A 109608-nucleotide genomic window follows, 5' to 3' on the forward strand; every position below is an offset into this window, starting at 1 on the left:
GCCTTGACCACGCCGGCCCAGCGCGCGAGTTCCTTGCGCACGTAGGCGCCATACTCGGCGGGGGTCGAGCCCAGCGGCTCGGCGCCCTGCAGCGCGAGCCGCTCGCGCACGTCGCTCGCCTTCAGCGCCTTGACGATCTCGGCATTGAGCCGCTCGACCACCGGCGCGGGCGTGCCGGCGGGCACCATCACGCCCTGCCAGGCGCCGACCTCGAAGCCCGGCATGCCCGACTCGGCCAGCGTGGGCACATCGGGGAACAGCGACATGCGCTTGGCCGTGGTCACGGCGAGCATCTTCATGCGCTTGTCGCGCACGAAGGCCATCACCGAGTTGACGGTGTCGGTCATGAACTGGATCTGGCCGCCGACCAGGTCGACGTCGGCCGGCGCGCTGCCCTTGTAGGGCACGTGCGCGGCATCGATGCCGTTGGCCTGCACGAACTGGAAGGCACCCAGGTGCGTGACGTTGCCGTTGCCCGCCGAGCCGTACGAGAGCTTGCCCGGATGGGCCTTGGCATAGGCCACGAACTCCTTGACGTTGCTGGCCGGCACCGAGGGATGGGTGACCAGCGCGAGCGGCACCACGGCCACCAGCGCGACCGGTGCGAAGTCCTTCTGCACGTCGTACGACACGCTCTTGTAGAGCGCCGGGCTCAGCGCGATCGAGGAGGTGTTGTAGAGCAGCGTGTAGCCGTCGGCCGGTGCCTTCGCCACCAGCTGCGCGCCGATGTTGCCGTTGGCGCCGCCGCGGTTGTCGACCAGCACGTTCTGTCCCAGCTGCTCCGAGAGCTTCTGCGCCAGCACGCGCGCCACCAGGTCGGTGGGACCGCCCGGCGGGAAGGGCACGACCATGGTGATCGGCTTGCTCGGGTAGCTGCCGCCCTGCGCGAAGGCGGGAGCCGCCGACGCGGCGAGGATGGCGGCCGCGGTGGCGAGCAGCAGCGATCGCCGCTGGGGCGGGCGCGCGGCGCCAGGGGTTCTGGAATGCATGGGCTTGTCTCCGATGTGTCGTTGGAACTGGGAACGGGTGGTGCCACGGGATCGCGCTCTGCGGGCGCTCGCCCCGCGCGGGCTCAGGACGGGTCGCGCCCCGCGAGCAGCCGGCGCGCGTCGTAGTGCATGACGCACTGGCCGTGCTGGTTGAAGACGGTGATGCGCGAATCAACGATGGCGCGGCCGCCCTTCGAGGTCGGCCGGATGCCGGTGACCTCGACCACCGCCTCGATGCGGTCGCCCACGCGCACCGGCGCATGGATCTTCTGCACCAGCTCGAGCATCGCGAGGCCGGTGCCCTGGATCATGGTCTGCAGGATGAAGCCCTCGATCAGCGTGTAGGTCAGCGCGGCCGGCACCGGGCGGCCGGCGATCGCGCCGGCCTCGTAGTCGGCGTCGATGAAGATCGCCTCGACCATGCCGGTCACGCCGATGAAGGCGACGAGGTCGGCCTCGGTGATGGTGCGGCGGAAGGTGCGCAGGCGCTGGCCCGGCGCCAGGTCCTGCCAGACGAAGCCCTGGCCGAGGCGCGGCAGCGCGGCGTCTTCGGCGGTGAGGCGGGGCAAGGTGTGGGTCTTGTCGTTCATGCGGGTCTCGCTGCGTTGCGTTGTTCAGGCGGAAGGGACGATGGCGGCGCCGTCGGCGATCAGCGCATCGACATGCGCGCCCGGCACGCCGGCCGCCACGAGGCTTTCGCGCGTGTGCTCGCCCAGGCGCGGCGGCATGCGCACGGGCGCGCGCTCGCCGTCGAAGCGCACCGGCACGCCCGGAAAACGCAGCCGGCCCATGCGCGGGTCGTCGAGTTCGGCGAAGAAGCCGGTGGCCGCCAGGTGCGGGTCGCGCGGCAGGTCCTCGAGGCGGCTGACCGGCGCGGCCGGGATCTCGAGCCGCTCGCAGGTGGCGAGCCAGTGCGCGGTGCTGCCGCGCGCGACGAAGCCGCCGGCCAGCGCGAGCAGTTCGCCGATGTGCTGCGTGCGCGCGGCGATGTCGACGAAGCGCGGATCGTCGGCCAGCGCGGGCTCGCCCACCTCGGCGAAGAAGCGGCGCCAGTGCAGCGAGGTGTACGGCATCATGCAGATGTGGCCGTCGGCGGTGCGCCACGGGCGGCGCCAGGGCGTGAGCACGCGCGGATAGCCGGCCTCGGCCAGCGGCGGCTCGAAGTGGTTGCCGTAGAGGTGCTCCACGAGGTTGAAGGACACCATGGTCTCGAACATCGGGATCTCGACGAAACCGCCCTGCCCCGTGCGCTCGCGCCGGAACAGCGCGGCCAGGATGGCCTGGGCCGCGACCAGCGCGCAGGTCTTGTCGGCCGCGATGGTCGGCAGGTAGCGCGCCTCGCCCGACTGCATCTGCATCAGCGAGGCCAGCCCCGACATGCCCTGGATCACGTCGTCGTAGGCCGGCCGGCCCGCGTAGGGACCGTGCTGCGAGAAACCGTGCAGGCCCGCGTAGACCAGGCGCGGAAAGCGCTCGATGAGCGTCTGCGGATCGATGCCGAGGCCGCCGAGCTTCTGCGGCCGCATGCTGTGCATGAACACGTCGGCCTGCGCCACCAGCGCCATCAGCGCCTCGCGCGCGGCGCTCTGCTTGAGGTCGAGCGCCACGCTCTTCTTGCTGCGGTTGCTGCCGAGGAACACGGCCGCCATGCCGGGCTCGGCCGCGGGACCGGTGTGGCGCGTGGAATCGCCCTCGGGCGGCTCGACCTTGATCACCTCGGCGCCGTAGTCGGCCAGCGTCTGGCTGGCCAGGGGTCCGAACACCACGCTCGAGAGGTCGAGCACCTTCACGCCCTGCAGGGGAAGCATCGTCTGTTTGTCTCCTGCGCCGATTCTGCGAAGGGGACTGGATGCCGTCCAATATCAAATACCTGCTCTGTGATACCGTTTGCAGATCATGGACATCCGCCAGCTGCGCCACTTCGTGGCCCTTGCCGAAACCCTCAACTTCCACCGCGCGGCCGAGCGGCTGCACATGGCGCAGCCGCCGCTGTCGGCCTCGATACGCCGGCTCGAGGAGCAGGTGGGCGTGCCGCTGTTCGTGCGCAACCGGCGCGGCACCGAGCTCACGCCCGCGGGCGCGGCGGCACTCGAGGAGGCGCGGCGCGCGGTCTTCCATGCCGAGCAGTTCGCGCGCGCGGCGCAGGCCGCGTCGCGCGGCGAGGCCGGCATCCTGCGCGTGGGCTTCGTGGGCTCGGCCACCTATGCGCTGATGCCGCGCGTGCTGCCGCGCTTTCGCGCGCGCTATCCCGGCGTGCAGCTGCAGCTCGGCGAATCGACCACCGCGCGCATCGTCGAAATGGTGGAGGCCGGCGACGTCGACGTGGGCCTGGTGCGCTTCCCGATCGGGCGCGCCTGCCATGCGCGTATCTTCCCGGCCGAGCGCGACGTGTTCGTGGCCGCGGTCGCGGCCGACCATCCGCTCGCAAGGCGGCGTCGCCTGGCGCTGGCCGACCTGGCCGACGAGCCCTTCGTGATGTACGGCGCGATGGAGGTGCCGGGCCTGCATGCGGCGGCGCTGCTGGCCTGCCAGCAGGCGGGCTTCATCCCGAACGTGCAGCAGGAAGCGGTGCAGGTGCAGACGCTGATCAGCCTGGTCGAGAGCGGCCTGGGCGTGGCGCTGGTGCCCTCGGTCGCCACGCGCCACGTGGCGCGCAACGTCGTGTTCAAGCCGCTCTCGGGCGCGGGCGCGCAGGTCGCGATCGGCATCGCGCTCGCGCTGCCGCCGGGCGCGCAGACCTCGGCGGCGCAGCGCTTCCTCGAGAGCGTGCTCGAGCAGCCCGGCGCCTAGAAGCGCCGTGCCGCTGCGCTCAGGACTTCTGCCTGAAGTCCAGCGCGCTCGTCAGGTCGCCCATCGGCTGCAGGCCGTTCTTCGCGAGCGCCTTGTCGCGCTCGACCAGCCCCGGCAGCACCGGCAGCGACCAGCGGTGCGTGATGAAGCGCAGGGTCGAGGCGGTGTCGTACTGCGTCTTGTCGACGAAGCCCTTCTTCGCGAAGTCCGACACGATGAGCGCGGGGATGCGAGTGCCCGGGCCCCAGCGGTCGGCCTTGGGCACGCGCGCATGGTCGTAGAAGCCGCCGTTCTCGTCGTAGGTCACGACCACCAGCATGTGCTTCCACTGCGGGCTGGCCTTGAGCTTGGCGATCACGTCGGCGATGTGGGCATCGCCGTCGGCCACGCTCGCATAGCCGGCGTGCTGGTTCAGGTTGCCCTGCGGCTTGTAGAAGCTCACGGCCGGCAGCGTGCCGTTGGCGACGTCCTTCAGGAAGTCGGCGTCGAAGTCCTTGAGGTGGGCGGCGCGTGCCTCGGGGTGCCGCACCGGATCGAAGGCGGCGTAGTAGTTGAAGGGCTGGTGGTGGAACTGGAAGTTCGGCGTCTGCGCGGCCGGCGGCACGGCGGCCGGGAACTTGCGGTCGCCCTCGGCGATGGCGGTGGTGCTGTTCCATGCGCCGCCGTACCAGGCCCAGCTCAGGCCCTTGGCCGTGAGCAGGTCGCCGATGGTGGCCTGGGTCTGCGGCGGCAGCGTGGTCGCGGACTTGGGATCGGCGTAGTGCCGGTGGGGCGCGTCCTTGGCCGGCTCGTTGTTGCTCGGCTGGTAGGGCGGCTGCATCGTGTTGACCGCATAGAAGTTGCCGGCGGCATCCTTCGGCGTGAGGGTGCTGTCCTTCTTGTAGACGGGCGCGCCCGCGAGCACCGAGGCCGGCGAGTTGGCCGCGGGCGTGAGCCGCACGAAGTTCCCGTCGGCATCGGTGTCGATGGCCGAGATCGAGCCGTGGCCCGGCGACGCGGGATCGCCGGCGTTCGGGTACAGCGGCGCGCAGGCGCAGACCAGGTACTGGTGGTTCAGGAACGAACCGCCGAAGGCGCCCATGAAGAAGTTGTCGGCCAGCGTGTACTGCCGGGCCACCTCCCAGAGCTTCATCTTGCTGCCGTCGTAGTAGCCCATGCTGAGGCCGCCGGCATCGGAATAGGCGGCGAACTTGTCGTTCTTGCCGCCGTTGATCTGCATCTGGTTGTTGTAGAAGCGATGGACCAGGTCGCGCGTGATGACGCCTTGCGATGCCTGCAGGTGCGTGTCGTGGAAGCCGCCCGGCGCATCGATCTGGAACATGCGGTTCGGCATCCCGATCGTCCGGTTCTCGGCGATCGTGACCTCCTGGCCGCCCGCGGTCACGCCGCCCCACACGGGCGGCAGGTTCGGCAGCGTGGCACCGTCGAAATCCTTCTGCGGCTCGCTCGCGCGGGCCGACGAACTCGGGTTCACGCCCGGGATGCCGTTGGCGCCCGGGAACAGGCCGAAGAGGTTGTCGAAGCCGCGGTTCTCGGCGTAGATCACGACCACCTGGGTGATCTCGTCGAGCGCGAAGCGGTTGCGCAGGGCCGCCACCCGGTCGCCGCTGCCGCCGGCCTCGGCCACGGCCTCGGCGATGCGCTCGAGCGACTGGTCGATCTCGGTCTGCAGCACGGCCTTGGCCCTGGCATCGCCGATCCTGCCGGGGTCGGCCAGCAATTGGCTTTCGCTCACGCCCAGGCGGGTGGCCAGGGCACTGCGCGCGGCGGCGAAGTTGCCGCCGTTGGCATCCATCAGCGCGGCGAGCTCGGTGCTGATCGCACTGACCACGCCGCCGGCGCCGGCCGGTGCGCGAAACACCAGTGGCCGGGCCACGCCGCTCTCGATGCCGCTGCCGATCTCGGCCACCACCGCACCCTGGCCCGCGAGCGTGAAGGCGCCGTTGGCATCGGTGGTGGTGCTGGCTTCGCCGCGGTCGCAACGGCCGTTGCCGTTGCCGTCGATGCAGACCTTGGCGTTGCGGAAGGCGCCGCCCGCGACCACGCCCGACATGCCGCCGACCGCGCCCTGGTCCGAGTCGCTGGCGCAGGCCACGACGAGCGTCGCCGCGGCGAGGGCCACGGGCCAGGGTTTGAAGCGGGCGACGAAGGTGCGCGCCGAGGCGAGCGCACCGCTGCTGCGAGTGGAGGCGGTCATCGTTGTGTTGTCATGAAAGAGGGACGAACCAGGCCGGCGGCCCGGCCGCGCGATGCTCCGAGGAACGGATGACAGCCGCGTTGCACGCAGCGCTTTCGCTCCCTTGCTCATTCAGGCCTAAGAAATCCCCGCGCCGCGTCATGGTTCTGACATGCGGCCCTCCTAGGCTCGTCCGCGGCCCGGCCCCGTTTCTTCTCCCGCTGCACCTGTACCCGATGCCTCGCCCTTTCCGCCGCCTGGCCCTGCTTGCCGCGGCCGCCCTGCTGCTCGCGGCCTGCGAGCAGGCGCCCACGGCAGGCACGCAGCCCCCGGTCGCATCGCCTGCAGCGGCGAACGCGCCGGCCGCCGTGGCGGCCACCGAGCCCGCGCGCCCGGCCTATCTCGATGCACCCTATGCCGTGCTGCCGGGCCGCCGCCAGCCCACGCCGGAACAACTGGGCGAACTGGGGCGACGCATCTTCTTCGACCCGGGCCTCTCGGCCTCGGGGCGGACGTCGTGCGCGAGCTGCCACGATCCCCAGCACGCCTGGGGACCACCGAATGCCCTGTCGGTGCAGCTGGCCGGCCCCGACGGCCGCACCGAGGGCCCGCGCGCCGTGCCCTCGCTGCGCTACCTGCAGACCTTGACCGCCTTCACCGAGCACCACCACGACAACGACGGCGACGACAGCGTCGATGCCGGCCCCACGGGCGGGCGCATGTGGGACGGCCGCGCGGGCTCGGCCCACGAGCAGGCGACGCTGCCGCTGCTGTCGCCGGCCGAGATGGCCAATGCCTCGGTCGAGGAGGTGGTGCGCAAGCTCGAGCACGCGGCCTATGCGGGCGACATGCGCGCGGCCTTCGGCGACGAGGTGTTCGGAGATCCGAAGATGGCGTTTCGCGCGGCCGGGCTCTCGCTCGAGGCCTTCCAGCAATCGCCGTCGGACTTCTACCCGTTCAGCAGCAAGTACGACGCCGTGCTGCGCGGCAAGGCGGCGCTCGGCCCCGCCGAGACACGCGGCCTCGCCCTCTTCAACGCCGAGGACAAGGGCAACTGCGCCTCCTGCCACATCAGCGAGCGCACGCCCGACGGCGCCTTCCCGCTGTTCAGCGACTTCGGCCAGATCGCGCTCGGCGTGCCGCGCAACCGCAAGCTCGCAGCCAACGCCGACCCCGGCTACCACGACATGGGCGTGTGCGGCCCGATCCGCACCGACATGAAGGACCGCCCCGAGTACTGCGGCCTGTTCCGCACGCCCTCGCTGCGCAACGTGGCGGTGCGCCAGAGCTTCTTCCACAACGGGGTGTTCCATTCGCTCGAGGAAGTGATCCGCTTCTATGCGCAGCGCGACACGGCGCCGCAGCGCTGGTACGGGCGCGGCAAGGACGGCCGCGTGCGTCGCTTCGACGACCTGCCCGCGCAGTACCACGCCAACGTCAACACCGATCCGCCCTTCGGCCGGAAGCCCGGCGGCAAGCCGGCGCTCAGCGAGGCCGAGATCCGCGACGTGGCGGCCTTCCTGCGCACGCTGACCGATGCCGACCAGCACGACGCGCCCGATCCCGGCACGCTGCGCACGGCCGCGCGCAGGCCCTGAACGTCGGCATCCGCCTACACGCGCTGCCGCTTCGCCCGACAGCGGCCCGGCGTGCGGCGGTGCATCATTTCCGCGTCGGATCGCCCGCCGCACGCGCGCCGACATCGCGAGCGCGCCAGGCCGGCCGCCCGGATCCTCCCGACGGCGCCTTTGCGTGACGACATGCCCGACCTCCTTCCGAACGGCGATGCGCAGCCGGCATCGTCCATGGCTCCACCCGCCGCCCCCGCGACATCCACCGGCAGCCCGCGCCCGTCCGCCGTGAACTGGGCGCTGTCCCACTGGAGCGCGCCCGCCCTGGGGCCCGGCGCACGCACGGCAGCCCCCTCGATGGACCGGCTCATGGACGCCGCCATGCACGGCGTGCGCAACTCGCTGTCCGCGATCCGCCTCGGCGTGGACCTGCTGGCGCGGCGCGGCGACCTGAACGAGGCCGACGCGGTACTCGAGCACATCGACAGCGCGGCCGTGCGCGCCCACGAGCAGGCCGAGGAGCTCGCGGACTTCTGCCGGCTCGCGGCCGGGCGGCCCATCGCCATGGTCGCGAAGCGCTTCCCGCTGCATCAGGTGGTCGGCGAGGCGATCGAGGCGCGGCGTGCCTCGCACGAGGCGATCGCGATCGAGCACGACCGGCTCGGCCATGGCGAGGGCCTCGGCGATCCGGCACGCATCGCGCAGTTCGTGCGGCTCGCGCTCGAGGAGCTCGCGCCGCAGGCGAAGTCCCGTTGCATCGTGGTCAGCGAGATCGACGGCACGCGCTTCCGCATCGCCGTGCATGCGGGTGATGCGCCAGCGCAGGACGCCATCGAAACGCCAGGCCAGCATCTGGCCCGCGCGCACCGCCAGGCGCTGTTGCGTGCCATCGCGAACGCGCACCGCGGCGAGCTGCGCCTCGTGGCCGGCGCGTCGATCGAGGGACGCTTCGGCGGGGACCGCTGACTATCATCGGTCTCCTTTCCGCCAAGGAGCACGCCACGTGCCCCCTGCCAGCATCTGGATCGTCACGCCGCCCGGCTATGCCCACAGCGGCGCCTTCGAGGAGTTCGCGCTCGCGCTGAGCGAAGGCCTGCGCGAACTCGGCGTGGCCGCGCCGATCGTGCATCGCCGCCCCGAGGGCGAGACGATCGTGCTCGGCGCCAACCTGCTGCCCGCGATCGCCGACCGGCCGCCGCGCCGCGCGATCCTGTTCAACCTCGAGCAGCTGTCGCCCGGCTCGCCCTGGTGGTCCGAGCGCTACCTCGACCTGCTGCGCCGGCGCCCGGTGTGGGACTACAGCGCGCGCAACGTGGCGCTGCTGCGCTCCATGGGCATCGCGGCCACGCTGTGCGAAGTGGGCCATGCCGACGCGCTGCGGCGCATCGTGCCGCGCGAGGCACAAGACATCGACGTGCTGTTCTACGGCTCGGTCAACGACCGGCGGCGCGACGCACTGCGGGCCCTCGAGGACGCGGGGCTGCGCGTGGTCGCGCTGTTCGGCGTCTACGGCGCCGCGCGCGACGACTACATCGCGCGCAGCCGCGTCGTGCTGAACCTGCACCACTACGAGGGCCGGCTGTTCGAGGTGGTGCGCGTGTCCTACCTGCTGGCCAACAGCTGCTGCGTGGTGTCGGAGACCGGCGACGATCGCGAGGCGGAACGTGCGTACGCGGGCGCCGTGGCCTTCACTTCGTACGACGGCATCGTGCCCACCTGCCTCGCGCTGCTGCGCGACGATGCGCGGCGGCGCGCACTCGGCGCCAACGGGTTGGCGCTGATGCAGTCGCGGCGCCAGGCCGATGCCCTGCGCGCCGCGATCGGCCAGATGCCGGGCGGCTTCGCTGGCCTGGGCGCGGGCTAGAAGTCGAAGCGCGCCGACACCTCGAAACTGCGTCCCGGCGCCAGCAACACCTGGCTCGCCGCGCGCCCGCCCCAGGTGGCGTAGAGCCGGTCCGTGAGGTTGCGCACGCGGAAGGTCAGCAGGGCAGGCTTCAGGCGGTAGCTGACGGCCGCGTCGACGGTGGTGTAGCCCTCGATGCGGATCTGGTTCGCGGTGTCGGTGAAGACGTGGCCGGCGCGGTTGAGCGAGAGGAACCACTCGAAGTTCGAGTTGTCGGGCCGCCAGGTGGCGAACAGGTTGGCCACGTGGCGCGGCACGTTGGGCGGGGTGTTGCCCACGCGCGAGACGCCGCCGGCCTCCACCAGCGTGTCGAAGCGCGCATCGAGCGCCGCGAGGTTGCCCGCCAGCGTGAGCTGGCGCGTGGGCCGCCACACGGCCGAGAGCTCGACGCCGCGCGAGGACTGGCGGCCGTTGTTGACGGTGTCGCCGGGCTTGTTGGGATCGCGCGAGAGCACGTTGTCGAGCTCGATCTTGTAGAGCGCGGCGGTCCACTCGAGCCGGGCCTCGGGCAGGCTCTGCTTGAAGCCGACCTCGGCCTGCTTGCCGCGCGACATCGGGAAGTTGGCATTCGACTGCGACAGCAGGAAGAACGAGCCCACGGGCACGGTGGCGTTGGTGTACTGCGCGTAGACGCTGGATTGCGGCGACAAGTCGTAGACCGCGCCGAGCCGGCCCGAGTCGGTGCGGTAGCTGGTGTCGAAGCGGCTGTAGCCGCCAGTGTTGAGGTCGGCGATGCCGCGCTGCACCTTGGTGCGGTCGTGGCGCCAGCCGCCCACCAGCGTGAGGCCGGGCAGCGGCTTGAGCGCATCCTCGACGAACACCGAACTCACGTCGACGCGCGAGGTGGTGTCGGTGCGGTTGCCGGCGCCGGTGGCGCTCAGGCGCGGATCGTCGCTGTAGAAGCCCGTGAACGGCGCGAGCGCCGGCACGCGCAATGCGGCGGCGGTCGAGGCCTGGCCGTCGGAGAAGCGGCGCTGGCTGTCGAAGCGGGTGCCGCTGAGCTCGCCGCCGACCACGAAGCGGTTGTCCATGCCGCCGAAGGTGCCGTGGTGAATGGCGTCGAAGCGCTCGAGCCAGAAGTCCTGGTCGTGCGTGATCTGGGTCTGGTCGCGCGCGATGCTCGCGGGCGCGACGAACACGGCGCTCTCGGAATTGCGGAACAGGCGCTGCGACTTGTTGGCCGCCACCGTGTTGCGCCACGACCAGTTGTCGCCGAGGCGGCCGCTCAGGCGCGCGCTGAGCCAGTAGGTCTCGGACGTGTTCTCGTTGTCGAGCACGTTGTAGTTGATGCGCGCGATGCGCCGGTCGATGACGCGGCCGTCGGGCGTGCGCACCACGCCCGTGGGCTCGGTCGCGAACCAGGCCGGCACCAGCGGCGTGCCCCAGTAGGCCTTGTTGTCGTCCTTCAGGTAGTCGAAGCTCAGGTCGAGCTTGACCGAGCCGCCGAGGTCGAAGGCCAGGCCGCTGGTGAAGTGGTCCATGCGCTCGCCGCTGCCCGGCACGTTGCCGGCGCGGCTGTCGTTGTGGCTGTAGTCGAGGCGGTAGGCACCCGACTCGCCGACCGGCCCGCCGAAGCCCACGCCCAGCCGCGTGGCGCCGAAGCTGCCGTAGCCGACCGACAGCTCGCGGTTCGGGTTGTTGCGGTCGGGCCGCTTGGTCACGAAGTTGACGACGCCGCCGATCGCGCCCTCGCCGTCGAGCACCGAGGCCGGGCCCTTGAGCACCTCGATGCGGTCGTAGTTCCAGGTGTCCTGCACGCGGTTGGTGACGCCCGCGCCCGAGGTGCGCACGCCGTCGTAGAGATAGAGCAGGCTGGTGAAGCCGCGCGTCGACAGCGTGGTGGGCGACGACGGCGGCCCGCCGCCCGCGAGGCCGGTGACGCCGCGCAGCGCCTCGCTGAAGGTGCGCGCGCCGCGCTGCTGGATCAGGTCCTGCGACAGCACCTCGACCGAGGCCGGCGTCTCGCGCACCGTGAGGCCCAGGCGCGAGGCGCTGCCGCTGCTGCCCTCGAGGTGCAGGCCCTCGGCGTCGCGGTTGCCCTCGACCGTGATCGCGCCCAGTGCCTGTTGCGCTTGTTGCGCCGGTTGCTCCTGTGCCTGCGCGCCCGCCATGGACAGCGCGGCGATGGCCGCGGCCACGCCCGACATCGTGTGTTTCATCTGAAATTCCCTCCGGAGATTGATCGTTCTTTTTGCGTGCGCGCTCAGGCCACCGAGAAGCGGCGCAGCCGCCAGCCCGCGAGGCCGAACAGCAGCAGGCTCGGCAGCAGCAGTTGCAGCACGGCCGCCAGCGCACGATCGCGCAGCTCGCGCGGCGATTCCTCGCGCCATGCAAACGCGGGGATGCGGTCGAAATCGGCCGGCATCAGCGCGCTGCGTTCCTCGATGCGCGGAAAGAAGAAGTGCTTCCACGCGAGATGAAAGCCCACCGTCTGCGCGACGAACTGCGCATGGCGCCGCGCGCCGGTGCCGGCCAGCCCGGTCATGCCCTCGTAGGCCACGGCCGCGGGCGACAGCGCGCCGAAGCGCTCGAGCAGCCGCTGCTGGCCCGCGTGCTGGCGCTCGAAGCGCTCGAGCTCGGGCGCGATGGCCTCGTCGATCTCGCGCTCGATGCGGTAGTTGGCGAGGCCGCGCGCGCTGATCTCGATCTTGCCGTCGCGCGGCAGCAGCAGCGCGCCCTGGCCGACGTGCTTGTAGTCGGTGCTCAGCAGCTCGGCATGGCGCTTCATGGCCGCGGCCGTGAGCGTGCGCGTCTGGGTCGCGAGCTCGGTGCGCGAGGGCGCGGGGCTGGCCTGCGTGACCGCGAGGTTGAGCAGCACCGGCGCCACCAGCACCAGCAGCACCCACGCGATCATCAGCACCATGGCGTTGGTGGCCGAGGGCGCGCCGAAGGCATTGACCGCCACCACCAGCGCGAACCAGAACAGCGCATAGGCGCCCACCAGCAGCGCCCACCAGAAGGTGACGGTGCCCGCGCCCGGCGCGGAGGGCGCGAAGCCCGCCTGCCGCGCCAGCAGCAGCACGCCCACGGGCAGCAGCACCGCCGGCACCAACAGCGCGGCGGCGCGCACCGCGAGCTTGCCGGCCAGCAGCGTGCGCAGGCGCAGCGGTTGCGAGAGCAGCAGGCGCAGGGTGCCGTTCTCGCGCTCGGCCGACAGCAGGTTGTAGCCCAGCACGAAGATCAGCAGGGGCAGCAGGTAGACCAGCACGAAAGCCAGGTCGAACTGGCCGCTCAGCAGGTACCAGGGGTTCTCGATGTCGCTCGGGTTCATGAAGGCCACGCGGCTCTGGTGCGTGACGCGGAACTGGCTCGGGAACAGGTCGCTGCGCCCGAGCGCGACCGGCCCGAGCGGCGCGCTCGGCAGGATCGCGTGCTGCGCGCCGTAGCTGCTGGCCATGCGCGAGGGATCGGCCGGGTTCTCGAACGGCGTGGGCTGGGCCCGGCCCGCGAGGATGGCCTCGAGCTGCGCGCGCTGCGCCGCGCGGGTGTCGCGGTCGGCCTGGGCCACGGCCGCCTGCGCGCGGTCGCGCTGCGCGGTCTGCGCGAGGCCGTTGCCGAGCGCGTAGCCGACCAGCAGCAGGAACAGCAGGGCCACGGCCCAGACGCTGCGGTCGGCCAGCAGCAGGCGCAGCTCCTGGCGCATGACGGCGCGCAGCCTGAAGCCCTGGGGCGGGTTGACGATGGAGACGGACATGGCTTCCTCTTGCTTGGCTCTTTCTGAAAGGCGCGCTCAGGCCAGCGCGCGTTGGCGGCGCACGGCGACGGCCGCGAAGGCCGCGGCCAGCAGCAGGCCGGCGCACAGCACGGCCAGGCTGCGCAGCTGGTGGCGCAGCGCCCAGCCCACGCGCGGCGTCCGGTGCACGAACGGCGGCACCTTGGCCCACAGCTCGGGGCCCGACTGGTAGGCGAAGTGGCGGTCGCCGAGCGGATCGGCATGCGCGACCAGGTCCTCGCTCATCAGGTCCTGCAGCCGCCGGCGATGCAGCTCGGCCGCGGTGGTGAAGCTGCGGTGGTGCGCGAAGTCGGTGCCGGCCATGCCCATCGAGTAGCTGCGCATCGCGAGCAGGGGCAGCAGCAGGCCGCTCCATTCCTGCAGCCGCTGCTGGCGCTCCCAGGTGTCCCAGAGGCGGCCGTAGTGGCGGTCGTAGACCGGGTAGGAGGCCTGGTCGTCGAGCCGCAGCGCGATGCCCCACTGGCTGAGTGGCACGTCGCGGCCCCAGCGCTCGGTGGTGCCGAAGGCCTGCAGCCAGGTGCGGTCGGAGACCTGCTTGAGCTCGGCCTGCAGCGCCTGGTTGAACTCGAGCCGGGTCGGGCTCGGATAGGCCGCGCGCGCCGCCTCGGACAGCACGCGCGGCGCCATCACGGCCTGCGCCACCCACAGCGCGAGCAGCACGGTGATGGCCGCCCGCGAGGTGGCGCACAGCGCCGACACGCCGAGCACCACGAACACGAAGGCGCCGAGATAGACCGCATAGCCCAGGCTCCAGGCCGCCAGGCGCAGCAGCGCATCGGCGCGTTCGCCGGGCGCGGCGCCCAGCCCCACCGCGAGCGCCGCGACCAGGGCGGCCGGCACCAGCAGCACCGCGAGCGAAGCCGCGAGCGCGAGCGCCTTGCCCGCCAGCAGGCGCAGCGGCGAGACGCCCAGGCTCAGGGTCTGGCGCAGGATGCCCTGCTCGCGCTCGCCCGCGAAGGCGTTGAAGCCCAGCACGATCACCAGCAGCGGCCCGAGCACCTGCAGGATCCAGCCGACCGAGAGGTTGCCGAAGCGCTGCAGGCCGGTGGCGTCCTGCGCGGGATTGAACTTGACCTCGCTCTGGCGATGCGCCTGCAGCCACACGGTGCTGCCGATGTAGGGGTTGATGCCCGCGTCGACCATGGCCAGCGGCGCCTCGGGCTTGAAGGCATGCATGCCCTGGTGCGCGGCGTCGTGCGGATGGCGCCGGTCCTGCGCCAGCCAGTCGCGGTAGTCGAGCGCCTGCGCGGCCTGCTGTTCGGCGCGCGCCTCGCGCTGGTGCGCCCAGCCCACGCCGAGCGCGGTGAACAGCAGCACCAGCACCAGGCCGCCGGCCCACAGCAGGCGGCCGTCGCGCAGCCGTTCGGTGAATTCGCGGTTCGCGATCCAGCGCCACATGCTCAGGCCCTCATGTGCTGCAGGTACAGCGACTGCAGGTCGATGCGCGCGATCTGCTGCGCGCCCTCGAGGCTGTCGACGAGGCGGCCGCTCTTCATGATGCCGACGCGCGTGGCGGTCTGCTGCGCATGGAACAGGTCGTGCGTGGTGGTCAGCACGGCCACGCCCTGGTCGGCGGCGCGCCGCAGCAGCTCGGAGAACTCGCTGGCCGCATGCGGATCGAGGCCCGAGGTGGGCTCGTCGAGCAGCAGCGCCTTGGCCTCCTTGGCCAGCGCCACCGCGATCCAGACCTTCTGCCGCATGCCCTTGGAATAGGCCGACACGCGCTTGTCGGCCGCCGCGTGGTCGAGCCCCACCGCCGTCATGAGCTCGAGCAGCCGTTCGCGCGGCAGCGCGCGGCCCAGCGCGAGGCCGGCGAAGAAGCGCAGGTTCTCCAGGCCCGAGAGCGTGCCGTAGAGCGTGACGTGCTCGGGGATGTACGCCACGTCCTGCTTGGTCGCGAGCGGATGGCGCGTGACGTCGACGCCGTTGATCTCCACCGTGCCCGCGCTGGGCGCGATGAAGTGGAGGAACAGGTTGATGGTGGTGGTCTTGCCCGCGCCGTTGGCGCCGAGCAGGCAGTAGATGTCGCCCGCGCGGATGTCGAGGTCGAGGCGGTCGAGCGCGACATGGCTGCCGTACTGCTTGGTGAGGCCCTGTGCTCTGAGCATGGGAGGGTTCCGGTCGAAGAGAAGAAGCGGGAAACGGCGCGCGCACGCCCGCAGGCATCCGCGGTGGACGCGCGCAGGCTCACGCGCATGCGGGTGCATGCCGTGACGTTCGAAAAGGGGATTGGCTGGGCGCCGGGGGCCGGTGCCGTGGCGGATCGGGGAGGCGCCCGGATCGTCCGGGCCGCGGTCTCAGGGGGTCAGCGGGCGCGCTTGTTCTTCGCGCCGCCCTGCCGCGCCTTGAAGCGCGGGTTGGACTTGCAGATCACGTAGGTGCGTCCGCGCCGGGTGACCACCTGGCAATCACGGTGCCGCTTCTTGGCTTCTTTGAGGGAGGACAGGACTTGCATGGCGTCGCGCTGTTGGATGGAAACCAGCAGTCTAAGTTATTGCGAATTCATTCGCAATAACTTTGTAAAGAAGAATGAGCACCCGCGCGGGTGCCTTGTTCAGTGCGATCGGCCGGCCGGTGCCGCCTTCGCCACGCAGGCCGCGCAGCTGCCGTGCAGGGTCACTTCGTGGCTCGCGACCTGGAAGCCCGGCGGCGCCAGGTCGTCCATCGGGCCCGGGCAGGCATGCAGCAGGAACACCTGGCCGCACGACAGGCAATGGAAGTAGTGATGGTGGTGGTCGCCCGCGCGGCCCTGCCCCTTCTCGTGTTCGTGGGCGTGGTCGCCGTGCGCGTGCGCATGCGGCTCCTCCCGGCACGAGACCTCGTAGCGCGCGGGCTCGCCGGGCAGCTCGACCTTGGCGATCTCGCCGTCCGCGAGCAGCGCCGACACCTGGCGGTAGACGGTCGACAGGCTGATCTCCGGCACGAGTTCGCGCGCATGCGCATGGATTTCGGGGGCGGTGAGCACGCGGCTGGCATCGCTGAAGGCCGAGAACACGGCGGCACGCTGGCGGGTAAGACGTTCCATGGCCTCGATGGTAAGGCGGCGCGAACAACGCCTCGCGGTGCCCGGGGACTGCGGTGCGGGCTATCTAAATTGCCCCTGACGGCGCTCCGGTCTTGCCTCTCTCCTCTCTTGACGCGTCAATTTAGATATATCTAAAATAATTTAGACACAAACAGATATCGATTCAGAAAGAGAGGCTCCCATGCGTCATTTCCACTTCGACCATTGCCACCGCACCCCGCGCGGCGAGCACGAGGACGGCCTCTCGGGTGGCCGGGGCCGCGGCGGGCGCCACGGCTTCGGCGCCGGCCGGGTGTTCGGCCATGGCGGCCTGCGCTTCGTGCTGCTGCAGCTCATCGCCGACAAGCCCTCGCACGGCTACGAGCTCATCAAGCTGATCGAGGAACGCCTGGGCGGCAGCTACGCGCCGAGCCCCGGCGTGGTCTATCCCACGCTGACGCTGCTCGAGGAGCTGGGCCACCTCAGCGTCGAGAGCGGCGCCGAGGGCGGCGGCCGCAAGCGCTACACCCTCACCGACAGCGGGCGCGAGTACCTGGCGGCCAACCGCGAGACCGCCGAATCGATGATGGAACGCCTCAACGGCGGCGTCGACGGCGCCGGCGCGCGCGGCGGCCGGCCGCCGCAGGTCACGCGCGCCATCGAGAACCTCAAGCTCGCGATGCGCCTGCGCCTCTCGGGCACGCCCCTCACCGAACAACAAGCCCACGAATTCGCCGCGGTGCTCGACAGCGCCGCACAACAGATCGAACGTCTTTGAAAGTCAACCGCACATGACCGACTTCTCCACCGCCCCCCAACCCGACCGCCTGCCGCGCCGCGTGCGCCACGACCTGCGCTTTCGCCAGCTCACGGTGAAGAGCGTGCAGCGCGTCACGCCGCACCTGCTGCGCGTCGTGCTCACCGGCGACGAGCTCGAGGGCTTCCACAGCCCGGGCTTCGACGACCACGCCAAGCTGTTCTTCCCCGACCCGGCCACCGGCCGCCTGACCCTGCCGACCATGGGCCCCGAAGGCCCGGTCTGGCCCGAGGGCCGGCCCACCATGCGCGACTACACGCCGCGCCGCCACGACGCGGCCGCGAAGACGCTCGAGATCGACTTCGCGCTGCACGAGGCCGGCCCCGCCACGCAATGGGCCGAGAACGCCAAGCCCGGTGACCGCATCGGCGTGGGCGGCCCGCGCGGCTCGTTCATCGTGCCGACCGAGTTCGACTGGCACCTGCTGATCGGCGACGACACCGCGCTGCCCGCGATCTCGCGCCGCCTGGCCGAGCTGCCCGCGGGCGCGCGTGTGGTGGTGCTGGCCGAGGTCGACGGCCCCGAGGACGAGATTCCGTTCGAGACCCGTGCCGCGCTCACGCTGGTGTGGGTGCATCGCCGCGGCGTGTCGGCGGGCCTGAGCCCGATGCTGCTCGAGACGCTCAAGAAGCAGGCGCTGCCCGAGGGCGACTACCACGCCTGGGTCGGCTGCGAGACCGGCGTGGCGAAGGCCGTGCGCGCGCACCTGGTGAGCGAGCGCGGCGCCCATCCGAAGTGGATCCGGGCCTCGGGCTACTGGCGCCGCGGCACGGCCGCGACGCACGACGCGATCGAGGACTGAGCGGCCTTGCGCGCGGTGCCGCTCAGTGCGGCACTTCCGCCGGCCCCGAGGCCGCCGCGCGCTTCGGGCTGCGGATCAGCAGCAGCAGCGGGATCGCCACCAGCGTGATCACCATCATGATCGCGAAGTCGTCGAGGTAGCCGACCAGCGCGCCCTGCCGCGTGACCTCGGCGTTGAGCATTGCCAGGCCCGCGAGGTTGTCGGGCGACATCATCGAGGGCAGCGTGGCCAGCGCCGGATTGCCGGGCGCCACGGTGGTCGCGATCTGCGCATGGGCGGCGCTCGAGCCTTCGGTGAGCAGCGCCTGCACGATCGAGATACCCACGCTGCTGCCGATGTTGCGCAGCAGGCTGAAGATCGGCGTGCCCTGGTTGCGCAGCCGCGGCGCCAGCGTGGCGAAGGTGGCGGTCGACAGCGGCACGAAGGTGAAGCCGATGCCCAGGCCCTGGACGAAGCCCGAGACGATGATCAGCGTGCTGTCCATCTGCAGCGTGATGCGCGTCATCTGGTAGAGCGAGAAGGCCGTGAGCCCGAAGCCCAGCGCCATGATGGCGCGCACGTCCACGCGCTGCACCAGCCGCCCCACCACCAGCATCGCGATCATGGTGCCGATGCCGCGCGGCGCCGTGACCTGCCCCGTGTAGACCACCGGATAGCCCATCAGCCCCTGCAGGAAGTTCGGCAGCAGCGCCATGGTCGCGTAGAGGATCATGCCGACGATGAAGGCGAACAGCAGGCCGGTGACGAAGTTGCGGTCCTTGAGCAGGTCGCGGTCGAAGAAGGAGACGCCGCGCACGGTCCAGGTGTGGACCACGAAGAAGCAGAAGGCCACCAGCGAGGCGGCGGCCTCGAGCCGGATCTCCCACGAGTCGAACCAGTCGAGCTGCTCGCCGCGGTCGAGGAACAGCTGCAGCATGCCGATCGCGAGGCTGAGGGTGACGAAGCCGAAGATGTCGAGCTTCTCGCCCTGAGGCCGGCTCTCGGGCAGGTAGCGCGCGATGCCCCAGAAGGCGAAGACGCCCACCGGCAGGTTGATGAAGAAGACCCAGCGCCAGTCGAAGTTGTCGGTGAGCCAGCCGCCCAGCAGCGGCCCGAGGATCGGCCCGACCATGATGCCCGCGCCCCAGATCGCCATCGCCTGGCCGACCTTCTCGCGCGGGTTGATGTCCAGCAGCACCGCCTGCGACAGCGGCACCAGCGCCGCGCCGAAGATTCCCTGCAGCAGGCGCGCGCCGACGATGCCCACCAGCGAGGTCGCCAGGCCGCACAGCGCCGAGGCGATGGTGAAGCCGATCACCGAGATGATGAACACGCGCCGCCGGCCCCAGTGGCCGCAGAGCCAGCCGGTGAGCGGCAGCGCGATCGCCGAGGCCACGATGTAGGAGGTCAGCACCCAGGTGATCTGGTCCTGCGAGGCCTGCAGGCTGCCCTGCATGTGCGGCAGCGCGACGTTGGCGATCGTGGTGTCGAGCGCCTGCATGATGGTCGCGAGCATGATCGAGACGGTGATCATCCCGCGGTGCGGCACCGCGGTTCCGGGCGCGGCGGTCATTTGCCCTCGCCCTCGGGGCCGTTGCCGCCCGTGATCTCGAGCAGGCTGCCGCGCACCTTGCCGAGCAGCGCCAGCAACTGGGCGCGCTCGCCGGGCGCGAGCACCGCCATCACGCGCGCATTGAGCCCGTCGCTGAGATTGAGCGCGGCATCGAGCGCCTTCTCGGCGCTCGGTTGCAGGTGGATCAGCTTCACGCGGCGGTCGGTGGCGCTGGCCTCGCGGCGGATCCAGCCGGCCGCCTCCATGCGGTCGCACAGGCCGCCCACGGCCATCGGCGTGAGCTCCAGCCGCTGCGCGAGCTCGGCCTGCGACAGCGGCGCCTCCTCGCCCTCCATGGCCAGCACGCCGAGCAGCCGGCACTGGGCACTGCTCAGGCCGATGCGCTCGCGCGCGAGGCGGTCGAAGGCCTCGCCATAGCGCTTGGCCACGTCCTTCACGATGAAGCCGAAACGCTGGCTGAAGTCCCTTTTCATAAGGGACTTGATTATCTACATGTTTATTAGTTGGGCCTTAGCGCCGCCAGGACGCGCTCGGGCGTGAGCGGCAGGTCGCGGATGCGCCGGCCGGTGGCATGGGCGAAGGCATTGCCGACGGCGGCCGCGGCGGGCCCGAGGGCGCCCTCGCCGGCGCCCAGCGAGGGCTCGCGCGGCCGGTCGATCATCGTGAGCTCGACGCGCGGCACCTCGCTGAAGCGCATCACCGGGTAATCGGCCCAGGCACGCGTGAGCACGCGCTCGCGGTCGAAGCGGACCTGCTCCTTCAGGGTCCAGCTGATGCTCTGCACGATGCCGCCCTCGATCTGGTTCGCGACGCCGTCGGGATTCACGATGCGGCCGGTGTCGATGACCGCGACCACGCGCGGCACGCGCACCTCGCCGCTCGCGCGGTCGACCTCGATGTCGGCCACCACGGCGGCGTAGGTCTGCATGTTCTTGTAGCGCGAGTAGGCGAATCCGCGCCCGCGCAGCACGCCCGAGCCGTCGTCGCCGCGCGCGACCGGCGCCGGCGGCCAGGCCGCGCGTCTCGCGGCCTCCTCGACCACGTGGCGCGCGCGCGGGTCGCGCAGGTGGTCGAGCCGGAACTGCACGGGGTCGGCGCCCGCGAGCGCCGCGAGTTCGTCCATGAAGCACTCGATGGCGAACACGTTGCCATGCGCGCCGAGCGTGCGCACCGAGCTGTTGCGCAGCGGCGCGTCGAGCAGCAGGTGGTTGATGATCCGGCGGCGCGGCAGCTCGTACTCGGGCAGGGCATTGCGGTCGCCGTCGCCGAAGGGCTGCGGGATGCGCAGCGGCGGCGAGGGCTTCCACCTCTGGGGCGCCATGTGCCAGGCCGACAGCAGGTTGATGCCGCCGGGCTGGCCCGGGCGCATCGCATGCGAATTGCTCCAGACCTCGTAGTTCCAGTCGGCGATGCGCCGGTCCGGGCCCACGGTGGCTTCGAGCGCGATCGCCATCGCGGGGCCGAAGGGCGCCGAGGCGAACTCGTCGTCGCGCATCCACTGCAGCTTCACCGGCCGGCCCTCGACCGCGCGCGCCAGCAGCGCGGCATCGAGCGCGACGTCGTCCGCCCCGTTGTGGCCGTAGCAGCCCGAGCCGGGCATGTGGACCACGTCGACCTGCGTCGCCGGCATCCCCAGCACGGTGGCGAGGTCCTCGCGCAGCGGATAGGCGCCCTGCGTGTGGGACCACAGCCGCATGCGCCCGTCGCGCAGCACCGCGACGGCGCAGGAGGGGCCGACGCTGGCGTGCGAGATGTAGGGCCGGCTGTAGGCAGCGCGCAGGCGCCGGCCTTCGGGCACGGACCGGTCCTGGCCGGCGTCGGCGATGAGGCTGTCCTCGCGGCGCAGCACGCGCAGGGCCTCGGGAAGCGCCGCGGCGTCGGGCAGCGGCGCGAGCGCCCCGCCCCAGCGCGCGGACGCCTGCAGCACGGCGCGGGCGCGCACCGCCTGTTCTTCCCGCTCGGCGACCACGCCGAGGAAGTCGCCGTGGCGCACCACCGCCAGCACGCCGGGCACGGCGCGCGCCGCGGCCTCGTCGAAGGCCTCGAGCGTCAGGCCCGAGCGCGGCGGCAGCACCACGCGGCCATGCACCATGCCTGGCAGCATCAGGTCCTGCACGAAGGCCGGCGCGCCCGAGAGCTTGCCCGGCAGGTCGATGCGCGGCAGCGGCTTGCCGACCACGGTGTAGGCATCGGGATCCTTCGGCTTCGCGCCGCCGGTCAGCGTGTGCTGCAGCAGCGCCCGCGGCCCGCGCTCGGCGAGCCGCCAGTAGCTGGTGCTGCCACCCGCGGGCGCCGCGATCGTGCCGTCGCGCACCGTCAGCGCCTGCACGGGCTGGCCGAGCGACTGCGCCGCCGCGTCCAGCAGCAGGCCACGCACCTCGGCGGCGGCGCGGCGCAAGGCCTCGCCGCTCAGCTCGATCGACTGGCTGCCGTAGGTGTAGCGCTCGTCGGGGCCGGCCACGGTGCTCGCGCCGCTGATGCGGATGCGGCCGACCGCCACGTCGAGTTCCTCGGCCACGATCTGCGACAGCGCGGTCAGGATGCCCTGGCCCAGTTCGGCCTTGCCGCTGAACACGGTCACGGTGCCGTCGGGCTGGATGCGGATCCACGACTCGAGCCGCGGGTTGGCCTTGAGGCTGCCGCCCAGCGGTGGCGCGACCTCGGCCGCGGCGAAGCGGTCGATCATCGAGAAGGCGATGACGATGCCGCCGAGCAGCTTGCCCGCGGTGCGGCGCGAGATCGCACCGGCGGCTTTCACGGCGGCGCTCATCGCGCGGCCCCTGCCATGGCATCGGATGCGCGCAGCACGGCCTTGACGATGCGGTTGTGCGCGCCGCAGCGACAGACATGCCCGTCGAGGGCCGAGCGGACCTGGGCCTCGTCGGGCCGTGCGGTGCTGTCCAGCAGGGCCTTGGCCGCGATGATCATGCCGCTCGTGCAGTAGCCGCATTGCGCCGCCTGCTCGTCGAGGAAGGCCTGCTGCAGCGGATGCAGGGCATCGCGCGCCGCGCCGGCGGGGCGCTGTGCCAGGCCCTCGAGCGTGGTCAGCCGCCCCTGGCCGACCGCCGACACGGGCATCACGCACGAGCGCAGTTCGTGGCCGTCGAGCAGCACGGCGCAGCTGCCGCACTGCGCGGCGCCGCAACCGAACTTGGGGCTGTGCAGGCCGAGGTCGTTGCGCAGCACGTAGAGCAGCGGCGCATCGGGCTCGCAACGCACGGCATGGCGGCCGCCGTTGACGTCGAGGTGGAAGGTCGTGGGCACGGGAAGTCTCCATTTTTACTTGAAATATCACGTAATTCTGGAGAGTATTGCTTGAACAATCAAGCAAATTCGACGGAGACCGGCGCGCGGCCGGTGCCCGCTCAGAGCCAGCCCGCGCGCCGGAACCGGTAGTAGAGATAGCCGCAGGTGCCCGCGATCAGCGTCAGCGCCACCGCGTAGCCGTAGCGGAATTTCAGCTCGGGCATGAATTCGAAGTTCATGCCCCAGATGCCCGCGAAGGCGGTGCACACGGCGAAGATGCTGGCCCAGGCCGCGAGGCGCTTGGTGACCTCGCTCTCCTCGATCGTGACCATCGAGAGGTTGACCTGGATCGCGGTGGCCACCGTGTCGCGCATCGCGTCGATCGAGCCGTTGATACGCCCCAGGTGGTCGCCCACGTCGCGGAAGTACTCCTGCGAGCCCATGCAGATCTGCGGCACCCGCCCGCCGTGCAGCTTGCCGGCCGCCTCGGTCAGCGGCGCCACGGCGCGCTTGAGCACCATGCTGCGGCGCTTGAGTTCGTAGAGCTGCTTGATCTTGTCGCGCGCCGCGCCGCTTTGCGCGAAGATCTGCTGCTCGATCGATTCGAGCTCGTCCTCGAGCGCGTCGATCACCGGGAAGTAGCGGTCGACCACCGCGTCCATCAGCGCATAGAGCACGAAGCCGGCGCCGTTCTTCAGCAGCTCGGGCTCGCGTTCGCAGCGCTCGCGCACGCCGAGGAAGCCCTGCCGGCTGCGGTTGCGCACCGACAGCACGTAGTTGCTGCCCACGAAAACGTCGACCTCGCCCACATGGATGCACTGCTCGCCGGCGTCCGAGGGCTCGACCAGGTGCATCACCACGAACAGCGAGTTGCCGTATTCCTCGACCTTGGGCCGCTGGTGGCCGTGCTGGGCGTCTTCCACCGCCAGCGGATGCAGGCCGAACTCGAGCTGCATCACGGCCAGTTCTTCGGGCGTGGCGTCGCTGAGCGCCACCCAGACGAAGCAGCCGGGCCGCGAGATGTATTCGCTGATGCTCTCGACGGGGATGTCGGCCAGCTTGGCGCCGTTCTCGTAAGCCACGCAGTTGATCAGCATCGGCGCTCCAGGATCGCGGTTGGATTGAGGGGTGCCGATGGTGCCACGGGGCCGCGTTCCGCTGCCTGACCGCCGCGAGAGGGAGCGCGAAAGTTAAAACATCCCCGCTCGCAAGCGCCCGAAGGGTTTAGTTGCGTGACTTTTTGCTCACTTCTTTCGCCCGCCTACAAGTCTTACCGCGCAAAGACTGACAGGCGTTGTGCGGGCGATACACGAACATCGCTTCGCTGTCACGCAAAAGGGGGCGCCCACCAACACAGAAGAGCAGCCGCCCACAGCCTTTCAGGGAAGAACTCCACCCGCCCACGTGCGGGTGTTTTTTTGCCCGCTCGCATCCTCTTGTCCCCGCATCCCGCCCCACGCCGCCCACCGGCTTGCGGGTCGGCCACAATACCGGGCGCGCCGCGCCATGGCCTGGCCGGGATCCAGCGACGATGCGTCCATGCCCGAACTCTCAGACAGCACTTTCTCCAACGCCAGCAATGGCTTACGCGCCCATTCCGTGACAGATACCCCCGCCGCAGCCGCCCCCGATTACGCCGGTCATACGCCCATGATGGCGCAATACCTCCGGCTCAAAGCGGACCATCCGGACACCCTGCTCTTCTACCGGATGGGCGATTTCTACGAACTCTTCTGGGCCGACGCCGAGAAGGCCGCGCGCCTGCTCGACATCACGCTGACCCAGCGCGGCCAGTCGGCCGGGCAGCCGGTGGTGATGTGCGGCGTGCCCTTCCACTCGGTCGACACCTACCTCGGGCGGCTCATCAAGCTCGGCGAATCGGTGGCGATCTGCGAGCAGGTGGGCGAGGTCGGCGCCTCCAAGGGCCCGGTCGAGCGCAAGGTGGTGCGCGTGGTCACGCCCGGCACCCTGACCGATGCCGAGCTGCTCAACGACAAGGCCGATGCCACGCTGCTCGCGGTGCATGCCGGCACGCGCAATTTCTGCGGCCTGGCCTGGCTCAGCGTGACCGGTGCCGAGCTGCGGCTGGCCGAATGCCCGGCCGACGCGCTCGAGGCCTGGATCGCGCGCATCGCGCCGAGCGAACTGCTCTACGGCGCCGAGGTCACGCCGGCCTTCGAGCAGCGGCTCAAGGCGGCGCGCAGCGCCACGCCCTTCACGCTGTCGGTGCGGCCGGCCTGGCAGTTTGACGGCGGCCTGGGCGAGCGCAAGCTCAGCGAGCAGATGGGCAGCCAGAGCCTCGCGGCCTGGAATGCCGAATCGCTGACCAACGCCCATGCGGCGGCCGCCGCGCTGCTGGGCTATGCCGAGCACACGCAGGGCCGCGCGCTGTCGCACCTGCAGCGGCTCACGGTCGAGCGCGACGGCGACCTGATCGAGCTGCCGCCCACCACGCGGCGCAACCTCGAGCTGGTGCAGACGCTGCGCGGCGAGGACTCGCCCACGCTGTTCTCGCTGCTCGACACCTGCATGACCGGCATGGGCAGCCGTCTGCTCAAGCGCTGGCTGCTGGCGCCGCGGCGCGAGCGCGGCGACGCGCAGGCGCGGCTCGAGGCCATCGGCGCGCTGCAGGCCACCGTGCTCGGCGGCGCCGGCGCGCCCTGGCGCACGCTGCGCGAGCAGCTCAAGAACACCAGCGACGTGGAACGCATCGCGGCGCGCATCGCGCTGCGCCAGGTGCGCCCGCGCGAACTGCTGGCGCTGCGGCTGGCGCTGGCCAAGGCCGAGCAGCTCGCGCCCGCCCTGCCCGGCGCCGCGGCGCTGCTGGTGCAGATCGCCGAACGGCTGGCGCCGCCGCCGGGCTGCGCCGAGCTGCTCGCGAGCGCGATCAAGCCCGACCCGGCCGCGCTGGTGCGCGACGGCGGCGTGATCGCCACCGGCCACGACGCCGAGCTCGACGAGCTGCGCGAGATCAGCGAGAACTGCGACGACTTCCTGCTCAAGCTCGAGGTCAGCGAGCGCGAGCGCACCGGCATCAGCAACCTGCGCGTGCAGTTCAACCGGGTGCACGGCTTCTACATCGAGGTCACGCAGAGCGCGCTCTCGAAGGTGCCCGACAACTACCGCCGCCGCCAGACGCTGAAGAACGCCGAGCGCTTCATCACGCCCGAGCTCAAGGCCTTCGAGGACAAGGCGCTGAGCGCGCAGGACCGCGCGCTGGCGCGCGAGAAGTGGCTCTACGAGCAGCTGCTCGACGCATTGCAGGCCTCCGTGCCCGCGCTCACGCGGCTGGCCACGGCGCTCGCCACGCTCGACGCGCTGTGCGCGCTGGCCGAGCGCTCGCACACGCTGCACTGGCGCGCGCCGAGCTTCGTCTCGCACCCGTGCATCGAGATCCAGCAGGGCCGCCATCCGGTGGTCGAGGCGCGGCTGGCCGAGAAGTCCTCGGGCGGCTTCATCGCCAACGACACCCAGCTCGGCCCGCAGCAGCGCATGCAGGTCATCACCGGCCCCAACATGGGCGGCAAGTCGACCTACATGCGGCAGGTGGCGATCATCGTGCTGCTGGCCTCGATCGGCTCGCACGTGCCGGCCGCGGCCTGCCGCCTGGGGCCGATCGACGCCATCCACACCCGCATCGGCGCGGCCGACGACCTGGCCAACGCGCAGTCGACCTTCATGCTCGAGATGACCGAGGCCGCGCAGATCCTGCACGGTGCCACCGCGCAGTCGCTGGTGCTGATGGACGAGATCGGCCGCGGCACCAGCACCTTCGACGGGCTGGCGCTGGCCGCGGGCATCGCGGCCCAGCTGCACGACCGCGCCAAGGCCTTCACGCTGTTCGCCACCCACTACTTCGAGCTCACGGAATTCCCGGCCACGCACCATGGCGCGGTCAACATGCACGTGAGCGCCACCGAGGCCGGCCGCGACATCGTGTTCCTGCACGAGATGCAGCCCGGCCCGGCCAGCAAGAGCTACGGGATCCAGGTCGCGCGGCTGGCGGGCATGCCCGCGGCGGTGGTCAACCATGCGCGCCAGGCGCTGGAAGCGCTCGAGTCGCAGCATGCGCAAACTCGTGCACAGGTCGACCTGTTCGCACCGCCCCCGGCCTCCGAAACCCCCATGGTCAGCGCCGTAGAATCCGCGCTGTCCGCGCTCGACCCCGACGCGATGACCCCGCGCGAAGCCCTCGACGCGCTCTACGCCTTACAGAAACTGAATGCACGCGACCGCGGAGCCCCATGAGCAGGCACTGCTCTTGCGAGACGAAAAAATGACTTATTGCGTAGGCATCAAACTCAACGCCGGCCTGGTGTTCCTGTCCGATTCGCGCACCAACGCGGGCGTGGACCACATCAGCACCTTCCGCAAGATGATCGTCTACGAACAGCCCGGCGACCGCGTCATGGTGCTGCTGTCCTCGGGCAACCTCAGCATCTCGCAGTCGGTGCGCGAGATCCTGCAGATCGAGGAACTGCGCGAGACGCAGGAGAACGGCGAGCCCGGCACGCCGACCACGATCTGGAACGCCAAGAGCATGTTCGATGCCGCGCGCGTGCTCGGCTCGGCCGTGCGCCACGTCTACGACCGCGATGCAGAGGCGCTCAAGCACGCGGGCCTGGACTTCAACGTCTCGTTCATCTTCGGCGGCCAGGTCAAGGGCGAGGGCATGCGCCTGTTCCTGGTCTACGCGGCCGGCAACTTCATCGAGGCCACGACCGAGACGCCCTACTTCCAGATCGGCGAATCGAAGTACGGCAAGCCGGTGCTCGACCGCGTGCTCACGCCCGAGACCCCGCTCGACGAGGCCGCCAAGTGCGCGCTGGTGTCGATGGACTCGACCATGAAGTCCAACCTCTCGGTCGGCCTGCCGCTGGACCTCGTGGTCTACGAGGCCAACAAGCTCGAGACCGACCGCGTGATCTGCATCGACGCCGACAACCCCTACTACCGCATGGTGCACAACAGCTGGGGCCAGAAGCTGCGCGAGGTGTTCGACAGCATCGAGGACCCGGTGTGGGACGACAGCGCCACCGAGCATCCGTTGAAGATGCCGGCCACGCGGCACGGCGCGCTGCGCAAGATCTCCACGCCCGACGAAAAGCTCATCTGAACCCCGTGCCGCCGATCGTCTTCTCGCACGGCAACAGCTTTCCCGCGAGCACCTACCGCGTCGTCCTCGACAGCCTGCGCAACCGCGGCTTCGAGGTCGATGCCATCGAGAAATTCGGGCACGACCCGAAGTACCCGGTCACCGACAACTGGCCGCACCTGGTCGAGCAGCTGGCCGACTTCGCGCGGCCGCGCGCCGAACGCGCGGGCGGCCCGGTGTTCCTGGTCGGCCATTCGCTCGGCGGCTTCCTGAGCCTGATGTGCGCCGCGCGGCATCCCGAGCTGGCGCGCGGCGTGGTGCTGGTCGACTCACCGATCCTCGGCGGCTGGCGCGCCAACACGCTCAACATGGTGAAGCGCACGCCGCTCATGAAGAGCATCTCGCCGGGTGCGATCAGCCGCCGGCGCCGCAACAGCTGGGAGCACCGCGAGGCGGTGTTCGAGCATTTCCGCAGCAAGAAGGCCTTCGCGAAGTGGGACGAGCAGGTGCTGCACGACTACATCGACCACGGCACTTTCGACAGCGAGGACACGCGCGCGCTGAGCTTCGACCGCGACGTCGAGACCGCCATCTACAACACGCTGCCGCACAACCTCGGCGCGCTGCTGCGCAGCCATCCGCTCAAGTGCAAGGCGGCCTTCATCGGCGGGCGCCAGTCGGCCGAGATGAAGCGCGTGGGCATGGCGATGACGCAGCAGGTGACCAAGGGCCGGATCGCGATGCTCGACGGCACGCACCTGTTTCCAATGGAGAAGCCGCTGGCCACGGCGGCCGCGATCGAGGCGGCGCTGCGCAACCTGATGGGCTGACAGAGCCTCAGCGGAAGCGCGCCCGGTAGTCGAGCGGCGGCACGCCGAAGCGCCGCTGGAACGCGCGCCGCATGATCTCCTCCGAACCGAAGCCGCAGCGCTGCGCCACCGCCTTGATGCTGGCGCCCGACGACTCGAGCAGCCGCGTCGCGCGGTCCAGCCGCATGCGTTCGACCGCGTGCGCGGGCGTGACGCCGGTGCGCTGCAAATAGAAGCGCGCGAAGGTGCGCGGCGCCATCGCCATGCGGTCGGCCAGCCGCGCCACGTCGAGCGTCTCGTGCAGGTGCTCGTCGATCCAGCCGTGCAGCGACTCGATGCGCGGGTCCTCGGCCTCCTGTGCGAGCAGCGCGCTGCTGAACTGCGACTGCCCGCCCGGGCGCTTGTAGAACACCACCAGCTTCTTCGCCACGCCGATGGCGATCGCGCGGCCGAGGTCGGCCTCGACCATGCCCAGCGCCATGTCGATGCCGGCCGTGACGCCGGCCGAGGTCCAGCGGCGGCCGTCGCGGAAGTAGATCGCGTCGCGCTGCACCTCGATGCGCGGGAAGGCCGCGCCCAGCGCGTCGCAGGCGCCCCAGTGGGTGGCGGCGCGGCAGCCGTCGAGCAGGCCCGCGCGGCCCAGCACGAAGGCGCCGGTGCACACCGAGGCGACGCGGTCGAAGCGCGCGCCATGGCGGCGCAGCCAGGCCTCGGCGGCCTCGGTGCCGCCACCGCCCACTTGCGTCGACGGGTTCCATGCGGCCGGGCCGCCGGGCGCGACCACGGTGCTGGTGCCCGCCTCGGCATGGCGCACGCGCGCGGGCCAGGCCTCGGCCTGCACCGCGAGCCCGCTCGAGCTGGCCACCGGCCCCGCCTGCGCGGCCAGCACGCGCGTGCGGTAGACCGGCGCGCGGCCCGCGAGCCGCAGCTCGTCGTTGGCGGTGGCGAACACCTGCAGCGGACCCGACACGTCGAGCAGCTGGAAGCGCTCGAACACCACGAACCAGACGGGCAGGATCGACATGGAGACGTTGCCTTCGCGAAGGAGAAAGACGCAGCAGAACCGAAGCCGGCGGGCCGCGCCAGGGCTGGCAGGAATGATGGGGCAATTGTCTCGAATGCCAGCCCTTCGCTTCCTAGACTGGGCCGATCCCCAACCTCGACACCTGGAGTCTCCCCATGAAGATCGGCATGCTCGTCTTTCCCGACATCACCGCGACCGACTACGTCGCGCCCGCGGACCTGCTGGTGCGCATTCCCGGCGCCAGCCTCTCGCTGGTGTGGAAGCACACCGACCCGATCCGCACCGAGCTCGGCTGGGAGTTCCGCGCTACGCGGGCGATGGCCGACTGCCCGCAGTTCGACATGCTCGTGGTGCCCGGCGGCCCCGGCGTCGCGGCGCTGTTCGAGGACCGCGAGACGGTCGACTTCCTCGCGCGCCAGGGCCGCGGCGCGCGCTGGGTGGTCGGCATCTGCACCGGCCCGCTGCTGCTGGGCGTGGCCGGCCTGCTCGAGGGCTACGAGGCCACCTGCCACTGGGCCTCGCACGAACTGCTGGCGATGGTCGGCGCGACGCCGCGCGACCAGCGCGTGGTGGTCGACCGCAACCGCATCACCGGCGCCGGCGTGACCTCGGGCATCGACTGCGCGCTGCGTGCGATCGCGCAGGCCACCGACGACGACACGGCGCGCGCGATCCAGCTGTTCGCCGAATACGACCCGCAGCCGCCGTTCGACAGCGGCGCGCCGGCCAAGGCGCCGGCCCACATCGTCGAGGCGGCGCGCGCGCGCGTGGCCGGCGTGGTGGCCGAGCGGCGCGCGATCCTGGCGCGCATCGGGCGCACGGCCCCGGTGGCCGCCTGAAACGAAGGAGGACTGCATGACCACGTCCCTGCCCCGCCGCTCGGCGCTGGCCTTCGGCGCCGGCCTGCTGGCCGCGCCCTTCCTGCGCGCGCGGGCCGAAGGCAACCCGATCCGCATCCTCGTCGGCTACGCGGCCGGCGGCCCGGCCGACATCGCCGCGCGCATCGTCGCGGAGAAGCTGGCGCTGCAACTGCAGCAGCCGGTGGTGGTCGACAACCGGCCCGGCGCCGGCGGCCAGCTCGCGGCGATCGCGCTCAAGGCCGCGCCGGCCGACGGCTCGGTGCTGATGCTGACCAACACCCACACGGTGGCGACGGTGCCGCTGACGGTGAAGAACCCGGGCTTCTCGACCACGCGCGACTTCCGGCCCGTGGGCAGCGTCGCCACCTTCGAGCTGGCGCTCGCGACCAATCCGGCGACCACGAACGCCTCGAACCTCGCGGCCTTCGGGCGCTGGCTCGCCACGCACCGCGGCGACGCCGCCATCGGCGTGCCGGCCGCGGCCAGCGCGCCCGAGTTCATGGCGAGCCGGATCGCGCGCCACTTCCAGGTCGAGAGCCTGCCCGTGCCCTACAAGGGCTCGGCGCCGATGCTGCCCGACCTGCTCGGCGGCACCCTGCACGGCGCGATCACCAGCGTGTCGGACTTCCTGCCCTACCACCGCAGCGGCCGGCTGCGCATCCTCGCGTCGACGCGGCGCACGCCGCTGCTGCCCGAGGTGCCGTCGTTCGAGGAGGCCGGCCTGCCCGGCATGGAGCTCACCGAGCTGCTGGGCCTCTACGCGGGCGCCGGCGTGCCCGAGGCCACGGTGGCGCGCTACAACGCCGCGCTGGCGCAGGTGCTCGCGCAACCCGAGGTGGTGGAGAAGTTCAGGGGCCTCGACATGACGACCGTGCCCGGCACGCCGGCCGACCAGGGCGAACGGCTCGCGAAGATCGACCGCATGCTCGGCCAGCTCGTGAAGGATTCGGGCTTCAAGCTCTGAGTCAGACGTCCGCGGGCTCGCAGCGCACCGCGTCGCCCGCGCGCAGCGGGCCGCCCGCCAGCACGCGCGCGGTCAGCCCGCCGTGGCCGCGCATCGCGTTGTAGCCGCCCGGGCCCAGCAGCTCCTCCATGCGCGAGCAGGGCTCGCACGGGCCCGTGATCTCGAGCCGCACCGAGTCACCGAGCCGCAGCACCAGCGGCTGGTCGCGGAACAGCGAGCGCGCGGCGATCAGGTTCAGCCCCGACACCAAGAGGTTGCGCCGCAGCAGCGCGGCGTCGACGACCGCATGGCCGGCCAGCGCGGCGATCGCGCCCAGGTGCTCGGCCTGGATCAGCGTGACCTGGCGCTTGCCGCCGGGTTTGGCCGCACTCGCGCGGTCGCCTTCCAGTCCCAGTCCCGCAAGCGCCTGCGCGCCCTCGACGGCTTGCACCGGCACGCGCCGCGCGGGCCGCAGGTAGACGGCCTCGAGGCGGCCGGCGCGCGGAAACTGGCGCATGAGTTCGCGAAGGTCGGGCATGCGCGCGATTGTCCGTGGCACCGCGCACGCGCCAGCAAAACCACGGCGGCGATACAAATTGCAATAACTGGCGACAATCCAGGGAAAACGCGCCGCCGCCATGTCCACGCCTCTTCCGGAAACCCCAGAACCCGTGTCGCTGACCCCCGCGCTGGTGGTCGAAGACGATCCGGCCATGCAGCAGCGGCTGGCCTATGTGCTCGGCACGCTGGGCTGCACCGCGCCGCAGGTCGCCTGGGCCGACAGCGTGGCCTCGGCACGGGCGCTGCTGGCCGAGCGCAGCTTCGGCGTGGCGCTGGTCGACATCGGGCTGCCCGACGGCAGCGGCGTCGACCTGATCGGCTGGCTGCAACAGCATCACCCGCGGCTGCCGGCGGTGGTGATCTCGGCCTACCGCACCGAGGAAACCATCTTCGCGGCGCTGCGCGCCGGCGCCATCGGCTACCTGCTGAAGGAGCGCGACGACCTCGAGCTCAGCATCGCGCTGCGCAGCATCGAGCAGGGCGGCGCGCCGATCGATCCCGCGATCGCGCGGCGCATCCTGGGCTGGCTCACGCACCAGCCGAACGCCGCGCCGGCAACCATGCCCGCGCCGCTGCCGATCCCGGCCATGACCGCCGACACCCAGCCCGGCGAGCTGCTGCCCGCGTCGGGCCTCGCGCCGCGCAAGGAGGAAGCGCCCGCCGCCGCGCTGCTGAGCCGGCGCGAGCACCGCATCCTCGAACTGGTGTCGCAGGGCCTCAGCAACCGCGACATGGCCGAAATGCTCTCGATCTCCCGATTGACCGTGGAATGCCACACCAAGAACATCTACCGCAAGCTGGCCGTCGGATCGCGCACCGAGGCGGTCTACCAGGCGCGGCTGCACGGGCTGCTGCGCTGAGCTTGCTGCACCGCCTGGCCGCGGCGCTGGCGCTGCTGCTGTGCGCGCATGGCGCGCTGGCCCAGGACTTCCCCGCGCTGCGCATCGAGGCCGTGCGTGCCGCCGGCTGGCACGACACGCGTCCGCCCGAGGACGGCTGGGAGCCGGTCGCCGCCCTGCCCGACAACTGGGCCGACCGCTGGAGCGGCTTCGACGGCGTGGCCTGGTACCGGCTGCGCTGGGAACAGCCCTGGGAACCGCGCGAGACCGGCCTGCTGCTGCACTACCTCAACATGGCCGGCGCCGTGTACCTCAACGGCACGCCGATCTCGCGCGACGCCAGCCTGGTCGAGCCGCTGACGCGGGCCTGGAACACGCCGCGCTACTGGCTGCTGGCGCCGCCGCTGCTGCGCGCGGGCACCAACACCTTGCTGGTGCGCGTCTCCGGGCTCGCGGTCTACCAGGCCGGGCTGGGGCCCGTCGTGGTCGGGCCGCCGGCCGTGCTGCAGGCCACCTACGAGCGCGAGCGCGTGGTGCGGCGCGACCTGCAGGTGCTGGGCCTCGCGGTCAGCGCGGCCGTGTCGGCCTTCTTCGCGGCGCTGTGGCTGCTGCGGCGGCGCGAAACGGCCTACGGCTGGTTCGCGCTGATGTCGATGCTGTGGTTGCTGTTCGGCTACAACCAGATCGCCACCAGCCCCTGGCCCTTCGCCACCACCTCGGCCTGGCAGGCGCTCAACACCTCGCTGCTGCTGGTCTTCAGCACCGCCTACGCGGTGTTCGCGCTGCGCTTCTGCGACCGCCGCATGCCGCTGCTCGAGGGCGCCTCGCTGCTGGCGGCGGCGGTCGGCGTGCTCGACCTGTGGCTGGCCGCGCCCGCGGCGCTGCCGCTGCACCGCGCGATCTGGACGCTGGTCGGCGGGCTGACGATCATCGTGGTCAACAGCGCCGCCATCGTCCACGCCTGGCGCCACCGCGGCAGCCCGATGCGCTCGCTCGCGCCCTTCATGGCGGTGTCGGCGCTCACCGGCGCGCACGACCTGCTGGTGTTCACCCAGGTGATCGACAGCAACATCTACTACACCACCATGTCGTCCTACGTGCTGCTGCTGGGCATGGCGCTGACGCAGGCCGGGCGCTTCGTGCAGAGCCTGCGCCGGATCGAGAACTTCAACACCGAGCTGATCCAGGAAGTGAACGCGGCCAAGGACGAGCTCGCGGCCACGCTGTCGCAGCGCCATGCGCTGGAGCTCGCGCATGCGCGCATCGGCGAGCGCGTGAACCTCGCGAGCGACCTGCACGACGGCCTGGGCGGCATGCTGGTGGGCAGCATCGCGACGCTGGAGCGCACGCCCGAGCACCTGAGCGCGCCGCAGCTGCTGGCCATGCTCAAGCGGCTGCGCGACGACCTGCGGCTGATCATCGACGCCAACGGTCGCGACGACGGTGCGCATGCGCTCGCCGACCTGGTCGCGCCGCTGCGGCATCGGCTCACGCAGTTGCTCGAGGCCAACGGCATCGAATGCCGCTGGCGCGTGGAAGGCCTGCAGGCGCTGACGCTCGCGCCCTCGCAGAACCTCGACCTGCTGCGCTTCCTGCAGGAGGCGCTGACCAACGTGTTGCGCCACAGCGGCGCGCGGCGGGTCGACGTGTCGCTGGTGGAAGAGAACGGCCAGCTGCTGCTGGAGGTGCGCGACGATGGCCGCGGCTTCGAGCCCGAGGCGCCGCCGCGGCCCGAGGGCACCGGCCTGCGCAGCCTGCGCACGCGGGCACGGCGGCTGGGCGGGGCCTTCGAGATTGCCTCGGCGCCCGGCGCGACGCGCGTCGGGCTGCGAATGCCCGTCGGCGCGACCTGAGGGCGAAGGCTAGAGCCTTACTCGGCCCAAACGATCCAGCCCTGCCAGGCGGTGACCAGGATCAGGATGCCGAAGGCAATGCGATACCAGGCGAACGGGATGAAGCTGTGCGAGCTGATGTAGCGCAGCAGCCAGCGCACGCACAGCCAGGCGCTCAGGAACGAGAACAGCAGGCCGACCGCGAACAGCGGGATGTCGGCCACCGACAGCAGCGAGCGCACCTTGTAGAGGCTGTAGACGCCGGCGCCGATCAGCGTCGGGATCGCGAGGAAGAACGAGAAGTCGGTGGCCGCCTGGCGCGACAGCCCCAGCAGCATGCCGCCGATGATGGTGGAACCGCTGCGGCTGGTGCCCGGCACCATCGCGAAGCACTGCACCAGGCCGACCTTGAGGGCGTCCCAGGGCGTCATGTCGTCGACGTTCTCGACCCGCACCGAGCCCGGCGGCCGCTTCTCGGCCCACAGGATGATGAAGCCGCCGATGATGAAGGTGCTGGCCACCACGGCCGGCGTGAACAGATGTTCCTTGATGACCTTGCCGAACAGCAGGCCCAGCACCACCGCGGGCAGGAAGCCGATCAGCACGTTGAGCGCGAAGCGCTGCGCCTTGGCCTGGCGCGGCAGCGCCACCACGGTCGAGCGGATCTTCTGCCAATAGACCATGATCACCGCGAAGATCGCGCCGGTCTGGATCGCGATCTCGAACACCTTGCCGCGCTCGTCGTCGAAGCCGCCGAGCAGCGAGCCCGCAAGAATCAGGTGGCCGGTCGACGAGATCGGGAGAAATTCGGTCAGCCCCTCCACGATGCCCATGACGGCGGCCTTGACCAACAGAACGATATCCAACGCGTACTCCTTGAAAGAGCGGCAATTATCGCGAGGGAGCCGGTCAGGTCCGGTTCAGGCTCCGGAGGGTCGCGGGTGCCGGTCTCCGGCCGATTTTCGTATCGTTCTATGACATACCTAGTTTGGGGGATGGCGCCGACCGCCGGGCGCGGTCACAGTCCACTCGCGCCGACGCCCCACGCCGGCGGCCAACCGAAGGACATTGCATGCTCGCCCCCGCGCCCGAGCGCGAAAAAGACGCCGACGAACACCTGCTGTGCCTCGAAGAGCACGCGTCGACCGCCGACGACCATGCGGCGCATGCGCGCCACGATGCGCGCCGCCGCGAAGCCGAACGCCAGGCCGCGCTGTGCCGCGCCGCCCGCGCCACGGGCGCCTCGACCGGCGAACTGGAACGGCTCGCGCGCTGCCTCGGCGAGATCGACCGCTGCGGCCGCGGCGCCACGCTGGTGGCCGAGGGCCAGGTCGCGGCCGACCGGCTGTCGCAGCGGCTGCAGCCGCTGGACCTGGAAGACGGCCACATGGCCTGGCAGATGGCCGGCGCCGCCGAATACATCGAACGCGGCCTGACGCAGGCGCTCGACCCCGCCCACGACCACAAGTGGTATGCGCGCTGGCAGCTCTGGAGCTTCCTGCTCGGCGGTGCCGACGCCGCCCATGCGCTGGCGCTGCAGGGCCTGGCGCTGCGGCCCTGCGGCCCGCGCGACCCGCAGGCCGACCTCACGGCGCGCGCGCGCCGCATCCTCGAGAGCTGGCGCCGCACCTCGGGCCCGTACTTCTGGAGCGCGATGGAGGACTGCGTGCGGCAGCAGGGCTTCTCGCTCGAGACCCAGGCCTACCTGATGCACGCGGTGGCGACGCTGTTCGACGGCGACGCGATGAAGCTCTCGAACGCCGAGTGCGAGCGCCTCAACGAGCTGCTGGTCGAGACCTACTGCGACGCGCTGGGCACCAGCGGCGCCATGCCCTCGGCCGAGATCTACCGTCGCATGGCCGCCGGCCTGCAGGCCGTGGACCGCGAGACCGGCCGGATGCGCGCGCTCGGCCGCAGCGACGCGGCGCAGATCGCGGCCACCGCGATCTACACCCTGCTGCGCGGCGACCGTTCAGCCTGAGGTGCGCCGGCGCAGCGCGCGCACCGCGCTGTCGACCGTGGTCAGCACCGGCAGCCCCGAGGCCCGTTCGCAGGCCGCGCGTGCGCGGGCCATGCTGAACTGCGCTAGCGCGATGTGGCTGCAGCCCTGCGCGCGCAAGGCCTCGGCCTGCCTGGCGATCGACGCATCGTGCCGCTCCCCGTCGCCCGCGTTGAGCGCCTCGAGCGCCCCTTCGGCGAGTGCCGGCACCAACGCGATGCCGCTCGGAAATTCGGGCGGCATCGAGGCCAGCGTGGGCGCGAAGGTCGCGATCAGCCCCAGCCGCGCGCCGGGGCCGGCCTCGCGCAGCGCCTGCACCGCCTCCTCCACCATCGCCTCGTTGGGCTTGAGCACCGGCAGCGTCGCATGGCGCCGCGCCACGGCCTCGATGCAGGCACCGAAGGCCGAGCAGGTGAAGAGGATGCCCTCGGCGCCGGTGTCGACCGCGTACTGCGCGAGCCGCTGGAAGCGCTCGTGCATGGCCGCGTCGAGCCCGCGCCCGTCGCGCGCGAGATCGGCCGACAGGCTGTCATCGAGCAGGTTCATGCGCAGCGCCTGCGGCCAGTCGCGCGCGAAGGCGTCGTTGATGGGCGCGACCGAATGCGAGAGCGCGTGGATCAGGGCGATGCGGGTCATGGGGACGTGATGCGGCTCAGATGCCCTTCGACGAGGGATTGGCGAAGGCTTCCTTCGTCTCGGCGTTGAGCGGGTAGTTGATGTTGATGCCCTTGGGCGGAATGGACGAGGTGAACCACTTGCCGTAGAGCGTCTCCATCTCGCCGGACTTCATCATGCCCGAGACCACGCGGTCGACGATGGCCTTGAAAGCCGGATCGTCCTTGCGGAACATCAGCGACTGGTTCTCGGTGCGCAGGCTCTCGCCGGTGATCAGGAAGTCCTTCGGGTTGCGCGCGTTCGCGAGCTGGCCGGCCAGCAGGATGTCGTCGAGCACGAAGGCCTGCGCGCGGCCGCTCTCCACCAGCAGGAAGGAATCACTGTGGTCCTTGCCGCCGAGGCTCGTGACCTCGAGGTTCTTGCCCTTGTCGGCCTCGCGCAGCAGCCGGAACGAGGTGGTGCCGGTGGTGGTCACCACCGTCTTGCCCTGCAGGTCGGCGATGCTCCTGATGCCCGAATCGGCCTTCACCAGCATGCGCACGTTGTAGCGGAAGATGTCGGGCGAGAAGGCCACCAGCTTCTGGCGCTCGACCAGGTTGGTGGTGGAGCCGCACTCGATGTCGACCGTGCCGTTCTGCACCAGCGGGATGCGGTTGGCCGAGGTCACGGCCTGGTAGCGGATCTCGATCGCCGGCATCCTGAGTTCGCTCTTCACCGCCTCCACGATGCGCTTGCAGATCTCGATGCTGTAGCCCACGGGCTTGAGGTTGCCGTCGAGGTACGAGAAGCCGAACGAGGACTCGCGGTAGCCGAAGGTGATGGCGCCGCTGGCCTTGATCTTGGCGAGGGTGTCGCTCTCCTGCGCGCTCGCGCAGAGCGCCGGCAGCACGAGGGCGGCAGCGAGCAGGAAGGAAAACGGCAGGCGTGGCTTGGGCATGGAGGTGCTCCTCGAGGCGGTGGGTGGAAGAAAAAGGGAAGGAAGAAGCGCGGACTCAGCCCGCGGCGCGGCGCGTGACCGCGTCGATGGCATCCGCGAGCCGCGCGGCGATCTCGCGCAGCTCGTCGCGCGCGGCGATGAAGGGCGGCGCGAGCAGCACGTGGTCGCCCTGGCGACCGTCGACCGTGCCGCCGAAGGGATAGCACAACAGCCCGCGCGCCATCGCCTCCTTCTTGACGGCCGCATGCAGCATCAACGCGGGATCGAAGGGCGTCTTGCCCGCGCGCTCGGCCACCAGCTCGAGGCCCCAGAAGAAGCCGCGGCCGCGGATGTCGCCCACATGCGGATGCGCGCCGAGCGCCTCGGCCAGCATCGCGCCGAAGGCCATGCCATCCTCGCGCACCTTCGCGACCAAGCCCTCGCGCCGGATCGTCTGCTGCACAGCGAGCGCGGCGGCGCAGGCCATCGGATGGCCGATGTAGGTATGGCCATGCTGGAAGAAGCCGCTGCCCTGCGACATCGCCTCGACCACCCCGCGCTGCGCGAGCACCGCGCCCACCGGCTGGTAGCCGCCGCCCAGGCCCTTGGCGATGGTCATCAGGTCGGGCACCACGCCCTCCTGCTCGCAGGCATGCAAGCTGCCGGTGCGGCCCATGCCGCACATCACCTCGTCGAGGATCAGCAGCACGCCGTACTTGTCGCAGACCGCGCGCACCGCCTGGAAGTAGCCCGGCACCGGCACCAGCACGCCGGCGGTGGCACCGCCCACGGTCTCGGCGACGAAGGCGATCACGCGGTCGGCGCCCTGCGCGAGGATCGCGGCCTCGAGCTCGTTCGCGAGCCGCTGGCCGTACTGCGCGGGGCTCTCGTCGGCGCGCTGCTCGCGGTACGGATAGCAGGGCGACACGTGCGTGGCCGGCACGAGGATCGGCGCGAAGGGCTCGCGCCGCCAGGCATTGCCGCCGACCGCGAGCGCGCCCAGCGTGTTGCCGTGGTAGCTCTGGCGCCGCGCGATGAAGTGGGTGCGCTGCGGCTGGCCGATCTCCACGAAGTACTGGCGCGCCATCTTGAGCGCCGCCTCCACCGCTTCGGAGCCGCCGCTCACGAGGTAGGCATGGCTCATGCCTTCGGGCGCCGCGCCGATCAGCTCGTCGGCCAGGCGCTCGGCCACCTCGCTGGTGAAGAAGCTGGTGTGGGCATAGGCCAGCCGGTCGATCTGCGCATGCATCGCGGCCAGCACCTCGGGATGCGCATGGCCCAGCGAGGACACGGCCGCGCCGCCCGAGGCATCGAGGTATTCGCGGCCCTCGGCGTCGCGGATGTAGAGGCCGTGCGAGCCCGTGGCGACGGGCGGGGTCTGGCGGAGATGGCGGTGGAAGACGTGCGTCATGGCGTGAGGACAGGCGGATGGGGACTGGAACCAACGTTTCGGGCGAATTATTTATTGGAACATTTGTTCCGTCAACTGTTCCGCTCGTTTCACCCGTTCCAGCCCCGGCCCGGAACAGCGGGCGCGCCTCCGGTACATTCGTTCCAACGCCAGAGACAAAGAGGAACGACGCCATGGGCGCCAGAGACCAGATCCGCCAGCGCTTCGACGACCTGAGCCCCGCGCTGCAGCAGGTGGCGCGCTACGTGCTCGACCATCCAAACGAGGTGGTCACGGGCTCGATGCGCGGCATCGGCACGCGCGCGCAGAGCACGCCCGCCACGCTGGTGCGCTTCGCCCAGACGCTGGGCTTCGACGGCTGGCCGCAGCTCAAGGCCGCCTTCGCCACCGACATGGGCCTGGGCGCCGAGGCCTACGGCGCGCGCGCCCAGCAGCTGGTGGGCCGCGCGCGCGACCGCGGCCTGACCGGCGAGATGTTCGAGGTGCAGCGCCGCAACCTCGAGACCACGCAGCAGCAGAGCGAACAGGCGCTGCAGAAGGTCTGCGCGCTGATGGAGAAGGCGCCCGCGGTGCACGCGGCCGGCTTTCGCGCCTGCTACCCGATCGCCTTCTCCTTCGTCTACGTGTATCGGCTCTTTCGCGGCAGCGTGCATCTGGTCGACGGCCAGGGCGGCACGCTCGAGATGCAGCAGCGCGCCTTCGGGCGCGGCGACGTGGTGCTGATCGCGAGCTTCGCGCCCTACTCGCGCGAGGCGCTGCAGGTGGCCGAGGCCGCCAAGGCCGCGGGCAGCCGCATCGTGGCGCTGACCGACAGCCTGGGCTCGCCGCTCTCGCTGCGCGCCGACGAGACCCTGCTGTTCACCATCCACAGCCCCTCGTTCTTTCCCTCGGTGGCCGCCGGCGTGGCCGTGGCCGAGGCGCTGGTCGAGCTGCTCGCGAGCCGCGCGGGCAAGGCCGTGATCCGGCGCATCGACCAGGCCGAGGCGCAGCTGTTCGAGTCGGGGGCCTACCTGGTGCCGCCGGTGGCGCGCGGCGGCTGATCGCACGGAACCACTGGCAAAGCCGCGCAGTCCAACCCCGGTCGCGGTCGCGCGTCCTGCTGTTGCCGCGACAGGAGGTAAAGACCATGAAGCAAGTGAAGCATTGGCAAGACCCGGTCAACGCCGTCCTCGGCGTCTGGCTGATCGTCTCGCCCTGGGTCCTGGGCTTCCAGGGCCACACGCTCGCCATGTGGGGCGCGATCGGTACCGGCCTCGTGCTCGGTGCCGTGGCACTGGGCGCGACCTTCGTGCCGCAGGCCTGGGAGGAGTGGACCGAGGTCGCGCTCGCGGTCTGGCTCGCGGTGTCGCCGTGGGTGCTGGGCTTCGGCGGGCTCGAGGTGGCGCTGGTCAACGCGGTGCTCGTGGCCGCGGCGATCCTGGTGCTGGCGCTGTGGGTGCTGGTCACCGACAAGGACTACCTGGGCGGCATGACGGACCGCCCGGCCCATTGAGGCCCTGAAGGTCCTTTCCCGAACACCGCCGGCCGCCGGATCAATTGCGGCGTGGCGGCGACTCCAGGGACGCGCGCGATGCCGCGTGCGTCCGCGACCTTTCCCCGATCCGCCTTGCCGACGCGATCAGCGCGTGGCCGGCTGTGTGCCCGCGTCCGCGAGCCACTCGGCCTGCCAGCCGCCGCCGAGCGCCTGGATCAGCGCGATCGCCGACGACTGGCGGTTGACCTGCAACTGCACCAGCGAGCGCCGCGCATTGAGCGCGGCGACCTGCGCGGTCACGACCTCGGTGTAGCTGACCTGCGCCGCGCGGTAGCGGTTGAGCAGCTGCTGCTCGGTCTTGTCGGCCGCGGCCGAGGCTTCGCGCCGCAGGCCTTCCTGCTGGGCCAGCGTGGCGCCCGCGCTGAGCTGGTCCTCGACCGCCTGGAAGGCCGTCAGCACGGTCTGGCGATAGCGCGCCACGGCCGCTTCGTGGCCGGCCTTGGCCGAGTCGACGTTGGCGCCGATGGCGCCCGCGTCGAACACCACCTGCGCCACCGACAGCCCGAGCGCCCACAGCGTGTTCGAGGCATTGAACAGGTCCTTGACCTTGCTCGCGTTGCTGCCCACCGAGGCATTGAGGCCGAAGTTCGGGAAGTAGGCGGCGCGCGCGATGCCGATCTGCGCATTGGCCGCGGCCACCGAGCGCTCGGCCGCCGCGATGTCGGGCCGGCGCTGCAGCAGCGTCGAGGGCACGCCGGTCGGCACGCCCGGCACCGTCGGCGTCCACTTCGCGGCCGCCAGGCTGAAGTCGGCCGGTGCCGCGCCCACCAGCACCGCGATCGCATGCTCGTAGGTGGCGCGCGTGCGCTGCAGGCCGACGCGGTCGGCGCGCGCGTTCACGAGCTGGGTCTGCGCCTGCAGCACGTCGGTCTGCGCGGCGATGCCGGCCTGGTAGCGGTTGTTGGTGATCTCGTAGGCGCGCTGGTAGCCCTCGATGGTCTCGTCGAGCAGCACCATCTCGGCATCGGCCTCGCGCAGCGAGAAGTAGTTGGTGGCCAGTTCGCCCACCGCCGACAGCCGCGCCGCCGCGAGGTCGGCCTCGCTGGCCTGCGCATTGGCCTGCGCGCTGCTGACCGCCGCGCGCAGCCGGCCCCAGACGTCGGGCGACCAGTCGGCCGCGAGCGTGGCCGAGAAGGCGTTCGAGGCATTGCTGTCGCCGCCGATGTTGCCGCTGCGCTTGCCGTTGCCGCTCAGCGAGACCGAGGGGAACAGCGCCGCGCGCTCGCCGCGCACCAGCGCCTGGGCCTGCGCGTAGTTGGCGACCGCGGCCGCGATGTTCTGGTTCGACACCTGCACCCGGCCCGCGAGCTCGTCGAGCACCGGATCGCCGAAGAGCTTCCACCATTCGCCGCGCTCGAGCGTGTCGGCCGGCGCGGCCGGCAGCCAGCCCTCGGCCGTCTTCTGTTCCTTCCAGCCCGCGGGCGACACGGCAGCCGGCACCTGGTAGGCCGGGCCGACGGCGCAGCCCGCGAGCAGCGCGGCGAGCGTCGCGGCCAGCGCGATGCGCTTCGGAAAGAAGGGAGTCTGGAACAGGGAGGCGGGCATTCTTCGAACGGCGCGTGCGGGCCGTGGTGTCTTTGTCGTTGCGGTCATGGCTGGACCTCCATGGTGCGGCTCAGGTGGCTCTCGTCGGCGCCGCGGCGGCGCAGCTTGTCGAGCAGCAGATAGACCACCGGCGTGGTGAGCAGGGTCAGCACCTGGCTGGCGATCAGCCCGCCGATGATCGCCACGCCCAGCGGCCGGCGCAGCTCGGCGCCCTCGCCGAAGCCGATCGCCAGCGGCAGCGCGCCGAGCGCGGCCGCCATGGTGGTCATGAGGATCGGGCGGAAGCGCAGCAGGCAGGCCTCGCGCACCGCTTCCAGCGGACTCAGGCCGCGCGAGCGCTCGGCCTCGAGCGCGAAGTCGATGATCAGGATGGCGTTCTTCTTCACGATGCCGATCAGCAGGAACACGCCGATCAGCGCGATGATGGAGAACTCCATGCGGAACATCAGCAGCGCCAGCACCGCGCCCACGCCGGCCGAGGGCAGCGTCGACAGCACGGTGATCGGGTGCACCAGGCTCTCGTAGAGGATGCCCAGCACGATGTAGATGACGACCAGCGCGGCCAGGATCAGCATCGCCTGCTGGCCCTGCGACTGCTGCGCCGCGAGCGCCGTGCCCGCGAAGGCGCCGCGCACGTTGATCGGCATCGCGATGTTGGCCTCGGCCTTGGCGATCGCCTCGCGCGCATCGCCGAGGTTGGCGCCCTCGGCCAGGTTGAACGAGATCGTGGTCGCGAGCTCGCCGTCCTCGTGGCTCACCGAGGTCGCGACCGAGCGCTCGACGAACTTCGCCACCGAGGACAGCGGCACCAGCGTGGTCGGCGTGTTGCTCAGCACGTTGCCGGTGGAGGCGTTGCGCGAGCCCGCGTTGGCCGACACAGGCACCGTTGGCGTGGTGCTCGAGGCGGTCGACGCGGTGCCGGTCTTCGAGCCCGTGGCCGTGTTGCTGGTGGCCACCGAGGTCGACTGGTTGGTCGTGCCGTTGGCCGCCACCTGCGTGGTCACGGTCTGGCCCGCCACCACCGAGGTGCGCGTGGCCGGCACGTAGACGTCGCGCAACGCATTCGGGCTGCGCGTGTAGCGCGGCGCCCACTCCATCACCACGTGGTACTGGTTGAGCTCGGTGTAGATGGTCGCCACCTGGCGCTGGCCGAAGGCGTTGTAGAGCGCGTTGTCCACCGCCTGCGAGGTCAGGCCGAGCCGGCGCGCGCTGTCGGGATCGACTTCGGCCACCGTCTCCACGCCGTTCTGGTCCTGGTCGGTGTCGATGTCCGTGAGGTTCGGCTGCAGCCGCAGCTCGTCGGCCAGCTTGCCGGCCCAGGTGCGCAGGTCGGCCAGGTTGTCGCTCTTGAGCGTGTACTGGTAGGTGGAGTTGCTCGAGCGCCCGCCCGAGCGCACGTCCTGCACCGGGCTCAGGAACACGCGCAGGCCGGTCACCTGGTTGAGCTGCGGCCGCAGCCGCGCGATCACCGCGAGGCCGCTCTCGGTGCGCTGGCTCGCGGGCTTGAGGTTGACGAACATGAAGCCGCCGCCCGCGCGCGAGCCGCCGATGAAGCCCGTGACCGTGTCGACCGCGGGGTCGCGCCGGATGATGTCGACCACCTCGCGCAGCTTGGCCGCGAGCGCCTGCGAGGAGATGCTCTGGTCGGCGCGCAAGCCGCCGTTGAGCTGGCCGCTGTCCTGCTGCGGGAAGAAGCCCTTGGGCGCCGCGCTGAACAGGTAGACGTTGAGCCCGATCACCGCCAGCAGGATCAGCGCCACCAGCGCCTTGCTGCCGAGCGCCCAGTCGAGGCTGACCTCGTAGCGCTTGAGCACCCACTCGTAGCCGCGTTCCGACCAGCGCGCGAAGCGGCCCGGCGGCTTGGTCTTGTCGGTTTCGCCGCCACGCTTGAGCAGCCAGGCGCACATCATCGGCGTGGTGGTCAGCGAGATGACCAGCGAGATCATCACCGCCGCCGACAGCGTGACCGCGAACTCGCGGAACAGCCGCCCGACCTGGCCGCCCATGAACAGCAGCGGGATGAACACCGCCACCAGCGACACGCTGATCGACAGCACCGTGAAGCCCACTTCCTTGGCGCCGAGCAGCGCGGCCTTCATGCGCGTCATGCCGGCCTCGATGTGGCGGCTGGTGTTCTCGAGCACCACGATCGCGTCGTCGACCACGAAGCCCGTGGCCACCGTGAGCGCCATCAGGCTCAGGTTGTTGAGGCTGAAGCCCAGCAGGTACATCACGCCGAAGGTGCCGAGCAGCGCGACCACCGTGGCCACGGCAGGCACGACGGTGGCGCGCGCGCTGCGCAGGAACAGGCTGACCACCAGCACCACCAGCAGCACCGAGGCCACCAGCGTGAACTCCACTTCGTGCAGCGAGGCGCGGATCGAGCTGGTGCTGTCGGAGGCCACGCGCAGCTCGACGTCGGGCGGCAGCTGCGACTGCAGCTCGGGCAGCAGCGCGCGCACGCCGTCGACCGTCTCGATGATGTTGGCCGAGGGCTGGCGCGTGATCAGCACGATCACCGCCGGCTCGCCGTTGAACAGGCCCAGCGTGCGCGTGTCCTCGACGCCGTCGTAGACCTCGGCCACGTCGGCCAGCCGCACCGCCGCGCCGTTGCGCCAGGCCACCAGCATCGAGGCGTAGTCGCTCGCGCGCAGCGCCGGCGTCTGGGTATAGACCTGCAGCTTGCGCCCCTCGCCCTGCACCATGCCCTTGGGCCGGTTCGCGTTCGAGGCCTGGATCGCGGCGCGCACGTCCTCGGTGCTGATGCCGTAGCGGTTGAGCGCGAACGGCAGCAGCTCGATGCGCACGGCCGGCAGCGAGCCGCCGCCGATCTCCACGTCGCCCACGCCGTCGACCTGCGACAGCCGCTGGCTCACGATGTTCGACACGGCGTCGTAGATCTGGCCCGGGGTCTTGGTCTTCGAGGTCAGCGCCAGGATGATGACCGGCGACGAGGCGGGGTTGGCCTTGCGGTAGGTCGGGTTGCTGCGCAGGGTGGCGGGCAGGTCGACACGGCTCGCGTTGATCGCGGCCTGCACCTCGCGCGCGGCGCCGTCGATGTTGCGGCTGAGGTCGAACTGCAAGGTGACGCGGGTGGAGCCGACCGAGCTGGTCGAGGTCATCTCGTTGACGCCGGCGATGGTGCCCAGGTGGCGTTCGAGGGGCGTGGCGACGCTCGTGGCCATGGTCTCGGGGCTGGCGCCCGGGATGGAGGCGCGGACCGAGATGACGGGGTAGTCGACTTGCGGTAATGGGGATACCGGGAGGACGAAGAAGGCTGCGATGCCTGCCAGGGCTATGCCGATGGTGAGGAGGACTGTGCCTATGGGGCGGCGGACGAAGGGGCGGGAGAGGTTCATCTCTTGCCTCCTTCTTTGATTCCCTGCTTAGGTGTGTTGGCTTGCTGCCGGTCTGCCTCTTGCAGAGGGCGTAGGCCGGGTCTCGCCCCGGCGGGCGACTTACTTTCTTTGTCTCGCTGTATGGACCGGAGACATGGGTGACACATGTGCGAGGACATGGTGGACACATTCTGCATGGTGGTTCAGGCCTCGCGCAGGTCGATCTCGCGCAGCTTGTGGTGCACGAAGTAGACGTCGTAGCAGCCCTCTCGCCCGGGCTGCGCGCGCAGCGCGATCTCGTGGTCCTTGAGTGCTGCGGACACCTTGAAGCGCTTGCTCTTGAAGCGCACCTCCCCCAGCCAGCCGACCTTCACCACCGTGTCGTTCGGGCCGTACTCGAGCGGTGGCAGCGTCCTCGGATAGGCCCTCTCGCTGGCGCGGTACCGGCTCGCCGGGGTGTTCATGCCCAGCGCCTGATGCGGGCGCTCATGGTTGTAGATACGCCTCCAGCGATCGAACTGCTGCTGCGCCTGCGCCAGATCCTGGAAGCTGCGCCCGACCAGCAACTCCGCCTTCAGGCTGCGATGGAAGCGCTCGTCCTTGCCGTTGGTCTGCGGGTGATAAGGGCTGCTGAAGCTCACCCGCACGCCCAGGCGGATGAGCCACAGCGCGAGTTCGCTGAGCTGGCCCGGCTCGCGCGGACTGCCCCAGGGTGCGCCGTTGTCCGCATTGATGCGCACCGGCAGACCGTAGCGGGAGAAGACGTCCTGCAACTGCTCCTTCACGCTGGCCGTTTGCTGGCGGGCACAGGCGCGCAGGGCCAGGTTGTAACGGGAGTGGTCGTCCAGCAGCGTCAGCGGATGGCAGGGCCCCGCTGCGGTGGACACGTAGCCCTTGAAGTCGATCTGCCAGAGGCTGTTGGGCGCCTCGTGCTCGAAGCGCTGCCAGGCGGTGGCCGCACTGCTGGCCTGGGCGCTGATGAGGCCGTGGCGCTTGAGGATGGAGTTGACGGTGCTCGGAGCCAGGCAACCCTGTCCGAGGTCACTCAGGCGCCGTGCGAGCTTGCGTGCGCCCCATGCAGGGTGCTGCTGGCGCAGCGAAACGATGGATTGTTGAAGCTCGGGCGAGGTCTCGCCGGGACTGTTGTGTGGGCGGCGACTGGCATCGCCCAGGCCGGCGGCACCCAGCGTGGCACTGCGTGCGAGCCATTTGTAGCCGGTCTGCGGGCTGATGCCGAAGCGCCGGCACAGCTCACGCCGGTTGGCACCTTCCTGGCGTGCCAGGGCAACGAACTCTTCTCTCAGGCTCATGGTGTCTCGGGTGCTCCAGGGCATGGTCGTCTTCCGATCGGGCGATACGCCCGATGGTGTCCACCATGTCCTCGCACACCTGTCCACCATGTGCCCGGTCCATACATCTCGCCAAAGAAAGTAAGCAAAGAAAGGCGACCCCACTGTCTGCGACCCGCAGCGAAGCTGCGGGCAACCTGCGGTGCTCGCGTTTCGCGGGGTCTCGCAGAACTCGCTTCGCTCAAACAGCTGCGAGCCCTGATCCGCGAAACGCTGCGCTCCTCGGCGCAGCCAGAGGGGATCAGGGTCAACGCGCCATGGCGCGTCCTTGTGTGGGGTGAGGTGGCGCGCAGGCCTCGGGTCTTCTGCTACCCGGGCCGAGCGAAGCGAAGGCCCGTTGGGTATGCGGGGCCGAGCGCAGCGATGGCCCGACCCACGCCCCTCTGGCTGTGCCGAGGAGCGCAGGGGAAAGCGGGATAAGGGCCGCAGCTGTCTGAGCGGAGCGCAGCGCAGCGAGTTCTGCGGACCCCCGCTTTCCCCGAGCACCGCAGGTTGCCCGTAGCGAAGCGGAGGGACACAGACAGTGGGGTCGCCTTTTCTTTGGTTACTTTCTTTTGGCGAGACAAAAGAAAGTGACTCGCCCGCCGGGGCGAAATCCCGGCCAACAGCGCCCGCAGGGAAAGCAACCGAAGAACACAACACATCAGCCTGACGAGAAAGAAGCCTCAAACCGCCTCCTCCTCGACCACCCCAGACCTCCGAGCCCCACCCAACCGATCAAACGCCAAATAGATAACAGGCGTAGTGAACAAGGTAAGCAGCTGACTAACGATCAACCCCCCAAAAATAGCCAACCCCAAAGGACGCCGCAGCTCAGCCCCATCCCCAAAGCTGAACATCAAAGGCACAGCAGCAAACAAGGCTGCCAGCGTAGTCATCAAGATAGGCCGAAACCGCAACAACGCCGCCTGATGAATAGCTTCCCGGGGAGACTTGCCCTCAGTGCGCTCCGCATCGATAGCGAAGTCGATCATCATGATCGCGTTCTTCTTCACGATCCCGATCAGCAGGATGATCCCGATGATCCCGATCACTCCGAGGTCGTTGCCCGTCACCATCAACGCCAGCAGCGCCCCCACCCCAGCGGATGGCAAGGTCGACAGAATCGTCAGCGGATGCACGTAGCTCTCGTACAGCACCCCCAGCACGATGTACACGCACACCACCGCCGCCAGGATCAGCCACAGCTGGTTCGACAGCGATTTCTCGTAAGCCCCCGAAGCCCCGAGAAAGGTCATCGTGATGCTCTTCGGCAACCCGATCTCCTTCGCCGTCGCACGGATCGTGTCGACCGCTGAACCGAGCGCCACCCCCGGCGCGGTATCGAAGTTCAGCGTGCTCGCCGGGTACTGCGCCACGTGCGTGATCTGCAGCGGCGCCTGCCGCTCGCTGATGTCGGCGATGGCCGAGAGCGGCGTCGCGGTGCCCGAGCCCGCGATCAGGTTGAGCTGCCCCAGCGTCTGCGGCGTGTTCACCATGCCGGGCTGGGCCTCGAGGATCACGCGGTACTGGTTGGTCTCGGTGAAGATGGTCGAGACGATGCGCTGGCCGAAGGCGCTGTAGAGCGCGTCGTCGACCGTGCTCGCGGTGATCGACAGCCGCGCCGCGGTGTCGCGGTTCACGTTGACGAAGGCCGCCAGGCCCTGGGCGCCGGCATCGCTGCTGACATTGCGCACCTTGTCGCCGTGCTCGGCCTGCAGCTTGGCCACCAGCTGCTGCATCCAGTCGGTGATGGCGGCGCCGTCCACGCCTTCGAGCGAGGCGCGGTACTGCGTGGGGCCGGTCTCGGCGTCGATGGTCAGGTCCTGCGTGGGCTGCAGGTAGAGGGTCACGCCGGCCACGCCGCGCACGCGCTCGCGCAGCCGGTCCATCACGGCCTGCTGGCTGTCGTGGCCGCGGCGCAGGTTGATCAGCATGCTGCCGGTGTGCAGCATGGTGTTGTTGGCGGCGTCGACGCCGACGAAGGAGCTGAGGTTCTCGACGTCGGGGTCGGCCAGCACGGCGCGCGCGGCCTGCTGCTGCAGCTGCGACATGCGGTCGAACGAGACGTCCTGCGCGGCCTCGATGCGTGCCTGCAGCTGGCCCGTGTCCTGAGTCGGGAACAGGCCCTTGGGGATCGAGAGGTAGAGCGCCACGGTCAGCAGCAGGGTGAGCAGCGCGACCAGCAGCGTGAGCGCCTGGTGGTCGATGACCCAGTGCAGCGAGCGGTCGTAGCGCGTCATCACGCCGTCGAAGAAGCGCTGCGCGCGCGCGGCGATGCCGTGGCTGGCGGGGTCGCGCTTGGGTTCGTGCTTGAGCCAGCGCGCCGACATCATCGGCACCAGCGTGAGCGACACGACGGCCGAGATCAGGATCGTGATCGCCAGCGTGACCGCGAACTCGCGGAACAGCCGGCCGACCACGTCGCCCATGAACAAGAGCGGGATCAGCACCGCGATCAGCGACACCGTCAGCGAGATGATGGTGAAGCCGATCTGGGTGGCGCCCTTGAACGCGGCCTGCAAGGGCTTCTCGCCCTCCTCGATGTAGCGCGCGATGTTCTCGATCATCACGATCGCGTCGTCCACCACGAAGCCGGTGGCGATGGTCAGCGCCATCAGGCTCAGGTTGTTGAGGCTGTAGCCCAGCAGGTACATCAGGCCGAAGGTGCCGATCAGCGAGATCGGCACCGCGATGCTGGCGATGACGGTGGCGCGCAGGCTGCCGAGGAAGGCGAAGATCACCAGCACCACCAGCACCACGGCGAGCACCAGCTCCATCTGCACGTGCTCGACCGATGAGCGGATCCCGGCCGTGCGGTCGCTGAGCACCTCGACCTTCAGGCCCGCGGGCATGCCGGCCTGCAGCTCGGGCAGCTGCGCCTTGATGGCGTTGACGGTGGCGATCACGTTGGCGCCGGGCTGGCGCTGCACGTTGAGGATGATCGCGGGCGTGAGCGTGCCTTCGGCATCGCCGGCGGCCTTGGTGCCGGCCCAGGCGCCGAGCTGGTTGTTCTCGGCGCTGTTGACCACGCGCGCCACGTCGACCATGCGGATCGGCGCGCCGTTCTTGTACGAGACGATCAGGTTCTTGTAGTCGTCGACCGTGAGCAGCTGGTCGTTCGAGTTGATGGTGTAGGCGCGCTTGGGGCCGTCGAAGCTGCCCTTGGCGCCGTTGGAGTTGGCCGCGCTGATCGCGGTGCGCAGCGCGTCGAGGCCGATGCCGTTGGCCGCCAGTGCCTGGGTGTTGGCCTGGATGCGCACCGCGGGCCGCTGGCCGCCGCTGAGCGACACCAGCCCCACGCCCGAGACCTGGCTGATCTTCTGCGCGAGCCGCGTGTTGACGAGGTTCTGCACCTCGGTCAGCGGCAGGGTGTCGGAGGTGATCGCCAGCGTGAGCACCGGCGCGTCGGCCGGGTTGACCTTGGCGTAGACCGGCGGCGCCGGCAGGTCGGCCGGCAGCAGCGAGCCGCCGGCGTTGATCGCGGCCTGCACTTCCTGCTCGGCGACGTCGAGCGTCTGGCCCAGCGTGAACTGCAGCGTGATGATCGACACGCCCGCCGCACTGGTGGAGCTCATGCGGTCGAGCCCCGACATCTGGCCGAACTGGCGTTCGAGCGGCGCGGTGACGGTGTTGCTCATCACCTCGGGGCTGGCGCCCGGGTAGAGCGTCTGGACCTGGATCGTCGGGTAGTCGACCTGCGGCAGCGCCGACAGCGGCAGGAAGCGGAACGCCACCAAGCCGGCCAGCACGATGGCGACCATCAGCAGCGAGGTCGCCACCGGCCGCAGGATGAACGGGCGTGAAGGGCTCATGGGATCAATTCGTCGTCGAGGGCGCTGCGGGCGGCGCGGCGGTGGATGCCGAGGCGGAAGGCCGGCGCGTCATTGGCCTTGCGGCGCCTGGCGGCGGCCCTCGCCCTGCCCGCCCTGGCCCTGCCGTTCGGCCATGCGCTGCCAGCGTTCGAGCGCGGCCGGATCGCCACGGTCGAGCTGTTCGAGGAAGCGCTTGCGGCGCTCGAGCTGCTCGGGGTCGTCCTTGGCGGCGTCGAGCATGCGCTGACGCTGTTCGGCGGTGGGGAGCTTGGGGGCGGCCGTCGTGGGTGCGGCGGCAGGTGCGGCCGGCTGGGCGCCGGTGGCGGGCGCGGCCGCAGGGGCCGGGGTCGTTGCGGGAGCAGCGGGTGCCGTGCCCGGCGCGGGCGCGGCGTTGCCACCGGCCGCGGGCGCGGCGGACGACGCGGCGCCACCGGCCGGTGCCTGCCCGCCCTGGGCGCCGCCCTGCGCGCCCTCGCGCTGGCGCCGCCCGCCACGGTGCTGGCCATTGGCGGCGGCACCGGGCGCGACCGCGGGCCGGTCGGCCTGGGTCTGCACGCGCGCGCCGTCCTTCAGGCGGTCGCCGCCCTCGGTCACGACCACCTCGCCGGCATTCAGGCCGGCGGTCACCGCGATGTTGTCGACGCTCGATTCGCCGCGCGTCACCACGCGCTGCGACACCGTGTTGTCGGCGTTCAGCACATAGACGTAGTCGCCGTTCGGGCCGTTGCGCATCGCCGTCACCGGCACCACCACGGCGCTGGTCACGGTGCGCAGCAACAGGCGCAGGTTGACGAACTGGTTCGGGAACAGCGCGCCGTCGGCGTTGACGAAGCGGGCCTTGGCCTTGACCGTGCCGGTCTGGGTGTCGACCAGGTTGTCGAGCGTCGAGAAGCTGCCGGTGGCGAGCTGCTTGACGCGCGTGCGGTCGAAGGCGGTGGCGGGCAGCCTGGCGCCGGCGGCGAGGCGCTCCTGCACCTCGGGCACGCGGTCCTGCGGCACCGAGAACACGACGTCGATCGGCGCGATCTGGGTGATGACGGCGATGCCGCCGCTGGTGCCGGTCGAGACGTAGTTGCCCACGTCCACCGGCCGCAGGCCGATGCGGCCGCCGACCGGCGCCGCGATGCGGGTCCAGGTCAGGTTCAACCGCGCGGAGTTCTCGTTGGCGCGGTCGATCGCGACCGTGCCCTCGAGCTGCTTGACCAGCGCGCTCTGGGTGTCGACGTCCTGGCGCGCGATCGAGTCCTGGCCCAGCAGGGTCTGGTAGCGCTGCAGGGTGACGCGCGCCGCGGCGAGCTGCGCCTCGTCGCGCTGGCGCGCGCCGGTGGCCTGGGCCAGCGCGTTCTGGTAGGGCTGCGGGTCGATGGTGGCGAGCACGTCGCCCTTCTTGACCATCTGCCCTTCCTGGAACAGCACCTGCGTCAGCACGCCCGAAACCTGCGGCTGCACCGTGACGTTGGCCAGCGGCGTGACGGTGCCGAGGGCCTCGAGCTGGATCGGGATGTCGGCCTGCCGCGCGGTCGCGATGCCGACGGTGCTGGAAGCGGCACCGCCGCCACCGCCGCCGCGCCGGCCGCCAGGACCGCCCGGCCCACCGGGGCCGCCCGGTCCGGCACCGGGGCCGGCCACCGGCGTCTTCGCGCGTTGCACCAGGTACCAGGCACCGCCGCCCAGGGCCACGAGCAATAACAGCGCGATCAGGCTGCCGACCCAGCGGCGGCGTCGGACCGGGGGATGCGTGGGCGATGCGGCGGCCGGCGGGGGAACAGGGGTGTGGGGGTCCATGGGAAGCGAGTAGAGCCTGAACGGGTTGCGGCCTAGAGTACAGCGCCGAAAGGTGTATGCAGAGTTTGCTGTGCCGTAAAGCGACGGTAAAGCTTTCGACTTCGGGGGTGGCGGGCCGCGGCCCACCGGATTCCGTGCCGCCCGCGCGCCGCGTCCGGCCGCATTTGGCGCCGCCGGTACGCACTTCGCGCCGCGCCCCCGCATTTCATCGCACGGCCGTGGCGGCCCTGCGAGCGCGCCGGCAAAGTCCGCTCCAACGCCCTCGGGCATCCATCGTTTCTCCCGGATTTTCCGGCCGCCTTTCCACCCTCGACCGATCAAGGAGCCACCCCATGCTGATCCAGATCCTTCTTCACACGCCCAAGTGGGTGTTCGCCGTCTTCGTGCTGCTGGTCTGGCTCGGCAGCAAGCAGCTGCTGTCGGGCAGCGTGAGCCTGACGCGCATCACGCTGATGCCGATCGCGATGGGCGCGCTGTCGCTGATGGGCGTGGCCTCGGCCTTCGGCGATTCGCTCGGCGCCCTGCTCGGCTGGGCCGCCGCCGCGGCCGTGATGATCGCGCTGGTGCTGCGGCGCCCGCTGCCCGCGAGCACCCGCTACGACGCCGCCACGCGCCGCTTCCACCTGGCCGGCAGCGCGGTGCCGCTGGCGCTGATGATGGGCATCTTCTTCACCAAGTACGTGGTGGGCGTGGCGCTGGTCATGCACCCCGAGCTGCGCCACGACAGCGTGTTCGCGGTCGCGATCCCCGTGCTCTACGGCGCCTTCAGCGGCGTCTTCGCGGCCCGCGCCCTGCGCCTGTGGAAGCTGGCGATCGCCACCGACGCCATGGCCAGCGAAGCCGGCGCCGCCTAAGATCGGCGCCGCCCTTTTCGCCCGCCCATTCCCCCACGCCTGCAGGAAGCGCCATGTCCGTCCTCGTGCTGATCCTCAAGATCTCGGTGTCCGTGGTGCTGATCGCCTCGCTGGCCGAAGCACTGGTGCTCTCGTGGCGCAACGGCTGGCGCAGCTACGACTGGAAGGCGGCCGGCATCTCGGTGTTCGACTTCCTGGTGCGCGAATACCCGCTGCGCTGGCTGCTGCCGCTGGCCTTCTGGGTCGGCGCCATGGACTGGCTCTACGCGCACCGCCTGTTCACCCTGCCGCTGGACCACTGGACCGGCTGGGCCGCCTGCTTCATCGGCCAGGAGTTCTGCTACTACTGGTACCACCGCGCCGCGCACCGGGTGCGCTGGTTCTGGTGCACCCATGCGATCCACCACTCGCCCAACGAGCTGAACCTGTCGGCCGCCTACCGCTTCGGCTGGACCGGCAAGCTCACCGGCACGCTGGCCTTCTTCATGCTGGCGCCGCTGCTGGGCATGCCGCCGCGCGTGGTGCTGATCATGCTGACCCTGAACCTGCTCTACCAGTTCTGGATCCACGCCACCTGGATCCCGAAGCTCGGGCCGCTCGAATGGGTGCTCAACACGCCCTCGGCGCACCGCGTGCACCATGCCTCGAACCTCGAATACCTCGACGGCAACTACGGCGGCGTGCTGATCGTGTTCGACCGCCTGTTCGGCACCTACATCCCCGAACGCGCCGACCTGCCCTGCCGCTACGGCCTCGTGAAGCCGATCACCTCGTACAACCTGCTCGAGATCGAGTTCAGCCAATGGCGCGCGCTGTTCAAGGACCTGGCCTCGGCCCGCTCGATGCGCGCCTTCGTCGGCTACCTCGTGAAGCCGCCGGGCTGGAACCCCGACGGGCCTGGCGAGACCACCGAGGAACTGCGCCGGCGCGCGGCCGTCGAGGCCCCGGCGCCCGTCGCCTCCCCACCTGCCGATTTCATTCCCGTTCAGATCAAGGAGCTGTCATGAACACGTCCTCGTCCCCTTCTCCCGCAGAACTCGAGAAGCGCGCCCGCCGCCGCGCCGGCGCCAAGATGGGCTGGTACATCCATGCCTTCGTCTACGTGCTGGTCAACCTCGGGCTGGTCGCGCTGTCGGCCTCCAAGGGCCACACCTGGGCCGTCTATCCGCTGATGGGCTGGGGCCTGGGCCTGCTGGTGCACGGCGCCGTGATCTGGTTCATCGCGCCGGGCGGCGACTTCTACGAGCGCCTGGTCGAACGCGAACGCCGCGCGCTGGCCGCCGGGGAGCGCCGTTGAACCAGGCCCCTGCCGCCGCCCGCCCCAGGTTCGGCATCGAGAACCTGCGCGACCTGCTGCGGCACGGGCTGATCACCGCCGTCTTCTGCTGCCTGATCGCGGCCGCGCTCAGCATCTCGAGCGGCCGCAGCTGGGCCAACCACATGGTCTATTCGATGGCGATCGGCCTGATCAGCTGGCTGTGCATCGACGGCGGGCGGCTGCTGATGAGCGGCCACCGCGAGGTGCTCTGGCCGCATGGCACGCAGAGCATCGCGCTGATCGGCTTCGGCGTGACCGCCGGCTTCCTGCTCGGCAACCTGATCGGCGACGCCTGGAGCGGCGCCCCCTTGCTCGACTTCCTCGACTACCGCGGCCACAAGCTGGCCACCACGCTGACCATCACGCTGGTCGCCACGGCCGGCGCCTGCTTCTTCTTCTACAGCCTCGGCAAGAGCAAGCACCTGCAGGGCCAGATCGAAAGAGCCAGGCGCGACGCGACCGAAGCGCGCCTCAAGCTGCTCGAGACCCAGCTCGAGCCGCACATGCTGTTCAACACGCTGGCCAACCTGCGGGTGCTGATCACGCTCGATCCGCCGCGCGCCGTGGCCATGCTCGACCGGCTCAACAGCTACCTGCGCGTCACCCTCAGCGGCTCGCGCACGCTCGCGCATCCGCTGGGGGCGGAGTTCGACCGGCTGGCCGACTACCTCGAGCTGATGTCGGTGCGCATGGGCGAGCGGCTGCGCTACGCGCTCGAGCTGCCGGCCGAGCTGCGCGAAGTGCCGGTGCCGCCGCTGCTGCTGCAGCCGCTGGTGGAGAACAGCATCCGCCACGGCCTCGAGCCCAAGGTCGAGGGCGGCGAGATCGCGGTGCGCGCGCGCCGCGAGGGCGACCTGCTGGTGATCGAACTCAGCGACACCGGCATCGGGCTCGATGCCGCGTCGCCGTCGACGTCGCGGGACGGCGGCGGCTTCGGCCTCGAACAGGTGCGCGAACGGCTGACCACGGTCTACGGCCCGCGCGCCACCCTGACGCTCGCGCCCGGCGAGCACACGGGCACCCGCGCCACCTTGCGCTTTCCGCTGCAGGCTTCCTCCACCGGCGACGCGCCGGCCGCCTCCCCCACGCCATGAACACTGCCGCCATCCCCACCGCGCTGATCGCCGAGGACGAACCGCTGCTCGCGCAAGCGCTGAAGGCCGAACTGGCCGCCGCCTGGCCCGAGCTGAAGATCGCCGCCATCGCGGGCGACGGCCGCAGCGCCGTGCGCGAGGCGCTGCGGCTGCTGCCGCAGGTGCTGTTCTTCGACATCCGCATGCCGGGCCTCGATGGCCTGGGCGCCGCCACCGAGCTGGCCGATGCCTGGCCCGCCGACGAGGCGCCGATGCCGCAACTGGTCTTCGTGACCGCCTACGACGAGTACGCGGCCCGCGCCTTCGAGGCCCAGGCGATCGACTACGTGTTGAAGCCCGTGCAGCCCGAGCGGCTGCGCAAGACGGTGGCGCGGCTGAAACAGGCGCTGGCCGCGCGGCCGGCGGCCGAAACGCCGGCCGACGAGGCGCTGGACCGCACGCTGGCGCGCTGGCGCGAGGTGCTGGCCGCCGCGGGCGGCGCCGGCGCGCCGATGCCCGAGCCCTCGGCCACGCCGCTGCGCATGATCGCCGCCAGCGACGCCGGCGGCAGTACGGTGCGCATGGTGCCGATCGACGAGGTGCTGTATTTCGAGGCCGCCGACAAATACCTGCGGGTGCTGACCGCGGACCACGAATACCTGATCCGCACCCCGCTCAAGCAGTTGCTGCCGCAGCTCGATGCGCAGACCTTCTGGCAGGTGCACCGGGCGGTCGTCGTGCGCGCCTCGGCCATCGAGGCGGTGCACCGCGACGAGGCCGGCAAGCTCGCCCTGGACCTGCGCGGGCGGCCGGAGCGGATACCGGTCAGCCGGCTCTACGCCCACCTGTTTCGCGCCATGTGAAATCCGGGCCGATGCGTCGCCCAAAGAAAAAGCCGGTTCCGAAGAACCGGCTTTTTCATTTGCTCACATTCAGCGTGGCATTTCAGCGCCAGTGGCCGTGGCCATGACCGCGGTAGTAGCCGCGACCGTAATAGCGCGGGCCGTAGTAGGCCGGGGGCGCGTAGTACACCGGGGCCGGACGGTAATAGACCGGCGGCGGGCGGTAGTACACCGGCGGCGGCGGGGCGTAGTAGACGGGGGCCGGCGGCGCATAGACCGGTGCCGGGTAGTAGGCGGGGCCGCCCACGCCCACCGCCACGCCGGGAACGCCGACGCCGATGGACCAGCTCACGTCGCCGCGAGCGCTGGCCGAGGTGGCCGCGAACAGGGCACCGGCGGCGACGACGCCTGCGGCGGCCCACTTGAAGAAGGTAGAACGGGTGACGCTCATGATGTTGGACTCCTTGTAGGGAAGGCATTCACTGCCCATGTACGTATTGAACGCGCCAAATGCAAAGTGGTTGCCCGCCGCATTGTGAAGAGCGTTGCCAAAGGTAACCTGAAGATCCCCCAAATTAGAATGCGTCGATGACCTCCCCGACCGACAAAGACGTCGCAAAAACACCCGCCGCACCCAGCAATTTCCTGCGCCACGTGATCGAAAACGACCTCGCCCAGGGCGCCTACACCGGCCGCCGCTGGGGCGGGGCTCCGGGCGATGCCGAACACCACGCCCATGGCATGAGCGACCCGGCCCGGGTCCGCCTGCGCTTTCCGCCCGAACCCAACGGCTACCTGCACATCGGCCACGCCAAGAGCATCTGGCTGAATTTCGAGCTGGCGCGCGAATACGGCGGCGTCTGCCACCTGCGCTTCGACGACACCAACCCCGAGAAGGAAGAGCAGGAGTACGTCGATTCGATCCGCGACGCCGTGGAGTGGCTCGGCTACGAGACCTACCTCGCCGACCGCCCCAGCGCGCCCGGCGTGATGCAGCCGCACGAGTACTTCGCGAGCGACTACTTCGACTTCATGTACCGCGCGGCCGAATACCTGATCGGCGCCGGCCTGGCCTATGTCGACGAGCAATCGGCCGATGAAGTGCGCGCCAACCGCGGCGACTTCGGCAAGCCCGGCACCGACAGCCCGTACCGCAGCCGCAGCCCCGAGGAGAACCTCGCGCGCTTTCGCGAGATGCGCGACGGCAAGCTCGCCGACGGCGCCGCCACCCTGCGCGCCAAGATCGACATGGCGAGCCCCAACATCAACATGCGCGATCCGGCGCTCTACCGCATCCGCCGGGCCACGCACCACAACACCGGCGACAAGTGGTGCATCTACCCGATGTACACCTACGCGCACCCGATCGAGGACGCGCTCGAGCAGATCACCCACAGCATCTGTACGCTGGAGTTCGAGGACCAGCGCCCGTTCTACGACTGGCTGCTCGACCGCCTCGCCGAGGGCGGCCTGATCGCCAGCCCGCACCCGCGCCAGTACGAATTCGCGCGCCTCAACGTGACGCACGTGCTCACCAGCAAGCGCAAGCTGCGCCAGCTGGTGGAGGAAAAGCACGTCGACGGCTGGGACGACCCGCGCATGCCCACGCTGGCCGGCCTGCGCCGCCGCGGCTACACGCCCGAGGCGCTGCGCCTGTTCTGCGAACGCAGCGGCACCACCAAGTCGGGCGGCTGGATCGACTACGCCGCGCTCGAGGCCGCGCTGCGCGACACCCTCGACCCCGTGGCGCCGCGCGCGATGGCCGTGCTCGACCCGGTCAAGCTGGTGATCACCAACTGGGGCGAGCTGATGGGCGGCCCCGACAAAGATGAAAGCGCGCTCGACGACTGCTCGGCGCCGATCCATCCGCACCATCCCGAGCTCGGCAAGCGCGCCTTCAAGCTGGGCCGCGAGGTCTGGATCGAGCGCACCGACTACGAGGACGTGCAGCCCAAGGGCTTCTTCCGCCTGTTCCCCGGCAACAAGGTGCGGCTCAAGTACGGCCACGTCATCGAGTGCACCGGCGCCACGCGCGATGCCGAGGGCAAGCTCATCGAGGTGCAGGCGAAGCTGGTGCCCGACACCAAGAGCGGCACCCCGGGCGCCGACGCGATCAAGGTCAAGGGCAACATCACCTGGGTGGCCGTGGCCGACGCGGTGCAGGCGGAGGTGCGGCTCTACGAGCGGCTGTTCTCCGAAGCCAATCCGGGCGGCGGCGAGCTGCTCGATGAACTCAACCGCCACAGCCTCGAGGTCTGCGCGGCCTATGTCGAGCCCTCGCTCGCCGAAGCGAAGCCCGAATCGGCCTTCCAGTTCGAACGCCATGGCTACTTCGTGCTCGACGCCAAGGCGGCCGAGGACGGCCGGCGCGTGTTCAACCGCGCGGCGGGCATGCGCGACAGCTGGGGCAAGTAGGCGCCGGCGCTCTGCCGCACCACGAACCGGGGCCGCGCGCCCCGGTTTTTCATGGTGCTTTCCGACAATCGGGCGCGGGCCATGCCGCCACAATGCGGCCCATGTCACGCATCCTTCACGCTCCGCTCTCCACCCGCCGCACGCTCCTGATCGGCACCGCCGCCCTGCTCGCCCTGCCCGCCCTTCCCGCCTCCGCGGCGACCAAAAAGGCCGGCGCCGCCAAGCCCCAGCCGCCCGAAGTCTGGCCCCGCGCCTCCCAGGTCCCCGGCGGCATCGCGCGCCTCTCGCTCGGCCCCGCGGCCGCGCGCCCGCTGGCCACGACCGGCGGCGACGGCAACCAGCCCGTGCTGGTGCTCGGCGACGCCATCGAATGGACCGCCCTCGTCGGCATTCCTCTCGCGGCCGAACCCGGCGAGGCCAGCATCTCGGTGCAGGCCCGCCCCGATGCCGCGCCGCGCCAGCTCGGCTACAGCATCGCGCCCAAGCAGTACCGCGAGCAACGCCTGAACGTGGCGCCGCGCACCGTCGACCTCTCGCCCGAGGACCAGGCGCGCTACGAGCGCGAGCGCGACCACCTCGCCACCGTGACCGCCACGCGCACCGAGCTGCGCCCCGATGCCGCGCTGCAGATGCGCGTGCCCGTGCCGGGCCGGCGCTCGAGTTCCTTCGGCCTGCGCCGTGTCTTCAACGGCCAGTCGCGCAATCCCCACAGCGGCATGGACATCGCGGCCGGCACCGGCACCCCGGTGCTCGCGCCGCTGCCGGGCAAGGTCATCGACACCGGCGACTACTTCTTCAATGGCGGCACCGTCTGGCTCGACCATGGCGGCGGCCTGCTGACCATGTACTGCCACCTGAGCCGCGTCGACGTGAAGGTCGGCGACGTGCTCCAGACCGGTGACAAGCTCGCCGCGGTCGGCGCCACCGGCCGCGTGACCGGCCCGCACCTGCACTGGTCGGTGATGCTCAACCGCGCCATGGTCGATCCGGCGCTGTTCATTTCCGCCTGAACGTTGCGCCGGCACCTCGCCGGCGGTCCGGGCCGGGGCGCCTCTGTTGGCAAGGCGCTCGACGCAAGTAACAATTCGTTTTCAGACCGCGCGCCGGGAGGCCCCATCTCGGGGACGCGCGCCGGTCCGTTTCACTTGCACCAGCCCTCATGCAGAAGAACACGACCAGCGCGCCCCGGACCGGCAATGCCATGCCCATCAGCGACGTCCAGATCCAGAAGGCCGTCGCGACGCTCTCGAACGCGCTGCGCGCCGAGAACATCCAGGACCAGAGCTACCTCGGCCTGTACGTGGGCGAGGACGCGCTGCACGACATCCACAACCTCAACAACCAGGTCATCTATGGCCGGCGCGGCTCGGGCAAGACCCACCTGCTGAAGGCGCTGCAGGAGAAGATCAACAACGACTTCCCCGCCTCGCGGCGGATCGCGGTCTACATCGATGCGCGCACCATCCTGCCGCATGCCGAGGCCGACGGCCTGAGCTGGGAGCAGTACGCGGTCATCCTGTTCAAGAACGTCATCCGCAGCCTGGTGAATGCGTTCTCGAGCAACCTGCGCGCCATCCACGGCCGGGACGACATCATCCCGCTGCGCCGCGATCCGCTCGACGACGAGGCCGAGCGCCAGCTGCAGCACCGGCTCGAGGCCATCCAGCGCGAGCTCGACGGCAGTTCGCTCAACAAGCTCAAGGAAACGGCCCTCGCCGTCGAGTCGATCTCGCAGGCCGGCGCCTCGCTCAAGCTCTCGAAGGCGCCCGAGCTGCAGGCCTCGGGCAGCCTGCAGACCAAGTCGCAGGAGTCGAGGCTCAAGGACCAGTTCATCAGCGTCTTCGACATCGCGAACCTGCTGCAGGACCTGAGCGAGGAACTGCAGCTGAACCGCGTCTTCTGCCTGATCGACGAATGGTCCGAGATCCCGAACTCGGCCCAGAAGCACCTGGCCGAACTGGTCAAGAAGTCCTTCATCGCGAGCCGCTTCAGCTTCAAGATCGCCGCGATCCCGAACCGCACCGACCTCGGCCACAAGACCGACGAGAAGTTCTACGGCCTGGAGGACGGCGGCGACATCTTCGGCTACCAGCTCGACAACCGCTACGTGTTCGAGATCGACAAGGCCAAGACCCGCAACTTCTTCAACCAGCTGCTGTGCAAGCACCTCGAGCAGCACAGCCCCAGCCTGTCCGACGAGCTGCTGCTGCCCTCGCGCAAGAACAACGACGCCTTCATCAACGCCTTCCTCACCAACAAGGCGCTGGGCGAACTGCTGATCGCGAGCGCGGGCATTCCGCGCGACTTCATCAACCTCTTCATCCACTCGTACGCGCAGTTCAAGAGTTCGGGCTCCAAGCACATCTCGATCAAGAACGTGCGCGCCGCCACCTCGGGCTGGTACGAGACCGACAAGAAGAAGCAGGTCGACGAGCACTCGGTCGAGAAGAACCTGCTCGAGAAGATCGTGCAGGAGATCGTGGTCGGCAAGAACTCGAGCCACTTCATGATCAGCGAGAAGTACTCGGCCAATCCGCACATCCTCGGTCTGGTCGATTTCCGCGTACTGCACCTGCGCAAGAAGGGCTACTCGCACAAGGACATGGCGGGCGAGACCTTCAACGTCTACTCGATCGACTACGGCTGCTACAACCACCTGAACATCACGCGCACCGCGCTCGACAACAACACGCTCGAGAACCTCAAGGTGCGCGACGACATCCGCGACATCCGCCGCATCCACCTGAGCGACGCCTTCTTCCAGAAATTCCAGCTCGCGGTCGGCGAGGCCTTCATGTGCGAGCACTGCAAGAAACCGGTCGACACCACGCACGCGGCCTTCGTGAAGCAGTCGCTGTGCAACCACTGCTTCGAGAAGATTCCGGCGCGCAGTGCGCTGGCGGCTTGAGAAGCGAGCATCCGGCCATGCCTGGGCGCCACAGCTTCACCACCGCCTGCCTCGATCCCGCCATGCCCCCGGCTTCGCGCGCCGCCGCGCTCGCGCTGCTCAACACCCGCCTGCACCCCGCGCTGCAATCCGTGGTGGCCGCCGAGGTCGCCGCGGGCAACCGCGTGAGCGATGCCGGCGCCGATTGGCCCGACCCCGGCTCGGTGCATGTCACGCTGCGCGACCGCTTCGGCGATCGCCATGCGAACGAGAACGTGGTGTTCAGCCTCTGCGACGACCCGCACTACTGGCACGCCGACTACAGCACGGTCGACGTGCCGCGGCACCTGCTCATCTGCTGAGCGCCGCGGCCTGCCGCCCGGCTCAGATCGGCTGCGTCAGGTAGAGCGCCTCGCGCCCCACGATCACGCGCTGCGCCGGCATGAACACGGTGCAGTCGTCGACCGGCGCGCGGATCTCGTCGGGGCCGTTGGTGGCGATCAGCTCGCCCTTGGCGAAGGTCTCGAAGCCGATCAGCGGGCGCACGAAGGCGAAGTCCTCGCTCTGGATCACGTGCGTCTGCAGCAGCTTGAAGCGGCGCTGCGGCTCGGGCGCGGGGGCGGCCGGGTCCTTGTCGATCAGGCCGAAGTAGGCGAGGAAGTCGTAGGTGACGGCGGTCGCCAGGTCGGAGGCGGAGCGCAGGAAATGCTGGCCGCACTCGACCACCATCGCCACGCCCTTCCCGTCGGGCCCGCCATGGCTGCCGTACTGGATCAGCGGCGTGCCCGAGCCCAGGCCGTCGGGCATCACGAGGTGCACGGGCGGCCGGCCGATGGCCATCGCCACCTTGGCATTGCGCTCGAAGGACGGGTAGACCCAGAACGGCACCACCGGCTGGCTGGTGGAATGGATGTCGAGGATGTGGTCGGCCGCATCGACCACCGGCCGCAGTATGCGCGCGCGGCGCAACTCGGGGCTGTCCTCGCTGCCATCGAGCCACTCGGGTGACCAGATGCGGTTGAGGTTGTGGACGATCTGGCGGCTGTCGTAGGGCGCGGCCTCGGTGAAGGACTCGTAGGCGTCGATGTTCGCGAAGCTCACGGTGAGCGTGCCGATCTTCGGCCGCACGCCGTGGTCGAGCAGGTGCGTGGCGGCCGTCATGCCGCAGATCTCGTTGCCGTGCGTCAGGGCGTTGATCAGCACGTGCGGGCCGGGCTTGCCCGATTCGAAGCGGTGCACGTAGTCGACGCCGACATTGCCCTGGCGGTAGGCGGAGAGATCGCGCGGGAGGACTTCGAGGGCGGGTGGGGATTGGGTCATGGTGGGGTGTGGCGGCTCGGGCGGGAACGGGGTCGCGCGAGTTTGCTACAGGCGGCGCGTTCGTGCTGGGCACCGGTTCCGGCCCGATACGCTTCAAATCTGAAGCGTATCGGCGCAATTTGCGCTTCAGGCCACCGATTCCCCGCGCCGCGCCAGGCATTCCGCCAGCGCCTCCACCCCCAGCTGATAGACCCCTTGCCGCCGATGCACCTCGAACCCCAGCCGGCGGTTGATCGCGAGGATCGGCGCGTTGGCCTCGGCGTTGTAGGTCACGACGGTGCGCAGTTCGGGATGCAGCGCGCGCACGCTGTCGAGCATCGCGGCCTTCACCGCCTTGGCCAGCGAGCGGCCACGCCAGGCGCGCACCACGCCGGTCAGGCGCTGGTGCAGGCGGTCGGGAGTGCGCGGGTCCCAGTGCGCTTCGCACATCGCGGCCAGCGTGCCGTCGGCGTCGACCAGCAGCACCAGGTGGTGCTCGCCGCCGCTGCGGTCGAGTTCGCGGTACCAGTTGGCATAACCGTCGAGCTCGTAGCGCGCGGGCGGCAGCTCGAGTTCGCCGAGCGGCATGTCGTTGAACAGATCGGAGAACGGCGCCATCAGTTGCGCGAGGCGAGCTATCGGCGTGCGGCCGGGATGGATCTCGAAGCGCAGCGCGCCACCGGCCGTGCCCTGCGCCCTCCAGCGCGCGAGCTCGTCCGCGTCGAGGCCGTCGATGGGCATGCGGTTCTCGACCACGCGGTGCTTGAGGACCGCGCCCGAGGCTTCGAGGAAGGCATGGCCCGGCAGGTAGAAGGTGTTCATCGTGGCGACGGTCTTGCCGTGCGCGCGCATGAAGGCCAGCAGCGGCACGAGCAGCCGGCTGCCGATGCCGCGGCGCCGGTGCGTGCCCAGCACGCCGAGCCAGGCCTCCGCGTGCAACGCGAACGGCTCGCTGTTCGGTGCGTCGGGCCGGCGCCGCCAGAGGATGACGTTGCCGACCAGTTCGTCGCCTTCGCGCGCGACGAAGCGCTCGGCCTCGAAGAAGGGCATGGGGCGCCGCGCGTCGTGCTCGAAGTCGACATCGGCCGCCTGCGGCTCGCCGGGGTGCAGTTCCTCGTCGCGAAGGCGCCGGTAACGGTGGAAGCGCGCCCATTCGGACGGATCGTCCGCGTGGACATCGAAGCGCCGGATCTCGATCGCGTGGTTCGCCATCTCCCGTCCTCCATGGTCTTGCCGGGGGCGCGATTGTGCCGAAGCGCGGTCCCGTGGCGCGCGCGGGCGAACGCATCTTTGGCTTGGCCGAAGGTTGGCGCTCCACAATGGCGTTTCCGCCCCCTTCGACGAGGAGTTCGCACATGCCCTTCCCGCCGCTGTCCCGCATGGTCCTGGCCGCCGCGGCCCTGCTCGCACTCGCAGGCGCCGCCGCGCAGGAAACGAAGACCGACCCCGTCTACACGCGCGCCCGCCTGATGTCCTCGCACGAGGAGCCCGGCGGCAAGCTGTACCTGCACCTGAAGATTCCGCCGCGCTCGAAGATTCCGTTCACCACCCAGACCTTCAGGCTGGCCGACCGCAAGCTCGCGGCCGACATCGCCGACGGCACGCCGGTCGAGTTCGTCTCGCGCCACCTCGACGGCGAGAACACGGTGGTGGCGATCCGCGCGGTGGCCGAGTGCCCGCGCTTCCAGAAGTGCTGAGCCGCCTCCGCCGCGAACCGTTCACCAGTTGACTTCGCGCTCCGGCGTCGCCGAGATGTGGTGGATCGACAGGTCGGCGCCGTCGAATTCCTCTTCCTGCGACAGCCGCAGCCCGACGGTCTTCTTGAGCACGCCATAGACCAGCGCGCCGCCGAGCAGCGCCCAGACCACGCCCATGGCGGTACCGATGAGTTGCGCGCCGAGGTTCACGCCGCCGATGCCGCCCAGCGCCTGGGTGCCGAAGATGCCGGCCGCGATGCCGCCCCAGGTGCCGCACAGGCCGTGCAGCGGCCAGACGCCGAGCACGTCGTCGATCTTCCACTTGTTCTGCGTCAGCGTGAACATCGCGACGAAGATCGCGCCGGCCACGCCGCCCACCACCAGCGCGCCGATCGGGTGCATCAGGTCGGAGCCCGCGCACACCGCCACCAGGCCGGCCAGCGGGCCGTTGTAGACGAAGCCGGGGTCGTTCTTGCCCATGGCCAGCGCCACCAGCGTGCCGCCGACCATCGCCATCACGGAGTTGACCGCCACCAGGCCCGAGATCTTGTCGATGGTCTGCGCGCTCATCACGTTGAAGCCGAACCAGCCAACGCACAGCACCCAGGCGCCGAGCGCGAGGAACGGGATGTTCGACGGCGGATGCGCGGCCAGCGAGCCGTCGCCGCGGTAGCGGTTGCGCCGCGCGCCCAGCAGCAGCACGGCCGGCAGCGCGAGCCAGCCGCCCACGGCATGCACCACCACGGAGCCCGCGAAGTCGTGGAATTCATGGCCCGTGACCGAGGCGATCCAGTCCTGGATGCCGAAGTGCTTGTTCCAGGCGATGCCCTCGAAGAAGGGATAGATCAGCCCGACGATGACCGCGGTGGCGATCAGCTGCGGCCAGAACTTGGCGCGCTCGGCGATGCCGCCCGAGATGATGGCCGGAATGGCGGCCGCGAAGGTCAGCAGGAAGAAGAACTTCACCAGGTCGTAGCCGCTGCGGGCCGACAGCTCGGTGGCGCTGACGAAGAAGTGGGTGCCGTAGGCCACGCCGTAGCCGACGAGGAAGTAGACGATGGTCGAGACCGAGAAGTCGACCAGGATCTTCACGAGCGCATTGACCTGGTTCTTCTTGCGGACCGTGCCGAGTTCGAGAAAGGCGAATCCCGCATGCATGGCCAACACCATGATCGCGCCTAGAAGGATGAACAGCGCGTCTGCGCCCTGTTTGAGTGCGTCCATTGGAGCTTCTTGCTGGTTTTTGGATTGATTTGGTGCACCGCACCTGAATTCAGCAGGACGGCGGGCCAATGAAGCAAAAATGGTGCCTGCAAGCTCGTCAATGGTGCGAAACGGGCCGAGATGGGGCCGAATGAGCCCATGGGCAGGCGAGACGCACCGGAACGGATGCCGCCTGACGGTGCATGGCGCGCCCGTGCGGCGGTTCAGGAGGCCGTCGCGCCGCGCAGGGCCTCGCGGTAGCGCCGGCTGCACGGCACCGTGCTGCCGTCGTGCATGTGCAGCCGGGCATCGCCGCCGTCGAGCGGCTCGATCTCGCGCAGCCGCGAGAGATTGACCGCGTGGCTGCGGTGCACGCGCACGAACAGCGCCGGATCGAGCTGGGTCAGGAAGTCGGTCAGGGTGGCGCGCAGCAGGTAGTCGTGGCCGTTGACGTGCAGGCCGACGTAGTTGCCCTCGGCCTGCAGCCAGTCGATGTCGCCGGCGGCGATCAGGAATTCGCGGCGCAGCTTGCGCACCAGGAAGCGCTCGGGGCGCGCGGGCGCCGGCGGCGGCGCGGGTTCGGCGGGCGGCGGCGCGTCTGCGGCCGGCGCGGGCACGGCATCGGCCGGACGTGGCGACGCTTGCGGCCCTTCAGGCGCTTCGTCCGGCGCGTCGAGCACCCGGGCCTCGCCCTGCCAGCGCAGCATGAACATCCGGTAGGCCCAGATTCCGAACACGATCGAGACGTAGGCACGCACGTCCTTCAGGTACTCGTAGCCCCACTGCGCGGCCCAGCCGCCGAAGGCGTAGTGCTCGCCAGCGGCGGCGTAGGCCAGCGAGCGCAGCGCGAACATCGCCATCACGTGAACCACGCTGAACACCACGCTGGCCGCCAGGTGCCAGGCCAGGTAGCGCACCAGCCTGCCGGGCGCGAGCGAGGCCAGCGGCGAGAGCCTGCGCTCCAGCGCCACGATGGCCGGCACCAGCAGCAGCAGGACCAGGTGGCTCGAGCCCTCCCAGACCACGATCTCCCAGGTCTCGCGCGGCACGGCGCGCGAGCGCGCGTCGACCATCGCCACCGTGGTGTTGAACAGCGCCTGCAGCGCCATCACGACGATCCAGAAGCCGACCTCGACATAGCGGCGGATCGGCTCGTAGCGGTGGTAGAGGTCTTTGCGCGGGCCGGCCATGGCCGGCGATTGTCGCGATCCGCGTGGCGAATGGGGCGACAGCGGCGGCCCGGGGACGGATTTCGCCCCCTGTTTCGTCCCACCGGGACCACCGCTCGTCACAAAGTGCCGGCGGTCCGTCCCCCGGGCGCGCCGCCGCCGCGCCGCGCCCGGACCATGGCCGCTCGTTCACCCCGATCCAGGAGCCCCCATGCCCGCCGACCGATTCCCACGCCCCTCCGCCCCGCCGGCCGCCGAAGCGCGCCGGCACGACATCGACGCCCTGCGCGCCCTCGCCTTCCTGCTCGTCATCGTCTATCACGTGGCGATGTACTACGTGGCCGACTGGCCCTGGCACCTCAAGAGCCCGCATGCGGCCGAATGGCTGCAGTGGCCGATGCGGATCCTGAACCTCTGGCGCATGGACCTGGTGTTCCTGATCTCGGGCGTCTCGCTGGCCTTCCTGAGCCGCCACCAGGGCACGGCGGCGCTGCTGCGCGGCCGCGGGCTGCGGCTGATGCTGCCGCTGGCCTTCGGCATGGCGGTGGTCGTGCCCTGGCAGGCCTATGCCGAAGGCGTGGCCAACGGCCTGGTGGCGCCGGGCTTCGGCGCCTTCCTGCTGCGCTACCTGCCGATGAGCCAGTCCTGGCCCAAAGGCGCCTTCGCGGGCGCCGAGTTCGGCATCACCTGGAACCACCTCTGGTACCTGCCGTACCTGTTCGTCTACACGGCCGCGGTGGCGCTCACGCTGCCGCTGTGGCGTTCGGCCGCGGGCCAGGCGCTGCGCCGGGCCTTCAACGGGCTGCGCGGCGGCTGGCTGCTGCTGCTGCCGGCGCTGCCGCTCGCGGCCTTCACGCTGCTGCTGGCACCGCACTACCCGCCGACCCACAACCTGGTGCGCGACCCCTTCCTGCACAGCATCTACTTCACCGTCTTCCTCTACGGCTACTGGATGGGCGCGGACAGCGGCATCTGGCGCGAGCTCGAGCGGCTGCGCCGCGTGTCGCTGGCGCTGGCCGTGGCGGTGGTCGCCGCCTACATCGCGGCGCGCACGCTGGGCGCCGGCAGCGTGCCGAACGAAGTCAACGCCGTGCTGCGCTCGCTCTACCTCTGGGCCGCGGTCGCCACCCTCCTCGGCCATGGTCACCGTTACCTGAACCGCCCCTGGCCCTGGCTGCGCTGGGCCAATGCCTCGGTCTATCCCTGGTACATGCTGCACCAGACGCTGATCGTGCTGGCGATCGTCTGGCTGGCGCCGCTGGCGCTCGGCCCGGTGCTCGAGCCGGCGCTGATCCTCGCGGCCACGCTGGGGGGCTGCTGGCTGCTCAACGACGCGCTGATCCGCCGCGTGCGCTGGCTGCGGCCGCTGTTCGGCCTGCCGCCGCAGGAGAAGCGGGCGCCGGATCGGGCGCCCGCGGCGGCCCTGACGGCCGCGCGCTGAAGGCCTCAGCCCTTGTCGTCGGGCACCGGCACCAGGATCGTGCTGCCCGTGGCCAGCAGCTTCAGCGTGCCGTCCTCGACCTCGCCGAACAGCTCGGCCGCGGTGAAGACCTGCTTGCGCCCGGCCTTCACGACGCGCCCGCGCGCCACGAAGACGCGGCCCAGCGCGGGCGCCATGCAATCGACCGAGAAGTGCGAGGCCAGCACGCGGCCCGCCACGGTGGCGGCCGCGAAGCCGCAGACGGTGTCGAGCAGCGCGCCGATCATGCCGGCATGCAGGAAGCCGGCGTACTGGCCCATGTCGGCCTCGCGCCATGCCATGCGCAGCTCGGCCTCGCCCTTTTCCGCGCGCACGACTTCGAAGCCGGCCCAGCGGTTGAATGCGGCCGTTCGATTCAAGGCCTGGATGGTGTCTAGCATCGGATGCTCCTTCGAGAGGGGGACTCTCCTTGTCGACCAGAATGGGTCGAGCCCACTCTACGAAGCGCCCCTGGCCCGGCCCGTCGCGTCCGTGACCGGAACGCGCGCGGCAGTTGCATCGGCGACAGCCCGCGCACGCAGCGCGAGCGCCGCGATCGACAGCGCGAAGGCCAGCGCGCTGGCCGCGCAGCGCCAGAGGTTGGCGGCATGCCAGCGTGCGCGCGTCTCGGCCCAGTCGGGCGGCAGCGCGCGCGGATCCCACGACTCGGTGTAGGCATTGAGCGGCAGGTTCACCTGCGCGGTGAACACCACGATGCCCAGCGCATAGAGCGCGCCCGCGAACGCGAGCAGGCCGAACCAGCCACATCGCCATGCGCGCCATTCGCGCCAAGTGGCCGCGAGCGCCAGCGTGCACAGCAGCGGCGGGCCGAAGAAGAAGCCGAAGAACATCGCGTGCCGCACATGGCGGTTGAGACTGGACTGCACGGTGGCATAGCTCGCGCCGTCCATCTGCAGCGTGGCAAGGCTGACGTTGAAGCCGTAGGCCCAGAAGAAGCCGGCCATGAGGCCGAAGGCGAAGACGGCGAAGCCATGCAGGCCCCAGCCTGCAAGAGACAGCGCGAAGGAGAGCGGCGAGGTACGTGGCGGCATGCGCCGACTGTGGCGCGCGCCGCCCCGGCCCGCCTTAACCTGCGATAAGCCCCATCTCCGCGCGCAGCCGCGACAGCGAGACATCGGTCATGCCGAGGTAGGACGCGAGGTGGCGCAACGGAATGCGCCGCGCCCAGTCGGGCCGCTCGCGCAGCAGCGCCTCGTAGCGGGCGCGCGCGTCGCATTGCAGGAAGGCCTGCTCGCGCCGCAGCTTGTCGTCGAACAAACCCGCCAGCGCCGCCAGCCGCAGCGCGGTCCACGAGGGCAGCGCCGCGACCGCCGCTTCGAGCACGTCGCACGGCAGGCAGCGCACCACGGAGGGCTCGAGTGCCGCGATGAAGAAGGCGGCCGACTCGTCGCGCAGCAGCGGCGTCACGGGCCAGACGAAGGCGTCCTCGGCATGGAAGTTCTTGTTCGACTCGCGACCCTCGGCGTCGAGGTAGTACAGCCGCAGCAGCCCGCGCTCGACCCAGAAGGCGTGGCGCCACGCGCTGCCCGCGGCCAGCAGCACCGCGTGCGGCGCCACGGTCTCGCGGCGGGCCGCGCCGGCGAGCGCGGTGAGCGAACCGGCGTCGAGTTCGGGAAAGCGGCGCGCCAGGGCCGCACGCCAGGCGGCATCGGTGGCGGCCGGCTGCTGCATGGTCCTGCGCCTCAGGCGACCGCGTCGTCCTCGGCGGCCGCGGCCTTGCCGCCCTTGCGCTGCTGCTTGCGCGCGGCCTTCTTGGCCTCGCGCTCGGCATCGGCGCGCTGGCCCTCGGCCAGCCACTGGGCGAACTCCTCGGGCGTCTCGAGCGTGATGCGCCCGAGGTTGCCGGCGCGGAACTCGTGCATCACGATCTCGGCCGCCTTCTGCAGGTTCACGCGCCCCTTGCCGAGCAGCGCGCCGCGCTTGCGGCCGATGGTGTCGAGCAGCGCCTCGTCGCGCATCTCGGCGAGTTCCCCGGGCGCATGCTCGTGCTCGACCAGCTTGAAGCGCGCCACCAGCCCCGCCGCGTAGTGCTGCTTGAGGTAGCCGAGCAGCTCGAGCGCCACCTCCTCCTCGTCGAAGGCATTGCGCCCCACGGCGCCGCTGGCCGCGAGGTTGTAGCCGCTCTTGGGCACCACGATGCGCGGCCACAGCATGCCGGGCGTGTCCCAGAGGTAGAAGTCGTCGGCCAGCGTGATGCGCTGCTCGAGCTTGGTGATGCCGGCCTCGTCGCCGGTCTTGGCCTTGCGCCCGCCGGTCAGGGTGTTGATCAGCGTCGACTTGCCCACGTTCGGAATGCCGCAGATCAGCACCCGCATCGGCTTGGCGAGCCCGCCGCGGTTGGGCGAGAGCGCGTGGCAGGCGCGCACGATCTGCTGCGCGGGCGTCGAGAGGCTGGCGTCGAGCGGGATCGCGCGCGTGGCCGGCAGGCCGTTGTAGTGCGCGAGCCAGCGCTCGGTGCGCTCGGGATCGGCCAGGTCCTGCTTGTTGAGCACCTTGAGCGCCGGCCGGTTGGCGGTCAGCCGCGCGAGCATCGGGTTGGCGCTCGAGCCGGGCAGCCGCGCGTCGAGCAGCTCGATCACCACGTCGATGTCCTTCACGCGCTCGGTGATCGCCTTCTGCGTGAGATGCATGTGACCGGGGAACCACTGGATCGCCATCGGTGCGTGTCTTTCTTGTGTTTGTGGCTGCGGGATGGAATGGGACGGTGCATGCACCGGTCCGGGGTGCGCATTGTGAACCGCGAACCTGAATCGATCGATACGCCCCCGCCGCGCGGGGATACCGGGGTCTTTGCCGCGCGCGGCATGGCCGCACGCTTGCAAAGTCTTGCGCCGCTCGCGCGTGCCAGCCCCTATGATTTGTCGCAGAGCGCGCCTTCCGGCGTCGGTCGAATCCAGACTTTTTTCAAGGAGTTGCCGCGATGAAACCCGTCTCCGAACTGCTCAAACGTCACGACTCCGCGGCCTGGCGGACCTCGCCGGGCACCACGGTGTTCGATGCGCTGGCCACGCTGGCGCATTTCGAGGTCGGTGCCCTGATGGTGATGGAGGGCGACCGGCTGGTCGGCTTCCTCTCCGAGCGCGACTACACGCGCAAGGTCGCGCTGCAGGGCAAGAACTCCAAGGAGGTCAAGGTCTCGGAGATCATGACGCCCGACGTGATGACCGTGAACCCGCAGACCCCCACCCAGACCTGCATGGCGCTGATGAGCCAGCGCAAGTTCCGCCACCTGCCGGTGGTCGACGGCGACAGGGTGGTGGGCATGATCTCGATCCAGGACCTGATGGACGACATCATTGCCGACCACGAGCAGACCATCGAGCAGCTCACCCACTACATCCAGAGCTGAGCGAAGGCGGCGCCGCCGCCCTTTTTCGGCCCCCGCGTCAGGCAGGCGCGACCGGACGACGCTAGACTGCGCGCGCCCGCCCCTCGCGGCCGGGCGCCACCTCGTGGCCCTCCCCCCAAGATCACCGAACCACAAGGGTCTGCAATGAGCTTGCAGTCGGCCGAACTGCTTTTCCGGCAGGGCCAGTATTCCGCTGCGCAGAAAGTGCTGCTGCAGCTGCTGAAAAAAGGCCAGCACATGGCCGCCGCGAACCGGCTGCTGGGCTTCATCGCGGGCCAGACGCAGGACTTCCCGCAAGCCATCGAGCGGCTGCGCGCCTCGCTGCGCTACGACCCGAATTCCCTCGAGAGCTGGTACTACCTCGGCATGGCCTGCCAGAAGTCGGGCCAGCACCGCACCGCGGCCGAGGCCTTCGGCACGCTGCTGCAGCGCCAGCCGAACCTGTTCGAGGCCGAGCACGACCTGGGCCTCGCGCTGCTCGCGCTCGGCAAGGCCGAGGAGGCGCTGGCCCATTTCGACCGCGCGGTGCAATTGCGCCCGGGCGCCTTCGAGGCCCACATGAACCGCGGCGCGGCCTGCGGCAAGCTGCGCCTGCATGCACAGGAACTTCAGTGCTACGAAAGCGCGCTGGCGCTGCAGCCCGCGCATCCCACGCTGATCGAGAACTACGGCACCGCGCTGTGCCAGGCGCGGCGCTTCGCGGACGCGGCACAGCTGTACGACCGGACCCTGCGCGAGCATCCCGGCGACGCCGACTACGCCTTCGCGCGCGGCGGCCTGCTCTATGCGCGCGCGGCCATCGCCGACTGGCAGGACTTCGACGCCCAGATGGCGCTGCTGCGCGAGGACATCCGCGCGCAGCGCGAATGCATCGAGCCCTTCGCGCTGCTGATCCTGCCTTCCACGCCGCAGGAACAGCTGCAGGTGGCGCGGCTGCATGCGCAGCGCCACTACCCGATGGCGCCCGAACCGCTGCACGCGGCGGTGCGCGCCGAGGGCGAGCGCCTGCGCGTCGGCTACATCTCGGCCGACTTCGGGCGCCATGCCACCTCCTTCCTGGTGGCCGAGGTGTTCGAGCGCCACGACCGCGAGCGCTTCGAGGTCACGGCGATCTCGCTGCGCAAGAGCGACGGCAGCGCGATGCGCGAGCGGCTCGAGCGGGCCTTCGACCGCTTCGTCGACGCGCACGAGCTGTCGGACAGCGAGACCGCGCAGGCCATCGCCGACCTCGGCATCGACATCCTGGTGGACCTCGGCGGCTACACCATCGATGCGCGGCCCTCGGTGCTGGCGCTGCGGCCGGCACCGCTGCAGCTCAGCTACCTGTGCTTCCCGGGCACGCTGGGCGCGCCCTTCATCGACTACCTGGTGGCCGACCCCTTCCTGATCCCCGAGGCGGCGCGCGCGGACTACAGCGAGAAGATCCTCTACCTGCCCGACGCCTACCAGCCCAACGACTCGCGCCGCGAGACGGCCGCCGGGCCGCTGTCGCGCGCCGATGCCGGCCTGCCGGAGGGGGCCTTCGTCTTCTGCAACTTCAACAACGGCCAGAAGCTCACGGCCGCGTTCTTCGACATCTGGTTGCGGCTGCTTGCGCGGGTCGAGGGCAGCGTGCTCTGGCTCAAGGGCGGCACCGAGGCCTACGAACGGAACCTGCGCGAGCGCGCCGCCGCGCATGGCATCGCCTCGGAGCGGCTGGTGTTCGCGCCCTGGGCCGAGCAGTCGGCCCACCTGCAGCGCCTGGCGCTGGCCGACCTGTGCCTGGACAACCTGCCCTACAACGCCCACACGACCGCCAGCGACGCGCTGTGGGCCGGGCTGCCGCTCGTGAGCTGCGTGGGCCAGACCTTCGCCGGCCGCGTGGCGGGCAGCCTGCTGGGCGCGGCCGGTTTCCCGCAGCTCGCGACCGACTCCCCGGCCGCCTACGAGGCACTGGCCCTGGCGCTCGCCACCGACCCGCCGCGCCTCGCGGCGCTGCGCGCCGAGCTGGCCGCCGCGCGCGGGCACTGCGCGCTGTTCGACACCGCGACCTACACGCGCCACCTCGAAAACGGTTTCGCCGCGGCCTGGGAACGCCACCGGGCGGCGTTGCCGCCCGAGCACATCGTGGTGCCGCGCCTGGGCGCGTAGCCCGTCCCTTCGTCCGCGGATCGCCAACCCTGCCCGGCCCGCCGGCAGGGCCTTGGCCTACGCACGCCACGGTTTCAGCGTTCAGAGTGAAGACTCGTTTCGATCCTCCAACCTGACATCCAAGAAGGGAGACACTGGACATGCAGATACAGGTCAACACGAGCAACGGCATCGACAACAAGGAAGCGCTCGAGCGCTGGGCCGACACCGAGATCCAGCAGCAGCTGCAGCGCTTCGCCGACGACGTGACACGCGTGGAAGTGCACCTGAGCGATGAAAACCACGAGAAGGCCGGCGAACGCGACAAGTGCTGCGTGATGGAAGCGCGGCTCGCGCACCACCAGCCGCTGGCGGTGAAGCAGCACGCGTCCAGCATGGACGAGGCCTTCCGCGGCGCGTCCGACAAGCTCAAGCGCCTGCTCGACAGCACGCTGGGCCGGCTGCACAACCACCGCGACCGCGAGTCGATCCGCCGCGACGGCGGCATGGGGCTGGTGGCCGAATAAGCCTTCGGCGCCCTTCAGCTTCGACGCGCGCGGCGCGAAGGCGCCGGCGTGTCCGGCTGGCGCGGTGGCCGCGCCGGCTCGGGCGCGCCGGTGGGAATGAGCGGCGGGCGCTGCCCGCTCTCGATCCAGGCGTCGTAGAAGTCGATCTTGCGGTCGACCAGCGACAGCGCGCGCTTCCATTCGGCGATGGTCTGATTCACGCGCTCGCGGTGCGCCGCGAGCAACGCGCGCCGCTCGGCCAGGGTGGCGCGGCCGCGCAGCGCGAGCGCGGTGTACTCGCGCATCTCGGCGATCGACATGCCGGTGCGGCGCAGCCGGTCCATCAGGTCGAGCCAGCCGATGTGGGGCTCGCCGTACAGGCGCCGCCCGCCCGCGTCGCGCACCACGCCGGGCACCAGCCCCTGGCTCTCGTACCAGCGGATCGCATGCACGCTGCGGCCGGTGCGCTGCGCCAGCTCGCCGATCAGGAACGGCGTGCCCTGCGCGACGCCGCGCCGGGCCTCAGGCGCCGGCATCGGCCGGGGCCGCGACCCCGGGCGCTTCCAGCGCCGAGGCCACCAGGCCGGTGTCGAAATACTCGATCAGCTCCTTCACCAGGCCTCCTTCGAGTCGGTAGACGTAGCAATAGCGGTTGTTGTAGCGGCGCCCCGCATGGGTCAGCACATCGCCGCTGAATTGCACCACCACCCGGTCCTCGTCGGCCAGGACGTGCTCGGTGCGGCTGGTGTAGGGGGTGGCGAACTGGGCGAACAGCGGGTTCAGCAGCTCCTCGCGGATCGCCTTCCTGCCGCGGTAGGTGCGCGACCAGGCGGTGCTGCCCTCGAGCTTCCAGGTCGCGTCGTCGGCGAAGCCCTCGAGGAAGGGCCGGCTGTTGCCTTGGTCGAGCTGGGCGTGGATGTGCTGGATGAGCGCCTTGTTGCTGGCGGTGGTGGTGTTCATGGCGATGTCCTCTTGAGCGTCAATGGAAAGCACCGGGGGCCCGGTGGATTTCATTGGAAGTGCTCGCGTGCACTCGAGGTCAAGCGCCATGAACGCCCGGGCGGAATTCAGCCGCGCGCCGCCTTCGCCTTCGCGACCTCGTTCGCGCCCTGCGCGGTGCCGCTCTGGGGCACCTGCTCGCCCTCGCGCGCGCGCACCTCGTCGAGCCGCGCGGCCAGCTGCTCGGGCGTGTCGCCGCCGATGCCGATCCAGGCGCCCTGCGTGAGCGTGATGTGCGCGGCCTCGAAGGTGCCGGCGCCCGCGCACAGGATGGCGCGCGTGGGCGCGTTCTCGGCCGCCAGTACCAGCATCGCCGGCACCACGGCCTCGGGCTGGAAGGCCTCGAGCATGTCGGGCGGGAACAGGTCCTCGGTCATGCGCGTGGCCGCGGTGGGCGCCAGGCAGTTGACGCGGATGTCGTTCTTCGCGCCCTCGATGCTCAGGGTCTGCATCAGGCCCACCAGCGCCAGCTTGGCGGCGCCGTAGTTGCTCTGGCCGAAGTTGCCGTACAGGCCGCTCGAGGAGGTGGTCATCACGATGCGGCCGTACTTCTGCGCGTTCATCAGCGCCCAGACGGCCTTGGTGCAATTCACGGCGCCCATCAGGTGCACGTCGACCACCAGTTTGAAGTCGGCCAGTTCCATCTTGGCGAAGCTCTTGTCGCGCAGGATGCCGGCGTTGTTCACGAGGATGTCGACCCGGCCCCAGGCATCGACCGCCTGCTGCACCATGGCCTGCACGGCCTCGAAGTCGGTGACCGAAGCGCCGTTGGCGATCGCCTCGCCGCCCGCGGCCTTGATCTCGTCGACCACCGCCTGCGCCGCGCTCACCGAGCCGCCCGAGCCGTCGCGCGCCCCCCCGAGGTCGTTGACCACCACCTTGGCGCCGCGCGCCGCGAGGGCCAGCGCATGCTGGCGGCCCAGGCCGCCGCCGGCGCCGGTCACGATGGCCACGCGGCCCTGGAAGTCGATGCTGCTGTCGTTGCTCATGTCGTCTCGGTCTCTCGGAGAATGGATGGAGGACGCGTCCAAACCGCACGCGCCGCGGCGCGTTTTACCTCAGAAAGTACCGCGCGGCCGCGCCCGGGCGGTCCCGCCAGTCACTCGTGCGACGAGGTTTCGTGCAGGGTTTCGCAGTAGGCGACGAGCTGGTCGAGCTCGGCCGACTTGTCGAAGAAGGCGTCGGCGCCCAGCAGGCGCGAGCGGTCGCGCATCTCGGCGGTGGCGTAGTTGCTGAGCACCACCACCTTCTGGTGCGGCGAACGCTGGCGGCAGGCATCGAGCACGCCCAGGCCGTTGCCGCGCTCGAGGAACAGGTCGACGATGGTCAGGTCCCAGTCGTCGCGGTGCCGCTGCAGCCAGGCCACTGCCTCGTCCTCGCTGCCGGCCACGGCCAGCACCTCGGTCTCGGTCACGTCCTCGAGGAAACCCACGAGGTTCTCGCGGATCACGGGGCTGTCTTCGACGAGGTAGGCCTTGAGACTCATGATCGCCCGCCCCGCGCAGTGCCGCACCGTTGCGGATCGGCCAGGGCGCGGAACGAGGCGGGAGGGAACGGCTGGCGGGCGACGGCTTGCATGGTCCGATCCTCTCAGCCATGCGGCGGTGCAGCGTGAGCCAGCGGCACCGACCGCCTGTAGGCCACGGGCCAAGACGGCTGTCGTCAGCCGGCGGCCGGGCGGCCCGCCGTCAGGCCGCGACGGCCACCCGCTGGCCCTTGCCCACGCCCAGGCGCGTGGGCGACACGTACTGCTCGCGGTAGATCTCGAACGGCATGGTGTCGGCCATCTCGATGCGCTTCTGCTCCTGGATCGAATCCTCGGTCATGCGCGCGAATACGGCGCGCTGGGCCTCGGAGAAGGGCAGCGCCATCAGCGCGGCGCGGGTCTGCTCGGAGCGCGCGCGGATGAAGCCGATGAAGGAGTTGGCATGCTCGTGCTCGATGGCCGCGAGCACGCGCGCCGAGGGCAGGCTGTCGGGGTTGCCCAGCGCCTCGCGCGCGGCGCGCACCGCCTCGGCATGGGCCGTGCCGCCGTGCGCGGCATCGAGCCGCTCGGCGATCGGCGCGCACTGCTCGACCAGTTCCAGGCCCCAGTCGACCAGCGACACCGGCTGGCCGCCGCGCAGCAGCGCCAGGCCCGGCTCGCGGCCGCGCGCGGCCGTCAGGTGCTGGTTGTGCGCCAGGTCGGCGATCTCCTGCGGCGTGTCGTCGGGGCTGTCGCTGAGCAGGCAGTGCAGCAGGAACACGTCGAGGAAGCGCATGGTCTGGGCGTTGATGCCCACGGTCTCGAAGGGATCGAGGTCCATCAGCCGCACCTCGACGTACTCGACGCCGCGCTCGCGCAGCGCATGCAGCGGGCGCTCGCCGGGGTTGATCACGCGCTTGGGGCGGATCGTGCCGTAGAACTCGTTCTCGATCTGCAGCAGGCTGGTGCCGAGCTGGTTGTAGTCGCCGCCGAGGTTGCGGATGCCGATGGCCTCGTAGGCCGGCCAGGGGCGCGTGAGCGCGTCCTGCAGCGAGGCGCCGTAGCCCTCGAGGCTGTTGTAGCTCACGGCCAGCGAGGCCTGCGCGTCGCTCTGGTAGCCCAGGCGGCCCATGCGCAGCGAGGTGCCGTGCGGCATGAACATGCTGCCGTCGCCCAGCGGCTGCAGCTCGTGCGGGCGGCCCGCGACGAAGCTCGAGCACAGCGCCGGCGAGGCGCCGAACAGGTACAGCAGCAGGAAGGCGTGGCGGCGGAAGTTGCGGATCAGCGCGAAATACGCTTCGCTCGAGACCTCGGGCAGCGACCAGTTGTAGTGGATGCCCGAGATGGTCTGCATGCGGCGGCCGTAGCGGTGGCTCAGGCCCATGCGGTAGACGCTCTTGGCGCGGCCCACGTTCGACGAGCCGTAGCGGCCGATCGGAATGGTCTCGTCGGTCGGCAGGCCGCAGGGCATGCTCGAGACCCACATGCGCTCATCGCCGAGCTGGTCGAGCACGCGGTAGGTGAACTGGTGGACGCGGGTCAGCTCGTCGAGCGCGGCCTCGGCGTCGCCGTGCACGCCCGTGATCAGCTCGAGCTGCGACTCGCTGAAGTCGGTCGTGATGTGCGGATGGGTCAGCGCCGAGCCGAGCGCGAGCGGATGGGGCGTCAGCGCGAGCTTGCCGTCGGGCAGCGCGCGCAGGCTTTCCTTCTCGATGCCGCGCCGCATGCCTTTCAACCGCCCGGCCGAGAGCGAACCCAGCCTCTCCTGCAATCTGTTGCTCATATTGTTATGACCCATCAATCTTCTGAGGGGCTGGAAGGTAGCACGGCGGCGCGGGCGCTGCTCGTGCAGGGAAACCCGCTGCCGGCTATGCTGCGGTCCGCTATTTTTTCCATAGCATCACCTTTCGACGCGCTGACGCGATCAGCTCTTTTCGGGGGTCCGTGGCGCAGCACCCGAGCGGCCCGCGAGGCCGGCCAGGTCGATCTCGTCGGACTGGTAGACGTGGATCTGCGGCGGCCCGTCGGCCATCGCGGCCAGCGCCTTGCCGAAGGCGCGCGAGGCCTCGACGCGGAAATGCACCTGCAGCGCCGCCATGTCGCTCCAGCGCTCGACGAAGGTGAGCCGCAGCGGCTGCATCGCATCGGTCGAGACCTCGTGCGAGAGGCAGCCGGGCTCGGCGCGCGAGCGCTGCACGTGCTCGACGCTGATCGCCAGCATGGCCTGCAGGGTGTCGGGCTTGGCGGTGGCATGGCCGATGACGAGGATCATGGGGTGTCTCCTTTCGAGTGTCGCGGGCGCCTCGGCCCGCCGGTTCAGCGTGCGAGCACGCGCAGCAGGAAGGCGTTGAGGTCGCCGATCTCCTCGATGCAGACCGAGTGCGCCATCGCGTACTCGTGCCATTCGATGGTGTAGCCCAGTGCCGCGAGCGCGTCGCGCGACTGCTGGGCGCGCGCGATCGGCACCACCGGGTCCTGCCGGCCGTGCGCGAGGAACACGGGCGTGTCGTGGTTGGCCGCATGGCGCTCGGCCGCGGTGGTGGCCGCGATCGGCAGGTAGCCCGAGAGGCCGACGATGCCCGCGAGCCGCTCGCCGTGGCGCAGGCCGGTCATCAGCGCCATCGCGCAGCCCTGCGAGAAGCCGGCCACCACGATGCGCTCGGCCGCGATGCCGCGCGCCTTCTCGTTGGCGATCAGCGCCTCGATCGTGGCCTGCGAGCGGCGCAGGCCGGCCTCGTCCTCGCGCGCCACCAGGTCGGCCACCGCGATGTCGTACCAGGCCGGCATCTGGTAGCCGCCGTTGATGGTGACCGGGATCACGGGCGCGTTCGGGAACACGAAGCGCACCGGCCCCACGCTCGAGAGGTCGAGCTCGTTGGCGATGGGCACGAAGTCGTTGCCGTCGGCGCCCAGGCCATGCATCACGATCACCGTGGCGGTGGGATGGGGGGCGGTTTCGATCTCGATGGGGGGACGGGACATGGTCGGTGAAAGTCGTGAAAAAGTACGCCAAACAGGCGCGGATGGCCGGACCTTAGCGCATTCGGGCGGCCCGGGACATTGATCCAGCGCAGGGATCCGGTGCATCCCGCGCACCCGGACGGCCGCTCGGCCGACTTGCGCGGCGCGGCCACGCCCCCAAGATGGTCCGCAAGACCCCAGCGAAGGACCCCGCGTGAGCCATTCCCCACCCCTGGTAGACACCAAGCTCGGCGGCCTCGTGCTGGTCTGCGGCGAGTGCGAGGCGCGCAAGGACGGCCCCGCGAAGCTGCAGGCCAGGCCGGTGCGCAAGGCGCTCAAGCACGAACTGCGCGACGTGCCGATTCGGCTGCGCGTGGTGCAGTCCAGTTGCCTGGGCCTGTGCCCGAAGAAGGCCATGGCGCTGGCAGCCGTGGCGCAGGGCCATGCGCCGCTGATCGCGGAGGTCTGCCGCGACGAGGACGTCGCGGCCTTCGCGCGGGCGCTGGCCAAGTCGGTGCGCTGACCGGCTTTTATTCCGCCTTGATCCCGTTCGCCTTCACGATCTGCGCATAGCGCTCGTACTCGGCCGCCACCTGGCCCTGGAACTGGCGCTGCGCGAAGCCGGTGGCCTCGATGCCCTGGGCCGCGAGGTCGGCGCGCGCGGCCGGCGTGCGCACGATGCGGCCGGCCTCCTGCGCGATCGCGTCGACCACCGGCTGCGGCGTGTTCGCGGGCGCGAACAGGCCGAACCAGGTACCGGCGCGGTAGCCGGGGTAGCTCTCGCCCAGGGTCGGCACCTCCGGCAGCAGCGGATGGCGCTTCTCGCCGCCCGTGCCCAGCGCCACCAGCCGGCCGCTGCGGATGTGCGGCAGCGCCGGGCCCACGGCGATCAGCATCACGTCGACCTGGCCCGCGATCACGTCCTGCATGCCCAGCGGGCCGCCGCGGTAGGGGATGTGGGTCACGTAGATGCCGGCCTTCTGCTTGAACAGCTCCATGCCCAGCTGCTGCGGGCTGCCGTTGCCGGCCGAGGCGTAGTTGATGCGGCCCGGCTGCGCCTTGGCGGCGCGCACGAAGTCGGCCACGCTGCGATAGCCGGTCTTGGGATTGGCCACCAGCACGAAGTCGATCTGGCCCAGCGACACCACCGGCAGCAGGTCGCGCCGCGCGTCGTAGGGCAGGCTGGCCTGCAGGTTCGGCAGGATGGTGATCGGGCCGTCGGCGCCCACCAGCAGCGAATAGCCGTCGGGCTGCGCCTTGGCGAGCCCGTCGGCCGCCAGGATGCCGGCCGCGCCGGCCTTGTTGTCGACCACCACGGGCTGCTTCCATTGCTCCGACAGCCGCGTCGAGAGGTAGCGCGCGAGCACGTCGGGCGAGCTGCCGGGCGTGTTGGCCACGGTGATGTGGACCGCCTTGGCCGGATAGGAAGCGGCGGGGGTTTGCGCCTGCGCGCCCAGGGCGATCAACGCGCCGGCCCAGAACACGAGGGCCGGCTTCAGAAGGGAGGGGACGCGCATGGAGAACTTTCGGGTACGGGCTGGAGGACGCGCGCGATTCTGTCGCGCCGCCGCCCGCGCGCGAACGACCCATTCGTCAGATGCTTAGGCCGATCCAGGCATAAGCGCCCGGTTCAAGCCGCGCGCAGCGCGTCCAGTCGGCCGTAGAACGCATCGACCTGCCGCTGCGCGCCCTCGCGCATCGCTGCGTTGCGCAAGGCGCAGCTCGCGGCGTCCTCCACCGCGCCGGCCTCGCCCACCTGGCGCGAGGCGTCCTGCACGAAGCGGCACATCGGATAGCGGCGCTCGCCGAAGGCGCGCAAGGTGGCGTCCGAAATGCCGTGGTCGGCCAGCATCCGGGCCAGCACCACCGCGTCCTCCACCGCCATGGCGCCGCCCTGCCCCATGAACGGCGTCGAGGCATGGGCCGCGTCGCCGATCAGCAGGAGGCGCCCCGCATGCCAGGGCAGCGGCGCCTGCACTTCCTCGACCGCCGTGTAGAGCAGCTCCGAGTCCGCGCCGAGCTGGTCGAGGAAAGGCCGCGCCGGTCCGCCGAACTCGGCGAAGCGCTCGCGCATGCGCGCGGGCCAGTCCTCCTTCGGATACCAGCGGCCGGCCGGCTCGGCCACGGTGCCGAACAGGTAGAGCCGGTCGTCGGCGATCGGCATGATCCCCAGCCGCTTGCCGATGCCCATCATCATGATCTTGGCCACCAGCGCGCGCGGCCGCTCGTGCACGCTGCGCCAGACGCCGAAGCCGGTGTAGCGCGGTGCGAGCGGTCCCGTCACCTGTTCGCGCAGTTGCGAGCGGATGCCGTCGGCGCCGACGACCAGGTCGAAGGCCTGCGCCGTGCCGTCGGACAGCAGCACCTGCGCGCACTCGCCCTCGGGGTCGACCCGTTCCACCGTGGTCGCGAGCCGGATCTCCACGCCCAGCGCCGACAGCCGGTCTGCCAACACGCGGTGCATCTGCGAGCGCTTGATGCCCACGATCGGCGCCGCGCCGCCGCGCGAGCGCGGATAGAACACGTCGACGATCGGCGCGCCCAGGTGGTCGAGGTAGACGTTGCGCCCGTCCTCGATCGCGAAGCCGGCCTCGAGGATGCGCGGCAGCACGCCCACCGCGCGCAGCGCCTCGAGCCCGTTGCCGTAGATGAAGATGCCCGAGCTCTGGAAGCGCCATTCGGCCTGCTTCTCGACCAGCGTGACGCCGAAGCCGCGGCTCGCCAGCGCGATCGCCGCCGAGCAGCCCGCGATGCCGGCGCCCACGACGAGGATGCGTTCGGGCCGCCTCATGCGCGCACCGCCGCGAGCGCGGCGCTTACCCGTTCGATGTTCGACGGATTGAGCCCCGCGACGCACAGCCGCCCCGAGCCCACGAGGTAGACGCCGAAGCGTTCGCGCAGCGCATCGATCCGCGCGGGCGCCAGTCCCGTGTAGCTGAACATGCCGTGCTGCGCCACCAGGTATCCGGAGCCCGGTCCCAGCGCGCGATGCAGCGCCGTGCGCATCGCGCGCATGCGCAGCCGCATCGACTCGAGCTCGGCGCGCCATTGCGCCTCGAGCGCGCGGTCCGACAGGATCGCCTGCACCAGCGCCGCGCCCTGCCCCGGCGGGCACGAATAGCTGCGCCGGATGCCGAGCTTGAGCCGGCCCAGCAGCCGCGCCGCGTCGGCGCCCGGCGCATGCACGGCGAGCGCGCCCACGCGTTCGCCATAGAGCGAGAAGATCTTCGAGAACGAGCTCGCCACCAGGCAGGGGATGCCGCGACGCACGCATTCGCGCACCGCCCAGGCGTCCTCGTCCACGCCCTGCGCGAAGCCCTGGTAGGCCATGTCGAAGAAGGGCAGCAGGCCGCGCTGCGCGATGGTGTCGAACAGCGCGTGCCACTCCTCGTGCGAGGGGTCCACGCCGGTCGGGTTGTGGCAACAGGGATGCAGCAGCACGATGTCGCCGGCCGGAAGCTTGCCGAGCGTGGCGATGGCGCCGTCGAGGTCGAAGCCGCCGGTCCTGCCGTCGTAGTAGGGATAGTGATCGACGCGCAGCCCCGCGCCCTCGAAGATCGCCGCATGGTTGGCCCAGGTCGGGTCGGGCATCCACACCGTGGCCTCGGGCGACAGGTCCTTCAGCAGGTCCGCGCCGGTCTTGAGCGCGCCGGTGCCGGCCACGGTCTGCACCACCACGAGCGGCGCCGTTGCCACCTCGCCGAACACCAGCTGCCGCACCGCGTCGCGGTAGGGCTGCGCCCCCTCGGTCGGCGCATAGACGCTGGGCGCATCGGCCTCCGCCAGCAGCGCGCGCGCCGCGCGCACCGAAGCCAGCACCGGCACCCGGCCCTGCTCGTCGCAATAGATGCCGATGCCGAGGTTGACCTTGTGCGGCCGCGGGTCGGCCTTGTAGGCCTCGAACAGGCCGAGGATGGGATCGTCGGCATAGGCCGGCAGTTGATCGAACACACGTGCTCCAGAAAGAAAAACGAAAGAAAAGGCTCAGAGCCGCGTGCGCACCGACCACAGCTCGGGAAAGAAGCGGTGGTCGACCACGCTGCGCAGCCAGCCCACGCCGGCCGAGCCGCCCGTGCCGGGCTTGAAGCCCAGGATGCGTTCGACCGAGACGAAATGGCGCCAGCGGTACTGCGAGAACACGTCGGCGATGTCCATCAGCGCCTCGCCGAGCCGGTAGAGATCGTTCTCGGGTGCCGGGTCGCCGTAGACCTGCAGCCACGCGGCCTCCACGTCCGCGTTGGGCGCATAGCTGGCCGACCAGTCGCGCGCCAGCGCCTCGACCGGCACCGGCACGCCGCGCCGGTGCAGCAGCGCGAGCACGTCGTCGTAGAGGCTGGGCGCATTCAGCGCGCGTTCCATGTGGGGCCACACCTCGGGGTTGTTGGCATGCGCGCGCGCCAGCGGAATCGACTTGTTGCCGAGGATGAATTCCACGTGCCGGTACATGTAGGACTGCTGGCCCGAGGCGATGCCCAGCGTGTTGCGGAACTGGTTGAACTCGTGCGGCGTGATGGTCGAGAGCACGTCCCAGGTCTTGGCCAGGAACTCGAGCAACGCGCGCACCCGCGGCGCGAGCTGCAGCGCGCCGGCCACGTCGTCGGCGCGCACGCGCAGCTGCATGTTCGAGAGTTCGTAGTGGATCGCCTTGAAGCTCAGCTCCTTGCAGTGGGTGATGCACATGAAAACCATCTCGTCGTGGCCCTCGCTGCGCATGTGCTGCAGGCTCAGCAGCAGGTCGTTGCGCTGGTGCTCGAGGTAGGGGTTGCTGCGGCCCTCGAACTGCAGCAGCGGCTCGCCGTCGGTGTCCTGCACCGTGGCCGCGCGCTGGTGGTTGTCGCCGGTCGCGATCGGCTTGACCAGCGAAAGCTCGAGCGCGGGATCGCGCACCGCGGGAATCACGCGCTGCCGCCGGGGGCGCGAGGGGGAAGCCGTCATGTCGTCGTCTCTCTGGCCCGCGTGCTGCGCGGGCCGTGATGGGGATGCGACGATTCTTCGGCCCCGGGGCCGGCGGCTCAACCTCCGGCGCGCCGGATTTGGTCACCGTTCGTCCGTGACCGGACGATGACGGCGTTCAGGCGGCGCCGTGGCGCCGGGCGTAGGCGCTGGGCGTGAGCCCGGTCCAGCGCTGGAAGGCGCGCGAGAAGGCCTTTTCCGACTCGTAGCCCACCGACTCGGCCACCTGGTGCAGGCTCAGCTGCCGGTTCTTGAGCTTCTCGGCCGCCAGCGTCATGCGGTAGGAGCCCAGGTAGTGCATCGGCGTCACGCCCACCAGCGTGCGGAAGCGCTCGCTGAAGATGGTGCGCGACAGGTAGCTGGCCTGCGCCAGCGTCGCCACCGACCACGGATGGGCGGGCCGCTCGTGCATCAGCGCCATGGCGCGCGCGATGCTCTCGTCGTCGAGCCCGCGCAGGGTGCCCAGGCGCTCGGCCGGCGCGGCGGGACCGGCCGGCGCCGCCGACGGTTGCGCGTACAGGTGCTCGCAGAGGATGTGGACCAGCAGCAGGTCGGCCATGCGCGCGGCCGAGAGCTGCCAGCCCGGGCGCTGGGCCACGGTCTCGTTGACCAGCGTCTCCATCGCCAGCGCGAGCGAAGCCGTGGTGGGAATCTGCGCCTGGCGCAGCACGATCAGCGGCGGCAGGCTCGCGATGATCGAGCCCAGCCCCTGGGCCGGCAGCCACAGGTGCAGCGAGAACAGCTCGGTGACCGGACCGCCGCCGCCGTGCGAGAACACGATCGGGTGGTCGCCATGGCGGCCGGTGGAATGCGCGGCGATCAGTTCGCGGAACGGCCGCGCCTCGAGCCCCGGCGCCGACGACACGGTGTGCGCGCCACCCTGCGGCAGCATCGCGATGTCGTGCGGCGCCACCTGCACCGGCTCGGCATCGGCCACCGAAATCCAGTAGGGGGCGCCGGTGCACAGGCGGATCAGCGGGCCGTCCACGCCGGTCGAGTGCAGCGCCCAGGGCGCCGACAGCGAGAAGCGCGCCGTGACGGCGCGCTCGGATTTGTAGCCCGCGAGCAGGTGGCTCAGTGCGTCGCCGTCGCGTCCCGTGTCCATGCTGTTGCGTCGTGGCGTCCGTGGTCTGTCCGATTCGCGCGGATTATCTGGCATGGAAGCCGGGCGATTCGCCGCGGCGCGCCCACGACGGCGCGGTATGCAACACAATGGCGGCTCGCATGAAGACAACGACCTCGCAACCGAAGCCCCGAATGGCCCACGCAACCTTCGACAGCGAAAGCCAGCTGCGCGACCGCGGACTGCGCGTCACGCGCGCCGCCCAGACCGTGCTCGAGCTGCTCGAGCACACCTCCCAACCGCTCACGCACGACGAAGTCGCCGCGGCCTACACCACCGCCACCGGCGAGGAACCCGACCGGGTCACGATCTACCGCGTGCTCGACCGGCTGGTCGAGGTCGGCCTGTGCGACCGCCGCGTCGGCGCCGACCGCGTGAACCGCTTCGCGCGCCACGTCGAGGCCGCCTCGGGCAACACCTTCGAGTGCGACCAGTGCCACAAGGTGCTGGCCCTGCCCTCCGACCCCGAGCTGCCGAAGGTCATGGGCCGGCTCGGCCGCGCGCTGCGCAAGCAGGGCATCGACACCCGCCGCACCGCGCTCACCCTGCACGGCACCTGCGGCGACTGCGTGCCCGCCGAAGCCGCACCCGCGGCCCGGCCCGCCGCCCGCCCTACACGTTCCAGGACGGGAAAGGGTCCGGCAGGTTCTGCCACCACGAGGCGCCGTAGCGCATCTCTTCCTCGGTGAGCAGGCAGGCATCGAGCCGCGCGCGCAGCGCGGCCTCGTCCATGCCGATGCCGATCAGCACCAGTTCCTGCCGCGCGTCGCCCGTGGCCGGGTCCCAGTGGCTCTGGATCAGCGCCAGTCCCTCGGGATCGCTGGGCCAGTGCTCGCGCGGCACCGCCGCCCACCAGAAACCCGCCGCGCCGTAGCGGCAGGCGCCCCCGGCCTGCGACCAGTTGCCCGCGCGCGTGGGCCGGCTCGCGAGCCAGAAGAAGCCCTTGGAGCGCACCACGCCCTCCCATTCCTCCTGCACCAGGTCCCAGAAGCGCTGCGGATTGAACGGCAGCCGCGCGCGGTAGACGAAGCTGCGGATGCCGTAAGCCTCGCTCTCGGGCAGGTGCTCGCCGCGCAGCTCGGCCAGCCAGCCCGGCGCCTGCTCGGCCTGCGCGAAATCGAACAGGCCGGTGTCGAGCACCCGGTCGAGCGAAATGCGGCCGAACTGCGACAGCTCGATGCGCGCGCGCGGATTCAGGCTCTTGAGGATCGCCATCAGCCGCTCGCGCTCGGCCGCGCTCACCAGGTCGGTCTTGTTGAGCACCAGCACGTCGCAGAACTCGATCTGCTCGATCAGCAGGTCGACCACGGTGCGCACGTCCTCGTCGCCCAGCGACTGGCCGCGCTGCCGCAGGCTGTCGGCCGAGCCGTAGTCGTGCAGGAAATTGAAGGCATCGACCACCGTGACCATGGTGTCGAGCCGCGCCACGTCGGCCAGGCTCTTGCCGTCCTCGCCCGCGAAGGTGAAGGTCTCGGCCACCGGCAGCGGTTCGGAGATGCCGGTCGACTCGATCACCAGCTGGTCGAAGCGGCCTTCCTTCGCGAGCCGGCCGACTTCGATCAGCAGGTCCTCGCGCAAGGTGCAGCAGATGCAGCCGTTGCTCATCTCGACCAGCCGCTCGTCGGTGCGCGACAGCTCGGCCCCGCCCTCGCGCACCAGCGCGGCGTCGATGTTGACCTCGCTCATGTCGTTGACGATCACTGCCACGCGCCGGCCCTCGCGGTTGTGCAGGATATGGTTGAGCAGCGTGGTCTTGCCGGCGCCGAGGAAGCCGGACAGCACGGTGACGGGAAGGCGTTGGGGCATGGCGTGGGTCTCGTTGATATGCAACTGCATTGCATTATATGAATGACGCAACACGGTTGCATGTAAAGCGGAAAAGCGCCCGCCACCGCCGCCTCCGGCCGCGCCGATAGACTCGGGGCCCGCCTCCGCCTTCCCGCCGCCGATGACCCCGCCCGTGCTCTACAGCTTCCGCCGTTGCCCCTATGCGATGCGCGCCCGCCTCGCGCTGGCGGCGAGCGGTCAGCGCTGCGAGCTGCGCGAGGTCGAGCTCAAGCGCAAGCCGCCCGAGATGCTGGCCGCCTCGCCCAAGGGCACGGTGCCGGTGCTCGTGCTGGCCGACGGCACGGTGATCGACCAGAGCCTGGACATCATGCGCTGGGCCCTCGCGGCCCACGATCCGCTGCGCTGGCTGCAGCCCGGCGACACCGAGGCGCTGGTCGCCGCCTGCGACGACCATTTCAAGCCGCAGCTCGACCGCTACAAGTACCCGGGCCGCTTCGCCGACGCGGTGCAGGCCGAGGCCCGCGAACAGGGCGCGCGCTTCCTGCGCGAGCTCGAGGCGCGGCTGGCCGCCGCGGCCTTCCTGCTCGGCGCCCACGCCACCCTGGCCGACGCCGCGCTGATGCCCTTCGTGCGCCAGTACGCGATGGTCGAGCCGGCCTGGTTCGAGGCCCAGCCCTGGCCGCGGCTGCGCGCCTGGCTCGCGAACTGGATCGCCTCGCCGTTGTTCGACAGCGTCATGCGCAAGAACCCGCCCTGGCGCAGCGGCGAGGCCGGCATCGCCTTCCCATGAGCACGCGCCTGCATTTCGACCTGACGACGGTCCAGCTCTTCATCGCCACCGCCGAGCTCGGCGGCGTCACGCGCGGCGCCGAGCGCATGCACATGGCGCCGGCCGCGGCCTCGCGCCGCATCCTCGAGCTCGAATCGCAGTTCGGCGTGGCGCTGTTCGAGCGCCGCCCGCACGGCATGGTGCTGACCGATGCCGGGCGCGCGATGCTCGCGCATGCGCGCAACATCACGCACACCGTGCTGCGCATGCAGGACGACGCGGCCTCCTACCTCGGCGGCGAACAGGGCGTGGTGCGCGTGGCGGCGCCGAAGTCGGCCGTGATCCAGTTCATGCCGCGCGACATCGAGCGCTGCGCCGCCGCCTGCCCCGGCGTGCGCATCGACCTGCAGGAGATGAACAGCCAGGTGGTGCAGCAGGCGCTGCGCCGCGGCACGGTCGACATCGGCATCTACGAGGCCAGCCTCGGCGCCATCGACCTGCCGATGCTGCCCTACCGCGGCGACCGGCTGGTGACCGTCACCGCGCGCGGCCATGCGCTGGCCAGCCGGCGCGAGGTGGTGCTCGAGGACATCCTGGCCTGCGACCTGATCGTGCTCAACGAGGGCTCGGCGATCTCGCTCATGCTCGCGCGGCTGGCCGACGAGACCGGCCAGCTGCTGCGCATGCGCATGCGCGTGGGCGGCTTCGACAGCATCGCGGCGCTGGTGGCGCAGGACCTGGGCATCGGCGTCATGCCGGCGGCGATCGCGCGCCATGTGGCTGCGGGCAGCCGCTTTGCGCGACTGCCGATCCGCGGCGACTGGGCGCGGCGCCAGTTCGTGCTGTGCCATCGCGCCGGGGATTCGCTGTCGCGTGCCGCGGCCAGCGTGGCGCGCGTGCTCGCGGATACGCAAAACGCGAATCCAGCCTCGCCCAAATAGCGATGGCGCCCGGTGCGGGGCTTGCGCACCATCCGTCGAACCTAAAGAACGACGGAGACATCGCAGCATGCAACGCAGAAGCTTCACCCTGGCGGCCGCGGCCGCCCTCGCCGCACCGGGACTGGTGCGCGCCGCGAACGAGGCGGCGCCACCGGCCGGCCCCGTGAAGATCGTGGTGGGCTTCGCGCCCGGCGGCGGCACCGACGTGCTGGCGCGCGTCATCGGCCAGAAGCTCGGCGCGATGTGGAACGCCTCGGTGCTGGTCGAGAACAAGCCCGGCGCCACCGGCGCGATCGCGGCCGACTACGTGAGCAAGCAGCCGCCCGACGGCAACACCCTGCTGATGGCGCACGTCAACAGCCACGCGATCGCGCCGGCGCTGCTGACCGGCGTGCGCTACGACCCGCGGCGCGACTTCACGCCGCTGACCCTGGTGGGCGTGACGCCGAACATGCTGACCTGCGCGCCGGCGCAGAAGGCACGCACCCTGCCCGACGTCGTGGCGCTGTGCCGCGAGCGGCCGGGGCGCGTTTCCTTCGGCTCCTCGGGCATCGGCTCGGCGCAGCACCTGGCCTTCGAGATGTTCAAGCTGCAGGCCAAGGTCGATGCGGTACACGTGCCCTACAAGGGCTCGAGCGCGCTGATCGTCGACCTGCTCGGTGGGCAGATCGACTACGCCTTCGACACCATGACCGCCGCCACGCCCTTCGTGAAGCAGGGCAAGGTGATCGCGATCGCGCAGACGCGGCTGCAGCGCGCGCGCAGCCATCCCACCGTGCCCACGCTCGCCGAGTCGGGCTTTCCGGGGCTGGACGCGGCCTCGTGGTACGGCCTGGTCGGCCCGCGCGGCATGGCCGCGCCGATGGTGCAGCGCATGAGCGAGGACATCAACCGCGTGCTGGCCCTGCCCGACATCGCGCAGCGGCTCGACGAGTTCGGCGCCGAGGACGCGGGCGGCAGCCCCGAGAAGTTCGGCGCCTTCATCGCGAGCGAGTACGCCAAGTGGGGCCGCATCGTGAAAGAAGCCGGCGTGCGCGCCGATGCCTGAGACCATTTTCCTTTCCCCCTGAAAGACGCCAACCGATGAGCGACACCTCCTCCTCCCGTCCCCTTCCTTTGGCCGGCGTGCGCGTGCTCGACGTGAGCCAGGTCATGGCCGGCCCCTATGCCTGCATGCTGCTGGCCGACCTCGGCGCCGACGTCATCAAGATCGAGCCGCCGCAGGGCGGCGACCAGACGCGCGGCGCCATGGGCTTCAAGCTCAAGGGCACGGACAGCATGGGCTTCCTCAACATGAACCGCAACAAGCGCTCGATCGCGCTCGACCTCAAGTCCGACAGCGGGCGCGAGGTGCTCTACAAGCTGGTGGCGCAGGCCGACATCCTGGTGGAGAACTACCGCCCCGGCGTGATGAAGCGGCTGCGCACCGACTACGAGACGCTCAGCGCGATCAACCCGCGGCTGGTCTACGTCAGCATCTCGGGCTTCGGCCAGACCGGGCCCTGGGCCGGCCGGCCGGGCTTCGACCTGATGGCGCAGGCGATGTCGGGAATCATGAGCGTGACCGGCCATCCCGACGGCCCGCCCGCCAAGGCCGGCGTGCCGGTGGCCGACATCGGCTGCGCGCTGTTCGCCACCTACGGCATGCTGTCGGCCTACATCGGCGCCAAGGCCACGGGCCGCGGCCAGTACGTCGATGCCTCGCTGTTCGATTCCGCGCTGGCCTTCTCGATCTGGGACATCAGCGAGTACTGGGGCACCGGCCGCGAACCCGAGCAGCTCGGCACCGCCAACCGCATGAGCGCGCCCTACCAGGCGATGAAGGCGGCCGATGGCCACTTCGTGATGGGCGCCACCAACCAGAAGCTGTGGCAGATGCTGTGCGCCACGCTGGAGCGGCCCGACCTGCTCGATGACGCACGCTTCGCGACGGTGTCGCTGCGCCTGGCGAACCGGCACGCGCTGATCGAGAGCCTCGAGCGCAGCTTCGCCGAACAAGGTTGCGAGCACTGGATCGACCGGCTGCTGGCCGTGGGCATTCCGGCCGGGCCGATCCTCAGCTACCCCGAGGCCTTCGAGAGCGAGCATGGCCGGCACCGCCGCATGCGCATCGAGATCGACCACCCGGTGGAGGGCAAGGTGCCCAACATCGGCTTCGCGGTGAAGATGGGCGGCACGCCGCAGCAGGTGCGGCGCGCGCCGCCGCTGCTGGGGCAGCACACGGCCGAGGTGCTGGCCGAGCTCGGCATCGATGCGCCGGCGCAGCGCGAGCTGGCCGCGGCCGGAGCCTTCGGGTCATGAGCGAAGGCAGCGTTCATCTCTCGGTGACGGCGGGCATCGCCACGCTGGTGTTCGACCGGCCGGCCGCGCGCAATGCCATGACCTGGGCCATGTACCAGTCGCTCGCCGCGCACTGCGAATCGCTGGCCGCGCGCGCCGGCGAGGTCCGCGTGGCGGTGCTGCGCGGCGCGGGCGGCCAGGCCTTCGTGGCCGGCACCGACATCGCGCAGTTCCGCGACTTCGCGGGCGGCGACGACGGCGTGGCCTACGAGCGGCGCATCGATGCCGGCATCGGCCTGATCGAGGCGCTGCCGATGCCGACCGTGGCGGTGGTCGAGGGCTGGGCCGTGGGCGGCGGGCTCGCGATCGCGACCGCCTGCGACTTCCGCCTCGCGACGCCGGGCGCGCGCTTCGGCGTGCCGATCGCGCGCACGCTGGGCAACACGCTGTCGTCGCTGAACTTCGCACGGCTGCGCGCGGCCTGGGGCCTGCAGCCGGTGCGGCGCATGCTGCTGCTGGCGCAGATCCTCGATGCGAACGAGGCGCTGGCCTGCGGCTTCCTCGAGCAGGTCTGCGCGAGCGAGGCACTCGACGGCGCGCTGCAGTCGCTGTGCGCGCGGCTGGCCGCGCTGGCGCCCGTGACGCAGGCGGCCGCCAAGGAAGCGCTTCGGCGCGGCACGACGCAGGGCGCGCCCGACACCGACGACCTCGTGCGCCGCTGCTACGGCAGCGCCGATTTCGCCGAGGGCGTGGCGGCCTTCACCGAGGGACGGCCGCCGGCCTGGCGCGGCCGCTGATCAGGTCGCGACCGCGCGCGCCGAGGCGCGCTGGATGCATTCGACGAAGTGCTGCGCGGCCGGCGTCAGCAACTGGCCGCGGCGCTTGACCACGCAGACATTGAGCGTCGGCAGCGTCTCGACCACGTCCACGCGCCGGATGCCGTGGCGCTTGAAGCTCAGCGCGGCCAGCGGCTCGACGAACAGGCCGATCAGGTCCATCTGTCCGACCAGCGACAGCGCGACCGTGACCGAGTGGCCCTGGATCACGCGCTGCGGCGCCGGCAGGCCCAGCGGCAGCAGCGCCGAGATCGATTCGCGGCCGCTGAAATGGTCGTCGCCCGGCAGGATCCACTCGGCGGTCGCGAGCTCGGCCATCGAGCGGCTCGCGCGCAGCGGATGGCGCTCGCGCAGTCCCACCACCAGCTTCACCGGAAACAGCTCGATCGCCTCGAACTGCGGATCGAGCCGGCCCGGCACCACGTGGGCCACCGCGAAGTCGAGCGAGCCCTCGCGCAGCCGAGCCAGCATCCAGGGCAGCACCGCCTCGCTGAACTGCACGTCGACGGCCGGCAGCCGGCCATGGAAGTCCTTGAACGCCGCCGGCAGGATGGTCTGCGCGAACGAGGTGCTGACGGCCAGCGCGACCCGGCCCGTGAGCCCGTCGCGAATCTGCGCGATCTCCTCGCGGGCGCGCTGCATGTCGGCCAGCAGCATGCGCGCGCGCGGCGCGAAGGCCTCGCCGAAGGGAGTGAGCCGCACGCCCTTGACGCTGCGCTCGACCAGCGGCGCGTCGACCTCGCGCTCGAGCTCGCGCACGATCTTGGTCACCGCGGGCTGCGAGATGCCGAGCACGCGCGCCGCGGCGCGGATGCTCATCTGCTCGACCACCGCGACGAAGGCGTGCAACTGGTTGGGTTTCATGGAGAACGGGTGCCGGACAGGCGACAACCAAAAGTTATCGTACTGGCCCAATTATTGTCTTTTCAGCGAGCAACCGACTCTCTAGCATCCGTCGCGGCCGAAGACCTTCGACCTACCCGCATTCCCACAGAACCACACCAACACCCCGAGACATGAGCCCCACCCGTCCCGCGCACAGCGCCGCCAGCCGGCGCCAGACCATCGTCGCCACCACCATCGGCAACGGCCTCGAGTTCTTCGACTTCACCGTCTACGGTTTCCTCGCGCTGGTGATCGGCAAGCTGTTCTTTCCCACCTTCAGCGGCTACGGCCAGCTGCTGCTCACGGTCGCGACCTTCGGCGTCGGCTTCATCATGCGGCCGCTGGGCGGCATCGTGATCGGCGCCTATGCCGACCGCGCGGGCCGCAAGAAGGCGATGACGCTCACCATCTTCCTGATGGCGCTCGGCTGCGCGGTGATCGCCTTCACACCGACCTACGCGAGCATCGGCGTCGCGGCGCCGGTGCTGATCGTGCTGGCGCGGCTGATCCAGGGCTTCTCGGCCGGAGGCGAGGTCGGCGCCTCGACAACGCTGCTGGTCGAACACGCCACGCCGCAGAACCGCGGCTACATGGCGAGCTGGCAGTTCGCGAGCCAGGGCCTGGGCGTGATGCTCGGCGCGGTGGTGGTGGGCGCGCTCACCTTCACGCTGTCGCCCGAGAACATGCAGAGCTGGGGCTGGCGCGTGCCTTTCGTCCTCGGCATGCTGATCGCGCCGGTGGGCATGTACATCCGCCGCCATCTCGAGGAATCGCTGCAGATCGCGCCCGAATCGGCCACCGCGCCGCGCCGCGAGAGCAGCCTCAAGATCGTCTGCTCGCAGCACGGCAAGACCGTGCTGGCCGCCATCCTCGCGCTGGTCGGCGGCACCACGGCGGCCTATGTCGTCACCTTCTACATGCCGACCTACGCGGTGCGCGAGCTCGGCCTCACGCCCTCGGTGGCGCTGTTCGGCGCCGCGCTCACCGGCCTGATCTCGTTCGCCTTCGCGCCCTTCGTGGGCCTGCTGTCGGACCGCGTGGGCCGCAAGCCGCTGATCCTGTGGAGCCGCGTCTTCCTCGTGGTGCTGATCTACCCGGGCTTCCTCTGGCTCAATGCCTCGCCCACGCCCGCCGTGCTGTTCATCGTGCTCGGCGTGCTGAGCCTGGGCCTGGTGGGCCAGACCGTGCCCGGCATCACGATGCTGCCCGAGATGTTCCCGAAGGCGGTGCGCGCCAGCGGCATGTCGCTGGTCTACAGCGTGGGCGTGGCGCTGTTCGGCGGCTTCGCGCCCTTCATCAGCACCTGGCTGCTCAATGCCACCGGCAGCAAGCTCGCGCCGGCCTGGTACCTGGTCATCATGACCCTGGTCTCGCTGCTGGGCCTGCTCTGGCTGCGCGACCACACGGGCCGCGACATCGACGCGGCCGGCGCGCACGCCTGATCCATCGTCTCGACCATTCCTCCCCACGATTCCTCCATGACCGCTCTCACCCACAGCACCGCCGCCACGCGGCATTTCTCGGGCACCTATGTCGAGGCCCGCGCCAAGTTCCTCGAGGCCGCGCGCGCTCGCGGCGCTTCGATCGAGTCCTTCGTCCACGAAGCGCACCGCGGCGCGCTCGGCGAGGAACTCGCGACCGACGTCGCACTGCTCGGCGCCATCGACGCGAAGAAGCTGCTGCTCGTGACCTCGGGCACGCACGGCCCCGAGGGCTTCTGCGGCTCGGGCGCGCAGGTCGCGACCCTGCACGACGAAGACCTGCTCGCGCGCCTGCAGCAGGCCGGCGTCGCGCTGCTGCTGGTGCATGCCGTCAATCCGCACGGCTTCTCGCACCTGCACCGCACCAACGAGGACAACATCGACCTCAACCGCAACCACATCGACTTCGGCGCGCCGCTGCCGGTGAATGCCGAGTACACCGACGTCGAACCGCTGGTGCTGCCCGCGAGCTGGCCGCCGACGTCGGCCGACGAGGCGGCCGTCGCCGCCTACATCGACAAGCACGGCATGCGCGCCTTCCGCGCCGCCGTCACCAAGGGCCAGTACGTTTCGCCCGATGGCCTGTTCTACGGCGGCACCGCGCCCTCGTGGAGCAACAGGACCATCCGGTCGATCCTGCGCAAGTACGCGGCCTCGGCCACGCACATCGGCTGGATCGACGTGCACACGGGCCTGGGCCCCTATGGCCACGGCGAGAAGATCTACCCGGGCCGCAACACGCCCGAGGACCTGGCCATGGCCCATGCCTGGTGGGGCGCCGACGTGTTCGCGCCCTTCGCGGGCGACTCGGCCTCGGCCGACGTCTCGGGCCCGGTGATCTCGACCGCCTACGACGAATGCCCGAACGCGCGCGTCGCGCCCATGGGCCTGGAGTTCGGCACCCTGCCCGACAACGAGGTGCTCACGCGCCTGCGCGCCGACACCTGGCTGCGCCGCCATCCCGAAGCCTCCGACGCACAGCAGCGCGAGATCCGCCGCCAGCTGCGCGATGCCTTCTACTGCGACAACGACGAGTGGAAGGGCATGGTGCTGGGGCAGACGCGCGTGGTGCTGCTGCAGACGCTGCAGGGCCTGCGCAAGGCCTGAAGACGGGGCGCGTCAGCCGAAGTTCGGCGCGCGCTTCTCGCGCAGCGAGGCCACGCCCTCGCGCACGTCGGCGCCCGCGAAGCCCATGAATTCGAGCGCCAGCGAGGCGTCGAAGGTGGGCCCGGCCTGGCGCAGCCAGTTGTTGAGCGCGTACTTGGTCAGGCGGATCGCGCTCTGGCTGCCGGCCGCGAGGCGGTCGGCCACCTCGTAGGCGCGCGGCAGCAGTTCCGCGTCGTCCACCGCCAGCGACACCAGGCCGATGCGCTCGGCCTCCTCGCCGCTGACCGGCTCGCACAGCAGCAGGTGGTACTTGGCCTTCGCCATGCCGCACAACAGCGGCCAGACGATCGCCGCATGGTCGCCGGCCGCCACGCCCAGGCGGGTGTGGCCGTCGACGATCTTCGCGCCGCGCGTGGCGATCGAGATATCGGCCAGCAGGCCCGCCACCAGCCCCGCGCCCACGGCCGGGCCGTGCATCGCGCTCACGATCGGCTTGTCGCAGTTGATGATGTTGTAGACCAGGTCGCGCGCCTCGCGCCACACACGCTGACGGATCGCGTCATCGGCCGTCATGTCCTGCACCATGCCGAGGTCGCCGCCGCCCGAGAAGCCCATGCCCTCGCCGCGCAGCACGGCGCAGCGCACCGAGTCGTCGGCCGAGACATCGCGCCAGATCTCGGCGAGTTCGCGGTGGCCGTCGTGGCCGGCCGTGGGCAGCTTGCCGTTGGCCGCGCGCATCTGGATGTCGAGCACGGTGCCATTGGCGCCGCGGCGCGTGATGGCGAGGGTCTGGTAGCGGGCGTAGTCCATGGTCTTTCCTGTCTCCGGTGCGCGCCGATCGCGCACGCTCGTTGTTCTTTCAGCGCTGCGCGGCCACCTCGCGGCAGCGCTTCACGTTGGCATCGAGGCGCGGCGCGAGCCCGGGCTCGCAGACATCGCCCGCGGGATCGAGCCGGCACAGGCCGACCACCACGTAGTCCATCACGGCGTCGGTGCACATCGGGTACTTGGCGAGCTGCGGGTTGGCCCTGGACTTGAAGCCCCAGCGTTCCGAGAACTCGATGGTGCGCGCCATCGCACCATGGAAGAACTCGCGGTTCCTCGAGGCGACGGCGGCCTCCATGCGCGGCAGTTCCTCGTTGAGGTAGCCGACCGATTCGAGCGGGAAGTCGGCCGGGTTCTGCGACTGCGCGCAGGCGAGCGAGGCGCCCAGCAGCAGCGGCAGCAGGCAGGCGGCGCGCAACGGGCGCGGGTGGGTCGGCGAGGAAGGGGCGGTGCGATGGCGAGGCATGGCCGTCGATTCTGCAACGTTTGCTGACAGTTTTGAATTCAGTCCGATGCGCCGGCGCCACGTGGCGCTTCCACGAAGCGCAGGTCGAGGCCGGCGCAGGCGTGGCGCGCGAGCATCAGTTCGTCGGGCGACGAGGCCTCGAGCAGTTGCCGTTCGGCCAGGAAGGCGCGCGCCTGCGGCAGCGAGCGCACGCCGAAGCGCAGCGATTCGATGGTCGCGAACGGATGCCGGCCCGGGGCCAGCGCCACGGCGATGTCGGGCATCAGCGCGATCGGGCCCCGCGGCGAGGCCGTCAGCGCGCGCCATCGCGCGCTCGCCTCGGCCTCGTCGGGCACGGCCAGGCCGATCCTCTGCAGACCGACCAGCCCCAGCGGCCCGCCCGCGCTGGCCTGGAAGACCTCCGCATCGCGAGCACGCCGCTGCGGCGCATCGAGCTTCTCCGGCCACGGATAGATGGTGCCGGCCGCATCCCAGGCGCAGAAGAAGACGCAGCAGGCATCGGAGGACAGGTCGAGCAGCACCGCGTTGGTGAAGTTGGTGACCGACGCGCCCGATGCGTCCTGCGTGCGGTGCGCACGCGGCGGCTTGCAGGCGATACCTCGCGCGGCCAGTTCGGCGATGCTCGCTTCCAGGTCGGCCGGATCGAGCGCCAGGCCCTGCACGCGCGGCGGCTGCGCCTCGGGCGGCATGTCGGCGTCGTCGCGCGCGGCCCAGAGCTCGAGGTTGGTGTTGCCGACGTTGATCCAGCCGAAGCTCGCGAAGGCGCTGTGCTGCAGCGGCCAGCTCACCGGCAGGCCGAGCTCGCCGGCGAGCAGCGACCACAGCGGCTCGACCGCGCGCAGGCGGATCACCACGTGGTCGAGCGCGCGGTACGCTGCCATGGCCGCCCCGCGGGCCTACCGCCCCTTCTTCTGCTTGTCGAACTTGTGCCAGTACCTGAACTCGTCCTCGTGCACCTCGAGGTCGACCTCCGACACGCGCGCCTGCAGCCGCTCCTGCACGTCGGCCACGGCCTTGTTGTAGATCGTGGGGCCGATCTCCTCGAGGAAGAAGCCCAGCAGCGCGCCGGCGGCGACGTTGCCGATCGGCTCCTCCATGTTCTCGCGGAAATAGCGCTCGATCGAGGTGATGGCCTGCTGGCGCAGCTCGCGCGAAATCTCGATGGTCATGCGGCGGGGTCCTTGCTGGATGCTCGAAAAGGGCATTGTGCCGATGCGTGGAGAATCGGGCCCCCGGCCGCGGCGCGAACGCGGCGGCCGCTCCCCCAACCGAACCGATCGATCTCCATGGCCCGTCCCTCCCGCCAGCCCCGCATGCTCGAACGCGGCATCCTCTGCCTGCTCATCGGCGCCGCCGTGCTGCTGGGCCCGCACTTCCTGCAGGGCACGCGCTGGTTCGAGATGGTGGCGGGCGCCTCGGTGGTGGGCTGGTTCGCGCTCGCGCTGGGCGCTGCGCTGGTGGTGGTCGAGCTGGTGAAGCGCGGCAGGGATTCGCAACGGCGCTGAGTCGCGCGCCGCTCAGCGCCGCAGCTTCTTGACCAGTTCGACGACCGCGAGCACCACCGCGCCCGCGACGATGCCGACGCCGGCATTGACCAGCATCGAACCCAGCGTGCCGAACACGCCCGAGGTCGCGGCCCAGGCCTCGACCGCATGGCCGAGCGCGGGCACGCCGTGCACCAGGATGCCGCCGCCGACCAGGAACATCGCGGCGGTGCCGGCGATCGACAGCCCCTTCATGAGCCAGGGCGCGCCCGCGAGGATCGCGCGGCCCACGCCACGCGCGGCGGCACTGCCGCGCTGGCTCAGGTAGAGGCCCGCGTCGTCGAGCTTCACGATGCCGGCCACCAGGCCGTAGACGCCGACCGTCATGATCAGCGCGATGCCCACCAGCACGCTGAGCTGGGTGGTGAAGGGCTGGCCCTGCACGGTGCCCAGCGTGATCGCGATGATTTCGGCCGAGAGGATGAAGTCGGTGCGCACCGCGCCCTTGATCTTGTCCTTCTCGAGCGCCACCACGTCGACCGCGGCATCGGCCACGGCCTGTTCGTGGCGTGCGGTGTCGGCCGCGTGTTCTTCCTTGTGCAGGAACTTGTGGGCCAGCTTCTCGCAGCCCTCGAAGCACAGGAAGGCACCGCCCACCATGAGCAGCGGCGTGACCAGCCAGGGCAGCCAGGTGCCGATGGCCAGCGCGGCCGGCACCAGGATCACCTTGTTGACCAGCGAGCCCTTGCACACCGCCCAGACCACGGGCAGTTCGCGGTCGGCCTTGACGCCGGCGACCTGCTGGGCATTGAGCGCGAGGTCGTCGCCGAGCACCCCGGCCGTCTTCTTGGCGGCGACCTTGGTGAGGACCGATACGTCGTCGAGCACGGTCGCGATGTCGTCGAGCAGCAGGAGCAGGCTGGAGGCCATGGATGGGCGAAAGGAAAATGAAAGGCGCGAGCTTAGCCGCTGCCGTGTGCAGGGTCCGTGAATATCCGCACATGCCGGGCCCGCGCCTTCGGGCGCGGCCACGCGATGTACGCCGAAAGCAGTCGGCCGAAGCCCTGAGCCGTCAGAGCGCGCTCAGCGCGATCGCCAGCATCGAGGCCAGCGAGACGCCGAACACCGCGAGGCCGACGGCACGGCGGCGGTGCGTGAGCAGCCACAGCGCCACGCCCGAGAGCGACAGGAAGATCAGGCTGCCGGCCAGCGTGTCGACCAGCAGGATCCACGCGAGCGGCATGCCGCCGCCCTTGTGCATGTTGGTGAGGGTGGCGACGAGGCCGTTGCGCGTGGTGGCGACGCCCACCGAGCGGTTGCCCTGCCAGTAGTCGGCCTGCACGGTCTCGTTCGGGCCGCCGAAGTTGAAGGTCCAGTGCGCGGGCTGCGTCAGCGCGGGCGCCTCGGGATCGGCCTTGCGGTCGACCCAGGCCACCGGCTTCGCGGGCTCGATGCGCGTGGAGCGCGGCGGGCCGTCGGTGCGCAAGGCCTGCTGCAGCCAGGCGGCCATCGCCTCGGGCGTGGCCGGCGCCGGCTCGGGCAGCGCGAGCTGGGCCCGGCTGCGTTCCTGCGATTGCGGCAGCTTCAGCACGTTGCGGTGGTTGAGCCAGATGCCGCTGAAGCCGAACAACAGCCCGAGCACCGCGCCCCAGAGGCCGAACCAGCCATGGGTGCGGCGGATCCACTGCACGGCGAGCGTGCGGCGCTGGTGCGATGGCACCCGGCGGGCGTGGCCCGGGGCGTGTCCGGCGTCCATGTCAGGCGACGTTGCGTTTGAGGCGGATTTCCTCGATGCGCACGCTGCCGATCTGCGTGGTCTTGGCGGTCTTCATCTCGCGCTTGAAGCCGGCCAGCTCGTGGAAGCGCATCGCGCGGTCGTTGCGGATCGGCACCCAGATGGTGACCGTGGTGCAGCCCTCTTCCTCGAGGCCTTCGCGCGCGGCGTCCCAGAGGGCGACGCCGATACCCTTGTCCCAGTGCTCGGGACGGACGTAGAGGGCCCAGATCTCGCCCGCGGTGGACGGCGTCTTGGGATCGCGCGAGCGGTCGAAGCCGACGAAGCCGACGACCTTGCCGTCGAGCTCGGCCACGTGGACCTGCGGTTCGCTGAACTCGATGGCTTCGCGCCACTTGGCCTCGCGCGAGGCGAGCGCCAGCGCGCGCAGCTCCTCTTCGGGCAGGATGCCTTCGTAGGCGGCCTTGGCGGCGGCGGCGTGGACTTCTGCGATGGCCTTGGCATCGCGCATCGTGGCGGGGCGAACTTCGTGGTCGGACATGAATGCGGGAAAAACGGATGGAACCGCCTATTGTCGCCGCACCGCTAAACTCCCAGCCCATCATCGCAGCAGCTCAGGAGAAACCTCATGGCCAAGGGTCAGCAACGTTCCAACAAGGAAAGCAAGAAACCGAAGAAGGACACCTCCCCGCCGAAGGCCCCGGCACTCGGCGGCGAGCCGGTGCGCGCGGTCGTCACCACGGCGGTGATTCCGCGCGGCAAGCTCAAGAACAAGTGATCCGCCACCCGTGAGCGACGCACCGGCCTCGCCGCCCTCCCCCACCCCGCCCCCGGCCCAGCCGCGCAATCCGCTGCACGGGCTGACGCTCGAAGCCATCGTGACGGCGCTGCAGGCGCACTACGGCTGGCAGCAGCTGGGCGAGTTGGTGCCGGTGCGCTGCTTCACGCACGAACCCAGCGTGGGCTCGAGCCTGCGCTTCCTGCGCAAGACGCCGTGGGCGCGCGAGAAGGTCGAGAGCCTCTACCTCTTCATGCTGCGCGAGCAGCGCCGCCAGGGCACGTCGACGCCGCGGCCATGAAGGTCCGCCTCGAGCCCTCGGGCCTGGTCTTCGAGACCGAGGCCGGCACCACCGTGCTGAAGGCGGCCGAGGCGGCCGGCATCGAGATGCCGAGCTCGTGCCGCAACGGCACCTGCCGCACCTGCATCTGCCGATTGCTCGAAGGCGAGGCGCGCCACACCATCGAATGGCCGGGCCTGAGCGCCGAGGAAAAGGCCGAGCGCTGGATCCTGCCCTGCGTGGCCGAGGCGCTGGGCGACATCGCGATCGACGCGCCGCAGGCCTTCTCGCTGTTCGACGACGCCTGACTCAGCCGCGCACGGCCGGCGCCGCCACCACCAGCCGGTCGCGCTGCGCCAGCGAGGGGAAGAGCCTGAACCAGGTCAGCGCGACCAGCATCGTGCCGACGCCGCCCACCACCACCGAGCCCACCGGCCCGAGCAGCGCCGCGGTGGCGCCCGATTCGAATTCGCCGAGCTGGTTGCTGGCGCCGATGAAGATCGAGTTGACCGCGCTGACCCGCCCGCGCATGGCATCGGGCGTCTCGAGCTGCACCAGCGTCTGGCGGATCACCACGTTGACCATGTCGGCGCCGCCCGAGACCGCGAGCGCGATCAGCGAGACGATGAAGCTGCGCGAGATGCCGAACACCACCATGCACAGGCCGAACAGCGCGATCGCCATCAGCAGCGCGCGGCCCACGCGGCGCTCGATCGGCCGGCGCGTGAGCGCGATCGACATCACCAGCGCGCCGACCGCGGGCGCGCCGCGCAGCAGGCCCAGGCCCCAGGGGCCGGTGTGCAGGATGTCCTTGGCATAGATCGGCAGCAGCGCCACCGCGCCGCCCAGCAGCACCGCGAACAGGTCGAGCGAGACCGCGCCGAGCACCGGCTTGCGGTTCCAGATGAAGTTGACGCCCGCGAACACGGTGCCGAGCGTGACCGGCTCGCGCGCCTTGGGCACGTAGGCATAGCGCAGCCGCAGCACCAGCGCGCAGGCCACCACGAAGAACAGCACGCTCGCGCCGTAGACCACCGCCATGCCCGCCACGAACAGCAGGCCGCCGAGCGCCGGCCCGCCGATGATCGCGCCCTGCATGCCGGCCGAGCTGAAGGCCATGGCGCGCGCCAGCATGACCGGCGGCACCAGCATCGGCGTCAGCGCCTGCTGGGCCGGCATCTGGAACGCGCGCACCGCGCCCAGCACCAGCGACAGCCCCAGCAGCAGCGCGCGGCTGTCGTGGCCGCGCAGCACCGCGAACAGCAGCGCCAGCGCCACCAGCCCCTGCACCGCGAAGCAGGCCGCGACGATGCGCCCGCGATGGTGGCGATCGACCACGTGGCCCGCGAGCAGCGCCAGCAGCAGCGCCGGCACGAACTGGTAGAGACCGACCAGGCCCAGGTCCCAGGCGCTGTTGGTCAGGTCGTACATGTGCCAGCCGATGGCCACCAGCAGCATCTGCGAGGCGGCGGTGCCGAACAGGCGCGCCACCCACATCTGCATGAACGGGCGTTCGCGCGTGAGATCGGAAAAACTCGGTGGGGAAGGCACCGCGCCGGCGGCGGGATCGAGGGAGGAGGAGGCGGAGGCTGAGGAGCCAGTGGCGGGGCCGGACATCCGTCCAAGGATAGCCCACCCACCGTGAGCCGCGCATGAGCGCCCGCCAACGCCCCTGCCCGGCCACGCTTCTACACTCGGGCCCTCCCATGGCTTCACCCCCGCTACGACCCGTTCACGAAGACGCCCACCTGCTGGTGCTCGACAAGCCCGCCGGCCTGCTGTGCGTGCCCGGCCGCGGCGAGGACAAGCAGGACTGCCTGAGCGCGCGCGCCCAGCGCCAGTGGCCCGATGCGCTGATCGTGCACCGGCTCGACATGGCGACCAGCGGCCTGGTGCTGATGGCGCGCGGCCTCGAGATGCAGCGCGCGCTCGGCGACGCCTTCGCCACGCGCCGCGTCGACAAGCGCTACGAGGCGGTGGTCGACGGCCTGCTGCCCGTGGACGCGGACTGGGCCTGCATCGATGCCCCGCTGATGGCCGACTGGCCGCGCCGCCCGCTGCAGAAGATCGACCCCGCCGGCAAGCCCAGCCTCACGCGCTGGCGCGCCCTGGGCGGCCTCGACGGCGAAACGCCCTGCAGCTACCTGCTGCTGGAGCCGCTCACCGGCCGCTCGCACCAGTTGCGCGTGCACCTCGCGTCGATCGGCCATCCGATCCTCGGCGATGCGCTCTACGCCAGTCCCGAAGTGCAGGCGCGCGCGCCGCGCCTGCTGCTGCATGCGAGCGCGCTGGGCTTCGAGCACCCGGCCACGCGCGAGCGAATGCGCTTCGCGAGCCGGCCCGATTTCGGGCCGCGCTTCGAGGCGTTGCGGGAGGCGGGAGAAGGCTCGGCGTGAGCGGCGGGGATCGGCGGGATTCGAAGGGGTGGCGCGGCGTTCTTCTCAGCCGCCCTTGACCACCAGCACCGGCACCATCGAGTCCTGCAGCACGCGCTGCGTCACGCTGCCCAGCAGCAGCTTCTCGATGCCGCTGCGGCCGTGCGAGCCCATCACGATCAGGTCGGCCGCGATGGCGATGGCCGTGTCCACGATGCCTTCGTGCACCACGTGGCCGTCGATCACGCGCTGGTCGCTGTGCAGGCCTTCGGCCGCCAGCGCAGCCACGCCGCGCGCGAGTGCCGCATTGGCGCTCGAGGTGGCCGCGGCGAGGTACTCGTTCTGGCCGAGCGCATAGTCCGCGCCCACGCCGATGAAGGGGTAGTTGTCGATCACGTGGATCAGGGTGATGCGGCTTCCGAAGGCCAGCGCCAATCCGCTGGCCTTGCTGACCGCGAGCATGGAAGTTTCGGAGCCGTCGATGGGGACCAGGATGTGATTGAACATGGCGGACCTCGCTTTCTTCGTTCGCAGGCAGACAGGGTCCAGTCCACGGGCCGTTTGAGATGGCCGAAGACCGGGCCCCGAATTTAACCGCAAGGCCGCGACACAACTGTAGGACGCCTCCCAGCCAGGGAAATCGCGGATACCGCGCTTGCGCGGCCCGCGCCTGCAGACCGCGCAGCGCCTCGTGGCGCGGGTTTCAGTCGCCCTGAAAACCCTGGGCGCGGCAGGTGATCACCAGCGTGTCGCGCCAGCCCGTGCCGTTCTCCTCGAGCGGCTGGATCGGCGTCGATTCGTGGATCACGCGCGCATCGTCGAGCAGCAGCAGCGTCCACGGCTCGGTCATGGTGAAGCGCTCGCCGCGCCGCCCGTTGGCCTCGAACACGCGCGTCTCGCCGCCCTTGATGTCGTGGCGGCCCACCAGCGCCACCGCCACCAGGTCCACGCCGTCGCGGTGCGCGCCCTCGGGCGTGGGCCGGCCGATGCCGCCCGCGGTGTCGATGCGGAACTGGTGCGCTTCCACGTACCAGCGCTGCGCGCCGCGCAGCTGGCTCGCTGCTTCGCCGAGTCGCACGATCAATCGCTGCCAGGCCGGCTGCGCGACCGTGGCCGCGAGCATCGGCGCGAACCAGCGCTGCATGCCGCCATGCAGCGCGTTGTATTCGACCGGCTGCCAGTGCGCGCGGCGCGGCACCTGCTGCATCGCCTCGCCGTCGATCGTGAAGCATTCGTGGCGCCGCGTGCGATAGCGGCCGCCGTCCTTCAGGTATTCGTCGGGCGGAAGATCGTTCCAGTCGGCATGCAGCGCCTCGAGCTGCGCGACCGGCAGGCCGAGCCAGTCGCCCACGGCCTGCGGGCCGAGTACCGCATAGCCCTGGTCGCGCAGTGCGGCCGGCAGTTCCGCGGGATGGATGAACGGCGGATCGAAGGCCGGGGTGGTCACGACGCCGTGACCTTCACGTCTTTCCAGAACGCGACGCGGTCGCGGACCATCTCGGCCTCGGGCTTGGGGTCGGCGTAGTACCAGGCGGCGTCGGTGTTGAGTTCGCCGTTGACCAGCAGCGAGTAGTAGTTCGCGCTGCCCTTCCAGGGGCAGGTGGTCTTGTGGTTGCTGAAGGTCACGACGTCGCGGTTGAGCGACGACATGGGGAAGTAGTGGTTGCCCTCGACGAGGACGGTGTCGTCGCTTTCGGCGATGGTGGCGCCGTTCCAGGTGGCTTTCATTTGGGTTTGGGTCTCCGACTGGGGGGATGTGTTTGGCCGGAGGGGTATTGTGACTGTTTGGTTTCTGGTGTTTTGTTGGGGTGTTTTTTTTGCTCTTTGGGCTGAGGTTGGATTGGGGGTGTTTTCTTTGCTTGAGGCTGTAGGCCGGGTCTCGCCCCGGCGGGCGACTTACTTTTCTTGTCTCGCCAAGAAAAGTAAGCAAAAGAAGGCGACCCCGCTGTCTGTGTCCCTCCGCTTCGCTACGGGCAACCTGCGGTGCTCGGAGAAAGCGGGGGTCCGCAGAACTCGCTGCACTTCGTTCCGCTCAGACAGCTGCGGCCCTTATCCCGCTTTCTCCTGCGCTCCTCGGCACAGCCAGAGGGGATGAGGGTCAACGCGCCATGGCGCGTCCTTGTGTGGTGAGTGCGCATGCATAGGCCTCGGATCTTTCACTGAGGCCGAGCAAAGCGAAGGCCCGTTGGGCTTGCCTGGCCGAGCGCAGCGATGGCCCGCCCCACCCCCTCTGGCTGCGCCGAGGAGCGCAGCGTTTCGCGGATAAGGGCTCGCAGCTGTTTGAGCGAAGCGAGTTCTGCGAGACCCCGCGAAACGCGAGCACCGCAGGTTGCCCGTAGCGAAGCGGAGGGTCGCAGACAGTGGGGTCGCCTTTTCTTTGCCTACTTTCTTTTGGCGAAGCAAAAGAAAGTAGGTCCGCCGCCGGGCGGAATTCCCGGCTCCTGCCTCAGCAAGAAAACACCTCCTAAAAGAGCCCTCAAGCCCCCAACCAATGCACGCTGAACAACCTCTCCGAATCCACCCAAACCGCCCCCGGCCGAAACCCCGCCTTCACAGCCAAAGCACGAAACCCATCCACAGTGAACTTGTGCGAGTACTCCGTATGAATGGTCTCCCCTTCCTCGAACCCAAACGACTCGCCATTCAATGAAACGCTCTGAGCCCGCCGACTCACCAGATGCATCTCGATCCGCCGCAAAGGCGCATTGAAGAACGCCGCATGCGTGAACCCATCGAGATCGAAGTCCGCATCCAGCTCCGAATTGGCACGCCGCAACAGATTGAGATTGAACGCCGCAGTCACCCCTTGCGCATCGTTGTAGGCCGCATGCAACCGCGCCGGATCCTTCACCAGGTCCACCCCGATCAGCATCCCCCCACCACGCAACATCCGAGCCGCCAACTGCAGAAAGGCCAGCGCCTCGTCAGGCTCGAAGTTCCCCAACGTAGACCCCGGAAAGAACCCCACCCGCCGCCCCGCCCCAGGCATCGGCGCAGGCAACACCAGAGGCATCGTGTAGTCCGCAGCAATCGGCTGCACGGCCAACTCCGGATAGTCCGCACGCAAGCGCGCTGCAGCCCCCTCGAGGTACTCCCCCGAGATATCGATCGGCAGATAACGCTTCGGCGACTCGAGCGCATCGAGCAGCAAGCGGATCTTGGTCAACGACCCCGCCCCGAACTCCACGATCTCCGCATTCGGCCCGATCTGCTTCGCGATCTCTCCCGCGCACTCGCCGAGGATGCGCAGCTCGGTGCGCGTCGGGTAGTACTCGGGCAGATCGCAGATCTGATCGAACAGCTGCGAGCCGACCACGTCATAGAAGAATTTCGGCGAGATGCTGCGCGGCGTGCGCGCCAGCCCCGCCTGCATCTCGCGCGCGAACTCGGACAGCGGTGCAGTCGTAGCGGGCGCAACGACGGCGGGACGCTTCTTCGCCGAGAACGGCAGCGAAGAAGAGGAGGAAGAAGCAGTCGAAGCTGCCGCGGGAATGGGAGCGAATGGGCGCATGGTCAGAGATCCTTCGCGAGCCGCAGGCCGGTGAATTGCCAGCGCGCGGCCGGCGGGAAGAAGTTGCGATAGCTGGGGCGCGCATGGCCCTCGGGCGTGGCCACGCTGCCGCCGCGCAGCACGAGCTGGCCCACCATGAACTTGCCGTTGTATTCGGCCGCGACGCCGGGCAGTGGCTTGAAGCCCGGATACGGGTCGTACGAGGAACGCGTCCATTGCCATACGTGGCCGGTCATCTGCGAGATGCCCGGGTTGCCGAACGCGGCCTCCCACTCGAACTCGGTCGGCAGCCGCGCGCCGGCCCACTCGGCATACGCGGCGGCCTCGTAGAAACTCAGTTGCGATACCGGCGCCTCGGGCTCGATCGGCCGCACGCCATGCAGACCGAACACATGCCAGCCGCCGGCATTGGCCGACGAGGCACCCAGGCGCGGATCGTCGGGCGCGAGCCAGTAGGCCGGATGGCGCCAGCCCTGCGACTGCACGGCGGCCCAGCCGTCGGACAGCCACAGCTCGGGCCGCTGGTAGCCACCATCGGCGATGAACTGCGCGAAGTCGCCGCAATTCACGAGCCGGTCGGCGATCGCATGCGGCTGCAGCAGCGCGCGATGACGCGGGGTCTCGTTGTCGAACGAGAAGCCCGCGCCGTCATGGCCGATCTCGACCAGGCCGCCCTCGTGCGGCAGCCAGCGCATGGCGGGCGGCACCGCGGCCAGCCGCAGCGCGGGGCCGCCGGCGGGCTTGTAGGCGGGCAGCAGCGGGTTGCACGACAGGGCATGCAGGATGTCGGTGAGCAGCAGCTCCTGGTGCTGCTGCTCGTGGTTCAGGCCCAGCGTGACGATCGGCTCGAGCGTGGCCCAGGCGGCCTCGGCCTCGTCGCTGTCGAGGAAGGCCAGCACGGCCGCGTCGACATGGCGGCGGTAGGCCTGCACCTCGTCGAGCGAGGGCCGCGTGAGCAGGCCGCGCTGCGGGCGCGGATGGCGCGGGCCCAGCGCCTCGTAATAGGAATTGAAGAGGTAATGGAAACGCGTGTCGAAGGGCTGGTAGCCGCTGGCATGCGGCTGCAGCAGCACGGTCTCGAAGAACCAGGTGGTGTGCGCGAGATGCCATTTGGTCGGGCTCGCGTCGGGCATCGACTGGATGCACTGGTCTTCGGCGGAAAGCGGTGCGGCAAGCGCGAGGCTGGCGGCGCGCACGGAGCGGAACTGCTCTCGCACGGTGCCGGCTGCCGGCGTGATCGGCCGGGAAAGCGTCATGGGTTCTCCAGTCGCGGGTCAACGAAGTTTGTAGCCGAAGCCTTCGGCGGCGACGCGTAGGACAAAAGCCCGCGCCAGGGCACCCGCCGTCCCCGCGTGGTTCTCGTTCCTCGGCGGGTCGGCCACTTTGGCACAAGATGGCTTCGCGTGCAGGGCGCTGCGTATCATCCGTTCGATGCAAACGACCAACTCCCCAGGCCGCCCCCGCGTCGTCATCGTCGGCTGCGGTTTCGGCGGGCTCGAAGCGGCTCGCAAGCTGCAAGGCGCCGACGTCGAC

107 protein-coding genes (2 of these 107 only partly in view) are annotated in these 109608 nt (G+C 70.5%); 45 read left to right on the forward strand and 62 right to left on the reverse strand.

Translation table 11 applies throughout. The annotated features are described in order from the left end of the window. From R0232_RS23820 to R0232_RS23830, 3 genes are all read right to left on the reverse strand, one after another. Window positions 1–989: the 5' portion of a tripartite tricarboxylate transporter substrate binding protein gene (locus tag R0232_RS23820; RefSeq protein WP_431509632.1), read on the reverse strand. Its footprint begins 22 nt before the window's first position; only the first 989 of its 1011 coding nucleotides appear in the window; the start codon lies at window positions 987–989; its stop codon lies beyond the left edge, outside the window. 83 nt (window positions 990–1072) lie between these two features. Beyond that, on the reverse strand, window positions 1073–1579 hold the full coding sequence (locus R0232_RS23825; RefSeq protein ID WP_208512006.1) for a MaoC family dehydratase: 507 nt from the start codon (window positions 1577–1579) through the stop codon (window positions 1073–1075). A 24-nt stretch (window positions 1580–1603) separates the two neighbouring features. Beyond that, on the reverse strand, window positions 1604–2797 hold the full coding sequence (locus R0232_RS23830; RefSeq protein WP_431509633.1) for a CaiB/BaiF CoA transferase family protein: 1194 nt from the start codon (window positions 2795–2797) through the stop codon (window positions 1604–1606). A gap of 88 nt (window positions 2798–2885) precedes the next feature. On the opposite strand from R0232_RS23830, the gene R0232_RS23835 reads away from it, so the two are divergent. Further along, complete coding sequence (locus R0232_RS23835) at window positions 2886–3779, forward strand: LysR family transcriptional regulator (protein ID WP_093341185.1); 894 nt, start codon at window positions 2886–2888, stop codon at window positions 3777–3779. A gap of 19 nt (window positions 3780–3798) precedes the next feature. Here the strand turns inward: R0232_RS23835 and acpA are convergent, their stop codons facing one another. Further along, window positions 3799–5976, reverse strand: a complete 2178-nt coding sequence (gene acpA, locus R0232_RS23840) for an acid phosphatase (RefSeq protein WP_431509634.1) — start codon at window positions 5974–5976, stop codon at window positions 3799–3801. A gap of 215 nt (window positions 5977–6191) precedes the next feature. Between acpA and R0232_RS23845 the strand changes: the two genes are divergently transcribed. From R0232_RS23845 to R0232_RS23855, 3 genes are all read left to right on the forward strand, one after another. Beyond that, entirely contained in the window at window positions 6192–7553 is a 1362-nt protein-coding gene (locus R0232_RS23845; RefSeq protein ID WP_431509635.1) for a cytochrome-c peroxidase, read from the forward strand. Between the two features lie 162 nt (window positions 7554–7715). Next, the gene (locus tag R0232_RS23850; protein ID WP_431509636.1) at window positions 7716–8492 is read left to right on the forward strand and encodes a hypothetical protein; all 777 of its coding nucleotides are present in this window, start codon (window positions 7716–7718) and stop codon (window positions 8490–8492) included. A gap of 37 nt (window positions 8493–8529) precedes the next feature. Further along, window positions 8530–9390 (forward strand): hypothetical protein, encoded by an 861-nt coding sequence (locus tag R0232_RS23855; protein ID WP_431509637.1) that lies wholly within the window; start codon window positions 8530–8532, stop codon window positions 9388–9390. Here the strand turns inward: R0232_RS23855 and R0232_RS23860 are convergent. The 6 genes from R0232_RS23860 to R0232_RS23885 form a co-directional block, all read right to left on the reverse strand. Further along, window positions 9387–11588 carry a TonB-dependent receptor gene (locus R0232_RS23860; protein ID WP_431509638.1) on the reverse strand — a complete coding sequence of 734 codons (2202 nt, stop codon included), beginning with the start codon at window positions 11586–11588 and terminating at the stop codon, window positions 9387–9389. The two genes, R0232_RS23855 and R0232_RS23860, sit on opposite strands and share 4 nt — an antisense overlap. A gap of 44 nt (window positions 11589–11632) precedes the next feature. Continuing rightward, entirely contained in the window at window positions 11633–13123 is a 1491-nt protein-coding gene (locus tag R0232_RS23865; RefSeq protein WP_398492027.1) for an ABC transporter permease subunit, read from the reverse strand. Window positions 13124–13159: 36 nt separating this feature from the next. Further along, window positions 13160–14560 (reverse strand): ABC transporter permease subunit, encoded by a 1401-nt coding sequence (locus tag R0232_RS23870; protein WP_203202004.1) that lies wholly within the window; start codon window positions 14558–14560, stop codon window positions 13160–13162. A gap of 2 nt (window positions 14561–14562) precedes the next feature. Beyond that, window positions 14563–15270 carry an ABC transporter ATP-binding protein gene (locus tag R0232_RS23875; RefSeq protein ID WP_093339622.1) on the reverse strand — a complete coding sequence of 236 codons (708 nt, stop codon included), beginning with the start codon at window positions 15268–15270 and terminating at the stop codon, window positions 14563–14565. A 197-nt stretch (window positions 15271–15467) separates the two neighbouring features. Further along, complete coding sequence (gene ykgO, locus R0232_RS23880; RefSeq protein WP_057592821.1) at window positions 15468–15617, reverse strand: type B 50S ribosomal protein L36; 150 nt, start codon at window positions 15615–15617, stop codon at window positions 15468–15470. A gap of 99 nt (window positions 15618–15716) precedes the next feature. Further along, on the reverse strand, window positions 15717–16187 hold the full coding sequence (locus R0232_RS23885; RefSeq protein ID WP_093339625.1) for a Fur family transcriptional regulator: 471 nt from the start codon (window positions 16185–16187) through the stop codon (window positions 15717–15719). Between the two features lie 181 nt (window positions 16188–16368). On the opposite strand from R0232_RS23885, the gene R0232_RS23890 reads away from it, so the two are divergent. Further along, on the forward strand, window positions 16369–16944 hold the full coding sequence (locus R0232_RS23890) for a PadR family transcriptional regulator (protein WP_203202007.1): 576 nt from the start codon (window positions 16369–16371) through the stop codon (window positions 16942–16944). Between the two features lie 13 nt (window positions 16945–16957). Then, on the forward strand, window positions 16958–17785 hold the full coding sequence (locus R0232_RS23895; protein WP_208511227.1) for a siderophore-interacting protein: 828 nt from the start codon (window positions 16958–16960) through the stop codon (window positions 17783–17785). Between the two features lie 22 nt (window positions 17786–17807). Here the strand turns inward: R0232_RS23895 and R0232_RS23900 are convergent, their stop codons facing one another. From R0232_RS23900 to corA, 5 genes are all read right to left on the reverse strand, one after another. Further along, window positions 17808–19337, reverse strand: coding sequence for a DHA2 family efflux MFS transporter permease subunit (locus tag R0232_RS23900; RefSeq protein WP_208511228.1), 1530 nt, complete (start codon window positions 19335–19337; stop codon window positions 17808–17810). After that, window positions 19334–19810, reverse strand: coding sequence for a MarR family winged helix-turn-helix transcriptional regulator (locus R0232_RS23905; RefSeq protein WP_057592826.1), 477 nt, complete (start codon window positions 19808–19810; stop codon window positions 19334–19336). The genes R0232_RS23900 and R0232_RS23905 overlap by 4 nt, the downstream gene beginning before the upstream one ends. 26 nt (window positions 19811–19836) lie before the next feature. Further along, entirely contained in the window at window positions 19837–22107 is a 2271-nt protein-coding gene (locus tag R0232_RS23910; RefSeq protein ID WP_431509639.1) for a molybdopterin cofactor-binding domain-containing protein, read from the reverse strand. Then, the gene (locus tag R0232_RS23915; RefSeq protein WP_431509640.1) at window positions 22104–22601 is read right to left on the reverse strand and encodes a (2Fe-2S)-binding protein; all 498 of its coding nucleotides are present in this window, start codon (window positions 22599–22601) and stop codon (window positions 22104–22106) included. The genes R0232_RS23910 and R0232_RS23915 overlap by 4 nt, the downstream gene beginning before the upstream one ends. Window positions 22602–22702: 101 nt before the next feature. Next, window positions 22703–23680 (reverse strand): magnesium/cobalt transporter CorA, encoded by a 978-nt coding sequence (gene corA / locus R0232_RS23920; protein ID WP_208509395.1) that lies wholly within the window; start codon window positions 23678–23680, stop codon window positions 22703–22705. Window positions 23681–24236: 556 nt separating this feature from the next. On the opposite strand from corA, the gene mutS reads away from it, so the two are divergent. From mutS to R0232_RS23935, 3 genes are read left to right on the forward strand one after another with little or no spacing between them, the layout of a single operon-like run. Further along, window positions 24237–26831, forward strand: coding sequence for a DNA mismatch repair protein MutS (gene mutS, locus R0232_RS23925; RefSeq protein ID WP_431509641.1), 2595 nt, complete (start codon window positions 24237–24239; stop codon window positions 26829–26831). Window positions 26832–26859: 28 nt separating this feature from the next. Then, window positions 26860–27699: a proteasome-type protease gene (locus R0232_RS23930; RefSeq protein ID WP_057592829.1), complete on the forward strand. Its 840-nt coding sequence runs from the start codon at window positions 26860–26862 to the stop codon at window positions 27697–27699. A 5-nt stretch (window positions 27700–27704) separates the two neighbouring features. Next, a complete protein-coding gene (locus R0232_RS23935) occupies window positions 27705–28508 on the forward strand; it encodes an alpha/beta fold hydrolase (protein ID WP_057592830.1) in 804 nt (267 codons plus the stop codon). 7 nt (window positions 28509–28515) lie between these two features. On the opposite strand, the gene R0232_RS23940 is transcribed toward R0232_RS23935, so the two are convergent. Continuing rightward, window positions 28516–29511, reverse strand: a complete 996-nt coding sequence (locus R0232_RS23940) for a GlxA family transcriptional regulator (RefSeq protein WP_431509642.1) — start codon at window positions 29509–29511, stop codon at window positions 28516–28518. 155 nt (window positions 29512–29666) lie between these two features. Between R0232_RS23940 and R0232_RS23945 the strand changes: the two genes are divergently transcribed. Both R0232_RS23945 and R0232_RS23950 read left to right on the forward strand, forming a co-directional pair. Next, on the forward strand, window positions 29667–30350 hold the full coding sequence (locus tag R0232_RS23945) for a DJ-1/PfpI family protein (RefSeq protein WP_431509643.1): 684 nt from the start codon (window positions 29667–29669) through the stop codon (window positions 30348–30350). A gap of 16 nt (window positions 30351–30366) precedes the next feature. After that, entirely contained in the window at window positions 30367–31335 is a 969-nt protein-coding gene (locus R0232_RS23950) for a tripartite tricarboxylate transporter substrate-binding protein (RefSeq protein ID WP_431509644.1), read from the forward strand. 1 nt (window position 31336) lies between these two features. Here R0232_RS23950 and R0232_RS23955 read toward each other — a convergent pair whose 3' ends face one another. After that, complete coding sequence (locus R0232_RS23955) at window positions 31337–31852, reverse strand: MOSC domain-containing protein (protein ID WP_431509645.1); 516 nt, start codon at window positions 31850–31852, stop codon at window positions 31337–31339. Between the two features lie 100 nt (window positions 31853–31952). On the opposite strand from R0232_RS23955, the gene R0232_RS23960 reads away from it, so the two are divergent. Together R0232_RS23960 and R0232_RS23965 are read left to right on the forward strand one after the other, a co-directional pair. After that, window positions 31953–32735 (forward strand): response regulator, encoded by a 783-nt coding sequence (locus R0232_RS23960; RefSeq protein ID WP_431509646.1) that lies wholly within the window; start codon window positions 31953–31955, stop codon window positions 32733–32735. Window positions 32736–32737: 2 nt separating this feature from the next. Next, window positions 32738–34567: an ATP-binding protein gene (locus R0232_RS23965; protein WP_431509647.1), complete on the forward strand. Its 1830-nt coding sequence runs from the start codon at window positions 32738–32740 to the stop codon at window positions 34565–34567. A gap of 17 nt (window positions 34568–34584) precedes the next feature. Here the strand turns inward: R0232_RS23965 and R0232_RS23970 are convergent, their stop codons facing one another. Next, window positions 34585–35412: an undecaprenyl-diphosphate phosphatase gene (locus R0232_RS23970; protein WP_093339823.1), complete on the reverse strand. Its 828-nt coding sequence runs from the start codon at window positions 35410–35412 to the stop codon at window positions 34585–34587. Between the two features lie 206 nt (window positions 35413–35618). Here R0232_RS23970 and R0232_RS23975 point away from each other — a divergent pair, with 206 nt between their 5' ends. After that, window positions 35619–36527, forward strand: a complete 909-nt coding sequence (locus R0232_RS23975) for a hypothetical protein (protein ID WP_093339825.1) — start codon at window positions 35619–35621, stop codon at window positions 36525–36527. Here R0232_RS23975 and R0232_RS23980 read toward each other — a convergent pair. Genes R0232_RS23980 through R0232_RS23990 form a run of 3 tightly spaced genes read right to left on the reverse strand, consistent with a single transcriptional unit; the run spans window position 36519 to window position 39487 of the window. Then, window positions 36519–37181 carry an aspartate/glutamate racemase family protein gene (locus tag R0232_RS23980; protein WP_431509648.1) on the reverse strand — a complete coding sequence of 221 codons (663 nt, stop codon included), beginning with the start codon at window positions 37179–37181 and terminating at the stop codon, window positions 36519–36521. The two genes, R0232_RS23975 and R0232_RS23980, sit on opposite strands and share 9 nt — an antisense overlap. Before the next feature lie 16 nt (window positions 37182–37197). Then, complete coding sequence (locus R0232_RS23985; protein ID WP_431509649.1) at window positions 37198–38097, reverse strand: amino acid ABC transporter substrate-binding protein; 900 nt, start codon at window positions 38095–38097, stop codon at window positions 37198–37200. Window positions 38098–38152: 55 nt separating this feature from the next. Continuing rightward, window positions 38153–39487, reverse strand: coding sequence for an aspartate aminotransferase family protein (locus R0232_RS23990; protein ID WP_431509650.1), 1335 nt, complete (start codon window positions 39485–39487; stop codon window positions 38153–38155). A gap of 173 nt (window positions 39488–39660) precedes the next feature. Here R0232_RS23990 and R0232_RS23995 point away from each other — a divergent pair, with 173 nt between their 5' ends. Further along, the gene (locus R0232_RS23995) at window positions 39661–40527 is read left to right on the forward strand and encodes a MurR/RpiR family transcriptional regulator (RefSeq protein ID WP_093339835.1); all 867 of its coding nucleotides are present in this window, start codon (window positions 39661–39663) and stop codon (window positions 40525–40527) included. An 86-nt stretch (window positions 40528–40613) separates the two neighbouring features. Next, window positions 40614–40979 carry an SPW repeat protein gene (locus R0232_RS24000; protein WP_208510630.1) on the forward strand — a complete coding sequence of 122 codons (366 nt, stop codon included), beginning with the start codon at window positions 40614–40616 and terminating at the stop codon, window positions 40977–40979. Window positions 40980–41105: 126 nt separating this feature from the next. Here the strand turns inward: R0232_RS24000 and R0232_RS24005 are convergent, their stop codons facing one another. From R0232_RS24005 to R0232_RS24025, 5 genes are all read right to left on the reverse strand, one after another. Then, the gene (locus tag R0232_RS24005) at window positions 41106–42566 is read right to left on the reverse strand and encodes an efflux transporter outer membrane subunit (protein ID WP_093339840.1); all 1461 of its coding nucleotides are present in this window, start codon (window positions 42564–42566) and stop codon (window positions 41106–41108) included. Window positions 42567–42610: 44 nt separating this feature from the next. Further along, window positions 42611–45925 carry an efflux RND transporter permease subunit gene (locus tag R0232_RS24010; protein WP_208511206.1) on the reverse strand — a complete coding sequence of 1105 codons (3315 nt, stop codon included), beginning with the start codon at window positions 45923–45925 and terminating at the stop codon, window positions 42611–42613. A 182-nt stretch (window positions 45926–46107) separates the two neighbouring features. Then, window positions 46108–47238: an IS481 family transposase gene (locus tag R0232_RS24015; protein WP_431509459.1), complete on the reverse strand. Its 1131-nt coding sequence runs from the start codon at window positions 47236–47238 to the stop codon at window positions 46108–46110. Window positions 47239–47918: 680 nt separating this feature from the next. Then, window positions 47919–51047 (reverse strand): efflux RND transporter permease subunit, encoded by a 3129-nt coding sequence (locus R0232_RS24020; protein ID WP_093339845.1) that lies wholly within the window; start codon window positions 51045–51047, stop codon window positions 47919–47921. Window positions 51048–51116: 69 nt separating this feature from the next. Further along, the gene (locus R0232_RS24025; RefSeq protein WP_431509651.1) at window positions 51117–52832 is read right to left on the reverse strand and encodes an efflux RND transporter periplasmic adaptor subunit; all 1716 of its coding nucleotides are present in this window, start codon (window positions 52830–52832) and stop codon (window positions 51117–51119) included. Window positions 52833–53164: 332 nt separating this feature from the next. On the opposite strand from R0232_RS24025, the gene R0232_RS24030 reads away from it, so the two are divergent. From R0232_RS24030 to R0232_RS24050, 5 genes are read left to right on the forward strand one after another with little or no spacing between them, the layout of a single operon-like run. Continuing rightward, entirely contained in the window at window positions 53165–53686 is a 522-nt protein-coding gene (locus R0232_RS24030; protein WP_398497245.1) for a DUF6622 family protein, read from the forward strand. 53 nt (window positions 53687–53739) lie between these two features. Further along, window positions 53740–54693: a sterol desaturase family protein gene (locus R0232_RS24035; RefSeq protein WP_431509652.1), complete on the forward strand. Its 954-nt coding sequence runs from the start codon at window positions 53740–53742 to the stop codon at window positions 54691–54693. Then, window positions 54690–54983 (forward strand): 2TM domain-containing protein, encoded by a 294-nt coding sequence (locus R0232_RS24040; RefSeq protein ID WP_093339854.1) that lies wholly within the window; start codon window positions 54690–54692, stop codon window positions 54981–54983. Before R0232_RS24035 ends, R0232_RS24040 begins: the two co-directional genes overlap by 4 nt. Next, window positions 54980–56098, forward strand: coding sequence for a sensor histidine kinase (locus tag R0232_RS24045; protein WP_431509653.1), 1119 nt, complete (start codon window positions 54980–54982; stop codon window positions 56096–56098). Before R0232_RS24040 ends, R0232_RS24045 begins: the two co-directional genes overlap by 4 nt. Further along, window positions 56095–56940 carry a LytR/AlgR family response regulator transcription factor gene (locus R0232_RS24050; protein ID WP_431509654.1) on the forward strand — a complete coding sequence of 282 codons (846 nt, stop codon included), beginning with the start codon at window positions 56095–56097 and terminating at the stop codon, window positions 56938–56940. Before R0232_RS24045 ends, R0232_RS24050 begins: the two co-directional genes overlap by 4 nt. Before the next feature lie 82 nt (window positions 56941–57022). Here R0232_RS24050 and R0232_RS24055 read toward each other — a convergent pair whose 3' ends face one another. Beyond that, the gene (locus tag R0232_RS24055; protein WP_093341198.1) at window positions 57023–57370 is read right to left on the reverse strand and encodes a hypothetical protein; all 348 of its coding nucleotides are present in this window, start codon (window positions 57368–57370) and stop codon (window positions 57023–57025) included. A 137-nt stretch (window positions 57371–57507) separates the two neighbouring features. On the opposite strand from R0232_RS24055, the gene R0232_RS24060 reads away from it, so the two are divergent. The 4 genes from R0232_RS24060 to R0232_RS24075 all read left to right on the forward strand — a co-directional run bounded on the left by R0232_RS24060 (window position 57508) and on the right by R0232_RS24075 (window position 62583). Then, window positions 57508–59334 (forward strand): glutamine--tRNA ligase/YqeY domain fusion protein, encoded by a 1827-nt coding sequence (locus R0232_RS24060; RefSeq protein ID WP_431509655.1) that lies wholly within the window; start codon window positions 57508–57510, stop codon window positions 59332–59334. A 101-nt stretch (window positions 59335–59435) separates the two neighbouring features. Beyond that, the gene (locus R0232_RS24065) at window positions 59436–60344 is read left to right on the forward strand and encodes a peptidoglycan DD-metalloendopeptidase family protein (protein ID WP_431509656.1); all 909 of its coding nucleotides are present in this window, start codon (window positions 59436–59438) and stop codon (window positions 60342–60344) included. A 149-nt stretch (window positions 60345–60493) separates the two neighbouring features. Further along, a complete protein-coding gene (locus R0232_RS24070) occupies window positions 60494–62242 on the forward strand; it encodes a hypothetical protein (RefSeq protein ID WP_431509657.1) in 1749 nt (582 codons plus the stop codon). A gap of 17 nt (window positions 62243–62259) precedes the next feature. Beyond that, window positions 62260–62583 (forward strand): hypothetical protein, encoded by a 324-nt coding sequence (locus R0232_RS24075; protein WP_296781465.1) that lies wholly within the window; start codon window positions 62260–62262, stop codon window positions 62581–62583. 22 nt (window positions 62584–62605) lie between these two features. On the opposite strand, the gene R0232_RS24080 is transcribed toward R0232_RS24075, so the two are convergent. Beyond that, window positions 62606–63541, reverse strand: coding sequence for a succinylglutamate desuccinylase (locus tag R0232_RS24080; RefSeq protein ID WP_431509658.1), 936 nt, complete (start codon window positions 63539–63541; stop codon window positions 62606–62608). A gap of 126 nt (window positions 63542–63667) precedes the next feature. Continuing rightward, window positions 63668–64732 carry a GNAT family N-acetyltransferase gene (locus R0232_RS24085; RefSeq protein WP_431509659.1) on the reverse strand — a complete coding sequence of 355 codons (1065 nt, stop codon included), beginning with the start codon at window positions 64730–64732 and terminating at the stop codon, window positions 63668–63670. A gap of 143 nt (window positions 64733–64875) precedes the next feature. Here R0232_RS24085 and R0232_RS24090 point away from each other — a divergent pair, with 143 nt between their 5' ends. After that, the gene (locus R0232_RS24090; RefSeq protein ID WP_431509660.1) at window positions 64876–65217 is read left to right on the forward strand and encodes a hypothetical protein; all 342 of its coding nucleotides are present in this window, start codon (window positions 64876–64878) and stop codon (window positions 65215–65217) included. 21 nt (window positions 65218–65238) lie between these two features. Here the strand turns inward: R0232_RS24090 and R0232_RS24095 are convergent, their stop codons facing one another. Beyond that, the gene (locus tag R0232_RS24095) at window positions 65239–66441 is read right to left on the reverse strand and encodes an ammonium transporter (RefSeq protein WP_431509661.1); all 1203 of its coding nucleotides are present in this window, start codon (window positions 66439–66441) and stop codon (window positions 65239–65241) included. A 203-nt stretch (window positions 66442–66644) separates the two neighbouring features. Beyond that, window positions 66645–67610, reverse strand: coding sequence for a LytTR family DNA-binding domain-containing protein (locus R0232_RS24100; protein ID WP_431509662.1), 966 nt, complete (start codon window positions 67608–67610; stop codon window positions 66645–66647). A 190-nt stretch (window positions 67611–67800) separates the two neighbouring features. On the opposite strand from R0232_RS24100, the gene R0232_RS24105 reads away from it, so the two are divergent. Further along, window positions 67801–69030 carry an acyltransferase family protein gene (locus R0232_RS24105; protein WP_431509663.1) on the forward strand — a complete coding sequence of 410 codons (1230 nt, stop codon included), beginning with the start codon at window positions 67801–67803 and terminating at the stop codon, window positions 69028–69030. 5 nt (window positions 69031–69035) lie between these two features. On the opposite strand, the gene R0232_RS24110 is transcribed toward R0232_RS24105, so the two are convergent. From R0232_RS24110 to ylqF, 4 genes are read right to left on the reverse strand one after another with little or no spacing between them, the layout of a single operon-like run. Then, complete coding sequence (locus tag R0232_RS24110) at window positions 69036–69449, reverse strand: PaaI family thioesterase (protein WP_398497271.1); 414 nt, start codon at window positions 69447–69449, stop codon at window positions 69036–69038. Between the two features lie 57 nt (window positions 69450–69506). After that, complete coding sequence (locus tag R0232_RS24115; RefSeq protein WP_431509664.1) at window positions 69507–70100, reverse strand: anthrone oxygenase family protein; 594 nt, start codon at window positions 70098–70100, stop codon at window positions 69507–69509. Between the two features lie 34 nt (window positions 70101–70134). Next, window positions 70135–70740 carry a Crp/Fnr family transcriptional regulator gene (locus R0232_RS24120; RefSeq protein WP_431509665.1) on the reverse strand — a complete coding sequence of 202 codons (606 nt, stop codon included), beginning with the start codon at window positions 70738–70740 and terminating at the stop codon, window positions 70135–70137. 11 nt (window positions 70741–70751) lie between these two features. Beyond that, window positions 70752–71726 carry a ribosome biogenesis GTPase YlqF gene (ylqF, locus tag R0232_RS24125; protein ID WP_093339888.1) on the reverse strand — a complete coding sequence of 325 codons (975 nt, stop codon included), beginning with the start codon at window positions 71724–71726 and terminating at the stop codon, window positions 70752–70754. Between the two features lie 263 nt (window positions 71727–71989). Between ylqF and R0232_RS24130 the strand changes: the two genes are divergently transcribed. From R0232_RS24130 to R0232_RS24140, 3 genes are all read left to right on the forward strand, one after another. Next, a complete protein-coding gene (locus R0232_RS24130; protein ID WP_093339891.1) occupies window positions 71990–72418 on the forward strand; it encodes a CBS domain-containing protein in 429 nt (142 codons plus the stop codon). A gap of 144 nt (window positions 72419–72562) precedes the next feature. Next, the gene (locus tag R0232_RS24135; RefSeq protein WP_431509666.1) at window positions 72563–74548 is read left to right on the forward strand and encodes a tetratricopeptide repeat protein; all 1986 of its coding nucleotides are present in this window, start codon (window positions 72563–72565) and stop codon (window positions 74546–74548) included. 140 nt (window positions 74549–74688) lie between these two features. Next, window positions 74689–75054, forward strand: coding sequence for an HPF/RaiA family ribosome-associated protein (locus R0232_RS24140; RefSeq protein WP_093339896.1), 366 nt, complete (start codon window positions 74689–74691; stop codon window positions 75052–75054). 14 nt (window positions 75055–75068) lie between these two features. Here the strand turns inward: R0232_RS24140 and R0232_RS24145 are convergent, their stop codons facing one another. The 7 genes from R0232_RS24145 to R0232_RS24175 form a co-directional block, all read right to left on the reverse strand. Next, the gene (locus R0232_RS24145; RefSeq protein WP_431509667.1) at window positions 75069–75569 is read right to left on the reverse strand and encodes a MerR family transcriptional regulator; all 501 of its coding nucleotides are present in this window, start codon (window positions 75567–75569) and stop codon (window positions 75069–75071) included. Then, window positions 75556–75993 carry a nuclear transport factor 2 family protein gene (locus R0232_RS24150; RefSeq protein WP_057595655.1) on the reverse strand — a complete coding sequence of 146 codons (438 nt, stop codon included), beginning with the start codon at window positions 75991–75993 and terminating at the stop codon, window positions 75556–75558. Before R0232_RS24150 ends, R0232_RS24145 begins: the two co-directional genes overlap by 14 nt. Window positions 75994–76100: 107 nt before the next feature. Continuing rightward, a complete protein-coding gene (locus tag R0232_RS24155; RefSeq protein WP_431509668.1) occupies window positions 76101–77021 on the reverse strand; it encodes an SDR family NAD(P)-dependent oxidoreductase in 921 nt (306 codons plus the stop codon). 110 nt (window positions 77022–77131) lie between these two features. Beyond that, window positions 77132–77518, reverse strand: a complete 387-nt coding sequence (locus R0232_RS24160; protein ID WP_057595653.1) for a response regulator — start codon at window positions 77516–77518, stop codon at window positions 77132–77134. 202 nt (window positions 77519–77720) lie between these two features. Next, on the reverse strand, window positions 77721–79280 hold the full coding sequence (gene gshA / locus R0232_RS24165; protein ID WP_431509669.1) for a glutamate--cysteine ligase: 1560 nt from the start codon (window positions 79278–79280) through the stop codon (window positions 77721–77723). Between the two features lie 141 nt (window positions 79281–79421). After that, window positions 79422–79769 carry a putative quinol monooxygenase gene (locus R0232_RS24170; RefSeq protein ID WP_431509670.1) on the reverse strand — a complete coding sequence of 116 codons (348 nt, stop codon included), beginning with the start codon at window positions 79767–79769 and terminating at the stop codon, window positions 79422–79424. 44 nt (window positions 79770–79813) lie between these two features. After that, on the reverse strand, window positions 79814–80479 hold the full coding sequence (locus tag R0232_RS24175; protein WP_057595650.1) for an alpha/beta hydrolase: 666 nt from the start codon (window positions 80477–80479) through the stop codon (window positions 79814–79816). 193 nt (window positions 80480–80672) lie between these two features. Here R0232_RS24175 and R0232_RS24180 point away from each other — a divergent pair, with 193 nt between their 5' ends. Continuing rightward, window positions 80673–80981: a hypothetical protein gene (locus R0232_RS24180; protein WP_431509671.1), complete on the forward strand. Its 309-nt coding sequence runs from the start codon at window positions 80673–80675 to the stop codon at window positions 80979–80981. A 7-nt stretch (window positions 80982–80988) separates the two neighbouring features. On the opposite strand, the gene R0232_RS24185 is transcribed toward R0232_RS24180, so the two are convergent. From R0232_RS24185 to R0232_RS24205, 5 genes are all read right to left on the reverse strand, one after another. Then, entirely contained in the window at window positions 80989–81975 is a 987-nt protein-coding gene (locus tag R0232_RS24185; RefSeq protein WP_431509672.1) for a Bug family tripartite tricarboxylate transporter substrate binding protein, read from the reverse strand. A gap of 113 nt (window positions 81976–82088) precedes the next feature. Next, the gene (locus R0232_RS24190) at window positions 82089–83249 is read right to left on the reverse strand and encodes an FAD-dependent oxidoreductase (RefSeq protein WP_431509673.1); all 1161 of its coding nucleotides are present in this window, start codon (window positions 83247–83249) and stop codon (window positions 82089–82091) included. Further along, on the reverse strand, window positions 83246–84409 hold the full coding sequence (locus tag R0232_RS24195; RefSeq protein ID WP_431509674.1) for an aromatic amino acid transaminase: 1164 nt from the start codon (window positions 84407–84409) through the stop codon (window positions 83246–83248). Before R0232_RS24195 ends, R0232_RS24190 begins: the two co-directional genes overlap by 4 nt. Before the next feature lie 33 nt (window positions 84410–84442). Continuing rightward, on the reverse strand, window positions 84443–85393 hold the full coding sequence (locus R0232_RS24200; protein WP_431509675.1) for a tryptophan 2,3-dioxygenase: 951 nt from the start codon (window positions 85391–85393) through the stop codon (window positions 84443–84445). 136 nt (window positions 85394–85529) lie between these two features. After that, window positions 85530–86516 (reverse strand): AraC family transcriptional regulator, encoded by a 987-nt coding sequence (locus R0232_RS24205; protein WP_093339923.1) that lies wholly within the window; start codon window positions 86514–86516, stop codon window positions 85530–85532. 152 nt (window positions 86517–86668) lie between these two features. Here R0232_RS24205 and R0232_RS24210 point away from each other — a divergent pair, with 152 nt between their 5' ends. After that, on the forward strand, window positions 86669–87223 hold the full coding sequence (locus R0232_RS24210) for a Fur family transcriptional regulator (RefSeq protein WP_256222257.1): 555 nt from the start codon (window positions 86669–86671) through the stop codon (window positions 87221–87223). Here the strand turns inward: R0232_RS24210 and zigA are convergent. Beyond that, window positions 87147–88340: a zinc metallochaperone GTPase ZigA gene (gene zigA, locus R0232_RS24215; RefSeq protein WP_431509676.1), complete on the reverse strand. Its 1194-nt coding sequence runs from the start codon at window positions 88338–88340 to the stop codon at window positions 87147–87149. The two genes, R0232_RS24210 and zigA, sit on opposite strands and share 77 nt — an antisense overlap. A 142-nt stretch (window positions 88341–88482) precedes the next feature. Between zigA and R0232_RS24220 the strand changes: the two genes are divergently transcribed. The 5 genes from R0232_RS24220 (at window position 88483) to R0232_RS24240 (ending at window position 93109) form a co-directional block, all read left to right on the forward strand. Next, window positions 88483–89112, forward strand: coding sequence for a glutathione S-transferase N-terminal domain-containing protein (locus tag R0232_RS24220; protein ID WP_431509677.1), 630 nt, complete (start codon window positions 88483–88485; stop codon window positions 89110–89112). Continuing rightward, window positions 89109–90032, forward strand: coding sequence for a LysR family transcriptional regulator (locus R0232_RS24225; RefSeq protein ID WP_431509678.1), 924 nt, complete (start codon window positions 89109–89111; stop codon window positions 90030–90032). The genes R0232_RS24220 and R0232_RS24225 overlap by 4 nt, the downstream gene beginning before the upstream one ends. Window positions 90033–90099: 67 nt before the next feature. Next, window positions 90100–91080, forward strand: coding sequence for a tripartite tricarboxylate transporter substrate binding protein (locus R0232_RS24230; RefSeq protein ID WP_431509679.1), 981 nt, complete (start codon window positions 90100–90102; stop codon window positions 91078–91080). Window positions 91081–91115: 35 nt separating this feature from the next. After that, on the forward strand, window positions 91116–92333 hold the full coding sequence (locus R0232_RS24235; RefSeq protein WP_431509680.1) for a CaiB/BaiF CoA transferase family protein: 1218 nt from the start codon (window positions 91116–91118) through the stop codon (window positions 92331–92333). Next, the gene (locus R0232_RS24240) at window positions 92330–93109 is read left to right on the forward strand and encodes an enoyl-CoA hydratase/isomerase family protein (RefSeq protein ID WP_431509681.1); all 780 of its coding nucleotides are present in this window, start codon (window positions 92330–92332) and stop codon (window positions 93107–93109) included. The genes R0232_RS24235 and R0232_RS24240 overlap by 4 nt, the downstream gene beginning before the upstream one ends. On the opposite strand, the gene R0232_RS24245 is transcribed toward R0232_RS24240, so the two are convergent. Further along, the gene (locus R0232_RS24245; protein ID WP_261217476.1) at window positions 93110–94012 is read right to left on the reverse strand and encodes a LysR family transcriptional regulator; all 903 of its coding nucleotides are present in this window, start codon (window positions 94010–94012) and stop codon (window positions 93110–93112) included. A 152-nt stretch (window positions 94013–94164) separates the two neighbouring features. On the opposite strand from R0232_RS24245, the gene R0232_RS24250 reads away from it, so the two are divergent. Next, window positions 94165–95475 carry an MFS transporter gene (locus R0232_RS24250; RefSeq protein ID WP_093339942.1) on the forward strand — a complete coding sequence of 437 codons (1311 nt, stop codon included), beginning with the start codon at window positions 94165–94167 and terminating at the stop codon, window positions 95473–95475. A gap of 36 nt (window positions 95476–95511) precedes the next feature. Further along, window positions 95512–96621 carry a M14 family metallopeptidase gene (locus tag R0232_RS24255; RefSeq protein ID WP_431509682.1) on the forward strand — a complete coding sequence of 370 codons (1110 nt, stop codon included), beginning with the start codon at window positions 95512–95514 and terminating at the stop codon, window positions 96619–96621. 12 nt (window positions 96622–96633) lie between these two features. Here the strand turns inward: R0232_RS24255 and R0232_RS24260 are convergent, their stop codons facing one another. The 4 genes from R0232_RS24260 to R0232_RS24275 are packed head-to-tail and all read right to left on the reverse strand — an operon-like array spanning window position 96634 to window position 99081. Continuing rightward, window positions 96634–97431, reverse strand: a complete 798-nt coding sequence (locus tag R0232_RS24260) for an enoyl-CoA hydratase/isomerase family protein (RefSeq protein WP_209545446.1) — start codon at window positions 97429–97431, stop codon at window positions 96634–96636. A 49-nt stretch (window positions 97432–97480) separates the two neighbouring features. Further along, the gene (locus R0232_RS24265; RefSeq protein WP_296789296.1) at window positions 97481–97912 is read right to left on the reverse strand and encodes a hypothetical protein; all 432 of its coding nucleotides are present in this window, start codon (window positions 97910–97912) and stop codon (window positions 97481–97483) included. 38 nt (window positions 97913–97950) lie between these two features. Further along, the gene (locus tag R0232_RS24270; protein WP_431509683.1) at window positions 97951–98793 is read right to left on the reverse strand and encodes a VOC family protein; all 843 of its coding nucleotides are present in this window, start codon (window positions 98791–98793) and stop codon (window positions 97951–97953) included. A gap of 15 nt (window positions 98794–98808) precedes the next feature. After that, complete coding sequence (locus R0232_RS24275) at window positions 98809–99081, reverse strand: DUF2164 domain-containing protein (RefSeq protein ID WP_296789294.1); 273 nt, start codon at window positions 99079–99081, stop codon at window positions 98809–98811. 117 nt (window positions 99082–99198) lie between these two features. Here R0232_RS24275 and R0232_RS24280 point away from each other — a divergent pair, with 117 nt between their 5' ends. Next, a complete protein-coding gene (locus tag R0232_RS24280) occupies window positions 99199–99417 on the forward strand; it encodes a hypothetical protein (protein WP_431509684.1) in 219 nt (72 codons plus the stop codon). A gap of 12 nt (window positions 99418–99429) precedes the next feature. Here R0232_RS24280 and R0232_RS24285 read toward each other — a convergent pair whose 3' ends face one another. From R0232_RS24285 to R0232_RS24295, 3 genes are all read right to left on the reverse strand, one after another. Continuing rightward, window positions 99430–100326, reverse strand: coding sequence for a DUF808 domain-containing protein (locus tag R0232_RS24285; protein ID WP_208512200.1), 897 nt, complete (start codon window positions 100324–100326; stop codon window positions 99430–99432). Between the two features lie 142 nt (window positions 100327–100468). Further along, the gene (locus R0232_RS24290; RefSeq protein WP_431509685.1) at window positions 100469–101152 is read right to left on the reverse strand and encodes a PepSY-associated TM helix domain-containing protein; all 684 of its coding nucleotides are present in this window, start codon (window positions 101150–101152) and stop codon (window positions 100469–100471) included. 1 nt (window position 101153) lies between these two features. Continuing rightward, window positions 101154–101672, reverse strand: a complete 519-nt coding sequence (locus R0232_RS24295) for a GNAT family N-acetyltransferase (protein WP_093339960.1) — start codon at window positions 101670–101672, stop codon at window positions 101154–101156. 87 nt (window positions 101673–101759) lie between these two features. On the opposite strand from R0232_RS24295, the gene R0232_RS24300 reads away from it, so the two are divergent. From R0232_RS24300 to R0232_RS24310, 3 genes are read left to right on the forward strand one after another with little or no spacing between them, the layout of a single operon-like run. After that, window positions 101760–101909: a hypothetical protein gene (locus R0232_RS24300; RefSeq protein ID WP_177239215.1), complete on the forward strand. Its 150-nt coding sequence runs from the start codon at window positions 101760–101762 to the stop codon at window positions 101907–101909. 10 nt (window positions 101910–101919) lie between these two features. Further along, window positions 101920–102210 (forward strand): VF530 family DNA-binding protein, encoded by a 291-nt coding sequence (locus tag R0232_RS24305; protein WP_431509686.1) that lies wholly within the window; start codon window positions 101920–101922, stop codon window positions 102208–102210. After that, entirely contained in the window at window positions 102207–102497 is a 291-nt protein-coding gene (locus tag R0232_RS24310; protein ID WP_431509687.1) for a 2Fe-2S iron-sulfur cluster-binding protein, read from the forward strand. Before R0232_RS24305 ends, R0232_RS24310 begins: the two co-directional genes overlap by 4 nt. Before the next feature lies 1 nt (window position 102498). Here R0232_RS24310 and R0232_RS24315 read toward each other — a convergent pair whose 3' ends face one another. After that, the gene (locus tag R0232_RS24315) at window positions 102499–103692 is read right to left on the reverse strand and encodes an MFS transporter (protein ID WP_093339968.1); all 1194 of its coding nucleotides are present in this window, start codon (window positions 103690–103692) and stop codon (window positions 102499–102501) included. A 203-nt stretch (window positions 103693–103895) separates the two neighbouring features. On the opposite strand from R0232_RS24315, the gene R0232_RS24320 reads away from it, so the two are divergent. Then, window positions 103896–104585 (forward strand): RluA family pseudouridine synthase, encoded by a 690-nt coding sequence (locus tag R0232_RS24320; RefSeq protein WP_431509688.1) that lies wholly within the window; start codon window positions 103896–103898, stop codon window positions 104583–104585. A gap of 45 nt (window positions 104586–104630) precedes the next feature. Here R0232_RS24320 and R0232_RS24325 read toward each other — a convergent pair whose 3' ends face one another. The 5 genes from R0232_RS24325 to egtB all read right to left on the reverse strand — a co-directional run bounded on the left by R0232_RS24325 (window position 104631) and on the right by egtB (window position 109331). Then, on the reverse strand, window positions 104631–105071 hold the full coding sequence (locus R0232_RS24325; RefSeq protein ID WP_057597897.1) for a universal stress protein: 441 nt from the start codon (window positions 105069–105071) through the stop codon (window positions 104631–104633). Between the two features lie 196 nt (window positions 105072–105267). Further along, window positions 105268–106011, reverse strand: coding sequence for a 2OG-Fe dioxygenase family protein (locus tag R0232_RS24330; RefSeq protein ID WP_431509689.1), 744 nt, complete (start codon window positions 106009–106011; stop codon window positions 105268–105270). Continuing rightward, window positions 106008–106292 (reverse strand): DUF427 domain-containing protein, encoded by a 285-nt coding sequence (locus R0232_RS24335; protein ID WP_093339974.1) that lies wholly within the window; start codon window positions 106290–106292, stop codon window positions 106008–106010. Before R0232_RS24335 ends, R0232_RS24330 begins: the two co-directional genes overlap by 4 nt. A 748-nt stretch (window positions 106293–107040) precedes the next feature. Continuing rightward, the gene (gene egtD, locus R0232_RS24340; protein WP_256222371.1) at window positions 107041–107937 is read right to left on the reverse strand and encodes an L-histidine N(alpha)-methyltransferase; all 897 of its coding nucleotides are present in this window, start codon (window positions 107935–107937) and stop codon (window positions 107041–107043) included. Between the two features lie 140 nt (window positions 107938–108077). After that, a complete protein-coding gene (gene egtB / locus R0232_RS24345; RefSeq protein WP_431509690.1) occupies window positions 108078–109331 on the reverse strand; it encodes an ergothioneine biosynthesis protein EgtB in 1254 nt (417 codons plus the stop codon). Window positions 109332–109506: 175 nt separating this feature from the next. Between egtB and R0232_RS24350 the strand changes: the two genes are divergently transcribed. After that, on the forward strand, window positions 109507–109608 hold the start of the coding sequence (locus R0232_RS24350) for an NAD(P)/FAD-dependent oxidoreductase (RefSeq protein ID WP_431509691.1). It continues 1245 nt past the right edge of the window; only the first 102 of its 1347 coding nucleotides appear in the window; it begins with the start codon at window positions 109507–109509; its stop codon lies off the right edge, out of view.

The sequence above is a fragment of the Variovorax sp. DAIF25 genome (assembly GCF_050711835.1).
Classification (GTDB): Bacteria; Pseudomonadota; Gammaproteobacteria; order Burkholderiales; family Burkholderiaceae_C; genus Variovorax.

Excerpts from the sequence above, each read along its gene's own strand:
- R0232_RS23825 (WP_208512006.1), bottom strand. The coding sequence starts at position 1,579 with ATGAACGACAAGACCCACACCTTGCCCCGCCTCACCGCCGAAGACGCC.
- R0232_RS23830 (WP_431509633.1), bottom strand. The coding sequence starts at position 2,797 with ATGCTTCCCCTGCAGGGCGTGAAGGTGCTCGACCTCTCGAGCGTGGTG.
- R0232_RS23835 (WP_093341185.1), top strand. The coding sequence starts at position 2,886 with ATGGACATCCGCCAGCTGCGCCACTTCGTGGCCCTTGCCGAAACCCTC.
- acpA (WP_431509634.1), bottom strand. The coding sequence starts at position 5,976 with ATGACCGCCTCCACTCGCAGCAGCGGTGCGCTCGCCTCGGCGCGCACC.
- R0232_RS23845 (WP_431509635.1), top strand. The coding sequence starts at position 6,192 with ATGCCTCGCCCTTTCCGCCGCCTGGCCCTGCTTGCCGCGGCCGCCCTG.
- R0232_RS23850 (WP_431509636.1), top strand. The coding sequence starts at position 7,716 with ATGCCCGACCTCCTTCCGAACGGCGATGCGCAGCCGGCATCGTCCATG.
- R0232_RS23860 (WP_431509638.1), bottom strand. The coding sequence starts at position 11,588 with ATGAAACACACGATGTCGGGCGTGGCCGCGGCCATCGCCGCGCTGTCC.
- R0232_RS23865 (WP_398492027.1), bottom strand. The coding sequence starts at position 13,123 with ATGTCCGTCTCCATCGTCAACCCGCCCCAGGGCTTCAGGCTGCGCGCC.
- R0232_RS23870 (WP_203202004.1), bottom strand. The coding sequence starts at position 14,560 with ATGTGGCGCTGGATCGCGAACCGCGAATTCACCGAACGGCTGCGCGAC.
- R0232_RS23875 (WP_093339622.1), bottom strand. The coding sequence starts at position 15,270 with ATGCTCAGAGCACAGGGCCTCACCAAGCAGTACGGCAGCCATGTCGCG.
- ykgO (WP_057592821.1), bottom strand. The coding sequence starts at position 15,617 with ATGCAAGTCCTGTCCTCCCTCAAAGAAGCCAAGAAGCGGCACCGTGAT.
- R0232_RS23885 (WP_093339625.1), bottom strand. The coding sequence starts at position 16,187 with ATGGAACGTCTTACCCGCCAGCGTGCCGCCGTGTTCTCGGCCTTCAGC.
- R0232_RS23890 (WP_203202007.1), top strand. The coding sequence starts at position 16,369 with ATGCGTCATTTCCACTTCGACCATTGCCACCGCACCCCGCGCGGCGAG.
- R0232_RS23895 (WP_208511227.1), top strand. The coding sequence starts at position 16,958 with ATGACCGACTTCTCCACCGCCCCCCAACCCGACCGCCTGCCGCGCCGC.
- R0232_RS23900 (WP_208511228.1), bottom strand. The coding sequence starts at position 19,337 with ATGACCGCCGCGCCCGGAACCGCGGTGCCGCACCGCGGGATGATCACC.
- R0232_RS23905 (WP_057592826.1), bottom strand. The coding sequence starts at position 19,810 with ATGAAAAGGGACTTCAGCCAGCGTTTCGGCTTCATCGTGAAGGACGTG.
- R0232_RS23910 (WP_431509639.1), bottom strand. The coding sequence starts at position 22,107 with ATGAGCGCCGCCGTGAAAGCCGCCGGTGCGATCTCGCGCCGCACCGCG.
- corA (WP_208509395.1), bottom strand. The coding sequence starts at position 23,680 with ATGCTGATCAACTGCGTGGCTTACGAGAACGGCGCCAAGCTGGCCGAC.
- mutS (WP_431509641.1), top strand. The coding sequence starts at position 24,237 with ATGGCGCAATACCTCCGGCTCAAAGCGGACCATCCGGACACCCTGCTC.
- R0232_RS23930 (WP_057592829.1), top strand. The coding sequence starts at position 26,860 with ATGACTTATTGCGTAGGCATCAAACTCAACGCCGGCCTGGTGTTCCTG.
- R0232_RS23940 (WP_431509642.1), bottom strand. The coding sequence starts at position 29,511 with ATGTCGATCCTGCCCGTCTGGTTCGTGGTGTTCGAGCGCTTCCAGCTG.
- R0232_RS23945 (WP_431509643.1), top strand. The coding sequence starts at position 29,667 with ATGAAGATCGGCATGCTCGTCTTTCCCGACATCACCGCGACCGACTAC.
- R0232_RS23950 (WP_431509644.1), top strand. The coding sequence starts at position 30,367 with ATGACCACGTCCCTGCCCCGCCGCTCGGCGCTGGCCTTCGGCGCCGGC.
- R0232_RS23955 (WP_431509645.1), bottom strand. The coding sequence starts at position 31,852 with ATGCCCGACCTTCGCGAACTCATGCGCCAGTTTCCGCGCGCCGGCCGC.
- R0232_RS23960 (WP_431509646.1), top strand. The coding sequence starts at position 31,953 with ATGTCCACGCCTCTTCCGGAAACCCCAGAACCCGTGTCGCTGACCCCC.
- R0232_RS23975 (WP_093339825.1), top strand. The coding sequence starts at position 35,619 with ATGCTCGCCCCCGCGCCCGAGCGCGAAAAAGACGCCGACGAACACCTG.
- R0232_RS23980 (WP_431509648.1), bottom strand. The coding sequence starts at position 37,181 with ATGACCCGCATCGCCCTGATCCACGCGCTCTCGCATTCGGTCGCGCCC.
- R0232_RS23985 (WP_431509649.1), bottom strand. The coding sequence starts at position 38,097 with ATGCCCAAGCCACGCCTGCCGTTTTCCTTCCTGCTCGCTGCCGCCCTC.
- R0232_RS23990 (WP_431509650.1), bottom strand. The coding sequence starts at position 39,487 with ATGACGCACGTCTTCCACCGCCATCTCCGCCAGACCCCGCCCGTCGCC.
- R0232_RS23995 (WP_093339835.1), top strand. The coding sequence starts at position 39,661 with ATGGGCGCCAGAGACCAGATCCGCCAGCGCTTCGACGACCTGAGCCCC.
- R0232_RS24000 (WP_208510630.1), top strand. The coding sequence starts at position 40,614 with ATGAAGCAAGTGAAGCATTGGCAAGACCCGGTCAACGCCGTCCTCGGC.
- R0232_RS24005 (WP_093339840.1), bottom strand. The coding sequence starts at position 42,566 with ATGCCCGCCTCCCTGTTCCAGACTCCCTTCTTTCCGAAGCGCATCGCG.
- R0232_RS24010 (WP_208511206.1), bottom strand. The coding sequence starts at position 45,925 with ATGAACCTCTCCCGCCCCTTCGTCCGCCGCCCCATAGGCACAGTCCTC.
- R0232_RS24015 (WP_431509459.1), bottom strand. The coding sequence starts at position 47,238 with ATGCCCTGGAGCACCCGAGACACCATGAGCCTGAGAGAAGAGTTCGTT.
- R0232_RS24020 (WP_093339845.1), bottom strand. The coding sequence starts at position 51,047 with ATGAGCCCTTCACGCCCGTTCATCCTGCGGCCGGTGGCGACCTCGCTG.
- R0232_RS24025 (WP_431509651.1), bottom strand. The coding sequence starts at position 52,832 with ATGGACCCCCACACCCCTGTTCCCCCGCCGGCCGCCGCATCGCCCACG.
- R0232_RS24030 (WP_398497245.1), top strand. The coding sequence starts at position 53,165 with ATGCTGATCCAGATCCTTCTTCACACGCCCAAGTGGGTGTTCGCCGTC.
- R0232_RS24035 (WP_431509652.1), top strand. The coding sequence starts at position 53,740 with ATGTCCGTCCTCGTGCTGATCCTCAAGATCTCGGTGTCCGTGGTGCTG.
- R0232_RS24040 (WP_093339854.1), top strand. The coding sequence starts at position 54,690 with ATGAACACGTCCTCGTCCCCTTCTCCCGCAGAACTCGAGAAGCGCGCC.
- R0232_RS24050 (WP_431509654.1), top strand. The coding sequence starts at position 56,095 with ATGAACACTGCCGCCATCCCCACCGCGCTGATCGCCGAGGACGAACCG.
- R0232_RS24055 (WP_093341198.1), bottom strand. The coding sequence starts at position 57,370 with ATGAGCGTCACCCGTTCTACCTTCTTCAAGTGGGCCGCCGCAGGCGTC.
- R0232_RS24060 (WP_431509655.1), top strand. The coding sequence starts at position 57,508 with ATGACCTCCCCGACCGACAAAGACGTCGCAAAAACACCCGCCGCACCC.
- R0232_RS24065 (WP_431509656.1), top strand. The coding sequence starts at position 59,436 with ATGTCACGCATCCTTCACGCTCCGCTCTCCACCCGCCGCACGCTCCTG.
- R0232_RS24070 (WP_431509657.1), top strand. The coding sequence starts at position 60,494 with ATGCAGAAGAACACGACCAGCGCGCCCCGGACCGGCAATGCCATGCCC.
- R0232_RS24075 (WP_296781465.1), top strand. The coding sequence starts at position 62,260 with ATGCCTGGGCGCCACAGCTTCACCACCGCCTGCCTCGATCCCGCCATG.
- R0232_RS24080 (WP_431509658.1), bottom strand. The coding sequence starts at position 63,541 with ATGACCCAATCCCCACCCGCCCTCGAAGTCCTCCCGCGCGATCTCTCC.
- R0232_RS24085 (WP_431509659.1), bottom strand. The coding sequence starts at position 64,732 with ATGGCGAACCACGCGATCGAGATCCGGCGCTTCGATGTCCACGCGGAC.
- R0232_RS24090 (WP_431509660.1), top strand. The coding sequence starts at position 64,876 with ATGCCCTTCCCGCCGCTGTCCCGCATGGTCCTGGCCGCCGCGGCCCTG.
- R0232_RS24095 (WP_431509661.1), bottom strand. The coding sequence starts at position 66,441 with ATGGACGCACTCAAACAGGGCGCAGACGCGCTGTTCATCCTTCTAGGC.
- R0232_RS24100 (WP_431509662.1), bottom strand. The coding sequence starts at position 67,610 with ATGGCCGGCCCGCGCAAAGACCTCTACCACCGCTACGAGCCGATCCGC.
- R0232_RS24105 (WP_431509663.1), top strand. The coding sequence starts at position 67,801 with ATGCCCGCCGACCGATTCCCACGCCCCTCCGCCCCGCCGGCCGCCGAA.
- R0232_RS24110 (WP_398497271.1), bottom strand. The coding sequence starts at position 69,449 with ATGCTAGACACCATCCAGGCCTTGAATCGAACGGCCGCATTCAACCGC.
- R0232_RS24115 (WP_431509664.1), bottom strand. The coding sequence starts at position 70,100 with ATGCCGCCACGTACCTCGCCGCTCTCCTTCGCGCTGTCTCTTGCAGGC.
- R0232_RS24120 (WP_431509665.1), bottom strand. The coding sequence starts at position 70,740 with ATGCAGCAGCCGGCCGCCACCGATGCCGCCTGGCGTGCGGCCCTGGCG.
- ylqF (WP_093339888.1), bottom strand. The coding sequence starts at position 71,726 with ATGGCGATCCAGTGGTTCCCCGGTCACATGCATCTCACGCAGAAGGCG.
- R0232_RS24130 (WP_093339891.1), top strand. The coding sequence starts at position 71,990 with ATGAAACCCGTCTCCGAACTGCTCAAACGTCACGACTCCGCGGCCTGG.
- R0232_RS24135 (WP_431509666.1), top strand. The coding sequence starts at position 72,563 with ATGAGCTTGCAGTCGGCCGAACTGCTTTTCCGGCAGGGCCAGTATTCC.
- R0232_RS24140 (WP_093339896.1), top strand. The coding sequence starts at position 74,689 with ATGCAGATACAGGTCAACACGAGCAACGGCATCGACAACAAGGAAGCG.
- R0232_RS24145 (WP_431509667.1), bottom strand. The coding sequence starts at position 75,569 with ATGCCGGCGCCTGAGGCCCGGCGCGGCGTCGCGCAGGGCACGCCGTTC.
- R0232_RS24150 (WP_057595655.1), bottom strand. The coding sequence starts at position 75,993 with ATGAACACCACCACCGCCAGCAACAAGGCGCTCATCCAGCACATCCAC.
- R0232_RS24155 (WP_431509668.1), bottom strand. The coding sequence starts at position 77,021 with ATGAGCAACGACAGCAGCATCGACTTCCAGGGCCGCGTGGCCATCGTG.
- R0232_RS24160 (WP_057595653.1), bottom strand. The coding sequence starts at position 77,518 with ATGAGTCTCAAGGCCTACCTCGTCGAAGACAGCCCCGTGATCCGCGAG.
- gshA (WP_431509669.1), bottom strand. The coding sequence starts at position 79,280 with ATGAGCAACAGATTGCAGGAGAGGCTGGGTTCGCTCTCGGCCGGGCGG.
- R0232_RS24170 (WP_431509670.1), bottom strand. The coding sequence starts at position 79,769 with ATGATCCTCGTCATCGGCCATGCCACCGCCAAGCCCGACACCCTGCAG.
- R0232_RS24175 (WP_057595650.1), bottom strand. The coding sequence starts at position 80,479 with ATGTCCCGTCCCCCCATCGAGATCGAAACCGCCCCCCATCCCACCGCC.
- R0232_RS24185 (WP_431509672.1), bottom strand. The coding sequence starts at position 81,975 with ATGCGCGTCCCCTCCCTTCTGAAGCCGGCCCTCGTGTTCTGGGCCGGC.
- R0232_RS24190 (WP_431509673.1), bottom strand. The coding sequence starts at position 83,249 with ATGAGGCGGCCCGAACGCATCCTCGTCGTGGGCGCCGGCATCGCGGGC.
- R0232_RS24200 (WP_431509675.1), bottom strand. The coding sequence starts at position 85,393 with ATGACGGCTTCCCCCTCGCGCCCCCGGCGGCAGCGCGTGATTCCCGCG.
- R0232_RS24205 (WP_093339923.1), bottom strand. The coding sequence starts at position 86,516 with ATGGACACGGGACGCGACGGCGACGCACTGAGCCACCTGCTCGCGGGC.
- R0232_RS24210 (WP_256222257.1), top strand. The coding sequence starts at position 86,669 with ATGGCCCACGCAACCTTCGACAGCGAAAGCCAGCTGCGCGACCGCGGA.
- zigA (WP_431509676.1), bottom strand. The coding sequence starts at position 88,340 with ATGCCCCAACGCCTTCCCGTCACCGTGCTGTCCGGCTTCCTCGGCGCC.
- R0232_RS24220 (WP_431509677.1), top strand. The coding sequence starts at position 88,483 with ATGACCCCGCCCGTGCTCTACAGCTTCCGCCGTTGCCCCTATGCGATG.
- R0232_RS24225 (WP_431509678.1), top strand. The coding sequence starts at position 89,109 with ATGAGCACGCGCCTGCATTTCGACCTGACGACGGTCCAGCTCTTCATC.
- R0232_RS24230 (WP_431509679.1), top strand. The coding sequence starts at position 90,100 with ATGCAACGCAGAAGCTTCACCCTGGCGGCCGCGGCCGCCCTCGCCGCA.
- R0232_RS24235 (WP_431509680.1), top strand. The coding sequence starts at position 91,116 with ATGAGCGACACCTCCTCCTCCCGTCCCCTTCCTTTGGCCGGCGTGCGC.
- R0232_RS24240 (WP_431509681.1), top strand. The coding sequence starts at position 92,330 with ATGAGCGAAGGCAGCGTTCATCTCTCGGTGACGGCGGGCATCGCCACG.
- R0232_RS24245 (WP_261217476.1), bottom strand. The coding sequence starts at position 94,012 with ATGAAACCCAACCAGTTGCACGCCTTCGTCGCGGTGGTCGAGCAGATG.
- R0232_RS24250 (WP_093339942.1), top strand. The coding sequence starts at position 94,165 with ATGAGCCCCACCCGTCCCGCGCACAGCGCCGCCAGCCGGCGCCAGACC.
- R0232_RS24255 (WP_431509682.1), top strand. The coding sequence starts at position 95,512 with ATGACCGCTCTCACCCACAGCACCGCCGCCACGCGGCATTTCTCGGGC.
- R0232_RS24260 (WP_209545446.1), bottom strand. The coding sequence starts at position 97,431 with ATGGACTACGCCCGCTACCAGACCCTCGCCATCACGCGCCGCGGCGCC.
- R0232_RS24265 (WP_296789296.1), bottom strand. The coding sequence starts at position 97,912 with ATGCCTCGCCATCGCACCGCCCCTTCCTCGCCGACCCACCCGCGCCCG.
- R0232_RS24270 (WP_431509683.1), bottom strand. The coding sequence starts at position 98,793 with ATGGCAGCGTACCGCGCGCTCGACCACGTGGTGATCCGCCTGCGCGCG.
- R0232_RS24275 (WP_296789294.1), bottom strand. The coding sequence starts at position 99,081 with ATGACCATCGAGATTTCGCGCGAGCTGCGCCAGCAGGCCATCACCTCG.
- R0232_RS24280 (WP_431509684.1), top strand. The coding sequence starts at position 99,199 with ATGGCCCGTCCCTCCCGCCAGCCCCGCATGCTCGAACGCGGCATCCTC.
- R0232_RS24285 (WP_208512200.1), bottom strand. The coding sequence starts at position 100,326 with ATGGCCTCCAGCCTGCTCCTGCTGCTCGACGACATCGCGACCGTGCTC.
- R0232_RS24290 (WP_431509685.1), bottom strand. The coding sequence starts at position 101,152 with ATGGACGCCGGACACGCCCCGGGCCACGCCCGCCGGGTGCCATCGCAC.
- R0232_RS24295 (WP_093339960.1), bottom strand. The coding sequence starts at position 101,672 with ATGTCCGACCACGAAGTTCGCCCCGCCACGATGCGCGATGCCAAGGCC.
- R0232_RS24300 (WP_177239215.1), top strand. The coding sequence starts at position 101,760 with ATGGCCAAGGGTCAGCAACGTTCCAACAAGGAAAGCAAGAAACCGAAG.
- R0232_RS24310 (WP_431509687.1), top strand. The coding sequence starts at position 102,207 with ATGAAGGTCCGCCTCGAGCCCTCGGGCCTGGTCTTCGAGACCGAGGCC.
- R0232_RS24315 (WP_093339968.1), bottom strand. The coding sequence starts at position 103,692 with ATGCAGATGTGGGTGGCGCGCCTGTTCGGCACCGCCGCCTCGCAGATG.
- R0232_RS24320 (WP_431509688.1), top strand. The coding sequence starts at position 103,896 with ATGGCTTCACCCCCGCTACGACCCGTTCACGAAGACGCCCACCTGCTG.
- R0232_RS24325 (WP_057597897.1), bottom strand. The coding sequence starts at position 105,071 with ATGTTCAATCACATCCTGGTCCCCATCGACGGCTCCGAAACTTCCATG.
- R0232_RS24335 (WP_093339974.1), bottom strand. The coding sequence starts at position 106,292 with ATGAAAGCCACCTGGAACGGCGCCACCATCGCCGAAAGCGACGACACC.
- egtD (WP_256222371.1), bottom strand. The coding sequence starts at position 107,937 with ATGCAGGCGGGGCTGGCGCGCACGCCGCGCAGCATCTCGCCGAAATTC.
- egtB (WP_431509690.1), bottom strand. The coding sequence starts at position 109,331 with ATGACGCTTTCCCGGCCGATCACGCCGGCAGCCGGCACCGTGCGAGAG.